This window comes from Nocardia sp. bgisy118 (assembly GCF_057708605.1).
This window is the reverse complement of the sequence record NZ_JBYISM010000017.1, coordinates 1-115,343: the sequence shown is the minus strand read 5'-3', so window position 1 is coordinate 115,343 and position 115,343 is coordinate 1. Positions and strand designations below refer to the sequence as shown.

Sequence of the window (115,343 nt, the reverse complement as noted above, 5' to 3'; positions counted from 1 at the left end):
GGACACCGCGCCGGGCGGGTTCGCCGAGGCGACGACGGCGCCGACGGTGGCGACGATCTCGGGCGGGCTCGGCATCGTGAGCGCGGCGACGGTGTAGGCGGTGGCGTTCGCCGCGGCCTTCGATCCCATGGCGGCGGCCATCACGCCCTGCTGCTCGGCCCAGCCGGTGAATCCGACCAGCCGCGACAGGGCCGCGATGCCGTTCACGCCCTGCATGCCGACGCCGAGCTCGGCCATCACCCGGGTGACGGTCGCGGTCGCGTCGACCCACGCCGCGGTGAGCCCGCCCCACGCGGTCGCGGCGGCCGAGATCGGGATGGCGTGCGCGCCCGAGTGGAGCAGCGCGGAATTCGTTTCGGCCATGCGGGGCAGCCAGAACACCCCGGTGATTCCTGCGGTCATGCTTGTTTCTCCCCTTGTGTCTCGATGTCCGCGATCAGGCGCCGATGGTGCCCGCGACGCCCTGCATCACTCCTGCCTTCACCACGTCCTCGGCGACGTGGGTGGCGAGCTGCATGCGCAGAACGGCTGCGGCATGGTGTAGTTCGAGAATGCCCTGGGCGACGGAGCCGTCGTGCGTCGCGGCGGCCTTGTTGAAGTGATGGGCGGCGAGCAGCGACACCTCGTCCGCGCCGGACGGAAGGACGTGCGTACCCGGGCCGGTGACCGCCGCGGCGGCGGCCAATCGTTCGGCCAGCAAGTCCAGTTCGGCAGCGGCGGCAAGGATGATCTCGGGCGAGATCGAAACGTGGCCAACCATTACTCGACTCCTTCTAGTGGCGGCTATGGGGCGGAACCACGAGAATTCCCCCTACGAGTGATAGGACGCGACAGCCACGCGATCGGTTCCATCGAATCCCCTACTTCTTTTGCGATCTTGCCAGCCGCCTGCGCTCCCCTGCGTACCGTGTCCTTCTGGATGACGCGGCTCGCACCGACGACTTGGTCAAGACTAGCCCCATCCCAGCTGATGCAACCGGTCTTCGTCAATGCCGAAATAGTGTGCGATCTCGTGGATCACGGTGATCGCGACCTCTTCGACCACCTCTTCCTCGTCGGCGCAGATCTCCAGAATCGCATCGCGATAGATGGTCACCGTGTCGGGCAGCGCGCCGCCGTATTGACTGTCGCGCTCGGTCAACGCGATTCCGTGATAGAGCCCGAGCAAATGCGGGTCTTCCATATTGCGTGCTTCGATCAGCACGACCACATTATCGATGGCGCGCGCGAGCTCGGCAGGAATCAGATCGAGCGCGTCGGAGACCAGTTCCTCGAACCGGTCCTCGGACATGGAGACCGTCATGGGCGAGCGCGACCTACCTGGGCCGCGGCTGGGGCTGCGGCGGCAGCGGAGCAGCGCCGGGCAGCGGTGTGGGCGTGGAGCGACCCGAATTCGGCGGCGGCACAGGGGCTTGGCCGTTGATCAAGATCTCGCCCCTGGCCGTACCGGTGATGGGCGCGAAACCCTCACGGTCGGTGCCCTTCCCGATCATGCAGTCCAGTTTGCGGCTGCCCGCCAGCCAGCTGCGGGCGTCGACGTAGTCGAAGAACAGCGTGAGCGTCTTGTCGCGGATCGCCTCGGGGGAGCCGAGATAGTCGGTGGCCGCCCTGGCGCACTCCTCCTCGACGTACTTGTCCTGCTCGTCCTTGCCGGGCGGGACGCCGTTGAAATGGGCGCCGAGATCGACGGTCGCGATGATCTCCACCGCGTGCGCCTGCGCGCAGTCCACCGGATCGGTCGGCAGGTTCTGGTTGATGCCGAGGCAGGTGCCCGCCTGGAAAACCCTGGACTGGTCGTGTTCCGCCGCGCTGCCCTGCGAAGGCAGCGGCGTTCCGGTGCTGCCCGAGAACTGGAGGCCGCAGCGCAGGGTGCGGTCGCCGTTCTTCCAGCCCTCCGGGCTCGGGTACATCAGGCCGACGACGTAGCGCCCGCGCGGATCGAACTTCCCGTTCATGTACTGCTGCACCGAGGGCACGCAGTGCTCTTCCTTGAGCTCGGTGAGCCGCAGCGAATCAGGGAAGCGCGAGCCTGGTCCGAATTCCACGCCGGGGTATCTGCTCATGTCGATGTCGGCGGCGACCTCGAACATGTGCCGGTTACCGCAGGACACCTTCACCAGGTCGCTGCGGTCGGGCTTGGTCCAGCTCAGGCAGTCGCCCTCGGCCGCGGTGCCGAACTCCTTGTCCAGCACCGTTTGCGCGGGCGCGCCGGGGTTGTGCGCCTCGAGGCCCGCCTCGTTGTCGAAGCCGGTCACGAACAAGGTGACCAGGGCCGCGACGACGGCGCCCGCGGCGACGGCGAGCAGACCCCAGCGCAGCGTCGGCGCCGACAGGTGCAGCCCGCCGCCCTCGGCGAGCGCGCCGCGCGCGGACGTGAGGGATCGAGGGAACGAACCCGAGCGCGCCGATGCACCCGTCGGCGACTGCTCGGAGTGCGGAGTCTGAGACACATCATCGGAGGACATCGCGATCCATCATGGCAGCTGTCCGCCCTCCGGTGCCACGACCTGCCCGAATCCGCGCGTTCACCCGCGGAACGCGGACAGGAACAGGCCGGGCAGCCGTGCCGGATTGCGATCGGCGTAGAACTCGGTGAGCTTGCGGCCCGTCACGGCGGCGGTGTCGTTGCCGACGAACCACGGCGGCTTGGGGGAGAGGGCGAGCTCGCCGCCGAGCAGCGAACGCGGCGCGGGACGGAACGGCCCGCGCACCACCGTGCGCTCCACCTCGTCGAGCAGGAAGGCGTTGTGCACCACGCCGATTCCGCTCTGCACGTCGTCGAGGGTGTGGCCGGGGAACGCGCCCCATGTCGCGCGCGGCGACAGGAAGGCCAGGCCGGTCCACGTGTTCACGGCGACGGTGCCGTAGCGCAGGCGCTCCACCGCGCGTTCGAAGGAGATACCGAGCCTGCCGATGGTCGTGGGATCGGCGAGCACGTTCGCGCCGAGCGTTCCGGTCAGTTCGGCGTTGGCGAAATCCACTGCGCGCTGGAGGAATTCGCCGCCGCGCCCGGGCAGCTCGACCACGCCGAGCACCGGAGAGAAGTACTCGGTGCGCAACAGCGGCGTTTCGGCGGACGGCAGACCGTCGATCAGCACCCGGCCCTGGCCGAGCCGCTCCGCCTCCGGGTACGAGGCGAGCGCGTCGGCGACGCGGGCGTCGCTGCCCGGGTAGTAGGCCGCGCGCTGCGGCGCCAGCTCGAGCGCGGTGCGCAGCTCGTCGAGGAAGCGGTCCTTCTGCGGCCAGTCCGCGCCGAGCACCACGGCCTGCGCGGCCACGCAGTTGTAGCCGCCGTTGTGCAGCCGCTGGGTCGCGAGGTGCTCGGCCTGGAAGCTCAGGTCCGCGTCGGACCAGTTGCCGGGGACCACGATGGTGGGGGAGACACCGCCGAGCTCGCTGGTGATCGGCTTGTCCAGCAGCGGCATGCCCGCGCGCCGGTTCGCCGTGCCCTCGGCGCCCCGCCCCCAGACGATCGCGTCGTGGGTGTTGGCGCTGCCGGTCATGTGCACGTGCGCGACGTCGGGATGGCGTACCAGGTAGCCGCCCGCCTCCGCGCCGCCGAGCAGGATCCGCAGCACGCCGAGCTCGATGAACGGCGCGAAGACCATCTCGAACACTGTGAACAGCGGATCGGTGATCGGGTTGAGCTTGAGCGCGACGACGCGGTTGTGCGCGTACAGCTCGTAGAGCGCGTCCAGCGGCGGGATCGAGGTGATGTTGCCCGCGCCGAGCACCACGCCGATGCCGCCGGTCGCGGCGGGGTCCAGCTGGCCCAGTCCGGCGCGGCGGCGGGCGGTGTCGGCGTCGACTCCGGGCCGCAGCCAGACCTCGCCGCGGAAACCGCTCAGCAGCAGCCGGTCGTAGGCGTCCGAAGGCAGGATCGGCACAGTGACCCGGTCGCCGAGCGCGGTGCCCAGCCGGACCCCGTCCAGCGGGCTGCGCCCGGCCTCCAGCTTCGCCAGGGTGGCCGAGAGGGCGGCGGTGGCCTGCAGGAGCGCCATCGGGCCCGACATCCACTCCTCGCCGACCAGCGGGGAGTCCGCGTCGAGGTCCTTGACGGTGCGCGCGGCCCGCACCCAGTCACCGGCGAAGCGGCCGGTGCGTTTGTGGATCTCGTCGAGCAGTTCCCTGCGCTTGCGCAGCGGAGTCGCGGCCCAGGTCTTCTCGCCCGCGGACAGGTCGGCAAGGGCGTTGTCGATGGTCGTCTCGTCGAAAGTCGTGCCCACAAGCCAACTATGCGCGCACCATGCCCCGCGCGGCCAGGAACTGGACAGATCGGCGCAAACGGGTCAGCAGGGGCGGGCACGCGCGCCCGATCCGGCCGCCGGGACCGGCAGACCGATATCGGGGTGAAACGCCGACGGCCCGCCGACTAGGCTGATAGCCCATGATCGACCTCCGACTCCTGCGGGAAGACCCCGACGCGGTACGCGCCTCGCAGCGCGCCCGCGGCGAAGACCCCGCCCTCGTCGACGCCCTCTTGGAGGCGGACGCCGCGCGCCGCGCCGCGGTCGCCACCGCCGACAACCTGCGCGCCGAGCACAAGGCGATGGGCAAGCTGGTCGGCAAGGCGTCCAAGGAGGAGCGCCCGACGCTGCTCGCGCAGGCGCAGGAGATGTCGGTGAAGGTCAAGGAGGCCGAGGCGGCCCAGCACGCCGCCGACGCCGATCTGGACGCCGCGCACCGCGCGATCTCGAACGTCGTGCAGGACGGCGCGCCCGCGGGCGGCGAGGACGATTACGTCGTCCTCGAAACGGTCGGAACGCCACCCGAATTCGACTTCGAGCCGAAGGACCACCTGGAGCTCGGCGAGGCGCTCGGCGTGATCGACATGGAGCGCGGCGCCAAGGTGTCGGGCGCGCGGTTCTACTTCCTCACCGGCTACGGAGCGCTGTTGCAGCTCGGCCTGCTCCAGCTGGCCGCGCAGAAGGCCGTCGCCAACGGCTTCACCATGATGATTCCGCCGGTGCTGGTGCGCCCGGAGATCATGGCGGGCACCGGCTTCCTCGGCCAGCACTCGGCGGAGGTCTACCACCTGGCCGACGACGACCTGTACCTGGTCGGCACCTCGGAGGTGCCGCTGGCCGGCTACCACTCGGGGGAGATCCTCGATCTCGGTGACGGCGCCAAGCGGTATGTGGGCTGGTCGTCGTGCTTCCGTCGCGAGGCGGGCAGCTACGGCAAGGACACCCGCGGCATCATCCGGGTGCACCAGTTCGACAAGGTCGAGATGTTCGTCTACACCACGCCGCAGGAGGCCGACGCCGAGCACCGGCGCCTGCTCGCCTGGGAGCGGGAGATGCTCGCGGCCATCGAGGTGCCCTACCGCATCATCGATGTCGCGGCGGGTGATCTGGGCAGCTCGGCGGCGCGCAAGTTCGACTGCGAGGGCTGGGTGCCGAGCCAGCGGACCTACCGTGAACTCACCTCGACCTCCAACTGCACCACTTTCCAGGCCCGCCGTCTCGCCGTGCGCTACCGCGACGAGAACGGAAAACCGCAGATCGCAGCCACTCTGAACGGCACACTCGCGACCACCAGGTGGATCGTCGCGCTGCTGGAGAACCACCAGCAGGCCGACGGTTCGGTGCGGGTGCCCGAGGCGCTCGTCCCGTTCGTCGGTACCGAGGTACTGCGACCCGCGCGCTGACCAGGGCGATAGCCACTGGTTCGCCATGCCCGGATTCCGGGGATGTGGCAACCAGTGAGATGCGTTGTGTCTAGGCTGTTCCCCGTGCGAGGAATCGGGGCGCGCGGCGATACCCGAACCCGGGTGCGGGCGGCATCGGCGCTGGCGACGGCAATGGTCATGGCTCGGACCACCGGGGCGTTCTACGTCATGGGTGGTGTGCTTGGTCTGGTGATCACGGCCATCGCACCGGGTGACGAGGGTAATCGACCACTGGTCGGCACAGCGGCGGCGATCGCGCTGGCGCTGGGTCTGACGCTGCTCGCGTGGGGTCCGCGACTGCCGCATTCCATCCACCACGGCTACGTCGCGATCGCGACCGTGCTGGTGACGATCGCGGTGCACTCGTTCCCGAACACCGTCGGCGGCATCAGCCTGGCCTCGTTCTATGTCTTCATCGCCTGCGATGCGGCCCTGTTCTTCCGCTGGCCGCAAGCGATGGCACACATCGCCTTCGCCATGGCGCTGTGTCTGTGGGCGCTGCCCGCGCGCGACCTGCCCTGGTGGTCGGGTCTGATCCCGGCGGGCGTGACGTTCGGCGTCGGCGTCGTCGTCGGCATCCTGACCAGGATGGCCTCGGAAGCCGATATCGACGTGCTCACGGGCTTGTTGAACCGCCGCGGTTTCGACCGCGCGCTGAACACCGCGATCGAGCAGGCCACCCGCGCCGGGCAGGGTCTGTCGCTGGTGCTTGTCGATCTCGACCGCTTCCAGAAGATCAACGATCACCTCGGCCACCGTGCGGGCGACGCGGTCCTGCAGCGGGTGGCCGACACCTGGTCCAAGCTGCTCGCCCCCGAGCAGCGGCTGGCCCGCTACGGCGGCGACGCCTTCGCCCTGCTGCTGCCGAACACCACCGAACAGGCCGCGATCCTGCTCACAGAGCAGCTGCGGGCGGCCGTCACCACCGGTTGTTCGGCGGGCGTCACCTCATGGCAGCCGGGCGAGTCCGGTTCGCTGCTGGTGAGCCGCGCCGACGTCGGTCTGTACCGAGCGAAGCAGGCCGGTCGCAACCGGACGGTGCTCGAGTCCTCCCGGCAGCTGCCGCTGGCCGTCGAACTGCGCGAGGCCATCGATCGCGGCGCGCTGGACGTGCACTACCAGCCGATCGTCAGCCTGAGCGAGGGCGGCGGCAAGGCGGTCGGCGTAGAAGCGCTGCTGCGCTGGTCGTCGAGCGCGCAGCCGGACGTCACCACCGAGGGGCTCATCCGGGTCGCGGAGGAATACGACCTCATCTCCGATCTGGACGAACTGGTGCTGCGCCGCGCCTGCGCCGACGCGGCCCGGTTGCAGGAGACCTTCGCGCAGCTGGACCTGACGCTCAACGTCAATGTCAGCGGGCTGGAACTGGCCGAGTCCGGTTACGCCGATCGGGTGTCCGACATTCTGGCGAGCACCGGGTGGCCCGCCGACCAGCTGGTCCTCGAGGTCACCGAGAGCGAGCTGGCCGCCGAATCGCAGACCGCGATCGCGAATCTGCACACGCTGCGCGACCGGGGCGTGCGCATCGCCATCGACGACTTCGGCACCGGCTACTCCTCACTCAGCCGCTTGGCCACCCTGCCGAGCGACATCCTGAAGGTCGACCAGTCCTTCGTGGCCGCCATCCGCTCGGATTCGCCCGCGCCGCCGCTACTCGGCGTGATCGCCGCCCTCAGCAGCGCGCTCGACCTGCAGGTCATCGCCGAGGGCGTGGAGACCGAGTACCAGGCGGCGGTGCTGACCGAACTCGGTTTCGCGCTCGCCCAGGGCTACCACTACAGCGATTCGCATCCGGTATCGGATCTGATCAACGACCTGAACGACGGGCAGGGCCGTATCGGAGCCGGGCTGTCCGACCGGGAGATCGGCGACGACTCCATGCCCGCGGCCAACGGTTGGCTGCCGCTCGGCTGACTCGCCCGCGGGCGCGGAAAATCGCTTGACGAGGCCGCGCCCGTGCGTCGAAGCTGAAGGGCATGCGCTTGATCATCAATGGCTATTGAGCTTCCCGCGCACCCTCCACGCGACGGGGTCGTGATCACGGCGTCCGTGGTCTCACCGTACGTGCGGTGCTGTTCAGGGGCTCGCGCGATCTCATCCCGCTCTACGCGCTGTACGCGCTGCTGTTCGCCGAACACGGCCTGAACACCGCGCAGATCTCCTCGCTGCTCGCCCTGTGGTCGGTGACCGCGTTCGTGCTCGAGGTGCCGTCGGGCGCCTGGGCCGACACGGTGTCCCGGCGCAACCTGCTCATCGTCAGCGGTGCGCTGGTGCTCGCGGCCTTCACGTGGTGGACCGTCGCGCCGTCCTATCTCGGATTCGCGATCGGCTTCGTGCTGTGGGGCGTGTCGAGCGCCCTGGAGTCGGGCACCTTCGAGGCGCTGATCTATGACGACTTGGTCGCCAAGGGTGAACCCGTCGCCTATCCGCGCATCATGGGCTACGCCCGCGCGGCCGCGGAGGGCGCCGTTGTCGTGGCGATCCTCGCCGCGACGCCGCTGTACGCCTGGGGTGGGTATGCCCTGGTCGGCTGGTCGAGCGTGGCGATCGCGGCGTTGCACGTGCTCGTCGCGGTGTCGCTGCCGAGCGCGCCGAAGGCGGCATCGGTCGACGACCTGACCGACGACGCGCCCGCCGCCGTCGCGGCGGTACCGGGTCACCCCGTCGTGCCCGGCGACGCACGGGCTCGGGCCGCGGCCGCCGATCGGTCCGGCGTGCTCACCCGATACGTGACGATGCTGCGCACCGGCGTCGGCGAGGCGATCCGGGTGCGCCGGGTGCGTAACGGTGTGCTGCTCGGCGCACTGCTGTTCGGTATCACGGCCTACGACGAGTACTTCGCGCTGCTCGCGCAATCGGCGGGCGCGCCGACCGTGGTGGTGCCGCTGCTCGTCGGTCTCACCGTCGTCGGCTCGCTCACCGGTTCGCTGCTCGCGGGCCGCACGGCGCGGTTGTCCGCACGCGTCATCGCGGCGGCCGTCGCCGTGGGCGGTGTGCTGTTCATCGGCGGCGCGTTGATCGCGGGTCTGGCCACCGATCGTCCGGACGCGGTGTATCTGCTGACCGGCGTCGGTTTCACGGCGATCGGCCTCGGCTACGGTGTCGTGCTCAATGCCGAGGTGGTCGCCGAATCCCGGTTGCAGGACGCCATCGAGGGCCCGGCCCGCGCGACGGTCACCTCGGTGTCCGGCCTGCTCTCGGAGGTGGTGTCGCTGGTGATCTTCGGATTCGTCGCGCTGGCGACGCTCTGGCTCTCGATGGCCGCGACCTTGGCGCTGCTCGGCCTGGTCATGCTCGCCATCGCCGCCCTGACCCCGGCCTGGTTGCCGCGGCACGTGGTGCGAGCCGAGGTCGCCGGACAGGCGTGAGCGGCGGCGCTGATCGCCCCGCGGGTACGGTGCGGAAATGACCGGGCGGGCGAGGGTGGGGTTGTTGTGCGGGTTCTGCATCGGCGCGGGTGTGGCGGTGCAGGCCCGGATCAACGGTGCGCTCGGTGTCCGGTTGCAGGATGGCATCGCCGCCGCCACCGTGAGTTTCGGGACCGGGCTGCTCCTGCTCGCGATCGCCTTTGCGCTCAGCGGGCGGCTGCGCGATGGACTCGGCGCGGTGCGCAGGGCGCTCGGTGAGCGGACGCTGCACCGGTGGCAGCTGCTGGGCGGGTTGTTCGGCGCGTTCTTCGTCGCCTGCCAGGGTCTGACCGTCGCGGCGATCGGCGTCACCGCGTTCACCGTCGCCGTCGTCGCGGGGCAGCTGTCCAGCAGCCTGGTCGTCGACCGGCTCGGTCTGGCACCGAGCGGCTCGACCCCGATCACCGCGTTGCGGATGGGCGGCGCGGCGCTCGCCGTCGGCGCGGTCTTCCTCGCCGTCGCCGACCGCTCCGGCGCCGCACCGGGCGCGCTCGCGCTCCCCGAATCGCTGCGCTCGGTCCCGTCCGCGCTGCTCATCGCGCTGCCCGCGCTGGCGGGCATCGGCCTGGCCTGGCAGCAGGCCGTGAACGGACATGTCGGTGCGGTCGGCGGATCGTTCTCGGCCGCCCTGGTGAACTTCGCCGTCGGGCTCGTCGCCCTGCTGCTGATCGAAGCCGCTCTGCTGACCGGCACGGGCGGCCTCGGCGGATTCCCCGCCGAACCCTGGCTCTACCTGGGCGGCGCGATCGGCGTCGCGTTCATCGCCCTCGCCGCGCTCACCGTCCGCTGGATCGGAGTCCTGCTGCTCGGCCTCACCTCCGTCGCGGGCCAGCTCGCCACCGCCATCGCCCTCGACCTGCTCATCCCGACCGGCCCCGCCCTGTCACCGTGGTCCGTGCTGGGCTGCCTGCTGACCTTCGTCGCGGTCGGGCTGGCCGCCAAGCAGCGTCCCGGCATCGCATCCACGTCGGCCGATTCCCGGATTGGGGACCAATGACCCTCGGCTTCCCGCCGACGGTGCGCACGCCCACAGATCCGCCCGTTCGGGTAATGACCTCGTCGGGCTGCGCAGCCGCCGCGCAACGGGCTGTTCGTGCCCGGGCGTGAGCGTCGTCGTTCGCCCCGAACCGAACAGTTCTTCGCAACACCTCGAATACTCTTCCGGCGATTCCGATTTCGAATAACCGCAGATGTGGGAGGGTGCGGCCCATGCTGATCGAATACGGGGTGTGGGTGACGCGGCTGGCGCTCGCCGTGGTGTTCGGATTGTCGGCCTGGGGAAAGCTGGCCGATCGTGCGGGGACGCGGCAGGCGGTGGGGGATTTCGAGGTGCCGGTGCGGTGGGTGCCTGCCATGGCGTGGGGGCTTCCGGTCGTCGAGGCGGTGCTCGCGGTGGGTGTGGTCCTGCCGTGGACGGTGGCGGCCGCGGCGATCGGCGTGCTGCTCCTGCTGACGGTCTTCACGGCGGTGATGGTCCGGTTGATGCGGCGCGGAAAGCATCCGGCGTGCTCGTGCTTCGGTGCGGCGAGCGCGACGCCGATCGGTGCGCGCAGCATCGCGCGCAACGGTGTGCTGATGCTGCTCGCGGCCCTGGTCCTGTGGGGCGCGTTCGCCCGTCCTTCGGTTCCCGCCGGATTGCCCGCCGACACCGCCACCGGACTCGCGCTCGTCGCGGTGCTGTGCGGGGTGCTGGCGTGGCTGATCGGCCAGGTCGGCGCGCTGCGTCGCAGGCTCGACGAGCAGGCGCTCTCGACGCTGGGCGCCGAGGGCTTGCCGGTGGGTTCGGTCGCGCCGGAGTTCGATCTGCTCGACGTCGCGAACACGCGCACCAGCCTGGCCGACCTGCTCGCGGCGGGCCGAGCCGTGCTGCTGGTGTTCGTGCATCCGGGTTGCGAGCTGTGTGCCGCGCTGGCGCGGGAGTTGCCGCGATGGCGGTCGCGCGTCGATCTGACCATGGTGGCCGTCGGGAACGGGGACGCCGCGGAGCAGGCCGCCTGGGGCGTCGAACAGGAGCTCGGCGACATCCCTTCGCTGGTTCAGCAGGGCAACGAGGCAGCGCTGCGCTACCGCGTCCGCGGTACACCGTCGGCCGTGCTGATCGACGCCGACGGACGGGTCGCCGCGCCCGTCGCGCGGGGCGCTATCGCGATCCGCGAGCTGATTCTCGCCAGAAAATCCGTCCGAACTCAGCTTTCCTCTCGAAGCAACGGTCATCAGGCTGCCATGCGCGGCCCGCGCTGACCGGTCGGCCTGGTTTCCTCGGGGAGAAACCAACCTGTGGTTCAAATCGATTGGTGCGCAGAGCATTTCGTGACATAGTTGCCCATTGGTAGCTAGGATCGTGAAGCATCGATGTAGCAACCGCGCGCGACCCATCCACTACTTTCAGCAGGGGAGATGTCATGGCGGACTTTGCATTCACCGATTACTCCGGCAAGGAATTCATCATCCGGCTGACCAACGAGCAGCGCATCGAAGAGGCGCGCCGGATCCTGTCCGGCGAGGAAAAGATGTCGGTCCACGTCATGGGCCGAATCAGGAAGCAGCCAGTCGACTACAACCCGGGCTGGAGCTTCCACCTCGATCCCGACACGATCACCTTCTTCACCATGGCGATCGAGGTCTGTGACTCGGCCATCTACTACGTCGAGGATCACCTCGACGAGGCGTGCGGCGCCTTCCTGCCCGGTTGTTTCTGGTGCCCGTGGTCGTCCAGGCTCACCAGGGAAATCCGCTGATCGACGGCACCACCGCGGCAGACCCCGGCCGCGCGCGCCGGCCGGGGTTCGTCGAACTCAGAGCTTGCGCGAGCGCAGCTCGTGCCCCTTCGAGGTCTTGCACCGGCCCGACTCCAGATCCCACTGCCAGCCGTGCAGGTTGCAGGTGAGGTTGTTGCCCTCCACCACGCCGAACTTGGACAGATCGGCCTTCAGGTGCGGGCACCTGCGCTGCACCTCCCAGCCCGCGATCTCGGTCGAGGCCGAATCGTCGTGCGCCTCGGAGAACCAGCCGTCGGCGTAGGCGATGCGCTCGTCGGTGAGGCACTTGAAGAACGTGTAGAGAAACTCGTTGTAGCCGCCGATGCGCCACGCCTGGAATCGGGTGGACAGGAAGATGGTGTTCACCCAGTCGGGCTCGTTGTCGCGCAGCACCGTCTGCACCAGCTCCGGCGCGATGCGGAACCCGTAGCGGTACTTGCCCTCGCCCTCGATGGGCGCGCGCACCGTCCGCTTCGGGAAGTCGAGCACCACGGTCTCCTCGCCGAGCACCAGGCCGACGGGGTAGCCGATGCCGTCGCAGATCAGATCGCTCTGCGCCATGATCGGCTCGAACAGCTTCCGCAGCGGCTCGAGCAGCGGGCCGTCGCCCTTCGCCCACGAGGCTTTCTCGGCCTCCAGCGCCGGGGCGAACCGCTCGGCCATCCGCTCGATGTACCCCGCCTTGTCGGCGTAGATCTCGGCCGGATCGAACGGGTGCTTCAGCGACAGTTCCTTGCCGCGCACGTCGGCGACCGAGCCGGGGATCATCAGGATCCCGCCCTCGTTGCCGTGGATCTCCATCTGCTCCAGGAACACCATCTGGTCCGGGAAGATGTTGCCCTCGTCGCCGCGGTCGTCGTTGAGGTAACGCAGCTCCGAGTCGAGGAACACCGGCGGACCCGCCGAGGGCACCACCCAGGTCGCGCCGACCTGCTCGATGTAGCTGCGCGCCCGGTCCATGCCGCGCTGGCGCTTCTGCTTGCCGAAATTGGACTTGGTGCGCGCCGGGATGTCGTAGACCATCGGGTACCAGATGGCGCCCGAGTACTGGAGCAGGTGGATGTCCACGTGGCCGAACGCGTCGTGCAGCACGTCCATGTCCACCGGGCGGGCGTCGTTCATGTTGAAACAGACGGTCTCACCGTCGGAGACCACCAGACCCGAGTCGCCGATCGGTCCGTCGGCGGGCGCGCGCAGGGCGATGATCATGACATCCAGCTCGCCGCCGGGACCGGTCACGGTGTGCTTGACCGAGTCCTCGGTCTCGACGAACTTGTGGAAGCCGAGCTTCTCCAGCTCGCGGCGCAGATCCGGCACCGGGTAGTCCGGCAGCAGCACGGTCGCGTCCTTGCTGACGTGCTTCGCCAGGTGCTCCGCATCGAAGTGGTCGCGATGCAGGTGCGAGACGTAGAGGAAATCGCAGTTGCCCAGCTCGTCCCAGTCCAGCTGGGTGTTGTCGGGGAACGGGACCCACGAGGCGAAGTACGCGGGGTTGACCCAGGGATCGCAAAGGATCGTTCCGGCTGCGGTTCGAATGTGGAATCCGGCGTGTCCGACGCTGGTGATCTGCACGAGCTGTTCCTCCTACGCGTACCTCCGCCTGCGCTCCGGCGGTGCGCTGAGCGATGGACGGACTTCGTCCGGCGGCACCATCGGGCGTACCTCCGGCTGCGCTCCGACCGTGCGCCGCGCCAGATGGGCGTTATCAGGCAACCAGGTTAGTAGCTGCGTTCACATGACGATGCTCACGGTGCCCGCTACGGCGAGACATCGCCGATGCAGTACCCCTCGTCGCTCTCGGTCAGCGTGAACGTGCGAACCTGCGTGACGCCGGAGGAGTTGGTGACCGGCACCTCCACGGTGAGGTAGCCGTCGCCGATGCGGTCGGAGCTGATCTGCTGACCTGCGAAGTCGGTCGCGCCGGTCAGCTTGCCGGGGTTGTTCGCCAGCGGCGGCGGGGTCGGGCTTCCGGTGCCCTTCGGGTCCCACTCGGCCGGGCTGGCCTTGCAGATCAGCGGGTAGTCGCCTTCCTTGTCGGCCGGGTCGAGCGGTTCGCCGACGAAGCGGGCGAGGTAGCGGCGCACGGTGTGGCGGGCGTCGGCGTCGTTGTAGCCGATCTCCGTGCCCGCCGGGAAGACCCGCGGACAGGTGTAACCGGTCGCGATCGCGTCGCGCTCCACGGTGACGGTCGCGCTGCGGCTCTTCCAGGTGACGGTGCTCGCGGTCGCCGTGCCGGGCTGGGCGATGGCGGCGAGGATGGTCTGCTTGTCCTCGTACATCTCGGCGACGTTGCCGGGAGCCATGGCCCAGCACTTGTCCTGTAGTTCCGCGATGGTGTCCGACTTCAGGTCGGCGGCCCAGCGCCGCAGCGCTACCGCGGCCTCCGGCACGCCGGGCACCGCGCCGACCTCGGGCGCGTCGGCGGGCGGCGCCGCGAGCGTGCTGGTGGCCGCGGTAGCGGGCGGCGCCGAGGGAATCGCAGCGGGCGGCGTCGTCGCCGCCTTGGCGGGCGCGGGGTCGTCGCCCGGGATGCCCGAGACCGAGTCGCAACCGGTCAGCAGGAGTGCGCCGCCGAGCGCCATGCCGATCAGTGCCCCGCGATACCCGCGCCGGAGAGCCGGGCCGGGCGGCGCCGCGGAACTCTCGCTCGATGCGGTGGGGTCGCCTGCGTTCCTGATAGTCCGGTCGCTATACGCCAGCAGTCGGGCGCGTTCCACTTCGACGATCCTCTTTCTGAGCCGATCGGGGCGGATCCCGGATCCGGTGGGCGTTTCGCCACTGCCGGATGGGAAAGTCTGCGACTACGCTAGCGGAATTGTGGAACCCGTCTACCGGACGATCATCGGGCTGGCCCGAACCGTCTTCTTCGTGCAAGGTCTGAAGTTCACCGTCAAGGGCGATGAACACATCCCCGCGACCGGTGGCGCCGTCGTCGCGGTCAATCACACCGGCTACATGGACTTCACCTACGCCGGTCTGCCGGTGCGCACGCCCAAGCGCTACGTGCGGTTCATGGCGAAGAAGGAAGTCTTCGACAACAACATCTCCGGCCCGATCATGCGGTCGCTCAAGCACATTCCGGTGGACCGTGGGGCGGGCGCCGACTCCTACAAGGCCGCGGTGGACTACCTGCGGCGCGGCGAACTGGTCGGCGTGTACCCGGAGGCCACCATCAGCCGCAGCTTCGAGATCAAGGACTTCAAGTCCGGCGCCGCGCGGATGGCCATCGAGGCAGGCGTGCCGATCATCCCGATCGTCATCTGGGGCGCGCAGCGAGTGTGGACCAAGGGCTTCCCGAAGCGGTTGGGTCGCACCAACACTCCGATCTCCATTCTGGTCGGCAAGCCCATCCAGCCGTACGAGCCCGCCGCCGACCTGACCGCCGAGCTACGCGCTACCATGCAGCGGATGCTGCTCGAGGTGCAGGACGGATACACGCACGAGCCAGGCGCCTACTGGGTGCCCGCCCGCCTCGGCGGCAGCGCCCCGACGCTCGAACAGGCCGACGCCATGGACGCCGCCGAAGCGGCCGAGAAGGCGGCCCGCCGGGCGAGTCGCGCCGACTGATCCTCGACAGGTCATCGGGGTCGCTGTGCCCAATGGCTTTGCGTGCGGCCGTCAGGCCGTCACCACCTGGCACGGTGTGGCGGCCGGGAGGTGGCCGCGGAAGAACTTGCCCGGCGGCACGCCCATCAGGGTACGGAAATCGGCGGTCAGGTGGGACTGGTCGTAGTAACCGTTGTCGGCCGCGATCCGCGACCACGGGCTGATTCCCGCGTGGGCGAGGACCTGACGGACCCGGTCTATGCGGGCGAAATGCTTGGGCGACAACCCGATCCCGCTGCTGAACAGGTTGCGCAACTGGCGCTCGCTGACCGCGAGGTCGGCGGCCAGCGCCGGGATCGGTCGTCCGGCCGGTTCGGCGAGGGCGACGGCGGCCTTGGCCAGCAGGTCGCGGTGTGCGCGTTGCGTGGCGTCTTCGGAAAGGCGCTGCGGTAGTTCGTCTTCCAGGAAGGCGAGGACGTCGTCGTGGGGTAGGTCGGCGAGCGCGTCCGCGAGTTCGGCCGCGGGGCCAGGCAGGTCGGCGAGCCGCACGGCCCGGTCGGTGAGTTCGCTCGCGGCGACGCCGAGCATCGGGTGGGCCGCGCCGGGAGCCAGGCGCAGCCGGACACAGCTCGCGGGCGCCTTCGCGGCCGAATACGTTGCCCTGGTGCGCGGGCCGAGTACCAGCGCCTCGCGTCGTCCGGCTTGCTCCGTGCGCAGCACGATGGTGGTCGCGGTGTGCGGGATGTGTGCGAACGGTTCGGACAGGTCCCGCACCAAGGGAATCCGGCCCAGCTCAGTGAGCCACGGGCGCAGCGATTCCGGTGCGCGCTCGGTGGACTCGAGGCGCTCGGCGGTTCGGACGGGCGTGGTCTGCACCGCATCGACTCTAGGCACTTTCGCGCCCGGCGGTTGTGCCGAAACTTCCTATAAGCGACGGCCTGAGCACGGCACCGTCGTAGCCATGATTCTGATCACCGGTGCCACGGGCACCATCGGCAGTGAGATCGTCCGACAACTGGCCGCGCGCGAGATACCGGTTCGCGCGGTGACGCGTGACCCGGCACGGGCGCAGGCGCCCGAGGGCGTCGAGGTGGTGCGCGGCGACTACGGCGACGCCGCGTCGATGGCGGCGGCGATGACGGGCGCCGAAGCGGTGTTCCTGGTCGGCGTACTCGGACCCGATGACGTCGAGACCGACCGCGCCCTCATCGCCACGGCCCGCGCGGCGGGCGTGCGGCGCATCGTGAAGCTCTCCGCCATCGGCACCGGGGAACCGGACCTCGGCCGCGTCGGCACCTGGCATCTGCCCGGCGAGCAGGCCGCCAGGGCGAGCGGACTCGAGTGGACCGTCCTGCGCCCGAGCAGCTTCGCCTCCAACACCCTCAGCTGGGCCGACCCCATCCGCGCCGGTCAGCCCGTGCCCAACCTCACCGGGGATGGCGCACAGGGCGTCATCGACCCGCGCGATGTCGCCGCCGTCGCGGTCGAAGCCCTGCTGTCCGCCGCCCATGCAGGCCACACCTACACCCTCACAGGCCCGGAACTGCTCACCGCCGCCGACCAGGCCGCCGCCCTCGCCGCGGTGCTCGGCCACCCGATCGAGGTCGCCGACATCCCCGAGGAACTGGCACGGCAGCACATGCTGGCGGCGGGTATGTCGGGCGAGTACATCGACGGCGCGCTCGCCGGTCAGGCTTACGTGCGCGCAGGCGGCAACGCCGTGCGCACCGATGACGTGCAAGTGGTCCTCGGCCGCACGCCCCGTACTTACGCGGACTGGGCCGCGACCAATGCGGATGCGTTCCGCGTGGTGCCGGAACCAGTGGCCCCCGGCCTCGCCCGCGTCGAAAAGCAGGCCTGATCAGTCGAACGTTCGCCGATAACTGACCGACTCGCGGACCTCGAACCCAGCGCGCCGGTACAGCCGGTTGGCCGCCGCACGCTCGGGCCGGGAGGTCAGGTCCACGGTGCGGGCGCCGGCTCGGCGGGCCAGCTCCACGGCGGCCTCGGTCAGCTCGAACGCCACGCCGCGACCCCGGGCCGCCTCGTCGACCACCACGTCCTCGATCCTGGCGCGTACCCCGGTCGGAATGGCATAGGTCACCAGCGTGAGCATGCCGACCGGTGCGCCGTCCAGGTAGGCGACCAACAATCGGGTGGCCTCCGACTCGACCAGCTCGGTCAGCTCGTCGACGCTCAGCACCCTCGGCCTGCTGGAGAGCTGCCGATTCAAGGCCGAAACCGCTTCCGCCAATTGCTCCGTCGCCTTCTCGGCGACCTCGATCACCACCTCACCCATGCCGCTCAACCTATGTGAGCAGCGGCCGATTTTGAATCACCCGCACCGGCCGACTAAAGTTGCCCATCGCACGGCAACGCGCCCCCGGGACGCCACGCGGTGCATGCGGATGTAGCGCAGCTGGTAGCGCATCACCTTGCCAAGGTGAGGGTCGCGGGTTCGAATCCCGTCATCCGCTCTTCGATTCCCTTCACGTCGCTCGTGCGCGACACCTTTCACCAATCCCTCACGCGACCCGTCGATCGGCCATGATCCGTGCCCCCGATCGGAAACGCCCACTGCCGCTCTCGGCCCAGCAAACGCCGCGCCAGGCACTACGCGAAGCCGCGGGCCTGGTGCAGGGTGAGCGGCGGGAGGTAGTCGTCGACGAGTTCGCGGCGCCAGCAGGTGCGGTCGCGGCGGAGTTCGTGCGGGGAGGTGTAGTGGTACTCGTAGAGGCGGGCGCGGATGTAGCGGGGCGGGGCGTCGGGGAACGGGCAGTGGCGCAGCAGGCGCAGGGTGGCGGGGTCGTTCTGGAGCAGCCGGACGACGAAGGGGAGCAGCCAGGACGCCGCGTAGCGGGGTGAGATGGCGGCGAACCACATCAACCAGTCCAGTCGCAGGTGGTAGGGCGCGAACTGGCGCGGCCAGCGGTGCGGGTCACCCGGTTTGCCCTTGAATTCGTATTCCCGCCACACGGTTTCGTCGGAGATCCGGGCGTCGGCGGTGCCTTCGATGACCACCTCGTTGCGCACCCGGTCGATGCTTCCGAAGGCGCCGTAGGTGTTGACGAGGTGGTACGGGTTGAACGAGGTGTTCATTCGCTGGTTTCTGGAGCACATGTTGCGCACCGGCCAATAACTGAGGCCGACGGTGGCCACGGTCAGGATGAGCACCGCGCCGGCGAACCACAGGGGCGGCTCGGGCAGCGTCCCCGCCTCGGGGATGGGCAGCGGGCCGAAGACCCAAGCCTCCAGCGCGGTGAACGCGAGCAGGATCGTCAGCCAGTTCAGCCAGGCGAAGTTGCCGGAGAGCACCAGCCACAGCTGGGTGACGATGATCAGAATCGCGGCGATGCTCGCCACCGGTTGCGGCGCGAACAACCCGAACGGCACCACGAGCTGGGCGACATGATTGGCCGCCACCTCCATCCGGTGCAGCGGCCGAGGCAGATGGTGGAAGAACCAGCTGAGCGGGCCCGGCATCGGCTGGGTCTCGTGGTGGTAGTACAGGCAGGTCAGATCGCGCCAGCACGGGTCGCCGCGCATCTTGATCAGCCCGGCGCCGAACTCCACCCGGAACACCAGCCACCGGGCGAGCAGCAGCACGAGCAGCGGCGGCGCCACGGTGTCGTTGCCGAGGAAGATCGCGAGAAAACCGGTCTCCAGCAGCAGCGATTCCCAGCCGAACGAGTACCACACCTGGCCGATGTTGACGATCGAGAGGTACAGCCCCCACAGCACCGCCCACAGCGCCATGGCCGCCCACAGCGGCACCAGATCCCCGATTCCCGCGACCAGCGCCGCCGCCAGCGCCACCCCCGCCCACGCGACGCCCGCGAAGAACCGGTCCGAATAGTGCAGGTGGAACAAGCTAGGTGACCGCCGCGGCGAAACCCGCCGCAGGAACCGCGGCGCGGGCAGCATGCCGTGCTCACCGATCAGCGCGCGGAATTGCAGCGCCGCCCCGAGAAAGGCGAGCAGGTACACAACGGCCAGGCCACGCTGGAACACCAGCCTGGCCTGCCAGTATTCGGGCGCCGTGAACCACTCCATGCCCGCAGCTCCTCGGACCGTGGAAGCCCATGGTGCTTGCTGGTTACCCGACCGACCAGTGCGAAAACGCCCCGCAGCCCGCCGCCACTCCCTCCCGACCTCTACACCCTCCGCGACGCGTCACAAGGCAATGCGAACCCCGCCCCGATCTCACAGCCCGCGCGCACGCCTCACATAGGCACCGCCTGTGTGAGGCGACCACTGCTGTGTGGCACCGGTCGGTCGGCCGGGTGCTCGCCGCTCGAGCACGCCCGCCGCACAGAGCGTGTATACGCCTCACACAACCGCCGACTGTGTGAGGCGTGCACGCGGTATGTGGGACCGTCCCGCCGAGGCGCGCGGTTGGGTCCCGTCTCGGTCGGGGGTGGGCGATCGAGACGGGACCGGTTTCAGGCGACGGTGAGGACCGTGCCCGCGCCTACCGTCCGCCCGCCTTCGCGGATGGCGAAGCCGAGGTTCGGCTCCAGCGGGACCGGGCGGCCCAGGTCGACGGTCAGCTCGACCGTCTCGCCGGGGAGGGCGAGCGCCGTGCCCGCGGGCAGGGTGACGTCGCCGACCACGTCGCCGGTGCGCACGTAGAACTGCGGCCGGTAGCCGCTGGTGATCGGGGTGCGCCTGCCGCCCTCGGCGGCCCCCAGCAGGTACACGCGGGCGGTGAAGCGGGTGCGCACCGCGATGCTGCCCGGCGCGGCGACCACTTGGCCGCGGCGAACCTGACCGCGCTGCACGCCGCGCAGCAGCAGCGCGACATTGTCGCCCGCCTCGGCGAATTCCATGGTCTTGCCGAAGGTTTCGACGCCGGTGACCACGGTCGTGAGTTCGTCCGCGCCGAGACCGAGCAACTCGACCCGGTCGCCGAGCCGGACCCGGCCGCGTTCGATCGCCCCGGTGACGACCGTTCCGCGCCCGGTGATGGTGAGGACGTTCTCCACCGGAAGCAGGAACGGCGCATCGGTGTAGCGCACCGGTATCGGCACGTGCACGTCCACCGCGTCGAGCAGTTCGAGCAGCGCCGCCGTCCAGCGCTCGTCGCCCGCCAGCGCGCGCAGCCCGGAGACCCGCACGATCGGCGTGGTGTCGCCCGAATAGCCCTGGGCGGTGAGCAGTTCGCGGATCTCCAGTTCGATCAGTTCGAGCAGCTCCGGGTCGCCCGCGTCGGCCTTGTTGAGCGCCACCACGATGTGCTCGACGCCGACCTGCCTGGCGAGCAGCACGTGCTCGGCCGTCTGCGGCATCACGCCGTCCTGCGCGGAGACCACCAGGATCGCGCCGTCCAGCTGGGACGCGCCGGTGATCATGTTCTTCACGAAGTCGGCGTGGCCCGGCATGTCGACGTGCGCGTAATGCCGTGTGGCCGTCTCGTATTCGACGTGCGCGATGTTGATCGTGATGCCGCGCATGGCCTCTTCGGGAGCGCGGTCGATCCGGTCGAACGGCACGAACGCGCCGCCGCCCCGCTCGGCGAGCACCTTGGTGATCGCGGCGGTCAGCGTGGTCTTGCCGTGGTCGACGTGCCCCATCGTGCCGATGTTCAGGTGCGGCTTGGTGCGGGCGTAGGTGTGCTTCGACATGTGTGTTCCTCGGTTACCGGGCGAGCGCCCGAATGTCATGGGGGACCTCTCCGACGGGGGCACCTTCCCCGTCGGAGGTCCCGGGACATCCCGGGGAAGGTCAGCGTCGGGCGCCGTCGAGCAGCGCGGCCACTGCCGCCGCTGCCAGGGCAGCCGCCATCGCGCCCGCGACAGCGGACTCCAGGGCGATGGCGAGCCGGAACATGAGAAGCACGGTACGGCCGCGACGGGTGATACCGCGAGCGATTTTCGCGGCGATGAGTTTCCCGAGCCTGTCCCGTCTGCATGTGTGAGATGCTCCGGAAGCTCCGGGCACACCCACACAAGCGAGGTCACAATGGGCAAGGTCGTCGTCTCCGAATTCGTTTCCGCCGACGGGATCATCGAGAATCCCTCCTGGACGTTCCCGTTCTGGAACGACAGCATCGCGAACTTCAAGAGCCGCGAGGTGTTCGACGCCGACGCGCTGCTGCTCGGCCGCACGACCTACGAGGGCTTCGCCGCGTCCTGGCCCGAGCACCCGGAGGAGGGCGACTACAAGGTCCGGATGAACAGCATGCCCAAGCACGTCGCCACCACCTCGCTCACCGAGCTGGAATGGAATGCCGACCGCATCGAGGGCGATGTCGCCGAGGGCGTGGCCAAGCTGCGCGCCGAGCAGAATCTGCTGGTCTTCGGCAGCGGCAGCCTGATCAACACGCTGCGTGCCAACCAGCTCGTCGACGAATACCGGCTGGTGATCTACCCGGTGCTGCTCGGCAAGGGCCAGCGGCTGTTCGACGCCGTCGACGCCGAGGACACCATGGAGCTGGCCGCCTCGGAAGTCCTGGACAACGGCGTGATCCTGGCGACCTACAAGGTCACCGCCCACAGCGTGGTTCGCCCTTCCTTCGACTGATCCGGCACACACGAAATGGGCGGGACGGCCGTGTGGGGTGCCGTCCCGCCCGATCGATTTCGCCTGGCTGCCGTTCGGGTTTCGCGCAACCGCCGATCGAGTTTCGCGCTACCGCGCGGTGGAGCGGAAGCCGCGCAGTCGCAGGCTGTTGCTGACGACGAACACCGAGGAGAACGCCATCGCCGCACCGGCGAGCATCGGGTTCAGCAGGCCCGCCATGGCCAGCGGGATCGCGGCCACGTTGTAGGCGAAGGCCCAGAACAGATTGCCCTTGATGGTGCCGAGTGTCTTGCGGGACAACCGGATCGCGTCCGCGGCGGCGCGCAGGTCGCCGCGCACCAGGGTCAGATCGCTGGCCTCGATGGCGACGTCGGTGCCGGTGCCCATGGCCAGACCGAGATCGGCCTTGGCCAGCGCCGCGGCGTCGTTGACGCCGTCGCCGACCATCGCGACCACCTTGCCCTCGGCCTGCAACCGCTCGACGGTCGCGACCTTGTCCTGCGGCAGCACCTCGGCGATCACCTCGTCGATGCCGACCTGATCGGCGATGGCCCTGGCCGCCGCCTTGTTGTCGCCGGTCAGCATGATCGGGGTCAAGCCGAGCGCCTTCAGCTGCGAGATCGCCTCGGCCGAGGTCGATTTCACCGCGTCGGCCACCACCAGCACGCCGCGCGCCTTGCCGTCCCAGCCGACCGCGACCGCGGTCTTGCCCTCGGACTCGGCCGCGTGCATGGCCCGCTCCAGCTCGGCGTCCAGGCGCTGCGACCAGTCGGCCAGCAGCCGGGCCCGGCCGACGATCACCGCGTGCCCGTCGACCACACCCTGCACGCCGAGGCCCTCGATATTGGCGAACTCCTCGACCGGCGCGAGCTCGCCGACCTTCTCGCGGGCGCCCTTGGCGATCGCCTGCGCGATCGGGTGCTCCGACGAATCCTCCAGCGCCCCGGCCAGAGCCAGGACCTCGCCCACGTCCTCGCCGTCGGCGGCGATCACGTCGAGCAGGGTCATCTTGCCGGTGGTGACGGTGCCGGTCTTGTCCAGCACCACGGTGTCCACCCGGCGGGTCGACTCCAGCACTTCGGGGCCCTTGATCAGGATGCCGAGCTGCGCGCCGCGTCCGGTGCCGACCATCAGCGCGGTCGGGGTGGCCAGGCCGAGGGCGCACGGGCAGGCGATGATCAGCACCGCGACCGCCGCGGTGAACGCCGCCGCCACGGAACCGCCGGTACCGAGCCAGAATCCGAGCGTCGCGACCGCGAGCGCGATCACCACCGGCACGAAGATCCCGGAGATCTTGTCGGCCAGCCGCTGCGCCTGCGCCTTGCCGGTCTGCGCGTCCTCGACGAGAGCGGCCATCTGCGCGAGCTGCGTATCGGCCCCGATCCTGGTGGCGCGCACCACGAGCCGGCCGCCGACGTTGACCGTCGCGCCGACCACGGCGTCGTCCTTGCCCACCTCGACCGGCACCGATTCGCCGGTCAGCATCGAGGCGTCGACCGCGGAGGAACCTTCCGTGATCACGCCGTCGGTGGCGATCTTCTCGCCGGGACGGACCACGAATTCGTCTCCGACACCGAGCTGTTCGATCGGAATCCGCTGCTCGACACCGTCACGAAGTACCGATACTTCCTTCGCGCCGAGCTCCAGCAGGGCGCGCAGCGCCGCACCCGCCCGCCGCTTGGACCTGGCCTCGAAGAAGCGCCCGGCCAGGATGAACGTGGTGACGCCCGCCGCGGCCTCCAGGTAGATGTTGCCGGTGCCGTCCATCCGGGAAATCGTGAACTCGAACGGGTGGGTCATGCCCGGCGTGCCCGCGGTGCCCCAGAACAGCGCGTACAGCGACCAGCCGAGCGCGGCGAGGGTGCCCATCGACACCAGGGTGTCCATGGTGGCGGTGCCGTGCCGCAGGTTGGTCCACGCCGCGCGGTGGAACGGCAGCGCGCCCCAGACCACGACCGGGGCGGCCAGCGTCAGCGAGAGCCACTGCCAGTTGGTGAACTGCAAGGCGGGGATCATCGCCATGGCGATCACCGGAACGGTCAGCACCAGCGAGACGAGCAGCCGGGTCCGCAGGGCCGCGGTCGGATCCGCCTCGGCGGCAGCGTCTTCGGTGGTGTCCGCGGCCGGAGTCTGCGGCGCGGGCAGCGCGGCGGTGTAGCCGGCCTGCTCGACGGTGGCGATCAGATCCTCCGGGGAGACGTCACCGGTGAAGTCCACTCGCGCCTTTTCGGTCGCGTAGTTGACGGTGGCGGTGACGCCGTCCAGCTTGTTGAGCTTCTTCTCGATGCGGTTGGCGCACGACGCGCAGGTCATGCCGCCGATCACCAATTCGACCTGGCCGGTGGCCGGTGATTGTGTCGCGGTCGTCATCGGAATTCCTTTCTCTGCGGCACGGGGGTGATCAGTGGCCGTGGCCCGGCTCGGTGTTTCCGCCGTGCCCGGTCGGCTCGGCGGGCCGCGCGTTGCCCGACGGTACCGAGACCGTGAACTCGGCGGTGCGCACCACCCCTTCGTGCTGGAAATCGAGGAACAGGCGGTAGTCGCCCGCGCTCGGAGCAGTCACGGAGAAGGTGATGCCGGGACCCGCGGGCGTGATGCCGTCACCGGGGTGGCCCTCCGGGTGAACGTGCAGGTAGGCGAGGTCGGCGGCGCGCAGCGCGACCAGGTGGCCGTAGGCGCCGAGGTAGGGCTGGAGATTTGTGACGGGCTTGCCGTCTTTGCTCACCGACAGCGTCACCTGCGAGGACCGGCCCTGCGTGATCGCGCCGTCCAGGGTGACGGTGTAGCCGTTCACCGCGGCGGTGCTCGCGGCGACCGGCAGCGGCCGCGGGTCGTAGGCGCCCGCGACGCGCAGGTCGGCGCCGAGCGTCAGGTTCTCGCCGCCGTCGGGGGTGAAGTCGGCGAACACGCGGTAGTCGCCCGCGCGGGTGAGGTCGAGCGGGACGCTCCAGGTTCCGTTGCCGTCCAGCACCGGGTGTACGTGCTGGAAGGCGGTCATGTCACGGCGCACCACGATCAGATGCAGGTCCTTGTCGTGGCTGCGGACGTAGCGGGTGACCGGTGCGCCTTGCCGATCCAGGATGCGGAACCGCAGCGGTGTGTTGGGGGCCGCGGTGGTCTGCGGGGTGTCCAGGCTCAGGGTGTAGCCGCCGGAGGTGACCAGCAGTCCGCCGGGCAGTTCCGCCGCGCCGGACCCGCCGTCGGTGGCGGGCCCGGTCGCGTGGGTGTCGTGCGCGGGGGTGTCGGTGGGCTCCGGGCCGAGTGCCGCTCCGGTCGCGAGCGCGATCCCGAAGACCGCCGCGAGTCCGAGGGCGAAGCCGGCGAACTTGGTTGTCGCGTTCATCGTGGCTCCGTTTCCGGGTTGTCGTTGTGCTCGGGCTCTACCATACCCCCCTAGGGTATTTTGTCAAACCCGTTCCGGTACGGATTCCGTCGCCTGCGCCCGCATGGTCACCGCGGCGATGCCCGCTCCGGCGAGCGCGATCACCGCCGCGCCCAGGAAGGCCGCCGAGAAACCACTGGTCAGCTCAGGGATATCGGTGACCTGGTCGGCGCCGAACGCCGCGGCGACGGCCGTCATCGCGGCCAGGCCGACGGCCGAGCCGACCTGGTAGCTGACGTTGACGATGCCCGAGGCGAGGCCGCCCTCCTCCGGGCGAGCCGCCGCGATGGCAGTACCCAACGAGGGTATGAAGGCCAGCGACATGCCGCCCGCGGCCACCAGCGAGGCGGGCAGCACGTCGACCCAGAAATTCCCGGTGGGCCGCACCAGCGACATGATGGCCAAGCCGAGCGCGAGCACGAGCAGGCCGGTGACGATCATCGGCTTGGCGCCGAAACGCTGCATGGCGCGCGGGGCGAGCACGATCATGCCGAGCATGATCAGCGTGGTCATCGGGAGCAGCGCCGCGCCGGACGGGAACGCGCTGTAGCCGAGCACCTGCTGTAGGTACAGGTTCAAGAAGAACCACATAGGCACCCACGCCGCGCCGAGCAGCAGCTGAGCGATATTGGCGGCGGCCAGATTCGGCGCGCGGAAGATGGCGAGACGCATCAGCGGCTCGCGGCGACGGGACTGGATGACGACGAAACCGGCGAGGAGCACGGCCGCGATCGCGAGCACGCCCCAGGTCTCGCCGGACGCCCACCCCGCGTCGGGCGCCCGGACGATGCCGTAGACGGCGGCGGCGAGACCGGCGGTCACCGTGGCGGCGCCGAGCAGATCGACCGAACCCGACCGGGCTGGGGCGCTCGGCATCAGCGCGGGCACGGCGACGAGCACGAGCAGCGCGATAGGGATGTTGATGTAGAAAACCCAAGGCCAGCTGACATATTCGGTGATGACGCCGCCGAGGAAGACGCCCGCCGTGCCGCCCGCGGGCGCCGCGGCGCCGTAGACGGCCAGCGCCTTGGTCAGCTCCTGCGGCGAGGAACCGAAGAGCATCATCAGCAGCGTCAGCGCCGAGGGGGCGATGAGGGCTGCGCCGCCGCCCTGGATGGCCCGCCCGATCAGCTCGGTGGCGGCATTGCCCGCCGCGCCGGCGATCACCGAGCCGACGAGCAGCGTCAGCCAGCCCGCCGCGAACACCCGGCGCGCGCCGAGCAGATCCGAGAGCCGCCCGCCGAGCAGCAGCAGGCCGCCGAACGCGACCACGTACGCGTTGAACACCCAGGTCAGATTCTCTTGGGAGAAACCGAGTTCGGCCTGCATCTTCGGCAGCGCGATGCCGATGATCGAGGTGTCCATGATGACCATGAATTGCGCGGCGGCGATCACCGCCAGCGCCCACCACCTGCGGGTGGTGGGCGCGGTCTGGGTAGTCATGGCATTTCCATCCTTTCCGGAGCGAAACTGTCGCTGCGGCGGTACCATACCCCCCTAAGGTATGAAGTGTCGAGACGGAAGTGTCGCGAAATCCCGGATGGCGGAGGAGGTCCAGCGGCGGGATCGGTTCAGGATTCGAGGCGGTAGGCGACCCGGGCCACGGCCGGGGCGGACACCACCTGGATCTCGGCGTCGGGTGACGTGCGAATGTGCAGGAAGCCGCCCTCGATGCGGATCTGCACGTCCTCGATCTGTCGCACCGGTTGGCCGGTTCGGTCCAGAAGTGCGTAGCCCTCGACGAGTTCGACGCTGGTCGCGGTGCGCCAAGTGGTGGTCATGGTGGTTCCTTCCGGTGCGGTGGGGGTGGCGGCGGGGAAGTCCAGCTCCGGCTTCGCCACGTGGTTGAAGTAGTTGGACAGCACATTCAGCGCGATGTGGCCGACGGCCTCGGCCAGCTCGGCGTCGGTCACGCCGTGCGTGCGGACCTCGGCGAGCAGTGCGTCGTCGACACGTCCGCGCGAACGCAGCACGGCGCGCGCGAAACGCAGCACCGCGTCGGCGTGCGGGTCGGTCGCCGTTGCCGCGCGGGTTGCTTCGATCTCGTTCTCGCTGAAGCCCATTCGCCCGGCCCGCATGGTGTGCGCGGCGACGCAGTAGTCGCAGCCGTTCTCGGCCGCGATCAGCAGCGCCAGCTGTTCGCGGGTGCGGGCGTCCAGCTTGCCGCCGGTCAGCGCGTCGCGCAGGGACAGGTAGCCGCGCAGCGTAGCGGGGCTGTTTGCCAGGGCGGCATAGAGATTCGGCACCCGGCCGAGCTGGCGTCGCACCTCGCCGAGCAGTTCGGCCTGCTCGGCATCCGCGCTGTCGGGGGTGAGGGTCGGGAGTCGGGACATCGGATCTCCAGTGCTCGAACCGTAACGGAACCAATCGGTACCGAATGCTGACGGTACTGACTGGTGCCGTTTTCGTCAAGTAGATCGGTACCGATCAGTTCCGTTCTGCTACGGTGGACGTATGGCAACCCAGGCCAGGCAGCGTCTGCTCACCACCGCCGAAGAACTCTTCTATGCCGAGGGCGTCCGCGCCGTCGGCGTCGACCGCCTGCTCCAGGAATCCGGCGTCGGCCGTGCCTCCTTCTACCGCCACTTCGCGAGCAAGGACGACCTGGTCGTCGCCGTGCTCGAAGACCGCGACCGCCGCTGGCTGGACTGGCTGCGCGAGTCCGTCGAAGCACGCGCCGCCACGCCCGAAGACGCCCCACTCGCCGTCTTCGACGCCCTCGCGGAACGCTTCGCCCGCAAAGACTTCCGCGGCTGCGCGTTCATCAACACGATGATCGAGGTGGCCGACCGCGACTCCGCCGCGCACCGAGTGGCGGATCGGCACAAGCGCCGGGTCATCGAGTACCTCGGCGAATTGCTCACGGCGGCAGGGCGGGCCGATGCCGAGGAACTGGCCGGCGAGTTCGCGCTGCTGGTGGATGGTGCGATCGTCACCGCGGTCCGGGAGGGGACGCCGGATGCGGCTCGCCGTGCGGGGGTGATCGCGGGTCGGTTGTTGAACTGAGCTGTGGCCCTTTTCGCGAGGGCGCGCAACCAGTTCGGCACCGCAAACCAGTCGGCGCGGCTGCTGCCACATTTCGCCGGTGCCGCCGTCATCGAGGACGCGATACGGAAGGCGGGCGAGCGCGGGCACCTGCACCGCTACGCCTTCGGCGGCGCGATCTGCTACCGCGTCGGCGACGTCATCGACCGGCGCACTCAGACCCCGGGTACCTCCCGAACCGCAGAAGTGAAGGGTTGCATCGCGAGACCCCGATACGTGCGATTCTGCTGTCTCCCAGCACTTTTCAGCGACATATCCCACACCCCACGAAGCGCGGTCGTCGGACGAGGCGGCTATTGTCAACAACCGGTAATACCAAGGGGCACGAGGGGGGTGCGCACGTGGCGTGGCTACATCGGCGCGGACGGGCAACTGGTAAGCAACCGATCCGGCGGCGGACGATCGCCGCGGTCGCTGTCTTGCTCCTGGCGGGCGCGACCTGGATCACCGGCCCGGGCCCGGCTGCCGCGGTGCCTGCGCCGAGCGGGCCGCACCCGGTGGCCCGCACCGAAGCCGCCCTCACCGCGGGCGCGCGCACGATCCTGCTGTCGATCTGGTATCCGACCACCACCAAGCCCGGAGCCGCTCCCTACATCCCGGCGAGCTCCCTGGCCGCCGCCGCGCAGATGGCCTCCAAGGCGGCGCTGTGGCTGCACACACCCGCCGCCGCGCCCGCGATGTCCGCGACGGTCCTTCCGATCTCCGTCGACGCGCCGGTCGCCGAGGGCGGGCTGCTGCCGGTGGTGATCTGGTCGCCTGCCCTCGGCACGCCGCGCTGGATCGCCTCCGGCCTGTTGATGGAGCTGGCCTCGCGCGGGTATGTCGTGGTCGCGATCGACCACACCGGGGAGTCCCCGGCCGTGGAGGTCGGCGGACGCGTGCAGGTCGGAAACCCGCCGGACGCAGCCGATCACGCGTTCATGCAAGCCGCGCTCGACATGCGCGTCCGCGACACCCGCCTCGTCCTCTCCCAGCTGCACACGCTGCCGGTCGTCGGCGCACGCGGCGACCTCGACCGGATGGCGATGGCGGGCCACAGCTACGGCGGACAGACCGCGATGGCGACCATGGCGGTCGAACCGCGGATCCGCACCAGCCTCGTCCTCGACGGCCCCGCTGTGTGGGATGGGGTCGAAGCAGCCCCGGACACCGACCGGCCGGTGCTGCTGCTGGCCATGGGCGCGATGGTCCACGCCTCATGGACGGCCACCGACGCGTCGATCGTCACCCTCGAAGGCGCCGGGCACTACACCGGCACCGACATGCCGACCTTCGGCTGCGCCACCGACCTCTGCGGCACCATCGACCCGAATCGCGGCGCGGCGATCACCAGCGCGGTCATGGCCGCCTGGCTCTCGGGGCACCTGCTCGGCGTCGACGCCGCGATGCCCGAGGACCCTGCCTTGCGGTGGCGCGCAGGCTAGCCCGGCCGTCCGCGCGTGAACGGCAGGTACACCCAAGTGCCAACGTCCGCAACGCCCCTCACCGCACATGCCCGACCGAAAGGAATCCGGGGCAAGCCGACCACGGCCGCCCCGGAGACCCGGTCACCCCACCTGCGCCCCATGCAAATTCCGCGCCGTAGGCGAAGTAGCCACCTCAGCCGGGTCCGGATACGTACCGAAGATCCGGTCCGCGGTCCCCGAACTGGTCACGGTGAACCAGAAATGCTCGTTCTTGTAATGGTGATGCCGGTGATTGCGCCAAACCGCCTTGTACAACGCCCTTTTCGGCTTGTAGTCGGTATGGATCAGGTAGTGCGTCCACTCGTAGCCCAGCCCCAGCACCGTGATGGTGAGCAGGAACGTCAGCCCCAGGCCGAGGCGCGGGAAAGCCAGGGCGGTGATCGCGAGCAGGGCGACGATGACCACCACCAGCGAACGGGTCGGAATGAAGATCAGCGGGATGTTGCGCGGATCCACGTGGTGCTGGCGGTGTTTGCGGGCCAGCTCGCTGTCCAGGGAGATCGGGCCCACGCGCTTCGGCCGCCAGTGCAGCACCATGACGTGCACGACCCACTCGAACGTGGGGAACACCGCGAGCATCGCCAGCGGCAGCACCGCGTCGCTGATCTGCCAGTCGCCCACCAGGATTCGCGCGATCAGGGCCAGCGCCAATGCCGTGCCGATCATCCACGGCGAGGGGTGGCGAACGAATTCGCGGAAGGCATCGCCGAGCGTCAGGCCGCGGCGCAGTTGGGTTTTGGACATCGTTGTCACCTCGGGTGTTGCGTGATCAATGCCCGCCGAGGGCCTCGATCAGGGCGGTGGTCGCCGGTTCGAGCAGGGCCCGAGCCTTGTCGGCGGCCTTCTTCGGCCGACCCGCCACGATGGCGGCGGCCAGTTCGCGGTAGCCATCGGCATTGCCCACCTCGGCGGACATGACGGGGGCCAGCGCCGCGAGCGCGGGTTCGTAGGCGGCACGCAGCATGTTGAACATCAGGCGGAACACGATCGAGTCGGCCGCGTCGACCACGTGATCCCAGAACTCCAGCGCGTGCCGTTGCAGCGCGATCGGATCGGTTTCGGCGGTCAGCGCCGTCACGCTGCGCTCGAGATGGGCGCGCACCAGGTCCCGATCGGCGGCGCCGTCCGCCGCTGCCTTCGGTGCGCCTGTCGCGGCCATCCGCACGGCCGCTAGCTCGGCCACCTTCGGCCCGTTGTGCATGCGGACTTCGAGGATGCTGCGCGCGACGGCGGGTTCGAGCATGCCCTCCCGCACCAGCAGCCGGGGCAGCACCTCCAGACCGGCGCCGCGCCGATAGTCGAGCACCGTGGTGGCGTCGCCCTGGCGCACCGCCACGAGTCCCGCCGCCGCCAGGCGTTGCAGCGCCTCGCGCACCGCGGGCCGCGAGACCCCGAGCGCTTCGGCCAGCTGACGTTCGCTCGGCAGCGTCGAGCCGGGCGCGAGTTCACCGCTGAGCACGTCCGCGGCGATCTGTTCGAACACCTCCGCCGACACCGACCTTTTGACAACAGGTTGCAACGCCATGCGTCTACTCTGCGCCCTGATGGTCAGCTGGTCAAGTGGTCAGACCAATTCGTGCCAAACCGATGCCGACGGCGACCGATCGCCGAGCGCACCGACGCACCCTTCGACGAACCCGTGGCAGACTGGAACCCGGGAGGGAGAAAGCATGGCAGAACAGCGAAGGCGGGCTTACGCACTACTGATCCGGGCGGGCAGAGTGCTACTGCTGCACCGAGTTTCGAACACCGCCGAGCCCGACATCTGGGAAATCCCCGGCGGCGCCGTCGCCCCGGACGAGACCTGGGCGCAGACCGTCCGCCGCGAGGTCTCCGCGGAAACCGGTCTCGACGTCCTCGTCGCCGACGAGCTGACGCACTTCGTCGACGACGACGTCCACACCATCACGTTCGGCTGCTTCGAGAACGAGATCCGCCCGGAACTCGAACTCCGAGCGCACGACGATTTCGAATGGATGACCTACGCCGAAGCCACCCGCGTCCCACTACCCTGGCACGTCCGCGAGACCCTCGCGCACGCCGACGCCCTCGGCCTGCTCACCTGAGCAGGCCACACATCCACCACACGCGTCACACAGGCGGTGACGCTGTGCGGCGTCCACACCGTGTGTGGGAGCGGAGCTGACTAGCTCGGGTCGGAGCCGCGGATGGCGGCGAGCCAGGTGGTGGTGGCGGCGGCGACGCAGAGCGCGCCGGTGAAGGTGAGGAGGGCGCCGCCGTCGATGTAGATCCAGAGCAGAGCGGCGAAGGGGGCCGCGATGGCGGATTGGGCGTCGAACAACAGGCGGCGGGTCAGGCGGGTGGCGGTCGCGGCGAGCAGGGGTGCGTCGGGGTCGGGTCGGGTCGGGTTGTCGACGAGGCGGCCGGGCGGCTCGGTGTCGCGCGCCCGGCCCGACGGGTAGAGGCGCAGGTCCGCGGTGCGGATGACGCGTCCGCCCCGCGCCTCGGTCTCCGTCATGGTCAGCAGCGCCGGATCGAAGTACACCGGCAGCCAGCGGCGCGAACCACCCGAGTCGGTGACCTCCAACCAGGACCTGCTCACCAACCGGTGCTGCTGCCGAATCCGAGCGACCCGAAAGGCTCCCGAATCCGGCAGTCCACAAGGCAGCATGCCGAAGGCCATCGAAAGCCGAATCCCGGTGTAGCCCAGGATCGCCAGTGCCACCGTCGTCAGCGCCGCCAACTGGTCCACGGTGGCGAACGGCGCCCACGCGGCACAGACCGCGAGGGCGCCGAGCGTCACGCCGATCGGATAGGCCAGCGGATGGCCTCCGAAACTCACTTCAGGAAGCCGACTTTGGTGTAGTCCGGCGTGGCGAGGCCGAACGCGCCGTAGTTGGCGAGGTTGTCGCGCACCGCGTAGGTGCCCGAAGCCTGGTTCAGCGGAATCGAATAGCCCTCGGCGAAGATCATCTGATCGCTCTGGTTGGCCAGCTCGATCGCCTTGTCGGGGTCCAGCTCCGCGATGGTCTTGTCGATCAGGGCGTTGAGCTCCGGCGACCCGATGCGGGCCTTGTTGCCCATCAGGTTGTTCGGGTCGTAGTAGTAGATCTGCTGCAGCGCACCGAGCGGCAGCGCGCTGCCTTGCCAGCTGAACTGGGCGATGTCGAAGTTGCCCGGATCGATGACGTCCTTGAACAGGCCGGTGCCCGGCACGGTCTGGATGGTCAGCTTCACGCCGACGGCGGCCAGGTTCTGCTGCACGATCTGCGCGGTCTGCACCCAGGCGTCCTGCTGGTACATCACGTCGCGGATCTCCAGCCTCCGGCCGTCCTTCTCGCGCACGTCGCCGTTGAGCTTCCAACCGAGCTGATCCAGCATCCGCGCCGCCTCGGCGGGGTCGTAGGAGATCGGCGCGGCGTTGTCCTGGTAGCCCTTCTGGCCGGCCATGAAAATGTGGTTGTTCAGCGGCTTCGGGTTGTCCACCACGCCGTTCTGCGACGCGGTGACGATGCCCTGCCGGTCGATGGCCTTGGAGATGGCGATCCGCAGCTGCGGGTCCTCCAGCAGCGAGCCGGGCGCGCCGTTGAAGGTCAGGTGCGACCAGGCCGGTTCCGGCGCGCGCCGGATGACGACGTTCGCCGCGTTGCGCGCCGCCGTCACGTTCTCGATGCCCGACATGTAGGCGATGTCGAGCTCGTTGTTCTGGATCGCGGGCAGCCATGCGCTGTGGTCGAGCACGCTGAAAGTGATGGTGTCCAGCTTGGGGGTGTCGCCCCACCACTTCGGATTGCGGCTCAGGGTGATGCGCTGCTGCGCACGGTCGATGTTCGTGATCACGAACGGGCCCGCGCTCAGCGTCAGACCGTCCCGGTTCGCGGTGTTGAACGCTTCGGGAGACCCGGTGACCGACTTCGGGTAGAGCGGGCTGAACTGGCCGCGCCATTCGCCGTAGGACTGGTCGAACGTGACGATCGCCTGCCGGTCGTCCGCGCCGCGCTCGACCTTCGCCACCCGGTCGAAGCCGCTGAGCCCCGCGATCAGGTACGCGTTGTCCTTACCGCTGAGCGCGTTGGCCTGGGAGCGCAGGTCCTCCCAGGTGATGGGGCTGCCGTCGGACCACACGGCTTTCGGGTTGATGGTGTAGGTGACCTGCTGCGGGCTGGTGTTGGTGAGCTGCACATCGGTGAAGAAGTTGTGGTCCACCGAGAGCTCGCCCGCCGCGTTGCTGACGAACGGCGCGGGCATGGTCGGGCCCGCCACCAGCCCGCCGCTCTCGGTATTGCCGTCCACCTGGAGCACGTTGAAGTTCTCCGGGAACGAACTCAGCACCAGGCGTAGATTCCCGCCTTCGCGCAACTGGCTCGGGTCCACCGGATTGATGTCGTTGGTGCTGCCGATCGTGCTGGTGCCGGGCGTGATGCTCCCGCTGTCCGAACAACCGGTCAGGATCAGGCCGAGCGCGGCGAGTGGCGCCGCCAATCGGGTGGTCAAGGAGCGTGTCCGCATAGAGCTGGTCCTTCCACATCTGTCGACGCCTGATCGGTGTCGCCGCGTCATGTCGCCGCGGCATCACATCACTTCACGAAGCCGACTTTAGTTGCGTCGAAGGAGGCCAGCCCGAACGCGCCGTAATTGGCCAGGTTCTCGCGCACCGCGACGGTGCCCGCCGACTGCACGATCGGCACCGAGTGGCCGATGTCGAAGATCATCTTGTCGGCGCGGTTGGCCAGCTCGATGGCCTTGTTCGGGTCGAGCTCGGAGATCGTCTCCTCGATCAGCGCGTTCAGTTCGGGGCTGCCGATGCGACCCTTGTTGCTCAGCCGGTTGTTCGGGTCGTAGGCGTAGATCTGCGGCAGCGCGCCGAGCGGGAGGATGCCGCCGGACCAGGTGAACTGGCAGATCTCGAAGTTGCCCGGATCGATCACGTCGGTGAAAAGGCCGTTGCCCGGGTAGGTTTGGATGATCATCTTCACGCCCACCTTGGCCAGGTTCTGCTGGGCGATCTGCGCCATCTGAATCCACGTGTCCTGCTGGTACATCACATTGCGCAGTTCCAGCTTGCGGCCGTTCTTCTCGCGGACGTCGCCGTTGAGCTTCCAGCCCAGTTCGTCGAGCATCCGCGCGGCGCCCTCGGGGTCGTAGGCGACGGCGGCGGCGTTGTCCTGGTAGCCCTTCTGGCCGTTGAGGTAGACGTGGTTGTTCAGCGGCTTCGGGTCGTCGACGATGCCGTTCTGCGTCGCGGTGGCGATGCCCTGCCGGTCGATGGCCTTGGAAATGGCGATCCGCAGCTGCGGGTCCTCCAGCAGCGAGCCCGGCGCACCGTTGAAGGTGAAGTGCGAGAACCGCGGCGCGGCGGCGCGGCGCACCTTGATGCCCGGCGAGTTGGTCGCGGTCTTCACCTCGTCGATGCCGGATACGGAGGCGTAGTCGAGCTCGTTGTTCTGCAGCGCGGAGATGCGCGCGGAGTAGTCGAGCACGCTGAAGGTGATGGTGTCGAGCTTCGGGGTATCACCCCACCACTTCGGGTTGCGCTTCAGCACGATGCGCTGCTGAGCGCGGTCGATCGAGTCGATCAGGAACGGACCGGACGAGATCGGCAGGCTGTTGCGCGCCCAGTTCTCGAACGACTCCGGCGATCCGGTCGACGCCGTCGGGTACAGCGGGTTGAACAGGCCCTGCCATTCGGCGTAGTGCTGCCCGAAGGTGACGATCGCCTGCCGGTCGTCGACGCCACGCTCGACCTTGTCGACCCGGCTGTAGCCCTGGGTCGCGCGCACCTGGTACGCCGTGTTCCGCCCGCTCAGCGCGTTCGCCTGGGAGCGCAGATCCTCCCAGGTGATCGGGCTGCCGTCGGACCAGACGGCTTTGGGGTTGATGGTGTAGGTGATCTGCTGCGGATTGGTGTTGGTGAGCTCGATGCGGGTGAAGTAGTTGGCATCGGTCGTGAGCTCACCCGCCGCGTCGGAACTCACCGTGCCGGGCAGCGTCCACTCGACGACGTCCCCGACGTCGCCCGAGGCGTCCACGTGCGAGGAGTTGAAGGTCTCCGGGAAGCTGGTCAGCGCCAGGCGCAGATTGCCGCCGTCGCGCAACTCGCCGGGATCGCGGGGATTGATGTCGTTGCTGGTGCCGATCGAGCTCGAGCCGGACTGCACGGAGGCGTCCGCGCCACAGCCCGCCAGCAGCAGCGCGACGGCCAGCGCGGGCGCGGCGACCCCGAGGCCGAGCCGACGACGAGAAGAGAGGGCTGCGGTCATTTCACGAATCCGATCTTGGTGTAGTCGTAGGACGCCAGGCCGGGAGAGCCGAAGTTGGCCACTTCGGCGCGTACGCCCCAGCTGCCGTCCGACTGGGTGAGCGGCAGCGAGTGCCCCTCTTCGAACACTTTGCGGTCCACCTCGTTGGCCAGCTCGATGGCCTTCGCGGGATCCAGCTCGCGCAGGGTGCGCTCGATGAGCGCGTTCAGTTCCGGCGAGCCGATGCGGCCGAAGTTGCCCTGCAAGTCGTTGGGGTCGTAGTAGTAGATCTGCCGAATGCTGCTGAGCGGGAAGGCGTCGCCCTGGAACACGAACTGGGCGGCGTCGAAATCACCCGGCTGGATGACGTCGGTGAAGTAGCCCGCGCCCGGTTTGGTGTCGATCACGAGCCCGACGCCGATCTGCGCCAGATTCTGCTGGATGATCTGCGCGATCTGCACCCACAGCGCGTCGTTGTACATCACATCGCGGATGATCAGCTTGCGGCCGTCCTTCTCGCGGACGTCGCCGTTGAGCTTCCAGCCGAGCGCGTCGAGTTCGCGCGCCGCCGCGGCGGGATCGAACGGCAGGCTGTTGTCCTGATAGCCACGCTGTCCTTGCAGGTAGACGTGGTTGTTGAGCGGCTTCGGGTTCTCCACCAGGCCGTTCTGGATGGCGGTGGCGATGCCCTGGCGATCGATCGCCTTCGAAATGGCTACGCGCACCGCGGGATCGGCGAGGATCGAGCCGGGCGCGCCGTTGAAGGTGATGTGCCGCCAGCGGTTGCCCGGCGCCCTGCGGACCTCGAGGCCGCCGGTGCCCCGCACGTTCTTCACGTCGTCGATGGAATTGAGCACCACCGCGTCGATCTCGTTGTTCTGCAGCGCGGCGACCCAGGCGCTGCGATCGAGCACCGAGTAGGTGATGGTGTCCAGCTTGGGACGCTCGCCCCACCAGTTGGGGTTGCGGCCCAAGATGATCCGGCCCTGCCCACGGTCGGTGGACTGCACCTGGAAGGGCCCCGCCGACGGTCCCATCGCATCGGCCAGGCTGTGGTTGAACGCATCGGGATCCTGCGTCACCGATTTCGGGAACAGCGCGGCGTTGCCCGCGAACTGGCCGCGCCATTCGGCGTAGGGGTGGTTGAACGTGAGGACGGCCTGGCGGTCGTCGACGCCGCGCTCGACCTTCTCCACGAACTCGAAACCGTTGGTGATGGCGATCAGGAACCGCTTGTCCTTGCCGCTCAGCGCGTTCGCCTGGGAACGGATGTCCTCCCAGGTGATCGGGGCGCCGTCGGACCAGACGGCCTTCGGGTTGATGGTGTAGGTGACCTGTTGCGGATCGGTGCCGGTCAGCGCGACGTCGGTGAAATAGTCGTGGTTGATCGACAGTTCGCCCGCGGCATCGGTGTCGAACGCGCGCGGCATCATCGGGCGCTCGATATCGGCGATGTCGGCCTCGTTCCCGTCGTTGGACAGGGTGTTCCAGTTCGCCGGATACGCGGTGGTCGCCAGCCGGAGGTTGCCTCCCTCGCGGACCTCCTCGCGGGGTGTGGGATTGATGTCGCTGGTGGTGCCCAGCGCGTCGGACAGGCCTGCGGCCGAGTCGTCGTCGCCCGCGCCGCACCCGGCGGCGATCAGCCCGACCGCCACCGCGCCCGCGACCCAGCGCATTCCCCTCGAACGGATCCGCATGCTGCCCTCCTGACTATCCGCCGACCACCGGCATGGGTACCGCGTCGATCAGCCTGCGGGTGTACTCGTGCGAAGGGCTGGCGAAAATCTGCTCGGCCGGGCCGGATTCGACGATCTTGCCTCGGTACATCACCGCGATGTGATGGGCCAGGTTGCGCACCACCGACAGATCGTGCGAGACGAACAGATACGACAGCCCGCGCTCGGTCTGTAGATCGCGCAGCAGGTTCAGCACACCGGCCTGGATGGAGACGTCCAGCGAGGACACCGGCTCGTCGAGCACGAGCAGTTCGGGGTCCAGTGCGAGGGCGCGCGCGATGCTGATGCGCTGCTTCTGGCCGCCCGAGAAATCCGCCGGGTAGCGGTCGGCGTGTTCGGGACGCAGGCCGACCTGCTCGAGCAGTTCCGGCACGCGGCGGGCGATCTCGGCGCGCGAGCGGCCGTCGATGCGCAGCGGTTGGGCCAGCGCGTCGAAGATCGGCAGGCGCGGGTCCAGCGATGCGGTCGGATCCTGGAAGACGATCTGCATCGTGCGCCGGATCTCGCGCCGCTCGGCCTTGGTCAGGGTGGACACGTCGCGGCCCATGATCTCGATGGTGCCCGACTGCGGCTGCACCAGGTCGAGAATCTGGGTGAGCGTGGTGGATTTTCCGGAACCCGACTCGCCGACCAGCGCCAGCGTTCGTCCGGCGAGCACCTCGAAGCTGATGCCGTCGACCGCGCGCACCTCGCCCTTGCGGCGCTGGAACACCACGCCCGAGGTGATCGGGAAGGTCTTGACCAGGTCGGTGACCCGAAGCACCACGCCCTTGCCGGTCTCGGACTCGGCCTTCGGCTCCTCGATCTCGGAACGGTAGGCCTCGAACAGCCCGTCCGTGCCGACCTCTCCGGTACGGATGCAGGCGGCGGCGTGGCCGGGTTCGGTCCTCTCCAGCGGCGGCTCGGCGGCGCGGCACTGCTCGATCGAGATCGGGCAGCGCGGCGCGAACGAGCAGCCCGGCGGCAGCGCGTGCATGGCGGGCGGCGCGCCGACGATCGGGATGAGCGGCCTGCGCGCGGGACCGTCCATGCGCGGGATCGAGCCGAGCAGCCCGACCGTATACGGCATCCGCGGCGCGTTGAACAGTTCGCTCGCCGTCGCGGTTTCGACGATGCGACCCGCGTACATCACCGCGACCCGGTCGGCCAGCGTCGCGGCGATACCCATGTCGTGGGTGATCATGATGACGCCCGCGCCGGTGATGTCGCGCGCCTTGCGCAGCAGATTCAGGATCTGCTTCTGCACGGTGACGTCCAGCGCGGTGGTCGGCTCGTCGCAGATGATCAGCGCCGGATCGTTGGCGATGGCCATCGCGATCACCACGCGCTGGCGCATACCGCCGGAGAACTCGTGCGGGAAAGCCTTGGCGCGCGTCTTCGCGTCATCGATGCCGACCAGTTCCAGCAGCTCGACCGCCTTCTCGGCGGCTTCCTTCCTGCTGTGCGCGCCGTGCGCGAGCAGCGCCTCGGCGATCTGATCGCCCACCCGGTACACCGGGGTCAGCGCGGAGAGCGGGTCCTGGAACACCATGCTGATCGAGCTGCCGCGCAATCGCGACATCTCCCGATCGCCCAAGCCGAGCAGCTCCCGCCCGCGCAGCCGGATGGACCCGTTGACCCGGGCCTGCTCGGGCAGCAAACCCATCACCGCCAGCGACGACACCGACTTGCCCGAACCCGATTCGCCGACGATGGCGAGCACCTCGCCGTCGGCGACGCTGTAGGTCACCCCGCGCACGGCGTCGATGCGGCCCTCCTCGCTGGGGAAGGAGACCCGCAGATCGGCGACTTCCAAGAGGGGCGCGGTGGAATTGGCGGTCATGCGTCAGCCTTCTTTGCCTTCTTGCGCGCCCGAGCCCGCTTGGCGCTCGGGTCGAACGCGTCGCGCAAGCCGTCACCGACCAGGTTCGCGCACAGCACGGTGGTGATCAGCAGGCCGCCGGAGAACAGGAACAGCCACGGGTAGGTCAGCGCGGACTTGGTGCCCGCCGCGATCAGCGAGCCGAGCGAGACATCGGGCGGCTGCACGCCGAAACCGAGGAAGCTCAGGCCGGTCTCGGCCATGATCGCCGCGCCGACGGTGAGCGTGGTGTCGATGATCAGGATCGACGCGATGTTGGGCACGATGTGGCTGACGATGACGGTCCGCGTCGGCGCGCCCATATACCGTGCGGCCTTGACGAATTCGCGATCACGCAGGCTCAGCGTCAGACCGCGCACGATGCGCGCGCTGATCATCCAGCCGAACACCGCGAGCAGCACGATCAGCAGCGCGATCGAACCGCTGCCCTTCGTGCGCGGTGCGAACAGCGCGATGATGATGAAGCTGGGCACCACGAGCAGCAGGTCGACGAACCACATGATGGCCCGGTCGGTCCAGCCGCCGAGCAGCCCGGCGAGCGCGCCCGTGGTCGCCGCGATGGTGGTCGAGATGAGCGCCACGCACAGGCCGATGATCAGCGATTTCTGCAAGCCACGCAGGGTCTGCGCGAGCACGTCCTGGCCGATCTGGGTGGTGCCGAAGGGATGGTCGGCGCTGGGCGGTTTCAGCAGCGCGGTGTAGTCCATCTGCTGGTAGTCGTACGGCAGGAAGGGCGGCAGCGCGAAACTCGCGACGAACAGCAGCACCAGCACCACGGCCCCGGCGATCGCGGGCTTGTTGCGCAGGAAACGCCGCAGCACCAGCTTGCGCCGCCCAGCCGCGGCGACTTCGGGCGCGCCTTGGACGATGATCTCGGCTTCGGTCATGCTGCTGCCCCCCTGACGGGATTCGCGGGGCCGATTCGATCAGTGGTCATCCCACACGCACCCTGGGGTCGAGAATCGCGTAGACGATGTCGGAGAGCAGGCCCGACACCAGCACGACGAGACCGGCGAACGCGGTCACCGTCACCACCACGTAGAGGTCTTGGGCGTTGATCGAATCGACCAGCCACTCGCCGACGCCATGCCAGCCGAAGATCTTCTCGGTGAACGTCGCGCCGGTGATCAGGCCGCCGAGGCTGTAGGCGAACAGCGTGGCCATCGGGATGAGCGCGGTGCGCAGTCCGTGCTTGTAGAGCGCCTTGTTCCTGGTCAGGCCCTTGGCGCGGGCGGTGCGGATGAAATCGCTCTGCAGCACGTCGAGCATCGCGTTGCGCTGGTAGCGGCTGTAGCCCGCCATGCCGCCGAGCGCGAGCGCCGCGGTCGGCAGCACCAGGTGCTGGAGCCGGTCGACCAGCTGCGGCCAGAACCCCTCGATGGCGCTGGCCGACGTCTCGCCGGTGTAGAGGAATATCTGCGAGCCGGTCGCCGAATTGATCTCCAGCGCCCCGTATTTCAGCAGCGTGGCCAGCAGGAATATCGGGGTACTGAGAATCAACAGCGAGACGACGGTCGTGAAGTAATCGCTGAATTTGTATTGCCGAATCGCGCCTGCCGCGCCGATCAGCACACCGAGCACCGTGCCGACGATCGAACCGACGATCAACAGCCGCAGGCTCACCGCGACCCGGCGCGGCAATTCCTCGCTCACCGGCTGGCCCGCAAGGGTGGTGCCGAAATCGCCGCTGGGGATGCCCTTCAACCAGGTGATATAGCGCTCCGGAATCGGATCGTCGAGGTGCAATTCCTCGGCCTTGGCATCGATCACCGCCTGCGGCGGGCGGGGGTTGCGCTGTTCGAGACTGTCCAGCGGCCGAAATGTCAGCGACGCGAGGCTGAACGTCAGGAACGAAGCCAGCAGCAACAGCACGACATAATTGAGCGCGCGTCGTAGCAGGAAGCCGGTCATCAGTCCTCTGGTTCTCCGGCCGGCCGGGCCGGTGTTCGAGTGTTAGCCCCTGATCATAAGGACGACGCCGCGAACGCGCGTGCCACACATCTGCCCGGGCATGTCCAGCGGACCCGTACCGCTCGCGACCGCCCCGCGACGGTTTTCCGGCAGGATGGAAGAGGTGACGCGCCTGCACCTGCCCAAACCGAAGATGGTGGCCACCGATGTGGACGGCACCCTGATCGATCACGACGAACGAGTGACCGGCCGCACCAAGGCCGCGGTCGCCGCCCTGATCGCCGACGGGGTGCCGTTCGTGCTGGCCACGGGCAGGCCGCCGCGCTGGATCGAACCTGTGGTCGACGGCCTCGGCTTCGCGCCGCTGTGCGTCTGCGGCAACGGGGCGGTGATCTACGACAGCGCCGCGGACAAGGTGCTCGCGAGCCGGACGGTGGACGTCGAGACGCTGAGCTGGATCGCCGACCTGGCCGAGCGCGCGCTACCCGGCTGCGGTCTGGCCGCCGAACGCGTCGGCGCCAGCGCGCACGACGCCGCGACGCCGCAGTTCGTCAGCTCGCCCGAGTACGAGCACGCCTGGCTGAACCCCGACGACACGGCGGTCGCCCGGCACGAGGTGATCGATGCGCCCGCGATCAAGATGCTCATTCGGTTGCGCGGTGCGCTCAGCGGCGACATGCGTGCGGTGCTCGCACCGCTCATCGGCGATCGCGCCGACATCACCTACTCCACCGACCACGGTTTGATCGAGCTGTCCGCGCCCGGCGTCACCAAGGCGTCCGGGCTGGCCACCGTCGCGCAGCGGCTCGGGGTGCAGCACTCGGCGATCATCGCCTTCGGCGACATGCCCAACGACGTTCCGATGCTGGAAATGGCCGGGCACGGCGTCGCCATGGCCAACGCGCACCCGGAGGCGTTGGCCGCGGCCGACGAGGTGACCGCGACCAACGCCGACGACGGTGTCGCACAGGTGCTCGAACGCTGGTGGGTCTGAACGACTTTCAGCCGACCGGCGCTGGATCCGGAGCGACGTCGTCCGCCTGCGTCTCCTCCGAAGTCACCGGCTCGGTGGGAACGGCAGGCGCTGCGGCCGGTACGGGAGCCGGTCCGGGCGGAACCGGCGCGGCGACCGCGTCGCCCTGGTTACGGCGCGACTCCTGCTGGTAGATCTGGTTGTAGGTCCGCCAGACCGTCGTGACGATCCCCGTGATCTTGTTGAGGATCAGCGAGCCGTACTGGAAGTCCGACCTGAGGCCGTCCGGCACCAGGTAGGCGTCGGCGAGCGGCAGACCGAGCATGCCCAAGTCGGCGCCGAGCTGAAGGAAGCGCTCCAGGATCACGCCCGTCACCTCGATGACGCGGTTGTCGGGCGTCGTGTAGACGTAGCCGTTGGCGAACTTGGCGTACTGCTGGCCCTGCGCGGCGGGCATCGGCTCGGACATCGCCTGGCCCAGCGGACCGTCCGGACCGCCCTTGGCCGAGTAGTGCTTGGCGATGATGTTCTCGTCCACCAAGCTCAGCAGCCGTGCCGTCAGCGCGGCGAGCGTCGCCAGATCGGACTCGGTGCGCTCCGGCAGCTGCGGCAGCCGCGGATTCTGTTGCGGCGCGGGGCCGCCCGCCGCGCCCGCGGCGATATCGCGAATCCGGTCCATCAGGTCGTAGGCGGCGTCGCCGGGGCAGGTGGTGTTGCCGACGTCGCGGTGCGCGAACACGATCGGCAGGTCGACGGCCTCGCCTTGGGCGTACGGGGTGTATTCGGTGCCCTCGGAGTACATCGTGGTGTGGCCCTTGGGATCCAGGCCCGCGAGCCTGGTCCGCCAGCCGATGAACTTGCCGACGGCGGTCACCGCCTGGTCCGACGGCGACTCGGACTCGTGATTGCCCATCAAGGCCACGCCCGCGGTGTTCTCGTTGAACCCGCCCGCGTGTGCGCCCTGCACCGGGCGGTCCAGCCCGCCGTAGCGCCCCTCGAAGATCTGGCCGTACTTGTCGACGAGGGCGTTGTACCCGATGTCGCACCAGCCGAGGGTTTGGGCGTGATAGGTGTAGATCGCGCGGACGATGCCCGCCGATTCGGCCTTGCTGTAGTCGTTGCGGCCCGCCGTGTGGTGCACGGTGACGCCGCCGAGGCTGTCGTCGTAGGTGGGTTCGTCGCAGCGAATGGATTCGTCCGCGCCCCACTGCGATCGGGTGATCACGTGCGGTCCGCCGCCGGGCAGCGCGCCTGCGACGTCGGTGAGCGCGCCGTCGATCGCGCCGCGGCCGGGATCGATCAGGACCGCGGTGAGCGACGGCGGGGTGAACTGGGCCGGATCGCCGGTGTGCGGCGCGGCGGCGGGCACGGGTTGCAGCGGACCGGATGCCGGTGCGGTACTAGGAGTTTGCGGTTCCGTAGCAGTGGATTTGCGGGTGACCAGAATCTGGACCGCGTTGGTGTTCCCGACGTAGATCGGCTCGGTGCCTGCGGTGCCACCGGCCGGTGTGCGGTCGTCGCGCCGGGTGTCGATCGGTTCGGACTCGTACCAAGGGCCCCAGGTGCCGTCCGGTTGGCGGGCACGCACCATGGCGCGCGTGTCGGCGAGATCGCGCGCGGTGAGGGCGACGACGCTGAACGGCGTCTCCCGCGCCAGCTCCTTGACCTGCGCGCCTACCTGGTCGAGGAGCTCGTGCGGGAGTGCGCCGGGGGCCAGTGCGGGGGTGTCGGGGGTGGTTCCCTCCGGCAGGGCCGCCGGGTCGGAGATGAAGCGAGCGGCTGGCTTGGGCACCGGGCTCGGCGTCGCGGGGGCGGGAATGGACTGGCCTGGGATGGGTTTGGGGACGGTTTGTACTGGCAGAGGATGCGCGGGGCCCGCGGCGGCGGGACCGGAGGCGGGTTGTCCGGGGATGGCCTGCATGGATTGGCCCGGTACCGCGGGGCTGGTGGTCGGCGCCGTGAAGCCGGGCGCGGCCTGGCCCGGGGCCAGCCGGGGGAGCGGGATCTCCTTCGGCAGCTGGACGCCCGGCGGCAGCGGCAGGCCATCCGGTATCGGGATGGAGCGCGGGATCGGCAGCGTCCGCAAGTCGGATAGTCGCAGGTCGGGGAGGTCGAGGCCGGTGAGTTCGCGCAGCGGGAGGGTGATCTCGGGAGTCTGCGCGAGCAGCACTTCGGCCAGACGCGCGGGCACCGCGGCCAGCTCGGTCTCGTTGGCCGAGCGGTAGTCGGTCGAATCGCCCTGCATGAGTGTCGCGAGCGGAGCCGCTACCGCAAGCGTGGTCACCATGGGGAGCACGTACGAACGTTTCGGTTTGCGGTACGGCACGAGCATCTCCAATCAGGTCGAACCGGTGATCAGGTGCGGAAATCAGGTTTGCTTCCTGATGCATCAACAATCACACTAGTTCACATCTGTCACATCTCTAAACCTTTTGTTGAGAGTTAGAATCACGTAATTGCTCGAATGTAGCTCTCGGAATGCGACCGGACGGAACGACATGCCGACAGGTATCCGACTGATCCGGTCCTGGAACCGTGGGAGATTCGAATGCGACGCAGCCAGCAGCACCGTCCGAGCGCGTGGGGGATCGAAAGAGCGCAGCACACCAGGCGCTTCAGAGTGCGGAACAGAATGCGGCCCGCCCCGATATCGGCGCGGCCCGTGCTCGTCACCGGATGCGCCGCCGTCCTGGCGGGCACTGCCGTCGCGCTCTGGGGCTGGCCGGGGGACACGCCCATCCGGCCGCTTGCCGGCCACGGCCGGGGCATGAGCCAGGTCGGCGCCTTCGACAGCGCCCAGCAGGGTTGGCTCGCCGAACGCATACTCGAGCACTACTACCCGGGCGCGACACTCGGGACCAGCCCGCCGACCAACCTGGCCGTGCGGCTCATGGAACAGGACGGTTCCACCCTCGACGCCTACGCCGAAGCCGGATTCCGGGTGGCGGGCCGGGAAGTGGCGGCGGGCCAGGTCGCTCACCTCACTCCGCTGCCGGACGGCGGCGCGAACGTGGTCGTCACCGTCGGATGCGACGGCGAAGTCCTCTGGCAGACAGTCACTTCCGATCCGTGGATCTATCCCCTCGACCCCAAGCCGAACCGGCCCGCGTCCGAACATCTCACCTTGTGCGGCGGAACCGCCTACCGCGGCTCGCTCGGCCTCGCCACCGAGAACGGGGAGCCGCGCACGATCAACCGCGTCGACGTGGAGGACTACCTGCTCGGCGTCGTTCCGGCCGAAGTCCAGGCGAACTGGGTCGACAAGGGCGCGGGTGAGGCGCTGCGCGCGCAGGCCATCGCGGCCCGGTCGTATGTGCTCGCCGAGCGCAGGTATCCGTACGCGCAGACTTGCGACACCACCGACTGCCAGGTGTATCCCGGGACGGTGAAGGAAGATCCGCGCACCGCCGCGACCATCGCGTCCACCGCGGGCACCGTGCTGCTGCGCGACGGTCGCATCCTGCGTTCGGAGTATTCCTCCGCGCCGGACGGCGGCGAACCCGCCGACATCTACGCCTTCGACGTGGGCCCCACGCCCGCCGAACTCGCGGTGGGTCGTCCGCCGACGGACCCGCGGCCGGATCCGCGCACACGTGCCGCGACCACGCAGTCGCCGATCGACCTCGAATATCAGCGCCGCGGCGGCGAGGCGGGTTCGCTGGGCGCGCCGCTCGGGCCGGAGATGCTGCTGCCGCAGCGGGCGGGCACCTACCGGATGTTCACCAACGGCGTCATCATCGTCACGCCGACGCTCGGTGCGCAGGTGGTGGACTTCACGACGCTGTTGCAGCTCGTACCCGATCCGGGCGGCGTGGGGGCCGCGCCGACGGGTTCGCCGGAGCGGCCTGGTGGGACGCCGGGGTCGAACTCCGCGCCGGCTTCGGGGGCTGCGGTGCCCTCGGGTCGGGAGGTTCTGCCCGGCGGACACGCGCTGCCCGGTGTAGGGGCGTCTATGGGTGGCGGTGTGCAGCCCGGTGAGCGGGTTGCGCCCGGTGCGGGTGCGTCTGTGGGTAGCGGTGTGCCGCCCGGTGAGCGGGTTGCGCCCGGTGCGGGGGCGTCGGGCGGTGGCGGAGCGCTGCCCGGTGCCGCGGCGTCGGCGGGAACCGCGGTGGGAAGCGGCCCGGCGACCGGTGCGCCTGCGCCGTCGGGTGTGCCGCATGAGCAGGCGCCGAACCCGGGGTTCGCCATACCGTCGCTCGAGGAGGTGTTCGGGCGCCGCTGATCGGCGGAGCGCCGCAAGGGTTTCCGGCTCGTGTGCTGTCAGTCCAGTTTGGTGTCGCCCAACGATTCGGACAGTCGGCGCAGCAGGGCGCTCAGTTCTTCGCGGTCCTCGGCGCCGAGGGCCTCGAGCAGGCGCTGTTCGTTGGCGACGTGCAGCGGCAGTAGCTCGTCGACGAGGTTCCTGCCCTCGGCGGTGAGGCGGACGCGGATGGAGCGTCGGTCCTCGGCGCTCGGCACCCTTTCGACCAGGCCTTTGGCCGCCAATCGGTCGATGCGGTTGGTGATGGCGCCGGAGGTGACCATCGCGGCCCGGTTCAGCGCGCCCGCGGTGAGCCCTTTCGCGCCGCCGGAGCGGCGCAGGGTCGCGAGCACGTCGAACTCCCAGAACTCCAGGCCGTGTCCGGCGAAGAAGCGCTTCAGGTCCTGCTCGAGCACCCGGGACAAGCGGGTGATCCGGCCGATGACGTGCATCGGCGAGACGTCCACGTCCGGACGCTCGCGGCGCCAGTGCTCCGTGATCAGGTCGACGGCGTCGCCCATCGCGGACTCCTCTCTGTTCTAAGAATCTCAACATTCATCTACTTGACGATGAGACACCGCTTGGAGTAGATATTTCAACGTTGAGATTATCAATGAGGAGCGACCGATATGTCCATCACCACCGCGGCACGGAACCCCTACGCGGGCACCCTCGCGCTCACCGCCCTCACGCCGATCGTGTGGGGGTCCACCTACGCCGTCACCACCGAGTTCCTGCCGCCGGACCGGCCGCTGTTCACCGCGCTGATGCGCGCGCTGCCCGCCGGGCTCGTGCTGCTCGCGCTCACTCGCACGCTGCCGAAAGGTCTGTGGATCGGCCGCGCCGCGGCGCTCGGTGTGCTCAATATCGGCGCGTTCTTCCCGCTGCTGTTCCTCGCCGCCTACCGGCTGCCCGGCGGCGTCGCGGGCGTCCTCGGCGCGGTCGCGCCGATGTTCGCGCTGCTCTTCGCCGCCGGAGTACTGAACGAAAGGCCTACCGGCCGTAAGGTTCTCGCCGGAGTGATCGGCGTGTTCGGCGTCTCGCTCGTGGTGCTACGGGCCACCGCTCAGCTCGACACCGTCGGCATGTTCGCCGGACTGGCGGGCGCGGGATCGATGGCGCTCGGCACGGTGCTGACGAAGAAGTGGGGGCGACCCGACGGCGTCGGCCCGCTGGCCATGACGGGCTGGCAGCTCACCGCGGGCGGCCTGTTCATCCTCCCGCTCGCCGCGCTGATCGAGGGCGCACCGCCCGCGCTGGATGCCCAAGCCGTCGGCGGCTACCTCTACCTGGGCGTGATCGGCACCGCGCTGGCCTACTGGTTGTGGTTCCGCGGTATCGCGAAGGTGCCCGCCACGTCGGTCGCGTTCCTCGGACTGCTCAGCCCGGTGTCGGCGGCGGTCATCGGCTGGGTCGCCTTGGGGCAGGCGCTGACTCCGTTGCAGGTGCTCGGCATGGTGATCGCGCTGGGCGGCACGTTGCTCGGGCAGACCACCGCGCGGCCGAAGGTCGGCGAAGTCGAGAAGGTCGATGAGGCCGAAGCGGTCGGCGGGGGCGCCGAGCTCGAAAATAGGGAGCGGCCCACGGATGCGGCGCGCATGCTGGTGGGGGCGGGGGCGAAGAACCAGCGCAAAAGCGGGTTGACCTTGACGTAGCGTCAACTTGCAGACTGGGTTCACCGACGAGAAAAGGAAGGAGCGCCCGGTCGTGACCGCGGGCACCCGGACCGGTGAATGGTCCATCCAGGATCTGGCGAAGGCGGCCGGTACCACCAGCCGCACGCTGCGCCACTACGGGCAGCTCGGGCTGTTGCCGCCCAGCCGGATCGGCGCCAACGGGTACCGCTACTACGACCAGGACTCCCTGGTGCGGCTGCAACGCATCCTGCTGCTGCGGGAACTCGGCCTCGGCCTCCCGGTCATCGCCGACGTACTCGCGGGCGAACAGGACACCACCGCCGCACTGCGTACGCACCTGGACCTGCTTCGGCAGGAACAGGATCGGATCCGACGCCAGATCGACTCGGTGCACACCACGCTGCAAAAGACGGAAAGAGGTGAAAAACTCGTGGCAGCAGAGGTTTTCGACGGGTTCGACCACACGCAATACAAGGACGAGGTCATCGAACGCTGGGGCAAGGAAGCCTACGACAGCAGTGACCGCTGGTGGCGTTCGCTCAGCGATCAGCAGAAGCAGGACTTCCAGCAGACCCAGCTGGACATCGCCGCCGACTTCGGTCGCGCGCACGCCGCCGGGCTTCCGGTGGACAGCGACGAGGTCCAAGCCATCACCGCCCGGCACCGCGCCTGGATCGGCGACGGCTGGGGTGGCAAGCCGGTGACGGCCGACGCCTTCATCGGAATCGGCCAGTTGTACGTCGACGACCCGCGATTCGCAGTCAACTACGACGTGCACGCCGCGGGCACCGCCGCGTTCGTGCGCGACGCGATGAAGGTCTACGCGGAGGCCAACCTGCGGTAGGCGTACCTTCGCCTCCGCTCCCGCCGGGCACGAGCTCGCCGACGAACGCTGCCCGGCGGCGTGCACCGACCAGGTGTAAAGCCAGCGCCCGCACGCGGATTCGCGTGCGGGCGCTTTCGCGTGCATGATCATGGGTTCGCTCGAAGCGGGAGGAATGGCGCGTGCACGAGCAGGAAGCCGGTCGGAAGAGTCGACGGCCGGGCGGATCATCGTGATCGGGGTGGCTGCGCTGCTCGCGCTGGCCGGTTTCGTGGCCGCGGGTTTCGGTCCGGGGAGCGGTCAACGGGACGCGCTGATTCGCGGGTTCTTCCAGGTCGCGATCCTGACTCTGGCTTCTCTCGACGCGACGCGGGAGTGGATCGCGGCGGGCCGGGCGCCGCGCTGACCGATCGGCGCGCGCGGGGCAATCCGTGCGCATAATTTATGGGTTCGACCGATCGACTCGGAGGGACGTACACGCATGCTCTACAGCCAGGAGAGTTCGGGCACTCGGCAGGCCGAGCCCGGGACGCTCGCGACCGCGGTCGCGCTGTTCGCCGCGATCGGCGCGGCGGCGAACCTGGTCGGGCTGCTCGTACTCGCCTTCGGCTTCTTCGGCGACCCGGGGCACTACGACAACTCGCTCGCGGTCTCGACCGCACTCGGCGCGCTGCTGCTGGCCTTCGCGCTCGGCTACGGCGCGGTTCTGATCATCCGCGGCGACGAGGACGGGCGCTTCACGGTGCTCGTCGCCGCGGGCGTGTGGACGGTCGTCGGCATCGCGGGACTGATCGCCGCGCTGTTCGGCTACGAATCCGAGTACGGCATCCACTGGGCCGAGCAAGGCGGTGTCGCGGTGGACATCGCCACGTCGACTGCGGGCCTGGTCGGCACCGTGACGGCGATGGTGCACGGCGAGTGGCTGGCGAATCTCACGGGTCTCGCGCTGCCAGTGACCATTTCGGTCCTCGCCGCGCTGTCGGCGCGTCGCTCTGATTGAGCTTGCCCCACGGTCTTTCTGCGGCAGTGGATATACCACCCGCAGCGTCGATTTCGGTGATCGTGACTGCGGGGTCGCGGCGCGTGGTCGTGACGTGAGGCGACAACCGCCCAACGTCGCGGCGGTGTTCGGTGGGCTGAATTGCGGTCGAGCATCCCAGCGTTGGAGCGGTAGAGTTCACGGCTGAGAGGGCGTCGCAAGCCTTCGGGGAGGGGAAGCCCAATGAACTATCCGTACGGCCCACCGGGGTACGGCTTTCCGCCGCCCGCGCCCAGCGGCGGCACCGCGATCACGGCCGGGGTGCTGTCGACGCTCGTCGGCCTGCTCGGCATGGTCGGCGTGGCCATCGGCCTCGTCGAGGCGCTCGATGCGAGCAACGACGTGGAGCCCGCCGCGTTCATCGGCATCGGTGTCGGCGCGCTGGTGGCGCTGCTCTGGCTGCTCGGTGCGCTGCTGCTGTTCATGCGGCAGACGGCGGGGCGCGTCATCGTCATCGGGATGTCCTCGATCGCCCTGCTCGGCGCGCTCGTGCTGGTCGCCCTCGGCGGCATCGCGGGCGGACTGCCACTCGTCCTGTCCGCCACCATCTTCGGCCTCGCCGTCGCCAGCCCCACGGGCCGATGGATCGCCGCCCGCCGCCAACCGGCCTACCCGCCCGCGTATCCGCCCTACGGCCACCCGCCGTACCCGTACTACTGAGCGCGAACCGGATTCGGTCATCGAGCGATTCCCGAGTGGATCGCCGGACGATCGAACGACGCGGGTTCCGGATTACCCAATGACGGCCCGCGGGATACGTAGGCTTTGCGGTGCCGATTCCGTCGGCCGGGAGTCGGTCACCGTCGATCCTCGAGAGGAGCCGCGTCATGCCGCAGTTGAGCTCGTACGAACCAGGGGTACCTTGCTGGGTCGATCTCGCCACGACCGACCTGGAAGCCGCCAAAGCCTTCTACGGAGACTTGTTCGGCTGGCACGCACAAACCTCGCCGGATCCGCAGTACGGCGGCTACACCATGTTCACGCTGGAGGGCGCCGAAGGCCACGAGGTCTCCGCCGCGATGCCGACATCGGCGGAGGCGCAGCCGCCCGCGTGGAACAGCTACGTCAGCGTCACCGACGCCGACGCTACCGCCAAAGCTGTGCAATCCGCGGGTGGGCAGGTCGTCATGGAGCCCACGGACATCCCAGATCAGGGCCGGATGGCTGTCTTCGCCGACCCGCTCGGCGCGATGATCAGTGTCTGGCAGCCGCGCGCGTTCCAAGGCGCGGGGTACGTGAACGAACCGAACACCTACTGCTGGAGTGAACTCAACTGCCGCGATATCTCTGCCGCCAAGTCCTTTTACGGCGAGGTGTTCGGTTGGGAGGGCGAGACAAGCGAGTTCGGCGATACCACCTACACCGAATGGAAGGTCGGTGGCCGGTCCATCGCGGGCATGGTCGAGATGAACGAGCAGTGGCCCGCCGAAGTACCGCCGCATTGGATGGTCTATTTCGCGGTGTCCGATTGCGACGCGTCCGCGAACCGAACATCCCAGCTGGGCGGGACGGTCTCGGTTCCCCCGACCGACATCCCGGTCGGACGCTTCGCAGTGCTGGGAGACCCACAGGGCGCGTACTTTTCGATCATCCGCTTGAACGGCTGAGCCACTGAAACAAAACGGCGCGCCACCGTGCACGGTCGACTTCAACCCGACCGCCGATGCGAGGATGGCCGCGTGGTTTCGCAATCACTCGCTACCGGATTGCGGTAGCGAGTGATTCTGCCGACGGAGGAGGAGCCCGCTACTTCCGAAGTGCCCGCATCAGTTGGGCTTCGGTGAGGGGGGACCGGGAGGGGGTGTGCGGCGGGGGCGTCGGCACCGCGCGGCGGCCGACCCCGCCGCTCGCACACCGTCGACCCTCGAGGTGAACGTGGCCGCCCTGTCCGTCCCGATCACGCTGAAGCTGCACTCGCCGATCCTGCTGACCCGCGCGCTGCTCCCCGCGATGCTCGAGCGCGGCGAAGGCACGCTGCTGTTCTCCTCGGGCTCCTCCGAACACCACCTGCTGCCCTACCTGGCCAACTTCGGCGTCGCCCTCGCCGCGCAGCGCACCTACATCCGTCAGCTGCACGCCGAGCTGCGCGGCACTGGCGTCTACGTCGGCCTGCTCAACATCGGCGCGCTGATCGGCGACAGCAAGGCCGAACGTCTCCTCGCGGAAAACCCCGAGCTCGCGCCGCCCGGCGTCGAAATCCCGCGCATGACCAACGCCGAACTGGGCGAACACTACTGGCGCATGTACACCGAGCGCACCCACGACGAACTCGATGTCGGCTTCCCGTCCTGATCTTGCAGTCCTTCGCTACTCCTCGCAGCGGCCGCAACTTCTGCGAGGAGTCCGCGAAGAGACCGCTCAGGCGGCGCACATGGACTGCATGACTCCCTTTGAGGATCGGCGCGCCGTACGTGGCAGGGGAGAAGGCCAGCGTTTGGATGATCGAGAGCGGTGTGGTCACGCTGGAGGCCACGCCGGTGAAGCCGAGGGTCATGTTGCCCGCGGTGAGCAGCAGGCTTGTGACGTCGAAGGTGAGGGTGGCCAGGTCGAACGCGTGATCGACGCGCACCTCGGCGAGCGGCACGGTGTTCAGCGCGCGGCCCTCGTAGACGCTGAAGCCGAGGTTGGTGAGGAAGGTCGGCGGCCCGTAGTCGATGGCGTGCACCAGCGGGCCGAGCTCCTCGGTGCGACGCGGCAGCGCCAGTTCGGCGACCCGGTTCTCGTTCAGGAACGACCGCACGGCGTCGGCGGCGTGCATGACGGGCCGGTCGAGCGGCAGGTCGGCGGTGTCGAGGTAGGTCCTGGTGCGTTCGACGAGCGCGGCGGTGGTGAGCTCGGCCAGCGGGGTGCAGGTGCCGTCGGCGCGCACCAGGGCGGTCCCCGGCCGCCTTCCCCCCTGACCGCGGACCGACTTCCGATACGCTGGGCTCCCGTGACCGTCGCATCGTCCCCCGGTAACTCCGCCAACCCCTCCGCACAGTTCGATCTGATCGTCGTCGGCTCCGGCTTCTTCGGGCTGACCATTGCCGAACGCGCCGCCAATATCCTGGGCAAACGCGTCCTGGTGCTAGATCGCCGCTATCACATCGGCGGCAATGCCTACTCGGAGCCGGAACCGGAAACCGGGATCGAGATCCACAAATACGGTGCGCACCTGTTCCACACCTCGAACAAGAAGGTCTGGGACTACGTCACCCAGTTCACCGAGTTCACCGGCTACCAGCACCGCGTGTTCGCGATGCACAAGGGGCAGGCCTACCAGTTCCCGATGGGCCTCGGCCTGATCTCGCAGTTCTTCGGTCGCTACTTCACCCCCGACGAGGCGCGCGCGCTGATCGCCGAGCAGGCCGCCGAGGTCGAGACCAAGGACGCGCAGAACCTCGAGGAGAAGGCCATCTCGCTGATCGGCCGCCCGCTCTACGAGGCGTTCGTCCGCGACTACACCGCCAAGCAGTGGCAGACCGATCCCAAGGAACTGCCCGCGGGCAACATCACCCGCCTTCCGGTGCGCTACAACTTCGACAACCGCTACTTCAACGACACCTTCGAGGGCCTGCCCACCCAGGGGTACACGAAGTGGCTGGAGAACATGGCCGCCTCCGAGCTCATCGAGGTCCGGCTGGACACCGACTGGTTCGAGGTGCGCGACGAGGTGCGCGCCCAGAGCCCCGACGCCCCCGTGGTCTACACCGGCCCGCTGGACCGCTACTTCGACTACAGCGAGGGCGAACTCGGCTGGCGCACCATCGACTTCGAGACCGAAGTGCTCGAATCCGGTGACTTCCAGGGCACCTCGGTGATGAACTACAACGACGCGGACGTGCCGTACACCCGCATCATCGAGCCGCGCCACTTCCACCCCGAGCGCGAGTACCCCACCGACAAGACGGTGATCATGCGCGAGTACTCCCGCTTCGCGCAGACCGGCGACGAGCCGTACTACCCGATCAACACGCCGGAGGACCGCGCCAAGCTGCTCGCCTACCGCGAGCGCGCCAAGCAGGAGACCGCCTCGGCGAAGGTGCTTTTCGGCGGCCGCCTCGGCACCTACCAGTACCTGGACATGCACATGGCCATCGGCGCCGCGCTGAGCATGTTCGACAATGTGCTGCGACCGCACCTGGAGTCGGGCGCGCCTCTCGTGGATCAGGAGGCGTAGGTGAGCCACACTCGCGAAGCCCTGCTCATCGAAGCCGACCGGGTGCGGGTGTCCCGCACGGACGCGGAAAGTGCAGAATGACCTCTTCACCGATGTTGGAAGACATGACGACCGAGACCCGCGCGAAATCGCTGCTGCAGCGCATCATCCTGCCCCGGCCGGGTGAGCCTCTCGACGTGCGCACCCTCTACCTGGAGGAATCGGCGACCAACGCCAAGCGCGCGCACGCGACCACCCGCACCTCGCTGTCCATCGGCGCGGAGTCCGAGGTCTCCTTCTGTACCTACTTCAACGCGCTGCCCGCCAGCTACTGGCGCCGCTGGAGCGTGCTGACCTCGGTGGTGCTGCGGCTGGAGCTGGCCGGACACGGCCGGGTGGACATGTACCGCTCCAAGGCCGACGGCTCGAGAATCCACGTGCAGGGCAGCGAGTTCGCGGTCGCGTCGGGCGCCGACTCGACGACGGTGGAGTTCGAGACCGACCTGGCGCCGTTCGAGGACGGCGGCTGGATCTGGTTCGACATCACCACCGACACGGCGGTCACGCTGCTCTCCGGCGGCTGGTACGCCCCGGTCGAGGCGCCGGGCGACGGCAGTATCGCGGTCGGCATGCCCACCTTCAACCGGCCCACCGACGCGGTGAAGACCCTCGGCGCCCTCGGCTCCGACCCGCTGGTGCTGGAGAAGATCAAGGCCGTCATCATCCCGGACCAGGGCACCGAGAAGGTCGTCGACGAGCCCGGTTTCGCCGAGGCCGCCGCCGTGCTCGGCGATCGCCTCGCCATCCACGACCAGCCCAACCTCGGCGGCTCCGGCGGCTACAGCCGGGTCATGTACGAGGCGCTGAAGACCACCGACGCCCAGTACATCGTCTACATGGACGACGACATCGAGATCGAGCCCGACTCGATCCTGCGCGCGCTGGCCTTCTCCCGGTTCGCCAAGTCTCCTGTGCTGGTCGGCGGGCAGATGCTCAACCTCCAGGAGCGCTCGCACCTGCACGTCATGGGCGAGGTGGTCGACCGGAGCATCTTCATGTGGACGGCGGCCCCGAACGTCGAGTACGACCACGATTTCTCCAAGTACCCGCTGCGCGACCGCGACAACTCCAAGCTGTTGCACCGGCGCATCGACGTCGACTTCAACGGCTGGTGGACCTGCGTGATCCCGCGCCAGGTCGCCGAGGAGATCGGCCAGCCGCTGCCGCTGTTCCTCAAGTGGGACGATGCCGAGTACGGCCTGCGCGCCCGCGCCGCCGGCTACCCGACCGTCACCCTGCCCGGCGCCGCGGTCTGGCACATGGCGTGGAGCGACAAGGACGACGCCATCGACTGGCAGGCGTACTTCCACCTGCGCAACCGCCTGGTGGTCGCCTCACTGCACATGCCTGGCGACGGGCGCGGCATGATCGTCAACACCGTCAAGGCCACGCTCAAGCACCTGCTCTGCCTGGAGTACTCGACGGTGGCGATCCAGAACCTCGCCATCCGCGACTTCCTCGCGGGCCCGGAGCGGCTGTTCCAGCTGCTGCCGAGCGCGCTCGGCGCGGTGCACGCGCTGCGCAAGCAGTACCCGGACGCGGTGATCCTGCCCTCCTCCACCGACCTCCCGCTGGCCAGCCACATCGGCGTCGGCGCGGTGGGCGAGCCGCCGAACCCGATCGCGAAGGTCGTCCGGCTGGTCAAGGGCGTGGTGCACAGCCTGCGCCCGGCACACACCGAACACCACGAGACCCCGCAGCTGAACGTGCCGACGCTGGACGCGCGCTGGTTCCTGCTCTCGCAGGTCGACGGCGTCACCGTCACCACGGCCGACGGCCGCGGCGTCGTCTACCGCAAGCGCGACCCGCGCCAGGCCTTGGCCCTGTTCAAGGAGGCCATGCGGCTGCGCAAGGAGCTCGCGGCCCGCTTCCCCGAGATGCAGCAGCGCTACCGCGCCGCGCACCCGCGGCTCACCAGCACCGCGGCGTGGGAGAGCGCATTCGGCATCGAGCAGGACGGAACCAAGTAGTGAGTGCGGTCAACCCCAGCCTCCAGGATTCGGCCGGCAGGCCACCGGAGGTCGCGATCATCAATGCCGTGCAGGCGAGCATCGGCACCAACCCAACGGTCGTCTCGGCCGCGCGCGGCATGTCGCACTTCGGCGAGCACGCGCTCGGCTGGGTCGGCATCGCGGCCGCCGGCTGGTTGCTCGACAAGCCGCGGCGGCGGCAGTGGGCCGGGGTCGCGGTGGGCGCGGTCGGCGCGCACGCGGCCTCCATCGTGATCAAGCGCGTGGTCAGGCGCCCGCGCCCGAACGATCCGTCGGTGCAGGTCAACGTCGGGACGCCGAGCAAGCTGAGCTTCCCCTCCTCGCACGCCACCTCCACGACGGCGGCTGCGGTGTTGCTCGGCAGACTCACCGGGCTACCCTTGCCTGCGGTGCTCGTACCACCGATGTTGCTCTCCCGAGTCGTACTCGGGGTGCACTATCCCTCCGACGTGCTCGCCGGATCCGCGCTCGGTGCCGCGTCCGCCGCTGCCTTGCTAGCCGCCGAAAAGAGACTTGATAGTGACCGCACACGAAAAGGCCTTGGTTGACATGAGTGAAGAGCCGACCGGCGCCGATCTGGCCGAGGCCGTTGTCAAGGGTCCGCCGAAGACGCTGGCGGGCGGTCTTATCAAGGCTTGCCGGCCGCGTCAGTGGGTCAAGAACGTCCTCGTGCTCGCCGCCCCGCTCGCCGCGGGCTCGGTGACCGAGATCGACGTGCTCGCCCATGTCGGAGTCGCCTTCGTGGTGTTCTGCATGGCGGCCTCGGGCATCTACCTGGTCAACGACGCGCTGGACGTGGAGGCCGACCGGGCCCACCCGACCAAACGGTTCCGCCCCATCGCGGCGGGCGTCGTCCCGGTGAACCTGGCCTACGGCCTGTCCGCGGTCCTGCTGATCGGCTCGATCGTCGGCTCGTTCCTCGCGGCCTGGCAGCTGGCGGTGGTGATGGCGGTCTACATCGCCATCCAGCTGGCCTACTGCTTCGGGCTCAAGCACCAAGCGGTGCTGGACATCTGCATCGTGTCGAGCGGCTTCCTACTGCGCGCCGTCGCGGGTGGCGTGGCAGCGGACATCCCGCTCTCGCAGTGGTTCCTGCTGGTCATGGCGTTCGGTTCGCTGGTCATGGCAGCGGGCAAGCGCTACGCCGAACTGCAGATCGCGCTCGCCACCGGCGCCAAGATCCGCAAGTCGCTCGAGTACTACACGCCCACCTACCTGCGCTTCATCTGGACGTTGGCGGCCACCGCCGTCGTGGTGTTCTACGGGCTGTGGGCCTTCGAGCAGGATCGAGCAAACGACACCACCTGGTTCGCCATCTCGATGATCCCGTTTACCATCGCAATCCTGCGTTACGCGGTCGACGTCGACGGTGGCGAGGCCGGAGAACCCGAAGAGATCGCGCTGGGGGATCGCGTCCTCCAGTTCCTCGCAATCGCCTGGATCGGAGCGGTAGGTGTCGCTGTCTATCTCACCTGACGAGATGTTGGTAGAGGGAGCGGAGCGAACTGAAGACGAGGCGGAACGCCCTGCCAACGCGCAGGCGAGCTCCGCCTCGTCGTTCGACCGCCTATCCCGAGCCACGTTCGTCGGTGGGATCGCGCTCACCGCGGCGCTCTTCGCGGTCGGCGGCTGGCAGCGGCGCTGGATCGCCGACGACGGCCTGATCGTGCTGCGTACCGTGCGCAACCTGATGGCGGGCTACGGCCCGGTGTTCAACATGGACGAGCGGGTGGAGACCAACACCAGCACGGCGTGGACCTACATCGTCTGGTTCTTCAGCTGGCTGACCCAGGCGCGCCTCGAGTACGTGGTGCTCGGCATCGCGCTGACGCTCTCGGTGGCCGCGATGGTGTTCGCCATGCTCGGCACGGCCCGCCTGTGGGGCGGCACGAAGTCGGCGCTGCTGCTGCCCGCGGGCGTGCTGGTCTACATCGCGGTGCCGCCCGCCCGCGACTACGCCACCTCCGGTCTGGAGAGCGGCCTCGTTATCTGCTGGCTCGGCGCGCTGTGGTGGTTGATGCTGCGCTGGGCGCAGGCCGAGCGGGTGCGGCTCGCCGGGCTGTTCGGCCTGGTGTTCTTCGCCGGACTGGCTCCGCTGATCCGGCCGGAGATGACGCTGGTCGGCGCGCTGGCGCTGCTGATGATCTTCTTCGCGCCGCTGCCCGAGACCCGGTTCCGCCCGATCGTGCTGCGCGCGGGCATCGTCGCCGTGGCGGGCCTGGTGCCGCTGGGCTACCAGATCTGGCGAATGGGCTACTACGGCCTGCCCTACCCGAACACCGCTGTCGCGAAGGACGCGGGCGGGGCGAAGTGGAGCCAGGGCTTCACCTATCTCTGGGACCTGGTAGGCCCGTACTTCCTGTGGATTCCGCTGCTCGTGCTGTTGATCGTCGGCGTCGTCGCGGCGCGCGCGACGGATGCGCCGCCGGCGAGCGGTGCGTCGGCCGCGCCGCAGGGGCGGCTGAGCCGGTTCAGCGCGTGGCTGCGCTCGCCCGCCGCGGTGGTCACCCTGGTGCTGGTCAGCGGGTTCCTGCTGACCGTCTACGCGCTGCGGGTCGGCGGCGACTTCATGCACGGGCGGATGCTGCTTCCGCAGCTGTTCCTGCTGCTGCTTCCGGTCGCGGTGATCCCGTTGCGGCTGCCCGAGGGCGGGCTCAGCGCGGTGAACTGGTCGTTCGCGGTGATCCTGATCGCCTGGCTCGGCACGCTCGGCTGGGCGCTGTTCGCCTCAGGCACCACGGCCATCAAGACAGGCACCAAGATCAGCGCGTCCGGCATCGTCGACGAGCGCGTCTACTACGTGCTCAACACCGGCCACGACCACCCGATCCGGGCCTCGGACTATCTCGACTATCCGCGCATCCGGGCCATGGTGAACAACATCCAGGAGACGCCGAACGGCGGCCTGCTGCTGAACTCGCCGTCCTTCATGTTCTGGTACATCGCGCCGCCGCCGCAGCCCATCCCCGACGGCGGGACCGGGCACACGGTGTACTTCCTGAATCTCGGCATGACCAGCATGAACGTCCCGCTCGACGTGCGCGTCATCGACCAGATGGGCCTGGCCTATCCGCTGGCCGCGCACACCGAGCGCCTGGTGGACGGCCGCATCGGCCACGACAAGAGCCTGTACCCGGACTGGGTCGTCGTGGACGCGGGCATGGTCGACAGGAAGCCGTGGATGCCCTGGTACCTGGACGAGAAGTGGGTCACCCAGGCTCGCACGGCGATGTCCTGCCCGGAGACCCAGGCGCTGCTGGTGTCCTCGCGCGATCCGCTGACGTTCGAGCGCTTCCGGCACAACCTGCGCAACGCGCTGTCGTTCGCCAAGTACCGGATCGATCGGGTGCCGAAATACGAGATCGAGCGCTGTGGGCTGGTCGATCCTTTCCCGCAGCCACCGAACTGAGCTCGCGAGTCACACCGCGCTGGGGAGTCACACCGATCTCTAGAGCCACACTGGGCCCACGGATGACCGTGGGCCCAGTGCTTTCTGGTCAAGTTCTCATCAACGTGGCGTACAACGCTCTATCTCTTTTTGATAACGCCCTGGCATCGATGGCGGGTTAGGCTCATCCGGTACGCCCGCCGGGGTGTCCACTCGTCGTGGACGAAGACCGGCGGTCTCCGTCGAGTCGCGGCCCTCTTCGGTCGCATATACAGGGAAAGGCCGAATACAAGATGCGAGGCGTGATCGGGCGCAACACGCGGGCTGGTCGCCCGCGTGCTCGAAGAGCCGGTGGATGGCTCAAGAAGTCGGTATTGGTCTCGATGGCCATCGTGCTACCGCTCGGGGCGTCGGTGGCAGGTGGGGGCGCCACCGCATCCGCGGCGTTCAACCCGGAAGGATTCGACTTCTGGGTCGACTCCAGCATGGGCCCCATCAAGTCGCGCATCTTCCGCGCGGCCGACGGCAACACCAATCGCGTGGTGTACGCGCTGGACGGTATGCGCGCCCGCGGTGACCTGAACGGCTGGGAGATCGACACCGAGGTCGCCCGCGAGCTCAGCAAGTGGAACATCAACGTGGTCATGCCGGTCGGCGGCCCGTCGAGTTTCTACGCGGACTGGAACGCGCCGAGCACCTTCCTCGGCATCCCGACCGGCTCGGGCCCCACCGGCTCGTCCGCGGGCTCCTCGATGACCGGTTCGTCCGGCTGGAACGAGACCCTCGGCAAGGTCAACACCTACAAGTGGGAGACCTTCCTGACCGAGAACCTGCGCTGGGCCCTGCGCGACCGGCTCGGTTTCAGCCCGAACCGCAACGGTGTGTTCGGTCTGTCGATGGGCGGCAGCGCCGCGTTGACGTTGTCGGCCTACCACCCGGATCAGTTCAGCTTCGCCGGTTCCTACTCCGGCTACCTGAACGTCTCCGCACCCGGCATGCGCGAGGCGCTGCGCGCGGCGATGCTGAGCGCCGGTGGTTACAACATCGACGCGATGGCGCCGCCGTGGGGCCCGCAGTGGCTGCGGATGGACCCGTTCGTGTTCGCGCCGCAGCTCAAGGCCAACAACACCCGCCTGTGGATCGCCGCGGGTAGCGGCCTGCCCGCCGCGGGTGACGTGAACACGCCGCTGGACGTCGTCCAAGGCGTGCCGCTCGAAGCGCTGGCGCTGGTGAACACCAGGGCGTTCCAGGTACGGATGGCGACACTGGGCGCAAGCAATGTGACCTACAGCTTCCCGCCCGTCGGCATCCACAACTGGCGCAACTGGGAGTCCGAGGTCTACCGGATGATTCCGGACCTCTCGGCCAACATCGGCTGATTCGACGTTCGACCCGAAGCCGCCCGGCGCCACCGCGCCGGGCGGTTTTTTTCGTGCGCCGAGCGGGCCGCAAGCGGGGTCGACAACGAATCGGCAGCGGGGAAATCACGAATCCTTGTGGCTTGTATCACTTTCCAGCAACATAGAAGCATCCGTTGTTCGATTGATACACAGAGAGCATGCACAGAGGTCGAAACGTCCGTTTTCAGCGCGGACGGGTGATCTTGGTGCCTGATGAGGGGGCCGGTCGAGTTGCTTGCTGTTTGCCCTCGTCCGGTCGTCGAGGGAAAGGTCTAGTCGAATGCGTAATGTCCGCTGGAAACGCCCCCGTAGAACGTCGTCCGGATCGTGGACGCGGAAGTGGGCACTCGGAATCGCGGTCGCGATGTTGGCGCCCCTGGGGGTTTCCGTAGCGGGCACCGGGGCGACGGCCTCGGCGGCCTTCGATCCGGCGGCCTTCGACTTCTGGGTCGCTTCGGGCATGGGCCCGATCAAGTCCCGCGTCGTGCGCGCCGCGGACGGCAACACCAACCGGGTGGTCTACGTCCTCGACGGTATGCGGGCTCCCGAGAGCCTCAACGGCTGGGAGATCGAGACCGGCGTCCCCGCGCTCCTGGCCAGCTGGAACATCAATGTCGTGATGCCGGTCGGCGGCATGTCCAGCTTCTACGCGGACTGGAACGCGCCGAGCGAATTCCTCGGCATCCCCGCGGGTTCCGGCTCCAGCTCCGGCTCCGGCGCGATGAACGCGCTCGCGGGCGGTCCCGGTAAGAGCTACCGCTACCAGTGGGAAACCTTCCTGACCCAGAACCTGCGCTCGGCGCTGCGCGACCGGCTCGGCTTCAATCCGAACCGCAACGGTGTGTTCGGTCTGTCGATGGGCGGCAGCGCCGCGCTGACCCTGGCGGCTTACCACCCGGATCAGTTCAGCTTCGCCGGTTCTTTCTCCGGGTACCTGAACAACTCCGCCCCCGGCATGCGCGAGGCGATCCGCGTGGCCATGCTCGACGCTGGCGGCTACAACGTGGACTCGATGGCGCCGCCGTGGGGCCCGCAGTGGCTGCGGATGGACCCGTTCGTGTTCGCGCCCAACCTGATTCGCAACGGCACCCGCCTGTGGGTGGCGGCGGCCAGCGGCCTGCCCTCGGCCACCGATTCGCCGAGCTTCAACACCCTCAACGGCATGGGGCTCGAGGCGCTCGCGCTGGTCAACACCCGGGCCTTCCAGGCGCGCATGGCGACGCTCGGCGGCGGCAACGCCGTCTACTCCTTCCCGGCGTACGGCATTCACGCCTGGAACAACTGGGCCGAAGAGGCGAACCGCATGCTTCCCGACCTGTCCGCGAACATCGGCTGAGCGCGACGCAGAGGACCGCTCGGAGCCACCTGGCTCCGGGCGGTCCTTTTGTTTTCCGCGTTGGCTGAGCGGTCGCCAGCGGATGAACGTCTACCGACTCCCGCACCCGTAAGCGTCCCCTGCGGGGGCCGAACGGGCCGATGTCCGGTTTTGGTCACGATCCGATATCGCAGCGCGTCTCGGGGGCCTCTGCTTCGAATACCCGCATATAGAAGAGCAGTACCGCCGAAACCTGCGCTCCTCCGGTTCTCGGCGCCGAGTGGCGATCCTCATGCACGACGGTTGCGGTCAACGGTGACCGCGCGGGCGAAAGGTCTGGTCGATGCGAGTTGACGCGATGAGTGAACGCAGTGAGCGAATCATGTACCGGCGGGCCGCGCGCATGCTGGAGCCGAGCGTCAGCGAGGCGCAGGCATGAGCGGTGCGGTTGCCGGGATACGGACTTCACAACGGTGGTTACGGCGCTCGGTCGCCGGTCTGGCACTCGCCCTCGCGGTGCCGTTCGGCGCGGCCAGCGCGGGGCTGAGCGCCCCGGCCGCGGCGAGTTTCGATCCGGCGGGCTTCGATTTCTGGGTCGACTCCAGCATGGGCCCGATCAAGAACCGGATCTTCCGCGCCGCCGACGGCAACACCCAGCGCGTCGTCTACGCGCTGGACGGGTTGCGCGCCCGCAACGACCTGAGCGGCTGGGAGATCGACACCGACATCTCCCGCGTCCTCACGCAGTGGAACATCAACGTGGTGATGCCGATCGGCGGCCAGTCCAGTTTCTATTCGGACTGGATCGCGCCGAGCAACACCAACGGCCAGGCGATCACTTACGCCTGGGAAACGTTCCTCACCGAGAATCTGCGCTGGGCGCTGCGCGACCGGCTCGGTTTCAACCCGAACGGCAACGGCGTCTTCGGTCTGTCCATGGGCGGCAGCGCCGCGCTCGCCTTGGCCGCCTATCACCCCGACCAATTCCGTTACGCGGGTTCGTATTCCGGATATCTGAACATTTCGGCGCCCGGCATGCGCGAGGCATTGCGGCTGGCGCTCCTCGACGCGGGCGGTTTCAACATCGACGCCATGTGGGGGCCGCCGTGGGATCCGCGCTGGCTGCGCCACGACCCGTTCATGTTCGCACAACTGTTGCGGCAGCACGGAACTCGGCTCTGGATCTCGGCGGGAAGCGGCATGAGCGGCCCGCGTGACGTGATCAATGCTCCGATCGACCTGTATCACCTCAACAACGCCAGGGCGCTGGAGACGCTCGCGCTGGCCAACACCCGCGCTTTCCAGTCCAAGATGGACAGCCTGGGCGGTGCGAACGTGATCTACAACTACCCGGAGATCGGCGTGCACAGCTGGCCTTACTGGAACGATCAGGTGCTCGCGATGTTGCCCGATATGAGCGCGCATATTGGATGACGTAACAAATGCGACGTCGGGGGGCGACCCCCGACGGTCGCCACCGCCGCTCCGGTGCATGCCCCGGTATCGCGTGCGCCGGGCGGGCGGCGGGCTCTCGACGAGCGGCAGCGCCGCGCTGTCGCTCGCCGCGCCGCATCGCGGTCGGTTCGAGTTCGCCGGATCGTTCTCGGGTGTGCTCGATCTCTCGAGGCCTGGCGTGCGCGAAGCGATGCGCCCGGCAATGCTGCCGGATCGCACGCCGTACGGCGGCGTTCTGTCGGCCCATTTCCGCCCGCGCGGGTAATCCTTCGGTGACGGACGATATCGATCACTTCTGGATTACGTAACAAAATCGACGGTCGGGGACGACATCACTGCTGGAACGCGGTAGGGTCACCGCACGATCACAGATTGTGCGCGGGCGGATTTCGGCCACCCGGCCGACCGCAGCCTTGCTAAGGATTCGGACGTCGAATATCCTCCTGCGAGCGCAAGTGTGACCAGATCGTTGTAGCGCCGTCGATTGATGCCGGAATGTCGGGAACCGGCATGGGTGTGACGCGCGTCGTTGGCAGCACGGGTGTCGTCTCGCCGGATCGGCATGGCGACACCGCAACAGCAGAAAGTGAGCAGGATTCATGCGTTTCGGCAGGGCCGCCGCGCCGAGTGTCAAGTCGGGTCGGCAAGGCGCACCTCGTGGTTGGCGTCATCGAATTCTGGGTGTCGGTGCGGCTGCACTGGCGCTTCCGATCGCCGCCGGATTGGCTTCCCCGACCGTCGCCACCGCGGCTCCCGTGCACGCGCCGGTGCTGCGCGCGCCCGCGGGTGGCTACGAAGAGCTGATGGTCCCGTCCCAGATGGGTCCGATCAAGGTCCAGGTGCAGTGGGCATCGCGCGGCGGCAACGCGGCGCTGTACATGCTCGACGGCCTGCGCGCTCGTGACGACCGCAATGCCTGGTCGTTCGAGACGAACGCGATGGACCAGTTCAAGAACGACAACATCACCCTGGTGATGCCGGTCGGCGGCCAGTCGAGCTTCTACACCGACTGGTACGCGCCCAGCAACACCAACGGTCAGAAGACCACCTACAAGTGGGAAAGCTTCCTGACCAACGAGCTGCCGAACTTCCTCGCGGGCTACGGCGTCTCCAAGAACAACAACGCGGTCATCGGCCTGTCCATGGGCGGTAGCGCCGCGCTGGCCCTGGCCGCCTACCACCGCGACCAGTTCAAGTTCGCCGGCTCCTACTCCGGCTACCTGAACATCTCGGCGCCGGGCATGCGCGAGGCGATCCGCATCGCGATGCTGGACGCGGGCCGCTACAACGTCGACTCGATGGCCGCGCCGTGGAGCCCGCAGTGGCTGCGGATGGACCCGTTCGTGTTCGCGCCGCAGCTGAAGGGCCTGCCGATGTACATCTCGGCGGCGTCGGGTCTGCCCGGTCAGTTCGACCGGCCGAACTCGCCGGTCGGCCTGTTCAACACCGGTAACGCGATGGCGCTCGAGGCCCTGTCGCTGGTCAACACCCGCGCGTTCCAGGTTCGCCTCGGCTCGCTCGGCATCCCGGCCTTCTTCGACTTCCCGGCCGCGGGTACCCACTCGTGGAAGTACTGGGAGGGCCAGCTGTGGAACTCCCGCAAGGGCATCCTGGACGCCACCGGCGCCTGGTGATCTCCGCGCACTGAACAACGGCACGGCGCCGCCGCTTCCTCGTGGAAGCGGCGGCGCCGTCGTTTTCGCCGGGCCGCCCGACACGCCGTAAGGCAACCGGAGAAATCAGACACCCCGGTTTGCTACGGGCGCGTCTACCGGGAACTGGGGGTTTGCCGGAGTAGAAACACCTCTCGTGGCTGAAGTTGCGTGTGGTAAATGGGGGAAGGCACGTCGTCGCGGCGGACGCACGACGCGCGGCCGATTCGCCCTGCTCGCCACCGCCCTGGTGCTACCGCTCGCCGCCGGAACCACCCCGCTGACCGCGCCCGCCGCGGCCCAGCCCGCGACCGTGCCCGCCGCGGCCTCGGTGCAGAACGTGATCTGGCTCGGTGACCGCCGGGTGGCGCTGTGGGTGAACTCGCCGTCCATGGGCGCGCCGGTGCAGGTGCAGCTGCTGCTGGCCAGGGAATGGAACGCTCGGCCGGACGCCAGGTTCCCCGTGCTGTTCATGCTCGACGGCCTGCGCGCCACCGAGGACGAGAGCGGCTGGACCAAGGACGCGGGCGCCGTCGACTTCTTCACCGACAAGAACGTCACGGTGGTGCTGCCGATCGGCGGCCAGTCCAGCTTCTACTCCGACTGGCTGCAGCCGGACAACGGCAGGAACTACAAGTGGGAGACGTTCCTGACCAAGGAGCTGCCGCCGCTGCTGGAGAGCCAGTGGCGAGCCACGGATGTGCGTGGCATGCAAGGTCTTTCGATGGGCGGCACGGCGGCGATGTTCCTCGCCGGGCGCAATCCGGGTTTCGCCAAATACGCCGCCTCGTACTCGGGCTTCCTCACCACGACCACGCTCGGCATGCCACAGGCCATCGAGTTCGCCATGCGCGACGCGGGCGGTTTCGACTCGGCCGCGATGTGGGGCCCGCCGACCAGCCAGGAGTGGCAGAACCACGACCCGTACACGCTGGCCGACCGGTTGAAGGGCATCAGCCTCTACGTCTCCAGCGGCAGCGGCACGACCGGGCCGTTCGATCAGGCCGCGGGCATCATCCCCGGCGTGAGCACCAACTACGCGGGTATGGGCCTGGAGGTCCTGTCCCGGCTCACCTCGGAGAACTTCGTCGCCAAGCTGGCCCAGCTGTCCATTCCGGCGCAGGTCAACTACCGCGCCTCGGGTACCCACACGTGGCCGTACTGGGATTTCGAGATGCGCCAGTCCTGGACGCAGGCGGCGTCCGCGCTCGGGGTGGAAGCGAGCAAGCCCGCGTGCGCGCCCGCGGAACCGATCGGCGCCGCGCTGGCCGCGAACGGCTGGCTGGGCGAGTGCCTCACCGCGGAGTACCAGGTGCCGGGTGGCGTCGCGCAGGAGTTCCGCGGTGGCCGCATGTTCTTCTCGCCGGAGACCGGGGCACACGCGGTCGCGGGCATGATCGGCGGCGGTTACCAGGCCGCGCACGGACCCGCGGGCCCGCTCGGGCTGCCGACCGGCGCCGAACGCGCGCTGCCCGACGGCCGCGGACGGTTCCAGCCGTTCCAGCACGGCTCGCTGTATTGGACGCCACAGACCGGCGCCCAAGTGGTGCGCGGCGCGATCCTCGACGAATGGGGCAGACAGGGCTTCGAGCGCGGACCGGCGGGCTATCCGACCGCGCCCGAGGTCAAGACGCCGAACAAGGACGGCGCGGTGCAGGCGTTCGAAGCCGGCCCGTTCTACTACAGCGCCAAGACCGGCGTGCACCGAGTGCAGGGCCTGATCCTCGCCAAGTACGCCGAGCTGGGTTACGAGAACAGCTGGCTGGGTTTCCCTGCGGAAGAGGAACTTCCGCTGAAGGATCTCGGTCGCTACAGCCGATTCGAGGGCGGCAACGTCTACTGGAGTCCGCTCTCCGGCGCGTGGGCGGTGCGCAACGGACCCGTGCTGGACGCCTGGCAAGGCGTCGGCTTCGAGCACGGCAAACTCGGCTATCCGATCAGCGACGAATTCGCGATTCCCGGCGGGGTGCGGCAGAACTTCCAAGTCGGGTTCATCACGGTGCGTGATGGCAAATCGGAGGTTCACGGCCTTTGATTCCGACCGGTCTGTCGGGTGACTGACGGCGGCTGGCCGGTCGTTGCCATTACCCTGGGGGCGACCGATCCCCCTTGCCGACAGATCGAGGACAGAAATTCATGCATCGGACCCGTGGAAAGGTACTGGGCGTTGCCGTGGCGATCGCCGCTACCGGCCTGCTCGCCGCTTGCGGTGACAACGACTCGACCGCGACGAGCACGCCGAGGCTGACGCCGACCACGACTGCGTCGCAGCCTGCCGCCGCGACGACCAGTCCCGCCGAGGGCAGCCACGAGGGCCACCAGAGCACGCCGGCCCCCGCCCCCGAGCAGGCACCGCCGCCCGCCGACACCGCCGCGCCGGAGCGCCCGCAGCCGGTGCCGACCAACGAGGTGCCGCCCGCGGACACCTCCAACCTCACCGAAAAGGACCGCAAGTTCCTCGACGCGCTGAAGGCGCAGGGCGTGACACCGTCCAGCCCGGACATCGCGCTGAGCATCGGCAGCTATGTCTGCCAGGGTGTCGCCGCGGGCGCTTCCGAGGCTGATCTGACCACGTTCGTCAATGCCATGGCCGGTTCCGATCCGTCCTTCGACCCGGCCAAGATGTCGGTGGAGCAAGCCGGGCAGATCTACATCCAGACGGCCAAGCAGAACTACTGCCAGTGAGTGCGCGTCGCGGTTCGAGACCCCGCCGGATAGGGCCGGCGGGGTGCCTGGTGTTACTCGCGGTCATCGCGTTGATCGTCGTCGTGGTGATCCTGCTGTGGTTCCTGCTGGCCGGACGGCTGCGGGTGCCGAAACCGGGACCCGAGCCGCCGACGCCGCCCACGTCACAGCCCGCCACCTGTCCGGACGTGCAGATGATCTCGGTGCCGGGCACGTGGGAGTCGAACAGCACGGACGACCCGCACAACCCGGCGGCCAATCCGCTGTCGCTGATGCTCAACATCTCCGGTCCGGTGCAGCAGCAGTTCCCCGCCGAGCGGGTCGACGTCTACACCGTGCCGTACGTGGCGCAGTTCTCGAACCCGGTGGCGATCCCGCCGGACGGCCAGCAGTCCTACAACAACAGCCGCTCCGAGGGCGCCCAGCGGATGGTCGACGCGATGACCGAGCGGGCCCGTGAATGCCCCTTGACCACCTACGTGATCGCCGGGTTCTCGCAGGGTGCGGTGATCGCGGGCGATATCGCCGCGCAGATCGGCGCGGGCAAGGGTCCGGTTCCGGCCGATCGGGTGCTCGGCGTCACGCTGATCGCCGACGGTCGCCGCGTCGCCGGCGCCGAACCCGGTGGGGCCATCCCGGTCGGTACGCCGCCGCCCGGCGTCGGCGCCGAGGTCGCGCTGGCGGGCCTGAAGGTACCGGGCATCACGATGACCGGTCCGCGGGGCGGTTTCGGCGCGCTCGCCGACCGCACCTACACCATCTGCGCCCCAGGCGATTTGATCTGTGATTCACCGCAGCAAGCGCTGAATCCGGTGAACTGGATTCCCAGTGTGGTCACGCTGGTGCGCGCGGTCGGGAATCCGGTGCACGCTCTCTACAACGGATTCGTGGTGGACGGAAACGGCACCACGGCGACGCAGTGGACGGCGGGCTGGGCGAGCGGTCTGATCGAGGGAGCCCCTCGACCGCCGCATTCGTGAGATGGCACAAACCACGCGGACGCAGGCGTGTGTTCGGCCAGTCCGTGCCGCCGCAAACGCACGGGAGTTCGTCGGTACGTTGTAAAGTGCGCTGATGATCGCGACTACCCCCCAGTATCGGGGGCGGGATTCGCGCCGCATTTCCTTACAGCCAGGAGCATGAGTTCATGACACAAGCCGCCGCCACGGCCGGTGAGCTGACCGCATTGGGCACCCCGTTGCGTCCTTTTCGCTTCGCGGCTGCGGGCGAGGGGAACAAGCAAGAGGGCGGAGCCCGCAAGTTCGTTCAGACGGCGCAGCAGGCCGAGGAGTACGGCTACGACACCTTCGTCGTGCCGGATCACCTCGGTGACCAGATCGGTCCGATCGCCGCGCTCGGCGCACTGACCCAGGCCACCGAGAAGATCCGCCTCGGAACCTCGGTGCTCGCCAACGGTTTCCGGCACCCCGTGGTGCTCGCCAAGGATCTGGCCACCATCGACGTGCTGTCGAAGGGCCGTCTCGAGGTGGGCCTCGGCGCGGGCTGGAAGCAGGACGAGTACCAGGCCGCGGGCTTGGTCTACGACTCCCCGGGCGTGCGTCTCGCCAAGCTCGACGAGGCGCTGACCATTCTGGACGTGCTGCTGCGCGGTCAGGAATGCACCTTCGAGGGCAAGTACTACCAGGTCAACGGCATCAAGGGCACCCCGCGTCCGCGGCAGGGCCCGCGCCCGCCGATCTGCACCGGCGGCGGCGGACCGAAGATGCTGCGCCTGGCCGCCAAGCACGCCGACATCATCTCCGTCGTTCCGGTCACCACCAAGAACGGCAAGGGTCTGCTCTCCGGCATCACCATGGAGAAGACCATCGAGAAGGTGAATCTGATCAAGGAGGCCGCGGGCGAGCGGTTCGATCAGATCGAGCTGAACTGGGCCATCACCGCGATCGTCATCACCGACGATCGGGAGAAGACCGCCGAGATGGCGCTCTCGGCCATCGAGCGCGGTCTGCACCCCGATCTCGAGGTGGACACCAAGCTCTCGGTCGAGGACATTCTGAATTCGCCTTACGTGGCGATCGGAACGTTCGAGGAGATCGCCGAACAGATCCGTCGTGTGCGACAACTCACTTCGATGTCGTATGTCGGGGTGTTCCCCACCCAGATGGACGCGTTCGCACCGGTTATCCCCCTGCTGCGGGACGAGTGACCCGGTCTTCTCTGTAACATGACTCTGGTTTGAGAACATTTAGCCGATAGCGGTCACCGCGCAGACCGCGTGAAAATCTGCAGGTTCGGCTCTAAGACGAAGAGCACCCGCGGGCGAAAGCGAGTCGGGGCCTCACAGGTAGGTGACGGGCGGCGGTGCCGCCGTCTTGCTGCGTGTGCCTCGGAGGAGAAGAAGGAATGGACGAGACTTTCGACGACTACCTGGACGAGACCGGGAACATCCGTATTCCCGAGGATCACACCCTGGTCGATCACGTCGAGAAGCACACCCGCAACGACGCGAACACGCTCGCGTACCGCTACATCGACTACTCGCGGGAACGCGATGGTGAGGTACACGAGCTGACGTGGCAGCAATTCGGTGTCCGGCTGCGCGCGGTGGCCGCCCGACTGCAGCAGGTGACCAAGCGGGGCGACCGTGTCGCGATCCTGGCTCCGCAGGGCCTCGACTACGTGGTCTCCTTCTTCGCCGCCATCTACGCGGGCACCATCTCGGTGCCGCTGTTCGACCCGGACGAGCCCGGCCACACCGACCGCCTGCACGCCGTGCTCGGCGACTGTGAGCCCTCCGCCATCCTGACCGCGAGCTCCTCCGCGGCCGGGGTGCGTCAGTTCTTCCGCGCGCTACCCGCCGCGCAGCGCCCGCGCATCATCGCCGTCGACGCGATCCCCGACAGCGTCGGCGAGACCTGGGTGCGCCCGGACATCAAGATCGACGACATCGCCTACCTGCAGTACACCTCGGGCTCGACCCGGGTACCGGCCGGCGTGGAGATCACCCACCGCGCCGTCGGCACCAACCTGCTGCAGATGGTCCACTCCATCAATCTGGACTGGAACTCGCGCGGCGTCACCTGGCTGCCGCTGTTCCACGACATGGGCCTGCTGACGGTGATCCTGCCCGCGGTGGGCGGCAAGTACATCACCATCATGTCGCCGAGCGCGTTCGTGCGCCGCCCGTACCGCTGGATCAAGGAACTGGCCGCGGTCTCCGACGGCGCCGGAACCTTCGCCGCCGCACCGAACTTCGCCTTCGAGCACGCCGCGGCGCGCGGTCTGCCGAAGCCGGGCGAGTCGCTGGATCTGTCGAACGTCATCGGCCTGATCAACGGCAGCGAGCCGGTCACCACCTCCTCGATGCGGAAGTTCAACGAGGCCTTCGCGCCGTTCGGCCTGCCCAAGACCGCCATCAAGCCCTGCTACGGCATGGCCGAGGCGACCCTGTTCGTCTCGGCGACCAAGGCCGAGGACGAGGCCAAGGTCGTCTATGTGGACCGCAACGAGCTCAATGCCGGCCGGATGGTGAAGGTCGAGCAGGACGCCGAGGCCGCCATCGCGCAGGTGTCCTGCGGTTACGTGGCCCGGTCGCAGTGGGCCGTGATCGTGGACCCGGAGACCGTCGAGAACGACGGTGGCGGCCACGAGCTGCCCGACGGCCGGGTCGGCGAGATCTGGCTGCACGGCAACAACATGGGCATCGGCTACTGGGGCAGGCCCGAGGAAACCGCGAAGACCTTCCAGAACAAGATCACCGAGCCGCTCGTCGAGGGCAGCCACACCGAGGGCGCCGAGTCCGACGCGCACTGGATGCGCACCGGCGACTACGGCGTGTACTTCGAGGGCGAGCTGTACATCACCGGCCGCGTGAAGGACCTGGTGATCGTGGACGGCCGCAACCACTACCCGCAGGACCTCGAGTACTCGGCGCAGGAAGCCAGCAAGGCGCTGCGCCCCGGCTTCGTCGCCGCGTTCGCGGTGCCCGCCAACCAGCTGCCCGCCGAGGTCTTCGAGCAGGGCAGCCACTCGGGCCTGAAGTCCTTCGACGCCGACGACGCCTCCGAGCAGCTCGTCATCGTCGGCGAGCGCGGGCCTGGCGCGGGCAAGGCCGATCCGCTGCCGATCGCCGACGCGGTGCGCGCGGCGGTCTCGCAGCGCCACGGCGTCACCGTGCGCGACGTGCTGCTGGTGCCCGCGGGCTCGATCCCGCGCACCTCCAGCGGCAAGATCGCCCGGCGCGCCTGCAAGACTGCTTATCTGGAGGGAACCTTGCGGGGCGGTTACACCCAGCAGGCTTTCCCCGATGCACCGGAAGAGTAATTGCCCAGGGTGAGTTAGAGGCCGATCATCGACGCTCGGCGCGGATCTCATCCACGCCGAGCGTCAATCCACGGCGCGCCCGGTACGCAGACAGGTAGCTTGAGGAATTGATGGCTGACAACGAGGGCACGCCCACCCAGACGACCGAAACCGCGTCCGCCGCCCCGGAAGGCACGGCCGCGCCCGCCACCGCCGACATGTCGGTGAACGAACTGCGAGAGTGGTTGCGCCGCTGGGTCGCCGACGCGACCGGCCAGCCGATCGAGCAGATCACGGTGGATCGGCCGATGGAGGAATTCGGGCTCGCCTCGCGCGACGCCCTCGCCCTCGGCGGCGACATCGAGGAACTCACCGGTGTGGTGCTGAACGCGACCGTCGTCTACAAGCACCCGACCATCGCATCGTTGGCCGAGGTCATCGTGCACGGTGAACCCGAGGCGCCCGAGGAGTCGGTCGACGACGCTTTCTACACCGGCGGTTACACCCCCGGCGACGCACACGACATCGCGATCGTCGGCCTGTCCACCCGGCTGCCCGGCGCTGGCGACACCCCGGAGTCGACCTGGGAGTTCCTGATCAACCAGGGCGATGGCATCCGGGAAGTGCCCGAAGGCCGGTGGTCGGAGTTCCTGAGCGAGCCCGAAGTCGCCAAGGCTGTCGCCGAGGGCAATACGCTCGGCGGCTACCTGGACCAAGAGGTCGTCAAGGGCTTCGATGCCGAGTTCTTCGCGATGTCGCCGATCGAAGTCGAGCGCGTCGATCCGCAGCAGCGACTCATGATGGAGCTGACCTGGGAGGCGCTCGAGCACGCCAGGATTCCGGCGAGCGAGCTGCGCGGTGAGTCGGTGGGCGTCTTCATCGGTTCGTCCGCCAACGACTTCCAGTTGATCGCGGCGCTCGGCCTCAGCGGTGAGCGCGACCCCAACTTGCCCGCGACGGCCCAGGGTTACGCCATCATGGGCAGCGTCTCCAGCATCATCCCCAACCGGGTGTCCTACTTCTTCGACTTCCGCGGTCCGTCGGTCTCCGTCGATACGGCCTGCTCGTCGACGATCGTCGCCGTGCACCAGGCGGTGCGTGCGCTGCGCGACGGCGAATCCGATCTGGCGCTGGCGGGCGGCATCAACATGATCCTGACGCCGATGGCCACACTCGGTTTCGACATGGGCGGCGGCGTCGCGAAGGACGGCCACATCAAGGCCTTCTCCTCCGACGCCGACGGTATGGTCCGCTCCGAGGGCGGCGGCCTGGTCGTGCTGAAGCGACTGACCGACGCGGAGCGGGACGGCGACCGGATTCTCGCGGTCATCAAGGGCTCCGCGGTCAACAACGACGGCCGTTCCAACGGTCTGCTGGCACCCAACCCGGACGCGCAGGCGGATGTGCTGCGTGCGGCCTATCGCGACGCGGGCATCAAGCCCTCCACTGTCGACTACATCGAGGCGCACGGCACCGGCACCCCGATCGGCGACCCGATCGAGGCCGACGCGCTCGGCCGGGTGGTCGGTCGCGGTCGCGACGCCGATAAGCCCGCGCTGCTCGGCTCGGCCAAGACCAACTTCGGCCACCTGGAATCCGGCGCGGGCGCGGCCAGCCTGGCCAAGGTGATCATGGCGTTCCAGCACAACGTGATTCCGCCGAACATCAACTACGCGGGCCCGAGCCCGTTCATCCCGTTCGAGCAGGCGCGGCTGAAGGTCGTCGACGCGCCGACCGAGTTCCCGCGCTACAGCGGCGTCGCCACCGTCGGCATCTCCGGCTTCGGCTTCGGCGGCACCAACGCGCACGTCGTGCTTCAGGAGTATGCGTCCGCTGCCGCGCCCGCTGAGGGCGCGCCTGTCGAGGTGTCTGCTGAGCAGAACCTTGATGACGAGACCACCGACGTGGTCGCGGAGGCCACCGAGATCGTCGCCGAGGCCGGGGCGGAAGCTGTCGAGGCGGAGGCCGCTGAGGCGGAAGCCGCGGAGGCGCCCGCCGAGTGGTCGACGGACCGCGAAGAGCCGCTGCCGGTGATCCTCGCGGTGTCCGGCTACCTGCCCTCCCGGCGCAAGCGCGCCGCCGCCGTGCTGGCCGACTGGCTGGAGTCCGGCGCGGGTCGCGACGTCCCGCTCGCCGACGTGGCCCGTTCGCTGGCCAAGCGCAGCCACTGGCGTTCGCGCGGCGTCGTGCTCGCCAAGACGCACGAGGAGGCGATCGCCGGTCTGCGCGCCATCGCCGCGGGCAAGCCGGGTACCGGCGTGTTCACCGCCGACGCTCCCGCCGCGCAGGGCCCGGTCTGGGTGCTCGCCGGTTTCGGCGCGCAGCACCGCAAGATGGGCAAGCAGCTCTACCTGGAGAACGCGATCTTCCGCGCCACCGTCGACGAGGTCGACGAGCTGGTGCAGGACGAGGCCGGTTACTCGGTGCGCGAGCTGATCCTGGACGACGCCCAGGACTACAACGTCGGCACCTCGCAGGTCGGCATCTTCACCATCCAGATCGGTCTCGCCGCGCTGCTGCGCGCGCACGGCGCCGAGCCCACCGCCGTCGTCGGCCACTCGATGGGTGAGGTCGCGGGCGCGTACATCGCGGGCGGCCTCGCGCTCGAGGACGCGGTGCGGGTGATCTGCGCCCGTTCGCGCCTGATGGGCGAGGGCGAGGCGATGATCACCGACGCCGACGTGCGCAACATGGCGCTCGTCGAACTGAGCGCCGCGGACATCGAGGCCATGCTGCCGGAGTACCCGGACGTGGAGGTCGCGGTGTACGCCGCGCCGACCAACACGGTGATCGGCGGCCCGACCGACCAGGTGCAGGCGATCGTCGCCAAGGTCGAGGAGGCGGGCAAGTTCGCCCGCGTGCTCCAGACCCGCGGCGCGGGCCACACCTCGCAGATGGATCCGCTGCTCGGCGAGCTGGCCGCGGAACTGGCGGGCATCGAGCCGACCCGCATGAAGGCGGGCCTGTACTCGACGGTGAACAAGGAGCAGTTCTACCGTCCCGGCCACGACCCGATCCACGACGAGGACTACTGGGTCAAGAACATGCGCCACAGCGTGTACTTCACCAACGCGGTGAAGCTCGCGGTGGACTCCGGGCACACCACGTTCCTGGAGCTCGCGCCCAATTCCGTTGCGCTGATGCAGGTTCTCGGCACCACCTTCGCGGCCGGGCTGCACGACGCGCAGCTCATCCCGACGCTCAAGCGCAAGGAAGACGAGCCTGCGGGCGTGATCTCCGCGCTGGCCCAGCTCTACGTGCACGGCCACGCCGTCGACCTGTCCTCGCTGCTGCCCGCGGGCGAGTACGCCGATGTGCCGCGAACGGTGTTCGTGCGCAAGGAGTTCTGGCCGCAGAGCCGGATGTCCAGCGGCAGCGGCAACACCAGGGTTCCCGGTGCGCACGTCGCGCTGCCGGACGGCCGCCACGTCTGGGAGGTGCAGGCGGGCGTCGTCACCGATCTGGCCGCGCTGGTGAATTCCGCCGCGGCGCAGGTGCTCAGCGATGTCGCGGTGGGTGCTTCGATCACCCACGCCGCGCTGCCCGCCGCCGGAACGCTGACCACCACGCTGACCCCGCACCTCGGCGGCGCGTCGGCGCAGGTACACGCCAAGGAGGGCAACGCCTTCCGCCTGCTGTTCGAGGCCGTTGTCACCTCCGGCGCCGCGCTGCCGGAAACCGCTGTGGCGCAACCGGTCACCGAGACCGCTGTGGCGACCGTGGCGGAGACCGAGGTCGTGGAGACCTTCGGCGACCGCTGGGATCCCCACGGCAGCCAGACCATCGAGGATCGGCTGGCGATCATCGTCGCCGAGTCCATGGGCTACGCCGTCGAGGACCTGCCGATGGAGATCCCGCTCATGGAGCTGGGTCTGGACTCGCTGATGGCCATGCGCATCAAGAACCGCGTCGAGTACGAATTCGACATCCCGCAGTTGCAGATCCAGGCCGTGCGCGACGCCAACCTCAACGAGGTCGGCAAGGTGCTGCGCTACGCCATCGAGCACCGCGACGAGGTGCAGGCCATCGCCGACAAGCAGGCCGCGGGTGAGGAGATCGCCGTCGACGGCAATGTTCTCGCGGCGGCGCGTTCGGCGCTGGAGTCGGGCGTTGACCCGGCCGCGGCGGTGAAGGCCGCGGGCGCGCCGGTGCCCGGGCTGGACGCCGAGAACACCACGGTCCAGGCCGAGGCGGAGAAGATCGTCGCCGAAGCCGAATCGGCCGCCGCGACGCCGCAGGCCGCTCCTGCCGCCGCGGCGCAGCAGGCGACCCCGGCCGTCGCTCCTGCCGAGGCGGCCGCGGTGTTCGGCGGCCAGACGGAGAGCTCCGCCGCCGACGACGATGTGCCGCCGCGCGACGCCGCCGAGCGGTTGACCTTCGCCAGCTGGGCGGTCGTCACCGGCAAGTCGGCGGGCGGCATCTTCAACACCCTGCCGATCCTGGAGGAAGAGGTCGCCGAGAAGCTGGCGGCTCGCCTCACCGAGCGGGTCGGTGCCGAGGTCACCCTCGACGACGTGCTCGACTGCGAGACGATCGAACAGCTGGCCGACGTGGTGCGCCAGCTCCAGGACAGCGGCGCCGACGTGGACGGTTTCGTCCGGCCGCTGCGTGCGCGCGCCGAGGGGTCGAACGCGGTGCCGGTCTTCGTGTTCCACCCCGCCGGTGGCAACACCCTGGTGTACGAGCCGCTGCTCAAGCGGCTGCCCGCCGACACGCCGATGTACGGCTTCGAGCGAGTCGACGGCTCCATCGAGGAGCGGGCCCGCCAGTACCTGCCCGAGCTGCGCAAGTTGCAGGGCAACGGACCGTACGTGCTGTACGGCTGGTCGCTTGGCGCGGTCCTGGCGCTGCAGGTCGCGCAGCTGCTGCGGGCCGAGGGCGCGGACGTGCGGCTGGTCGGCCTGATCGACCTGGCGATCCCGGTCCAGAACGAGGACAACAGCCCCGCCGAGCGGGTGCGCCGGATCGAGCGTTTCCAGGTCTTCGCCAGGAAGACCTACAACGTCCCCGGCGAGCTGGATCGCGGGCAGATCGAAGAACTGGCCGCCGCCAGTGACGAAGAGCAGTACAAGATGATCACCGACCTCATCAAGATGAGCGGTGCGAAGATTCCGGGCGGCGTACTCGAACACCAGCGCACCTCCTGGATCGAACAGCGGGCGCTGCAACAGATCCAGCCGAGTCGCTACGACGGCGACGTCGTGCTCTACCTCGCCGATCGCTACCACGACGGCGCCATCGAGCTGGAGCCCCGCTACGCGGACCGGCGCCCGAACGGCGGCTGGGACGAGTACATCGAGAGCCTCGAGATCGTGCACATTCCCGGTGATCATTTGCAGATCGTCGACGAGCCGCGGATCGGCAGGATCGGTACCGACCTGACCGCGAAGCTCGGGGAAATCGAGGCGAAAGGCGCATAGTGAGCACTACTGCCGAAAAACTCGCCGACCTGCGTAAACGTCTCGAACTGGCGCAGGAACCGGCGGGGGAAGCGGGAGTCGCGAAGCGGGCCAAGAAAGGTATTCCCAGCGCCCGCGACCGGATCAACATGCTGATCGATCCGGGAACCTTCGTGGAACTCGGCGCGCTGGTGCGCAAGCCGGGTGATCCCGCCGCGCTGTACGGCGACGGCGTCGTCACCGGACACGGCCTGGTGGACGGTAGACCGGTGGCGGTGTTCTCCCACGACCAGACCGTGTACGGCGGGTCGGTCGGCGAGATGTTCGGCCGCAAGGTCGCCTACATCCTGGAGTACGCCGCCAAGGTCGGCTGCCCGGTCGTCGGCATCAACGACTCCGGCGGCGCGCGCGTCCAGGAGGCCGTCACCTCGCTGGCCTGGTACGCGGAACTCGGTCGGCGCCAGGAGCCGCTGTCCGGCCTGGTGCCGCAGATCTCGATGATCCTCGGCAAGTGCGCGGGCGGCGCGGTGTACGCCCCGATCAACACCGATGTGGTGGTGGCGACCGAAGAGGCGTACATGTTCGTCACCGGACCGAAGGTGATCCGCGAGGTCACCGGCGAGGACGTGAGCCTCGAGGAGCTGGGCGGCGCGCAGAGCCAGGCCGAGTACGGCAACATCCATCACGTCGCCAAGGACGAGACAGCCGCGTTCCAGTGGGTGCGCGAGTATCTCGGCTTCCTGCCGACGAGCTGCCAGGAGCTGGCCCCGATCGTGAATCCCGGCCTGGAGCCGGAGCCCACCGACACCGATCGCGAGCTGGACTCGCTCGTGCCGGACTCCGACAACGCGGGCTACGACATGCACGAGATCCTGCTGCGCATCTTCGACGACGGCGATTTTCACGAGGTCGGCGCGAGCGCGGGGCGCAATATCATCACCGGCTTCGCCCGGGTGGACGGCCGCAGCGTCGGCGTCGTCGCCAATCAGCCGATGGTGTACGCCGGTGCGCTCGACGCCCGCGCCTCGGACAAGGCGGCGCACTTCGTCCGGCTCTGCGACGCCTTCGAGCTCCCGCTCGTCTTCGTGGTCGACACGCCCGGGTTCCTGCCCGGCGTGGAGCAGGAGAAGATCGGCGTCATCAAGCGCGGCGGACGCTTCCTGTTCTCCTTCGTGGAGGCGACCGTGCCCAAGGTCACGGTGGTGATCCGCAAGTCCTACGGCGGCGGCTACGCGGTGATGGGCTCCAAGCAGCTCGGCGCCGACGTGAACCTGGCCTGGCCGACGGCCCGCATCGCGGTGATGGGCGCGGAGAGCGCCGTGAGCCTGATCGGGGCGAAACAGATCGAGGCCGCGCCGGAGGCGCAGCGCGCCGCGGTGCGCAAGCAGATGATCGACTTCTACAACGCGACCGTGGCGACGCCGTGGGTGGCCGCCGAGCGCGGATACATCGATGCCGTCATCGAGCCGTCCAGCACCCGGCTGGAGCTACGCAGGGCGTTGCATCTGCTGCGGGACAAGCAGCTCGCGCGCAACCCGCGCAAGCACCATCTGCTGCCGCTGTAATTCGTGGTGAACTGGAATCGGGCCGTACTCCCTGGGGAGACGGCCCGATTCGCGTTTCCTACGGTCGTCAGCCGATCTTCGCGGACGTGATGACAACCGAGTCGAGCGGCACGTCCTGGTGCATACCCGCCGAGCCGGTGGCCACGCCGGCGATCTTGTCGACCACCTCGGTGCCCTCGACGACGGAGCCGAACACCGTGTAGCCCCAGCCGGACGGGGTGGGGGCCGAGTGGTTCAGGAAGTCGTTGTTCGCGACGTTGATGAAGAACTGAGCGGTGGCCGAGTGCGGGTCGTTGGTGCGGGCCATCGCGACCGTGTACTTGTTGTTCTTGAGGCCGTTGTTCGCCTCGTTCTGGATGGGGGCGTTGGTGCCCTTCTGGCGCATGTCGGGCTGGAAACCGCCGCCCTGGATCATGAAGTTCGGGATCACGCGGTGGAAAATCGTGCCGTCGTAGTGGCCGGCGTTCACGTAGTCCACGAAGTTCTGCACCGTCTTGGGCGCCTTCTCCGCGTCCAACTCCAGGACGATCGCTCCGAAATTCGTCTCGAGATTCACCTTGGTCATACCCACACCTTTCCATTCACCGGGTATTGGGTCACCAAGTCGGGTCCACTTTCGGGGCGAAAAGTACCCTCGGCCCGAAATTCGATGAACTCGTCGCGCGCTTCCGGGACCCGTCGTCGTCCCGTTACCCGCTAGCATTGCGAACCGTGCCCGACGTCGCTACTGCTGTCTTGACGAAGCCTCCCGCCGCACCCGAAGTCCGACCGAAGGATTTTCGGGCGGCGCGAATAGTCGCGCTGGTGGCCGGTGTGCTCGGGGCGCTGCTGGCGCTGGCCACGCCGTTCCTGCCCGTCGAGCAGACCACGGCGGTGCTGAAATGGCCGCAGGGCGGCACGCTCGGCAACGTGCAGGCGCCGCTGATGTCGCAGGTGCCGACCGACCTGCGGGCGAGCATCCCGTGTTCGTCGGTGGCGGCACTGCCCGAGCAGGGCGGCATGCTGCTGGCGACCGCGCCGCCGCAGGGCGACCGCGCGGCGCTGGAGGCGATCTTCGTCCGGGTCTCCGATACGTCCGTCGACGTGGTGAACCGCAACGCGGTGGTGGCCTCGGCCGAGCGGGCACGGATGGGCGAGTGCTCCTCGATCGTCATCACGTCGGATCACCACCGCACCTTCGCCGCGTTCCAGGGCATGATGCTGAAGGTCGACCGTCCCGTCGAGGGCGGCGCGCCCGGGCAGACCGAGACGGTGCAGGTGCCCGCAGAGGGCCAGATGCCCGGTGATTTCCGGCCGCAGGTGGTCGGCGTCTTCTCGGATCTGAAGGGCGCGGTGCCCGCCGGTCTGTCCTTCGACATGACCGTCGACACCCGGTTCAGCACCAGCCCGACGCTCGTCAAGCTGATCGCGATGATCGCCGCGGTGCTCTGTACGCTCGTCGCCCTCGCCGCGCTGGCCCGCCTCGACGGCAGCGATGGCCGCGGCCACCGCCGTTTCCTGCCCGCGCACTGGCTGAAGCCGACCTGGGCCGACGGCGCCGTGATCGGCACCCTGCTGCTGTGGCACTTCGTCGGGGCCAACACCTCCGACGACGGCTACATCCTGAGCATGGTGCGGGTGGCCCCGGACGCGGGCTACATGGCCAACTACTTCCGCTGGTATGGCGTCCCCGAGGCGCCGTTCGGCTGGTACTACTACGTGATCCAGGTGTTCGCGGAGATCTCCACGGCCAGCCCGTGGGTGCGCCTGCCCGCGCTGTGCTGCGCCATCCTCTGCTGGATGGTGATCAGCCGCGAGGTGGTGCCCCGCCTCGGGCGCGGCGTGCGCACCAACAAGGTGGCGCTGTGGACCGGCGGCCTGGTGTTCCTCGCCTTCTGGCTGCCGTTCGACAACGGCTTGCGCTCGGAGCCGATCGTCGCGCTCGGCGCCCTGCTGACCTGGGTTTCGATCGAGCGCGCCATCGCGACCAGCCGCCTGCTGCCCGCCGCGGCGGCGGTGCTGATCGCCGCCTTCACGCTGGCGGCGGCGCCGACCGGTCTGATGTGTATCGCCGCGCTGCTCGCCGGTATCCGGCCGCTGGTGCGGGTCGTGGTGCGCCGTCACCGCGAACACGGCGCGCTGCCGTTGCTCGCGCCGATCGCGGCGGCGGGCCTGCTGGTGTTGACGGCGGTCTACAGCGATCAGACCTTCGCGGGCATCCAGGAAGCGAACCGGGTGCGTCAGGCCACCGGCCCGAACCTGGCCTGGTACGAGGACTACCTGCGCTACTACTACCTGTTCGTGGAGACGGTGGACGGCTCGCTCTCCCGCCGCTTCGCCTTCCTCGTCATGCTGCTGTGCCTGTTCACCACCATGCTGGTACTGCTGCGGCGCAGGCGGGTGCCCGGCATCGCGAGCGGCCCGACGTGGCGGCTGATGGGCATCGTCCTCGGCACGATCTTCTTCATGATGTTCAACCCGACGAAGTGGACCCACCACTTCGGCGCGTACGCGGGCATCGCCGGTTCGCTGGCCGCGGTCACCGCGGTCGCGGTCTCGGCCAGCGCGTTGCGGGCCCGTAAGAACCGGGCCATCTTCCTCGCGGGTCTGCTGTTCGTGCTGGCGATCGCGTTCTCCGGCATCAACGGCTACTGGTACGTCTCCAGCTTCGGCGTGCCGTGGTTCGACAAGCAGATCTCGCTGAGCGGCTACTCGTCGAACACGCTGATGCTTGTTCTTTTCGGTCTCGCGCTCGCACTGGTCGCCTGGTTCGCGCTGCGTGAGGACTACACCAAGCCGCAGCCGTCGGCGAGAACCGTGCGCGGCAGGCGAATCCGCAAGTTCGCCGCGGTCCCGCTGACCGTCGTCGCCGCGCTGATGGTGTTGCTGGAGGTGGCGTCGCTGGCCAAGGGCGCCTACTCGCAGTACCCGGCGTACTCGCTGGCCCGCTCCAACTTCGACGCCCTGGGCGGCAATATGTGCGGCCTGGCCAACGACGTGCTGGTGGAGACCGACCCGAACGGGGGCAGGCTGACGCCGATCATCGATCCGGCCAACCCGCCCGCCAACGACGACGCGCTTGGCGGCGGCAAGCCGGTGGGCTTCGATCCCAACGGCGTGCCGGACGACCTGTCCGCCGACAGCGTCGAGGTGAAGCCGGGCACCGGCAACACCTCCACCCAGTCGGTCGGCGCGGCCTTCGCCGAGGGCGAGAGCGCGGGCACCGGCGGCGGCCAGGGTGTGCGTGGCGTGAACGGCAGCACCGTCGCGCTGCCGTTCGGCCTCGACCCCTCGACGACCCCGATCATGGGCAGCTACCAGGAAGGCATGCAGCAACCGGCCGCACTGACCTCGAGCTGGTACGAACTGCCCGCGCGATCGGCCGACCGCCCGCTGGTGGTGATCTCGGCCGCCGGACGCATCATGTCCTTCGACGACACCGGCGCGATGAAGTACGGCCAGTCGCTGACCGTGGACTACGGTCGCCGCCTGCCCGACGGCTCGGTGGAGAAGCTCGGCACGTACCTGCCGCGCGATATCGGCCCGTTCCCGTCCTGGCGCAACCTGCGGGTGCCGCTGGACGAGATCGCGCCGGAGGCCGATACCGTGCGCATCGTCGCCGAGGACCGGATTCTGATCGGTGACCAGTGGCTGGCGTTCACCCCGCCGCGGATGCCGAAGCTGAAGTCGCTCAACGACTTCCTCGGTTCGCAGCAGCCGATCCTGCTGGACTGGGCCGTCGGCCTGCAGTTCCCGTGCCAGCGGCCGTTCTACCACGAGAACGGCGTGGCCGAGGTGCCGAAGTTCCGCATCCTGCCGGACCGTCCGCTGGCCATCAGCTCCACCAACACCTGGCAGGCCGAGGAATTCGGCGGTCCGCTCGGCTTCGCGCAAATGCTGGCCAAGTCGACCACCATGCCGACCTACATGAAGGACGACTGGGCGCGCGACTGGGGTTCGCTGGAGCGCTACGACCAGTACGACCCGAACGCGAAGCCCGCCCGCCTCGAGACGGGCACCGCGAACCGTTCCGGCATGTGGTCGCCGGGAGACATGCGAGTGTTCTGACCGGACCCGAACAGTAAGCAGGGCCGTGGCGTCGGTGAACAACCGACATCACGGCCCTGTGATGTATGGGGGGAGTGTTCCAGGAGTCTCGGTAGCGAAGGTTTTCCGGGCAGTCTGCTGAACACGGCTTTTCGGCGTCAGCCGCGTTGCCGTGGGGGTAGGTGGGTTCGGCTCAGACCTCGAGCATGCGGCGCCCGAGTTCGCGGCGCAGGACCTCCTGGGAAGGGAGGCGGCCGAGCACCCGCTGCACCGCAGGGCGTATTTCGCGCTTTTCCTCGTCGGTGAGCAGATCGACGAGATCGCGCAGATCCATGTCATCGAAGGCTGCTGTCATGCTCACAAGATTACGGTCCGAACGCGCCCGCGTCTCGTATTCGAATCATCGGTTACGGAGGTGTCACCTCGCCGAAACCGGCAGTGCGTCAGCGGGTTTCGCGGGCGCCCCGAGACGAGGGGTCGCGGCAGGACGGCGGTTCGAAACCGACCGTCCAGCCTCCCCCTTCGGTAGGCGACCCGCGACCCGTTCGGCGTCCGGCTCGCCGTTATCGCGGCGGATTCCCGGCCGGGTTCAGCGCACCCGGATCGGGTCGTCCTGCGCGAGCCCGCCGCGCGTCACCTCGGTGACGCCGATCTGGGCGGGCACGGCGTCCGGGGCGTAGGGCGTGAACTGTTCCAGCGAACCCCAATCACGGGCCCAGTCGTGGTCCAGATAGCTGGGCACTGTCTCGGCCTTCGTCAGCAGTCCGGTCCAGCCGAGTGGGCCGCCGCCGATGTCGTCCTGCCAGGCGTTGGAGGCGTCGGAGCCGACCCGGTCGGGCAGGATGCGCCACTTGGGCGTCTCGGCGACGCCGTCGTGGTGGTCGAACGGCCGCTGGCACGGGAACGCCAGCCCGACGTGCCAGTCCAGCAGTACCGGATCTGTCTGTCCGACAACCGAGTTGAGGGTCGACAACCGGGGCAGGCGGGGCGGGGTGACAGCGAGCCACTGCTTCGAGGTGATGTCGTTGTCGACGGCGACCAAGCGCACCGCGTTCGCTTCGACGGGCAGCTGATCCAGCGGCACACGGAGGTTGCGCCAGGAGGGGGCCGGGCCGATGTCGAGCGGTTGCACCGAGCCGAGCGTGGTCACCGCCCCCTCGGGGCCGCGGGTGCCGTACTCCAGCTTCAGGTCCTGGCCGTAGGTCACCACGCCGTCGGCGTCCACCGTCCTGATCCGGCCCGCCGCGGTGATGGCCAGCACCCGGTAGGCGGGGTCGTTTCGCATGCTGTCGGTGAGGTCGAGGCGGTACCACTGCGAGGTCAGCGAGGACTGCTGCTGCTCGCCCTCCCGGTAGGAGCCCATGACGGGGGTGCGCGCGGGGTCGAGCCCGAACGGCAGCGCCACGGAGCTGCCGTTGATGCCCGCCTGCTGTGTGGAGCCGCCGCCGGTGCCCGCGCCGGTGGTGTTGGTCGTCTTGTTCTTCGAGTCCTTGTCCACCGTGTTCGCGCCGCCCGTCGTGGTCTCCTCCGCGTCGGCGGTGAGATCGCTCGCGACGCCGTTGGGGGAGAAGCCCTTCGACTCGGCGTTCAAGCCGTCGGCGGGCGCGCCCTCGTAGGGCAGCAGCAGCGAATCGGCGGTGTCGGTCTCGACGAGCACCTCGTCGGCCAGCGCGCACGGATTGCCGCGCAGCGACTCGACATTCGACTTGGCGATCGAGTACGCCGGGTACTGGGTGGCCGCGGCCTTGCCGAGCGAGGCGAACTCGAACAGCACGAGCAGCGCGGCGGCGACGGTCAGCGGCGCGGAGGCCAGCCGGTCGAAACCATTGACGGGCGTCGTCCTTTCGCGCCGATAGGGCTCGCGGTAGTGGAACCAGAGCGCGAGCAGCAGCGCGACGCCGGTCAGGCCGAGGAACAGCGTCGAGATGCCCTTGCCCGCCACCAGCGGCGCCTTGTCCCACCACGGCACGCCGTAGCTGGACACGTACCACCACCCGTTGGAGCCGGTGAAGGTGATCGCGAGCAGGAACAGCACGGCGGCGGCGAACAGCGCGCGGTTGCGCGCGGAGCGAATCGCCGCGGTGCCCACCGCGACAGCGGCCAGCGCCGCCAGCGATCCGGCCAGACCCGCGTACACGCCGAAGTGGTGGGTCCACTTGGTCGGCGTGAACATCATCAGGAACAGCGACGCGAACACGATGCCGAGGATGCGCACCGAAGGACCGCGCGAGGTGCCGGGGATGCGGCCCTTGCGCAGCACTTGGAGCACACAGACCAGCAGGCACAACAGCATGATCAGCACGCCGAAGCGCCGGGACAGCGAACCGTCCGGCGCGAGCATCAGCAGCGAATCCCAGCGGGTGCGCTCGTCGAACCAGGCCACGTTCGGGCCGACGATGGTGCGCACCCGGGTCGCTTCCATCACGGTCGCCAGGGTCTGATCGGCGAAAACCGCGATCAGCACCAGGGTTCCGGCCGCGAGACCGGGAAACAGCAACGCCGACCAGCGGAACACCTTGGCGCGCACGGTGTCCGTGTCCGTGCCGCGCGCCCGCTTGACGATGATCTCCAGCACCGGCCGCGATCCGGCGATCAGCGCGGCGACGCAGATCAGGCCGGTCGGACCGGCGGCCAGCGAGAAGGCCGCGATGAGCACCGCGACGGCGGCGGGCAGCAGCCTGCCGGTGGCGATCGCGCGCTCGATGGAGCACCAGGTGAGCAGCGCGCCCGCGGCGATCAGCGGTTCCGGGCGCAGTCCGTTGTCGTAGGGGAGCCAGAAGGCGAGGAAGACCAGTCCCGCGGTCCACAGCGCGACCTGGTCGCGGCGTACCCGAGCGCCGAGGCGCGGCAGCACCTCTCGGCTGATCACCAGCCAGCAGACGATTCCGGCGAGCAGCGTGGGCAGGCGCATCCACGGGCTGGCGTCGGAGATCTTGGTCATCCAGGCCAGCACCTCGTAGGACCAGCCGAACGGCGCCTCCGGCACCGCGAACCAGCGGTAGTAGTTGGCCATGTAGCCCGAATGCTCCGAGGCCCTGGCCATATTGAGGATGTATCCGTCGTCGGAGGTGTTCGCGCCGATGACGTGCCAGACCACCAGGGTGCCGAGGACGACGCCGTCGGCGGGGGTGAACCGCCACCAGTGCGCGGGCAGGAAGCGGCGGGCCCGCCTGCCGTCACCGGTGTCGAGCAGGTGCAGTGCGACGAGCGCGATGATCGTGCAGACCGCGGCCGCGATCATCGCGGCCAGCTTCAGCGCGCTCGGCGTGGAGGAGAACCGCGAGTCGATGTCGGCGCGCAGCCGGGCGCCGCCCAGCTGCTCGGCGGACAGGTCGGTGAACACGCCGACCAACTGCGGGCGGATGTCGCGGTCGATCGTGTTGCGGAAGGCGGTGCCGTCTTCGCGTCGGACTCCGGTGAATTCGACGGTGGTCGCGGCCGCGGTCGAGGAGATCTCGATGCCTCCGCAGGATCCGATCTCGACCACCGGCGCGGACAGCAGCGGAATGTCGCGTTGCAGCACCGAGAGCGTGCCGCCGGCGACCGAGACCACCAGGCCCTTGGGGCTGGCCTGGCCGGAGGCGACCGGGATGGTGGACAGCAGCGTGCTCGCGCCGGATTGCAGGGTCGAGCACGGCAGCGTGGCGTCCAGCCGCAGCGGGACGTACGACACCAGCGGCGCCTCGACCTCGGCGGCGCTCGGCTGGGGCCAGTCCAGCGTCGCCTGGTCCTGCCGCACCGGCAGCAGCGGTGTGAGCAGCGCCAGCACGAATCCGAGAAGTCCGGAGACGAGGGCGATCAGGCGGTATCTGGTGAACGCTCGAGAAGATCGGTCCGGTCGCACGGTCGTTCATGCTATCCACCCCGCGATCGTGACTCTCGGCACCGAGGGTGCGGTGGCCCGCGCGCCGTGGCGGCGGAGCCCGGCGGGTTCAGCGCACAGCGCGCACGTCCCAGACCCACACGTCGTCGACGCGCGTCGGGGCGAAGCCGAGCAATTGGGTAACGGTGCTGGTCAGCACGTCGGAGTGCTTCGTGAACGGGAGTACCAGGACGTCCGCCCGCCAGAACCGCAGATCCGCCAGCGCCGCGGCGCGCTCCTCGTCACCGATCGCCGGCACCGTTCCGGTGTCCTGCGCCTTCACCAGCAGCGCCGCGGTCTGCCGCGCCTCCGGACCGTAGCTGCCCTTCTTCTCGACGCCCGTCGGCCCGACGAAATATCCGCCCGCCAGCGGGAAGGAGAAGTCCGCGTCGGCCTGCCAGCGCAGCGCTCGGGCATCCGGAGGCCGGGGCGGCGGAATCATGACCACCGAACCGTCGCGCACGTACTCTCGCACCGTCCCGTCGGCGAAGAATCGCGGCGTGGGCGCGCGCTCGGTCACGGGCAGGACCGTCGGCGCCAACGGCAGCAGCGCGAAGGTCAGCGCCGCGAACCAGGCCAGCGGCTTCCAGTCCGTCGCCGACTGCTTCCACGAGGCCGCGGCGCGATTGGAGGCCAGCGCGAGCACCGCGGCGATGGCCGGGACGGCGGCCATCGTCAGCCGGGTCTCCAGCACCGAATTCAGCAAGGGAATCTTCTCGGCCAGCGCCCACGGCAGTTCGATGCCGGTGGGTCGCTTGCCGACCGTGGCCACCGCACCGAGCGAGAGCACGCCGAACACCGCGATCACCGCCGCCGCGGCGCGCACCACCCGGTCGCGCCAGAGCAGCGCCACGGTGGCGGTGAGCACCAGCAACAGCGGCCAGCCGAAGTAGGCGTTCTGTTCGGTGTCGTTGATGGCCACGTATTGGCCGGGGGCCCACGCGCCGCCCAGGGATTCGGACGGGAACTGCACGAGGGTCTTCAGGTCGTTGCCCATCGGACCGTGGTCGATGGAGTGATAGCTCTGCGGCCCGAAGAACTGCCACCACAGCGGGACCGCGGTGAGCAGCAACGTGAGGCCCGCGGCCGCGGCGATCGTGGGGGCCAGCGCGCGCAGCGCACGCACGCCCTGCCGCGGCTGGTGCAGGTGGTAGACCACCGCGAACAACCCGAAGGCGAGCGCGAAGATCAGCAGCGGCTCCTCGCCGAGCGCGATCTGCGACGCGACGAGCACGGCGAGCACGATCGCGTCCCGCAACCGGTTGCGCGGCGCGGCCTGCGCGTCGAGGGCCGCGCGCGCCATCCGGATCAGCAGTCCGGCGATGATCGGGAGCAGCGCCAGCGCGACGAAGTTCGGGTGCGCGTTGGCGTGCGAGATCATCGCGGGGGCGAAGCCGCAGAACAGTCCGCCGATCGCCGCGGCCGCCCGCGACGTCACCAGCTCGCGCGCGAACAGCCGGTACCAGGCGTAGGCGGTCGCGGCCAGGCCGAGGGTGAGAGCGAGCACGAAGGTGACCGTCGGCCCGAAGAGCAGGGTGATCGGGGTGAACGGGACGCCGACGCCGAACATGGCCGTATTGGCCATCATGTTCACCCCGGCGGGGAAGTTCTGCAGGTTCGTCCCGAGCGGGTTCTCCAGGTGCGCGACCGAATGCGCGGTCACCGCGAAGAACCACTCCCACATGGTCTGGTCCTGACCACTCTTGATCAGGTAGCCGCTGCCGGTGTCGCGCCATTGCCTGGAGAGCACGGCGGTGGCCAGCGCCAGGTAGGCACAGCCGACGAGCAGGTCCGCCCGGTGGACGCGCAACCGTGCGATCGCGGGGCGCTGGAGCAGTCCCGGCCGGGTGGCCGTGATACCTCCCGCCGATCGCTGTGTCGTCTCCCGATCGGCGCTGTCCAACTGCACGCGCGAACTCTCCCTCTGCCCTGCCGGAAATCAGCCGCCCACGATATAGCGATGGCGGCTGAGAGCGGGCGCCCACCGAGCCTGTGCGCCGGACGGCGTTGCCGAACGGAGTCCGTCCACAGTGCGCGCGCGGCCGGAGGTACGCCCAGTGCGTCGGTTATCCAGAAACGGCCCCGCCGACACATCTGTTTCGCGGCCGGGTCGGTGACCTGGGGTTTTGCCGGTGTCAGCGACGGACGGTGACGAGGGTGAAGGGTCCGATGTCGGTTTTTGTGAAGGCGGGGTCGTCGAACAGCTGCTTCGGGAAGCTCACCGTATAGCGCCGCACGTTCGGGTCGTTCGGGTAGACGTCCTCGGCCAGGCGCAGGCTGTACGCGTCGTCGCCGCGGCGGAACAGGAAGGCGTCGGGCGCGCGCCACGGGCTGTGCGCCATCGCGTCCAGCAGCTGCGCGGGCGAATCCAGCGCGCTCCAGTCCTTGATGGTGGCCGCCCGGCCGGGGAAATCGGCGAGCTGGTTCGCGTAGTGCGAGGTGAGCGCCTGGAAACCCCAGTACGGGTAGAAGGAGAGGAAGCTGGTGTCGGCGGTGAGGACGACCGTCTCGTCGCGCGGGCGGCCGGTCTGGGCGAGTAGCGCGGCGTCGATCTCGCGGTAGTACGAGACCGCCGAGGCCGGGCGCTTGTCGGCGCGGTTGCCGTCGCCGTCGGTGTCGGTGTAGGCGGTGGTGATCTCCGGGGTCAGCACGTGCGGGATGTCCTGGACGAAGGCCAGTGCGCCGACGATCGCGATCGCGACCACGGCGGGCCGGAATCGTGGGGGCTCGCCGAACGCCTGGTACACGGCGCGGGTGCCCTCGACGAGACCGAACGCGCCCGCGGCGGAGAGCAGCACGAGCAGCGGCGCCTCCAGCCGGAACGACAGCAGGGTGGTACCCGCCGCCGTCGCCAGCATGGACAGCAGCGTCCACAGGTAGATCGCCACCACACCGATGCCGAGCGCCTGCGCGCGCCGCGACGAACCCGCGCGCACCACCAGCCACACGGTTCCGATCAGGCACAGTCCGCCGAGCAGCGTGAACTCGGCCATCGGCAGCGGAAGCTCCGCGCCCGACTTCGGCAGGTAGTGCAGTGCCGTGCCGGAGCCCGGTGTCTTGGTGGTGAGCGACTTCACCAGGTACGGACCCCAGCACACCAATGCGATCAGCCCGGAGATCGCGGCGATCGCCAGCAGGCGCACCAGCGGCGGCACCGCGGCCCGCCACGTCCGCCGCTGCCGGATCTCGAGCCCGGCGGCCAGCAGACCCATCAGCGCGATCGCGAAGGCGGCGACGAGGAAGTGCAAGGTGTAGAAGGTCGCGGCGATGCCGAGGAACAGGCCGGTGCCGATCACCGCGCCCCGGCCCCCGGCCGTCCTGATCCCTCCCGCCTGCGGGCCGGGCGATGCCCCGTCCTCCAGCGGTCGATACAACGCGCCCCAAGCCAGCACCAGCGCGGGCGGAAGCAGGAGCACGATCACGCAGCTGTACGGCTCGGGCGAGGCGTAGGTCAGCGCCACCGCGGTCGTCGCCGCCGTGACCGCCACGGCCCAGTCGGCCCGGATCAGCTGGGTCCACAGCACGAGCGCGAGCACCGCCGCCACCGCGAGCGAACCGATCGCGTACGGCTTGAACGCCTCCCAGCCGTCTATCCCCAGCACATTCGCCACGCGTCCGCCGACCCAGAACCACCCGGCCGGATAGAACGGCGGCAGATCCATGTACGTCATATCGCGCAGCGACGCGCTGTCGGTGAGCCGCGTCAAGTACTCGGTGCGGAACTCCTGATCGACCGACACGCCGAACAGGTACAGCTTCGTCGCCGCAAGCGGCATCCCGAGCGTCACCGTCACGAACGCCGAAATCCCGGCCCAGGACAGCACTTTCGCCACCCGAGGCCACTTGTGCGCCCGCAGCAGCCAGACCGCGGCGATCAGCATCGCGGCCGCCGCGACCTGCCCCGCCGTCGTCAACGCCCGAGTCACATTGGAGGAGTTGAACGCAGGCCAGGACACCAGCGAAAAGGCCACCAGCCCAACCGCGGCGACGACCGCGGCCACCAGCGCGGCGAGCAGACCCTCACCGAGTCCGGCTCCCACCTGCCGCAGGAACAGCGACATCCGCCCCGGTGGGGTCGCGGTGCTCTGTTCCGTGACAGTGGTGCTCATAGCGCCTCCGGTTCCAGTCGTCGGCTCTGCGCTCGGCACCCACCGACCGCCGCCCCTGATTCGCACCGCACGCTAACAAACTCCCCGCACACAGGCAGGAGACTGGGTCTCACCGCCGCCGCGCGAGCGGGCCTCGCCGGGATCGCGTGCAGCCCGGTATCGCACGCGATCACTCGTGACCGCCGAGCTCGCGCCGGAGAACATCTTGCGAGGTGGACGCGAAATCCGGCGGAGCGTCGATTTTCCGGCAAATGACAGACGGCGGCCGCAGTGCTCACCCGACTCCGGCGCGAAGAGATCTACGTTGTTGGCAACGGCCCCTGGCGCTGCGGGCAGATCGTCCGCGCGAAGTCGCAGTTTCCACGGCCGAGAATCCGCATCGTCGCCGTAGGTCACCGTCAGACCGACTCTGGATTCGGTCCTTCGTGCACGTTCACCTGCCGAAGTTCGGTCGCCAGTCGCGCGGCGGTGACGAAGTCGGCGTCGTCATGAACGACCACCAGACCGTGGTATGCGGCGGTAGCGCAGATCTGCAGGTCGACACTGGACAGACAGCCGTGGTTCCCGCGTTCGGCCGCGCGATCCTGCAAACCGGCGATCCACGTTCCGGCCGATTTCGGCACCGCGGCATCGCTGTACAAAGCGTCATACATGCCGCGGAAGGCGGAGTACTCCTTCAGATTGCGCGCCGACCGGAGGAATTCGGCCCGCTGCGGGTAGCAGGACCGCAACTCCCCGTCCGTCGTCGGTGTCCGCCAGAGTTCGTGGACAGCCTCGTCTCGCAGGATGCGCCACAGCGCCGAGGAATCGAGCAGGTATCCGATCACCTGGCAGGTGGCTCCTTCTCCGCTCGGTGGGCGGCCTCGGCCCCTTCGATATCCCAGCCGCGAGCCAGCTCGAAGTAGTGGTCGTACGCCGCGGCGCGGGACATCCGCTTGTTGTATTCGGTTAGCGCGGCGGCGACGGCCGCCGTCTTTGTCCGGTGCCCGCCGAGTCTCTTGGCTTGTTCCAGAGCTTCGTCATCGATCTCGATATGGGTGAGGGACATGTGCGCCTCCTGTACATAAAGTCCGCGCCTGCTCGCTGAAATTGTACATTCACCCCTGGTGATCGGGATATAACGAGAACTGCCGCGGCATCGGGGATGGCGCGGCAGTTCTGGGTTCGAGGCAATGCTCAGAGGGGGAGCTTGCGGAAGATCGGGCGGGGGATGTGGCGCAGGATGGACATGAGGAAGCGCACGGGGCCGGGGGCCCAGATGAGGTCCTTGCCCTTTTCGGAGGCCGAGACCGCCAGCGCCGCCACGTCTTCCTTGTCGACGGTGAACGGGGCTTCCTTGGCGCCGGTGGCCTTCCAGTGGTCCAGGGTGGTCGTGGTGCGCACCTGGCCGGGGCGGATGACGAGGACGCGCGGGCCGAACGGGCGCAGCGCCTCGCCGAGGCCGAGGTAGAAGCCGTCCAGGCCGGCCTTGGTGGAGCCGTAGACGAAGTTGGAGCGGCGCACCCGCTCGCCCGCCACCGAGGACATGGCGATGATGCGCCCGTAGCCCTGCGCCTTCATCTTCTCGCCGACCAGCACGCCGACGGAAACCGCCGCGGTGTAGTTGATCCCGGCGACCTGCACGGCCTTGCGCTGGTCCTGCCACAGCTGCTCGGCGTCGCCGAGCACACCGAAGGCCACGATGGCGACGTCGACGTCACCGCCGGACCACGCCGCGTCGATCACCTTCGGGTGCGAGTCGGTGTCGAGCGCGTCGAAGTCGACGACCTCCACCTTGTTCGCGCCCGCGGCCTCCATCTGGGCCACCGCGCCCTCGCGCAGCGGATCGTTGGGCAGGGTGGCCAGGACGATGCGCGCCGGCCCCTTCTTCAGGTACTCGGCGCAGATCGCCAGTCCGATCTCCGAGGTACCGCCCAGCAGCAGGATGGTCTGCGGGTTGCCTACGGCATTGATCACTGAAGCTCCAGCCTTCTCGCCATGTCGGACATGAAAACGCCTGTGGGATCCACACTCCGGCGGACCTTGATCCACTCGTCGATCCGCGGGTACATCTTGTGGAAGGTCTCGGCCGTGGTGCGCGAGTCCTTTCCGGTGTAGAGCCGCCCGCCGAATTCGAGCACCCGGCGGTCCAGATCGGTGACGAACTCGTTGAGGCCCGCCGAGATCGGGAAGTCGACGCAGATGTTCCACCCGGGCATCGGGAAGCTCAGCGGCGCTTGGTTACCCGGTCCGAAGAGCTTGAAAACATTGAGGAACGAGTAGAACCCGGACCGCTGGATGTCGATGATGATCCGCTTGAACTCCTCCACCGACTCCGGCGGCACCACGAACTGGTACTGCAGGAAGCCGTTGGAGCCGTAGCCGCGGTTCCACTCGCCCAGCATGTCGAGCGGGTGATAGAACTGCGTCAGGTTCTGCACCTTACAGCGGTAGGTGCCCGACTTGCGGTACCAGAGCTCGCCGATCGGGGTGAAGGTGTACTTGTTGGCCAACCCGTTCGGGAACACGTCGGGCAACGTGAAGAACGTCTTGCCGTTGAACCGCAGCGGATCCTTCTGCAGCTTCTTGGGCAGCTGATCCAGCTTGGCCAGGTTGCCGCGGGAGATGGCGGCGCGGCCCAGCTTGGGTTCCGGGCTGATCGCGTCGAACCACGCCGAGCTGTACTCGTAGCGGTCCTCCGAGCCGTCGCTGTGGAAGGCGATGGTGTCGTCCAGGGTCGGCGTCACGTCACCGTCGGCGATGAAGTACGCGGTCTCCGTCGGCGTCATCTCGATGGTGGCGCGCAGGATGATGCCGGTCAGGCCGCAGCCGCCGATGGTGGCCCAGAACAGCTTGGCGTTCTTCTTCGGCGTGATGTGCTGCACGGTGCCGTCGGCGGTGAGCAGTTCCATCGAACGCACGTGGTTGCCGAAGCTGCCCGCGCTGTGGTGGTTCTTGCCGTGGATATCGGAGCCGATCGCACCGCCGATGGTGACCTGTCGCGTGCCGGGCAGCACCGGGACCCACAGGCCGAACGGCAGCGCGGCCTTCATCAGCTGGTCCAGGTTCACGCCCGCGTCCACGTCGACCAGGCGAGTGTCGCGGTCGATGCGGTGGATCTTGTTCAGCGCGGTCATGTCGACGACGAGGCCACCCGCGTTCTGGGCGTTGTCCCCGTAGGAACGGCCGAGGCCGCGGGCGATCACGCCGCGACGTAGGTGGGCCGGCTTGCCGTCGTTGTCCTCGGCGACCATGGCCACGGCCTTGGCGATCACTTCCGGATCGCTGGTCGAGAGCACTTCGGCGGAGGTCGGTGCGGTGCGACCCCACCCGGTCAGTGCCCGGGTCTCGGTCGGCAACGCGAAGCCGTTGGCGCTCGCAGCGCCGTTGTCGGTGCTACCTGCGGTCCCGCTGTCACCGTTCGCGACGGTGGCGGTCGAAGCTTTCGTTGACATCGGCATAGAGGCTACAGGCATGACGGCCGGAGGGGTTGTTGTCTCCGTACTCACCAGTATGGAGACGGTCACTACCGCCGCGCGGACCCGCGCCCCTCACCCGGCCGCGCCGGTCTCCGCCTTCACTCCGGGCCGTGCGCGATGCGTCCGGGTGCGCGAGTTGAGGGCACCTCGCCTGCGCGCCGACCCTGCGCGGGCCGAGGAGGGGCGGGGTCGGGTCGCGCCCGTTACGCTCGTGCGCGTGCAAGCCGAACCCCACCTGCCGCTCCCGGCCGAATTGCCGCTGGTCGACGAGCCCGCCGGCGCGAACGACGGGCCCGAAGGAGGCAGCCTGCGTAACCACGAAGGGCCCCGAGAGCGCCGAGTCGACGACAGCACCGAAGTCGACCTCAAGACGCAGATCATCCGGTTCACACTGACCGGCGGCCTGTCGGCGATCGTGGACTTCGGGCTGTACGTCCTGCTGCTGAACGTGCTCGGCCTGCCCGTGTCGGTCGCCAAGTCCATCGGCTTCATCGCGGGCACCACCACGGCCTACCTGATCAACCGCAGGTGGACCTTCAAGGCGCCGCCGAGCCGCGCCCGCTTCGCCGCCGTCGTCGCGCTGTACGCCACGACCTTCGCGGTGCAGGTCGGCATCAACCAGGTGCTGTACTACGCGATCGGCGAGCAGTGGTGGCGGGTGCCGCTGGCGTTCGTCGTCGCGCAGGGCACCGCGACCGTCATCAACTTCGTCGTGCAGCGCCTGGTGATCTTCAAGATCCACTGAGGCGCCGCACGCCGCTCATCTGGCCAGCGCGGGGGCCGAGCCGGGCACGTCCGCGAGTTCGGCGCGGGCCTCCGCCTTCACGCCGAAGTAGTCGCCGCCCTTCGCCCGCGTATTGTCCGTGCCCCAGTCCCGCTGCTCACGTTCCGCGGGGACGAGGTGCGGAATGTGTTTGCGGCAGTGGATGTAGGCCTCCTCGACGTCGACCACGACCCAGAGTTCCGCGGCCCTTCCCTTGACGTTCTCGGGTAGCTCGGGAACGCTGCGCCGCAGCGTCGCGTCCTCCACGATGCGGGCGGACCCGTTGATGTGCAGGCCGATGAGGTCGCGCACGAAATCGATTAGCAGGATGCCTACGTGGGGATTCTCCAGAATGTTGCCGAGACTCGCCATCACGCCGTTGCCGCGGTATTCGGGATAGGCGACCGTTCGCTCGTCGATCACGTGCAGAAATCCGGGGGGACCGGCACGGAAGCTGTTGTCGCATTCGCCGTGTTTGTCGGCGGTGGCGACGAACGCCATGTCCATCCTGCCGATGAACTCGATCATGGTCGAGTTCAGCCGATCTCGCATCTGATCTGCGTAAAAACGATCGGCCCTGCCCTCTGTGCCGTACCTTTCCTGTAGTTCGCGCTCGCCATCACTGCCACAACGTGTACCGGGCATCGCGCCCCCTCTGGTCGCCGGAATCCGGGGTACCGCGCGACTCCACGTTGAACCGCGACTTGACCGAAATCCTGTCCATTTTAATGGGTTCGGGCATGGCAGATCTACGAAACCGCCATTGAGGATGCACCGAATGTGGCGTTAGCGCAAGGGTTTCCGTGAGTTTGCTGAATTCCGACCGGCCGGAATGATTTCCGGCCGGTCGGCAGGGTGTCGTCTCACGCGGGCGTCAGCGTCACCGGCACGCCGTTGAACACCGCGTTCCCCGAGGGCACGTCGACCACCGAATCATCGGTCAGCGCATTGGCATTCACCCCGGCATTGGCCTTGGCCACCGTCTGCGAGCTGCCGTCGTGGCCCCATCCGTGCGGCAGGCTCACCACGCCCGGCATGATCGCCTCGGTCGGCTCGAGCGGCACGGTCAACATGCCGGCGGCCGATTTCACCACGGCCTGGTCGCCGAGGCCGAGCCGGTTCACGTCGTCGGGGTGGATCTGCAACGTGCACCGGTTGGTACCGCTCACCAGGGTCGCGACATTGTGCATCCAGCTGTTGTTGGAGCGCAGGTGCCGCCGCCCGATCAATACGAAATCGGGCGCGTCCTCGGCCAGTTTGGCGCGCAGCCGCGCCACGTCGGCGAGCAGCGGTGCGGGCGCGAGCTCCACCTTTTTCGACGCGGTGCGCAGCGCCTCCGGCAGCCGGGGTCGCAACGGGCCGAGATCGATGCCGTGCGGGTTGTCCAGCAGCTCTTGCAGATTCAGGGTGCCACCGTTCCACTCGCCGTAGGGCCCGAGCCGCAGCATCAGGTCGATGCGCTGCTCGGTGCTGGTCTCACCGTGCAGTTCCGGCCTGCGCTCGGGAATGCCCGCCTTGTGCAGCATGCCCGCGATGACCAGCTCGTCCACCATGGTCAGCGGGTCCTGGTCGCCGGTGCCGTCGTGCGGCCTGCCGGTGAGCGCCGCGCCGAGCCGGGCCAGCACACCCGCCTCCGACGGGCGGTCGCCGAGCGGCACCAGCGGGCGCGAATAGCGGGTGTAGTTGCGCACCGCGAACTGGAGCAGCGCGAAATCGTAGTGCGGGGACTGCAACGGGCGCGGCGGCGGCAGGATGACGTCGGCGTGCCGCGTCGTCTCGTTGACGTAGCGGTCCACGCTCACCATGAACTCCAGCCCGGCCAGCGCCGCGTCCAGCCGCGCGCCGCTCGGTGCGGAAAGCACCGGGTTGCCCGCGACCGTCACCATCGCGCGTACCTGCCCCTGGCCCGGCGTGCGGATCTCGTCGGCGAGCGTGGCGACGGGCAGCTCGCCCATCGACTCGGGCAGCCCGCGCACCCGGCTGGTCCAGCGGCCGGTGCGGAACGGTTTGGTGCGCGAGATGCCGCCCGCGGCGGCGGTGGCGAACATGGCGCCGCCCGGCGAGTCCAGATTGCCGGTGAGCACGTTGAGCACGTCGACGAGCCACTGGGTCAGGGTGCCGAATTCGGCGGTGCAGGTGCCGATCCTGGCGTACACGGCCGCCGTCGGGGCCGCGGCCAGCTCGCGAGCGATGCGGACGACGGTCTCGGCGGCCACTCCGGTGCGGGCCGCGACGACCTCCGGTGTGAAATCGGCGGCGGCCGCGCGCAACTCGTCCAGCCCCGCCACCTCGACCCGCACCTCGGTCAGTCCTTCGGCGAAGAGCGTGTGCACGATGCCGAACAGCAGGTAGGCGTCGGTGCCCGGCCGGACGAACAGGTGCTCGTCGGCCAGTTTGGCGGTGCGCGTCAGGCGCGGATCCACCACGACGAACCGGCCGCCGCGGCGGCGCAGCGCCTTCAACCGACCGGGGAAATCCGGCGCGGTGCACAGCGATCCGTTGGACTCCAGCGGATTGGCTCCGAGCATCAGCAGGTAGTCGGTGCGATCCAGATCCGGCACCGGCACGGTGAGCGGATCGCCGAACATCAGCCCGCTGGCCACCTGCTTGGGCATCTGGTCGGCGGTGCTCGCGGAGAACAGATTCTTGGTGCCGAGCGCGCGCATCAGCACGGGCAGGTACAGCGCGCCCGCCACGGTGTGCGCGTTCGGATTGCCCAGATAGAGTGCGGCCGCCTGGTTCCCGTGCTCGGCGAGGATCGGCGGGAAACGTTCGGCGATGTAATCGAAGGCCTCGTCCCAGCCCGCCGTGCGCCACGTGTCGGTCGCTCGATCGCGGATCAGCGGTTCGGTGACCCGGTCCGGGTCCTCGTCGAGGTGGCCGAGGCTGGCGCCTTTGGGGCAGAGGAAGCCCTTGCTGAAGGGGTCTTGCTTGTCGCCGCGGATCGAGGTGACGTGGTCGTCGCGGTCGAGGGTGATCTCCAACCCGCACACCGCTTCGCACAGCGGACAGGTGCGCAACAGGTTGCGAGAGAGGTCTGTGATCGGAGCCATATCCCATCTTGACCCGGCGGTCGGCCGGAGGGAAGGCAAATTTGCGACATTTTTGGAAGATGTCCCATAGTCGCGAGCGGTGCCGGAGAGACGAGGACGACCGGCATCCGTCCAACGGATGCCGGTCGTTCAGGGCCGGTAGTGCGGGCCGTCCCCTCCTCCGGGGAGTCGTTTCAGCAGGCGACGCTGGTCAGCTGCGTGCGGCGCCGGGTGGTGGCCGTGGCGGCCGAGCGCACGGCGGCGCTGATCGCGACCACCGGCGGCACCCAGCGGGCCTCGTGCGGGGCGACGCCCCAGCAGGCCGACCCGGCCGACAGCTTGCTCGGCGGCAGCGGGATGCCCGCGCCGTCGGTGTAGACGGTGGCGCCCGCCTCGCGCAGCGCCTCCAGCGCCATGGCGGCCTTGCGCAGACCGGTGACGAGGTGGATCTCGCGACGGTCGGCACCGGGGAACTCGATCACCGGGCCGGACAGGTTGTTGGCGCGCAGGAAGCGGCGGACCGCACCGGCCAGCTCGCCGCTGACCTCGATGCCGGAAATCTCGTCATCGGTGATCAAGCAGATCCCGTTGGCCGTTTCGGCAACCGTCCATCCACGCTGGATGTAGTCCTGCGCCGCGGCATCGATGTCGGCCGCGGAGACGGAAGTCGGAAACGAGGTGCGCACTGTTTTTCTCCATTCCCCGGTAGATCTGGGTCCTGCGTTCATGGGTCGTATCGAGGGGCGGTGGCCCCGGCGTTACGCGATTCGCGAAAGTTTCTTGAACTGTGGACTACGTCTCATCCGGCAGGGGTCCGGTCGGGGTCGTTCGGGTCGCTGACAGGGCCAACTTTCGAGCACGTGGCTGTCGGGGCGCTGTGTCGCCGCTGTGAGGTTCCTGGGGGCTGGTTCGGGACGCGAAATGCGGGGAGGATTCGGCGCATGACCGATGAGTCGAGCGGGATCGCGCTGCCCGATCCGGAGGAGTACGAGACCGAATCTCGTTGGATCGCTTGGAAAGCGTCGGCCACCAGGCGCTTCGCCAAAGCGGCCGAGCGCGACGAGGAGCCCGCCGAGCCGTTCCGCAGCCCGCGCGCCTTCCGGCAGTGGAGCGCGGAGACCGCCCGCGCCCTGATCGACGTGCAGTTCCACCGGACCGCGACCACCACGCTGCTGCCGCTGGCCTACATGCTCGGCCTGATCTTCGCCTTCGCGGTCCCGATCAGCGTGACGGTGTGGATGTGGCAGGTTTCGGCGGTGCTCGGCGTGCTGGCGGGCCTGGTCGCGGTGCCGCTGGGTCTCTCGATCGCCGCCGCCGTGCGCCTGGTGCTGGAATTCCTGGTCAATGCCTCGCGGCTGGCCACGCGGGTGGAGCACATCAGCGAGCTGGCCGACGATCTGTTCCAAGCGCTTTCGGATGTCGCCGAGCCGGTGAACCAGCTCTCCGAGGACGTGCGCGCGGTGCAGTTCTGGCGCTTCGGCAGGCGGGGTTCGCGCAAGTAGGCAATCCGACAGGGTTGCCATGGGATGACCACGTCGAACCTGATTGTCTCTCTCGAGCCATTGGCCTGCCTGAGCCAGCAATCCTGCGCTATGTCAGTTTTGCTGTGAAACAATGCTGTTCGAGCGTTGGGGAAGGTTCCGGATGCTCGGTAGGGAGCGTCGGTATCGGCGGCACGAGGGGTCTTCGTCGTGTCACCTCGACGCATGGCGCGAGGGGGAAAGCATGGCTTTACCGCAGGGAACAACCGGATCGACCATGCCGCGTCGGCAACTCGGCCGACACCTCCGCGACCTCCGCAACCGCGCCAGGATGACCACCAGAATGGCTGCCCAGCAGCTGGAGTGGTCGGAGGCGAAGATCTGGCGGATCGAAACCGGGCAGACCTCCCTGCGCAGCCTGGACGTCGAGGCGATGTGCAAGATCTACGGCGCCCCCGGCGATCTCGTCGGCCCGCTCACCGCGCTGGCCAAGGAGACCAAGGCCAGGGGCTGGTGGACCGCCTACAGCGATGTGCTCGGCGAGGGTTTCGAGATCTACATCGGTCTGGAGGAGGCGGCGCGTCAGCTGTCGACCTACGAGAACGAGCTGGTGCCAGGGCTTTTGCAGACCGAGGCCTACGCGAGGGCGCTGCTGAGCGCGGCGCGACTGGACGCCTCGCCCACCGAGATCGAGCGAAGGGTCCAGTTGCGGCTGGCCAGGCAGGCATTGGTCACGCGTGGCGAATCGCCGGTGCAGCTGGACGTGGTGATCAGCGAGGCGGTGCTGTGGCGGCGCGTCGGTGGCGCGGATGTGACGGCGGACCAGCTCGAGCACCTGCGGCGCATGAGCGAATTGCCGAACGTGCGGATCAAGACGGTGCCGCCGGAATCCGGGTACCACGCCGGGATGGAGTCGGGCCGGTTCGTGATGCTCGAATTCCCCGAGGGGCGCATGGGTGAGGAGCCCGAGCCCCCGGTGATCTACGTCGAGGCCTTCACCGGACCGGTCTACCTGGACAAGGACAGCGAAATCGACCGGTACCGGAAGGCTTTCGCCGACATCAAGTCGGTCGCGGTGGACGCGCGCCAAGTCCTCGACGAGGCGCGGGCCGCGCTCGCCTGATCGGACGAGTTCCGCGCGGCCGGAGTGTTTCGCGGGCCGCGGGCTGCCTACTGCGAGGTGCGGCCCGGCTACTGCCAGGTGCGGCCCAGCACTTCGCGGTGCGTCGGTAGCGCTTGGTTGTAGACCCGCCTGCCCTTCTCTGTCAGGCAGACGAAGACCGCGCGCCGGTCGTCGGAGCACATGCTGCGCTCGACGAGTCCGTCGCGCTCCAGCCGCGCCACGGCGCGGGACAGCGCACTCTGGCTCAGGTAGATGTCGTTGGCCAGATCGCTCATTCGGTAATTGCCGCAATCGGCATCGACCAGCCGGTCCAGCGTCTCGAACTCGCTGAGCCCCATCTTGTGCCTGCCCTGCAGCTCTTTCTCCAGCGCGCAGCTGACGGTGGCGTGCCGGTCGAGGAGCTCGCGCCATTCGCCAACCAGCTCGGTGGGCGCGATGGTGCGCCGAGCGGTCTCAGTGGTCGGCTTCGACATGGCCCCATCTTAGTGGTGCGGGTCGATGCATGCAACAACATTTAATGTGTTGGCATTTAATGCGTGCGCATGTAATGTCCTCCACATGACTTCACCAGCAACGCTTTCGGCCGCCGCCACGGCGATCGATCCGACCAGATGGTCCGCCCGGCTCTGGGGCATGCTGATCACTCTCTGCATCGTGTTGTTCCTCGACGGTCTCGACGTCTCGATGATCGGTGTCGCGCTGCCGTCCATCGGCGCCGAACTTGATCTGTCCACCTCGACCCTCCAGTGGCTGGTGAGCGGTTACGTGCTCGGTTACGGCGGCCTGCTGCTGCTGGGCGGCCGCACCGCCGACCTGCTCGGGCGGCGCAAGGTCTTCCTGATCGCGCTGGCGGTCTTCGCCCTCGCCTCCCTCGCGGGCGCGCTGGTCAGCTCCGGCCCGCTGCTGATCCTGACCCGTTTCGTCAAGGGCCTGGCCGCCGCGTTCACCGCGCCGACCGGTCTGTCGATCATCACCACCAACTTCGCCGAGGGCCCCGCCCGTAACAAGGCGCTGTCCATCTACACCGTGTTCGGCGCGGGCGGTTACTCGTCCGGCCTGCTGTTCGGCGGCCTGATGACCGGCGTCGGCTGGCGCTGGACCTTCCTGCTCCCGGTGCCGATCGCGATCGCCGCGCTCGCCGCCGCGTGGGTGCTGGTGCCCAAGGACAAGCCGGCCGAAGAGGGCGGCCACGACATCCTCGGCGCCGTGTTCTCCACCGCCGCCATGCTGCTGCTGGTCTACACGGTGGTCACCGCACCCGAGGCGGGTTGGGTCTCGGCGCGCACCATCGGTTCGTTCGTCGCGGTGATCGCGCTGTTCGCCGCCTTCCTCGCCGTCGAGCGGCGGGTCGCGCACCCGCTGGTCCGCCTCGGCATCCTGCGCAAGTCGTCGCTGATCCGCGCCAGCCTCGCCATCGTCGCGGTCGCGGGTTCGTACTTCAGCTGGCAGTTCATCGTGACCCTGTACATGCAGGACACGCTCGACTGGTCGCCGCTGAAGCTGGCGCTCGCGCTGCTGCCGGTGGGCCTGCTCGTCTCGCTCTCCGCGGTGTTCTCCGACAAGCTGGTCGATCGCTTCGGCACCGGCCCGATCATCGCCGTCACCATGGTCGTGATGGCCGTCGGCTACCTGCTGTTCCTGCGGCTGAACACCGACCCGTCCTACCTGACGGTGATCCTGCCCGCGGTCCTGCTGATCGGCATCGGCTGGATCGGCTTCCCCGCTATCAACATCCAGGCCACCAACGGCATCGATGACGAGGAGCAGGGGTTGGCCGCAGGCGTGCTGCAGACGTCCATGCAGGTCGGCGCGGCCATCGTGCTCGCGGTGACCACCGCGATCATCTCCTCGGGCGGCCACAGCGCTTCGCCCGCGGACATGCTCGACACCTACCGTCCCGGTTTGGAATTCGCCGCAGGCGTCGCCATCGTCGGCGCGCTGGTCGCCCTGCTCGCCTTCGTGCCGAAGCGCGGCAAGCGGGAGCAGGTCGCCGAACCGGAGCTCGAACTCGTCGGCTGATCCGCAGCGGTCGACGACAATCGGAAGCCACGTCCGGCGGCACGCGCCGCCGGACGTGGCTTCCGGCATGTCGGAGAACTCAGGGGAACGGCGGCGCTGCGGCGTCTTTGGGGGAGCGCAGATAGGTCAGCGGTGCGCCGTCGCGGCCGACCTTCGGCCATTCGATGCCCAGCCGGGGATCGAAAGCGTCCAGGTCCCTGTCGAATTCGGGGGTGTACTCGATGGAGCACAGGTAGGTGACCGTCGACTCGTCCTCCAGCGAGAGGATGGCGTGGCCGAGCCCCTCGGACAGGAACACCGAACGCCGGTCCACGTCGTCGAGCAGCACGCTGTCCCAGCGGCCGTAGGTCGGCGAACCGGGGCGCAGATCGACGACCACGTCCATGAAGGCGCCGCGCACGCAGGTCACGTATTTCGCCTGGCCGGGCGGGTCCTCGGTGTAGTGGATCCCGCGCAGCACGCCCGCGGCCGAGACCGAGCAGTTCACCTGGTGCAGCTCGAACGGCCGTCCGGTCGCCTTCTCGAACTCGGAGGCCTTGAACGACTCGACGAACGTGCCGCGCTCGTCCTGGAACCGGCGCGGGGTGACGACCCAGGCGCCTGGCACCGCGAGCTCCCGAATCTCCATCTCACCAATCCCGTCCGCGTTCCAGCAGATCGAGCAGGTAGCCGCCGTAGCCGGACCGGACGAGCGGCTCGGCGCGGGTGCGCAACTGCTCGTCGTCGATGTACCCCATCCGCCAGGCGACCTCCTCGGGCACGCCGATCTTCAGACCCTGCCGCTCCTCGATGGTGCGCACGTAGTTGGCGGCGTCCAGCAGCGAGTCGAAGGTGCCGGTGTCCAGCCAGGCGGTGCCGCGGGCGAGCACGTCGACGCGCAGCCGGTCCTGTTCCAGGTAGGCGCGGTTGATGTCGGTGATCTCGTACTCGCCGCGCGCCGAAGGCCGCAGCCCGCGGGCGATCTCCACCACGTCGTTGTCGTAGAAATACAGCCCGGGGATGGCGTAGTTCGAGCGCGGGACCTTGGGCTTCTCCTCGATCGACACCGCGCGTCCGCCGGTGAACTCGACGACGCCGTAGGCGCTCGGGTCCGACACCCAGTAGGCGAAGACCGCGCCGCCGTCGATCCCGGCGAACCGGTTCAGGCTGGTGCCGAGGCCGGGCCCGTGGAAGATGTTGTCGCCGAGCACGAGCGCCGCGCACTCGGTGCCGATGTGATCCGCGCCGAGCACGAAGGCGCGCGCGAGACCGTCCGGCTCGGGTTGCACCACGTAGCTGATCGAGATGCCGAACTGGGAGCCGTCGCCGAGCAGCCGGGCGAACGCCTCGGCGTCCTCCGGTGTGGTGATCACCAGGATGTCCTTGATGCCGGCGAGCATCAGCGTGGACAGCGGGTAATAGACCATCGGTTTGTCGTAGACCGGCACCAGCTGCTTGCTCACTCCGCGCGTGATCGGGTGAAGCCGGGAACCGGTGCCGCCCGCCAAGATGATTCCGCGCATGCCCTGGAGTCTGCCAGTTCGGCCGCTCCGGGATTCGGGGAGGTTCCGACTAGCGCACGAATTGATCACGAACGTTTCGCCGCCCGGCGCGCCGGGCGATTGATGTTGCAGGGATCACACTTTTCGTGGTCTTCTGAAACACGCTGCGACATGAGCGACGGGCTCGGAGGCGGTAGCCTGCGTGACCACGCAGAGTCCCGGGAGCGTCGCGAATGCGCGCAGCGTGAGATGTCAGCGCTGACTCTCGCCCGCGGCCCCCGCTGATCAGGCTCGGTTCCGCCAGGTCGGGTTCGGCGCGCCAGGGTGAGGTAGGTGCGCGATGACGGCGACCACGGTCGACGGCTCCGCCGTCGTGATGAATCCGGACGGCCCCAGCGCCGCGGCGCGGCTGCTGCTGGCGACCTGCCGCGGCGTGGTGCGGCCGATGCTGCGGGTCGCCCCGATCACCCGGGCCACCATCCCGGTCGGCGCGTTCGCCATCGACGGGCTGGCCCGGTTGCGTCCCGCCCCGCACGGCATCGACCGCGAGCAGGTCCGTCTCGGCGGTTTCCGGATGGAGATCGTGCGCCCGTCCGGCGCGGCGCGGGCCCTGCGGCACGGCGCGGTGCTGTACATGCACGGCGGCGGCTTCGCGGTGTGCGGGCTGGAGACGCACCGGCCGGTCGCGGCCAGCTTGGCCAGGCGCATCGGTCTGCCGGTGGTCAATGTCGACTATCGCCAGCTGCCCGCGGGCAGCATCGGCCAATCGATCGAGGACTGCCTCACCGCCTACCGATGGCTGCTTCGGCACGGCGCCGATCCAGCGCGGATCGTCTTCGCCGGGGATTCCGCGGGCGGCTACCTGAGCTTCGCGACCGCGCTGCGCGCGATATCGGCCGGACTGCCCGCGCCCGCCGGACTGATCGGACTGAGCCCGCTGCTCGACCTGGACTACGCGGCCAAACGCGACTACGTCAACGTCGCGCGCGACCCGTACATCCCGCTGTCGGCGCTGGAGGCGGTCGTGAAACTCGGCGCGGAGATCGACGGCGCGCTCGATCCGCTGCTCTCGCCGGTCAACGGCGCGCTCACCGGACTGCCCCCGGTGCTGATGATCGCCGCCGAGGACGAGGTGCTGCGCTACGACTGCGAGCTGATGGCGCGGCGGCTCACCGCGGCGGGCGTGCCGCACGCGGTGGAGCTGTGGCGCGGCCAGGTGCACGCGTTCATGAGCATCGCCCCGAACCTGCCCGAATCCCGGGCGGCGCTCGGCCGGGTCGCGCGCTTCGTGCGCACCAGGTTCGAGCAGTTGGAGCAGGCTCGGACGGCCTGATCACGGTCGGCCGGACGAGTCGCATCCCGCCCCGGGTCGCGCCCGGGGCGGGATACTCGGCGCATTACCTCTCGGATAATCGACTCCGGCGCGGTGTTTCGGCAGGCTGAGGCCATGGTGGCTTTCGAGACGACCCCGCGCCGCACGACACTCGACCGAGCGCTTTCGGCGCTCGCCTACGGCCGCATCGCGCTGGGCGCTACCGCGCTCGCCGCTCCGGACACGGCGGCGCGCCTCGCGCTGACCCGGCCGACTCCCGAACTCCGTTACATGACCCGGATCTTCGGCGCCCGAGCCATCGCGCTCGGCCTCGGATACCTGACCGCCGCGCCCGGCGACCGGCCGCGCTGGCAGCGCCTCGCCCTGATGGTCGACGTGCTCGATACGACGAGCGGGTCGGCGCACCTGGTCCGCGGCGACATCCCTCGCGGCGTCGTCGCCGCGTTCGTCGGTCTCACCGGCGGCTACGCGACGATCGGCGCGCGCCGGTTCCTGCGTGACCGGCGCGCGCTCACCTCGCGGGGAACGGCGCGTTGATCGTGGTGAAGTACTGGGCGACCGCCGCGATCGCGACGGGCGCGGTCACGAACAGCTGACCGGCGACCGCGCCGAGCGGGCCGACCGTGGCGACGCCGCCGAGGCAGCCGACCACGGCCGCGGGCAGGAACGGCCCGAACAGTCCCGCGAGGGTGGCCGCGGCCACGGTCGCGCCGACGATGCCGCCGAGCACGCAGCCGACCGCCGCGCCGCCCAGGCCACCGAGCAGCGCGCCCATGCTCACCCCCAGGCCGATCGTGCTCGTCATCCGCGACCAGGCGGCCTGCTCGCGCTCGTACTCGGACTTCCACGGGGCCTTGTCCTCGAAGGGCAGGGCGACCGGCTCGTAGACGGCCTTGTCCATGGACAGCTGCGGGGTCAGAGTCGCGGTGCGGCCGGCGATCTCGGCGGCGATGGGGAACTCGAAATCGTCGACGCGGAACTTCAGCGGCGTGCCCGCGAGGACCGCGCCGTCGTCGGCCCTGATCTGGAGGACGTCGCCGGCGATCGCGAATGCCCCTGCGTCGAGGTCGATTACGGCGGCGTCGGGAGTGGCGCTCGCCGTGAAACCCACCTGCCCTGCCCCGGGGTGATCGGTCGCGGCGGCGGTGCCCGCGGTGCTCGCCACGACGGCGACCAGCAGCCAGGCGGTTGCGGCGAATTTCCTCATCAGCATTTGTCCGTATCCCTTATTCGCAGTGTGCCGGGAATTTCGCGGGGAAGTCGAAAACAATTGGTAACCTTGCGAATCGGTAATGTTAAGATTGTGTTCACTCGGTCACTGGTCCGCTCGAGCAATTCCCTGTTCGAGGCCGTTTGGTCTCCGGCTCCACGTCGACGTTAGAACCTGAACTTTTGTTCAGGTCAAGCGCGCGGTGGCTCGGAGCGTGTCTGGCGTCGAGCGGGTTGCGGGAAGTGTGCGTCGTGGCATGTCTGCGTGCGGGTAACGCCGCCAGGCACGCGAAAGCCCCGCCCGGTCGAACCGGGCGGGGCTTTCTGTTTCGCGACTCAGTCGCGCGTGTTCAGTTGTGCGGCAAGCCGTTCGGAATTACTTGGCCGGCGCCGGAGCCACGAACGGCTGGTTGATGGTGGTGAAGTACTGGATCGCAGCACCGATGGCCACCGGGGCGGTGACGAAGATCTGACCCGCGAGAGCACCCAGGGCGCCCACGGCCAGGATGCCGCCGATGCAGCCGAGGGCAGCGGCCGGGATGAACGGACCGAACAGGCCGACGATGGTGGCCGACGCGACGGTCGCGCCAGCGATGCCGCCGAGGACACAGCCGACGGCGCCGCCGCCGAGGCCGCCGACCAGGGTGCCGATGGTGGCGCCCATGCCGATGGTGTCCTTCATGCGGTTGAACGCGGCGAGCTCACGGTCGTACTCGTTCTTCCACGGCGCCTTGTCCTCGTAGGGCAGGGCGACCGGCTTGTACACGGCCTTGTCGACATCGAGCTGCGGGGTCAAGGTCGCGGTGCGGTCGGAGATCTCCGCGGCGATCGGGAACTCGAACTCGTCGACGCGGAACGTCAGCGGGGTTCCGGCGACAACTGTGCCATCGGCGGCCTTGACCTTCAGCGCGGCGTCTTCGACGACGAGCGAGCCCGAGTCGAGGGTGATGATCGACTGGGTGTCGGTGGACTTGGCGGTGAAGTTGATGGCGCCGGGCGCGGCCGGGGCCTCGGGGGCCGCGTTGACGGTGCCCGCGGTGACGCCGAGCGCGGCGATCAGCAGCGCCGACGTGGCGGCGAATTTCCTCATCAGCATTTTGTTTGGAACCTCGATGTGAAGCGTTCGGAGGGGACTAGACGATCGAAATCTAGACCAGCTAACGCGTGGTGAACCGGTTGTGACCGTTAATTCAAATTTTGTTCACCATCGCGACTCACAGCACTGTGCGTTTCCGGAAACGTACACGCGGAACAGGGTTTTCGGCGGCGAACCAAACCGGTCGTCACTTTCTACCGAAAAGTAGTGAGACGAAGGTCACAGGCGTGCTGTCAAGATCGCTCATACCTTTCATAGCCCACCGTCATAGAGCTCGCGACCCGATCCACGTAAAGTCGTGGGGTGCGATTGCTCGTAACCGGCGGTGCCGGCTTCATCGGTGCGAATTTCGTCCACCAGACCGTGGCCGAGCGACCCGACGCGACCGTAACCGTGTTGGACGCCCTGACCTACGCGGGTAACAAGGCGTCGCTCGAACCGGTCGCCGACCGAATCGATTTCGTGCACGGCGATATCGCCGATCTCGACTTGGTCGACGAACTGGTCAGCGGGGTCGACGCGGTGGTCCATTTCGCCGCCGAATCGCACAACGACAACTCGCTGACCGAGCCGTGGCCGTTCGTGCAGACCAATATCGTCGGCACCTACGCCCTGCTGCAGGCCGTGCGCCGCCACGACGTGCGCTACCACCACGTCTCCACCGACGAGGTGTACGGCGACCTCACCCCCGACGAGGCCGCCTTCACCGAGCGCACCCCGTACAACCCGTCCAGCCCGTACTCCGCGACGAAGGCGTCCAGCGATCTGCTGGTCCGGGCCTGGGCCCGCTCCTTCGGCGTGCGCGCGACGCTGTCCAACTGCAGCAACAACTACGGGCCGTACCAGCACGTGGAGAAGTTCATCCCGCGCCAGATCACCAATCTGATCGACGGCGTGCGTCCCCGGCTCTACGGCGCGGGTCATCAGATCCGCGACTGGATCCACGTCGACGATCACAACCGGGCGGTCTGGGACATCCTCGACCGCGGCCGCGTCGGCCAGACCTACCTGATCGGCGCGAACGGCGAACTCGACAACAAGACCGTGGTGCGGATGCTGCTCGAGGCGTTCGATCGCGATCCCGACGATTTCGACCACGTCACCGACCGTCCCGGCCACGACCAGCGCTACGCGATCGACGCCACGTTGCTGCGCACCGAACTCGGCTGGGAGCCGCGCTACGCCGACTTCCGCGCGGGTCTGGCGGCCACCATCCAGTGGTACCGCGACAACGAATCCTGGTGGCGCCCGGACAAAGCCGCGACCGAACACGCCTACGCGGCGGCGGGCGAGCGGACCCTGGGCTCGGTGTGAACCGACCGGCCGCGCAGTACGCCGCCGCGTAGGCGGGAATTCAGCGCCGTGGTGCGGAAACAGTCGAGCGCTGCCGCGCAGAAATTCAGCGCAACGGTGCGGGGCGCGAGCGGGCGGGGATCAGCCCCAGACGATCGTGCTGTACTTCGCGACCGAGGCGATCAGCGCGACCGAGCTCGCGGCGACGATCGTGACGGCCGCGCCCCACGCCGGAGTCTTTCCCCGGGCGTCGGTGAGCCGCAACGGCATCCAGCGCAGCAGCGCCGCGAAGGCGATCAGCGCCAGCGGCACGAAGTAGCGGCCCTGCACGCCGTCGATGATGTAGTAGCCGACCGGCGTGAACGACATGTACAGCGTCACGTAGATCATCGCGACGCTGGCCGCCACGGTGAGCGCGACGATCAGCGTGCGCACGAACGTGGCGGTGCGCGGGTTCATCCGGTCCGCGATGCCGATGCTCAACGCGAAGGCGAGCAGGCAGGCCAGCACCGCGATGGCGGGTACGTCGATGTAGGCGAAGCCGAGTTCGCCGAAGAACTGGGTGAACCAGCGCTGATCGCGGTAGAAGATGCTGTCGCCGAAGACGTTCAGGAAGTGCAGCGGATCGCCGAGGATCTCGCCGAGTTGTTCACCGGGCTTGACGGTGTACCACTGGTGACGCGGGCGCATCAGGCTCATGCCGTCGCCGGTCGGCGCGGCGATCTTCATCCAGACGGCGAAGGCGAGCCCGCCCGCGCCGGCGAACGCCCACGGCACCAGTCGTCGCCAAGTGAAGCCGGAACCCGCCGCGGCGCCGAAGAACGCGAAGCGGTCCACCGGAACCAGCACCACCAGCATGGCGAGCAGCACGTAGGTCGGCTTGCTGACCGGAAGCAGCACCGTCGCGCCGAGCAGGGCGACCGTCTCGGTGCGGGTCAGCCCGTTGCCGAGGAACAGCGCCTTGATCAGCAGCGCGGACACCATGATCGCCAAGGCGTTGGTGAGGGTGTCGGCGGTGACCGTGCCCGCCTGGAATACCGCGATCGGCAGCACGGCGACGGTGAACGCGAGCCACTGCACCCGGTGGGCGCGCAGCGCGTACAGGCCGAAACCGACCACGACCAGATAGCCGAGCAGACCCGCGAGCCTGGTCAGGGTCACCATCGCGCCCACGTCGAGGTCGAACAGCGCGGCGGCCCGGATGCCGACGGCGGCGGGCACATACGGCACGGGGGAGTAGGCGGCGGTGTTGGTGAACCAGACCGGCTCCATCGGCGAATCGACCTGGGCGCTCTTCAGCCGGTCGTACGCGCCAGGATCGGACACCATCGCGCCCGGCTCTTCCGGGTTGTCCTGGTAGTCGCGGAACGAGTAGCCCATCAGTTCGTCGATGCTCGCGGGCACGTCGCCGCCGTAGGCCAGGCCGCGATCGTCCTGGATCCGCTGCGGCAGGAACCCGCCGTAGGCGACCTGATAGGCGCGGCCGAACTGGGTGATCTCGTCGTGGCCCCAGAACGGCGGGGTGAGCACAGCGAACAACGTGCCGAAGAGCGTGATGAGCACGGCGAAAGCGACAGTCGCCGCGCCGAAGCGAGTCACGATGGCGCGCCCGGCCTTTCGGACCGCGCCGGCCGACTTCGGAGCGGCGGCCGAATCCTGTTCGCGCGCAACGGCTTCGCCCTCGGGTGCGGGCGTCGCTTCAGTCCGGTCGGCCGGGCTCGCCGCGCCGTCCTCGGGGCCCGCCCCGTTGGTCGCCGCCGTGCCTGCTTCGGTCTCCTCGGTGGTGCCGCGATCGGCGGACGTGGTCACCGCGCGTTCCCACGGGTCTGCGCGTCACCGCCGTTTCGGAACGGGTCGTCGTCCGCGGCGACAGCCGAGTACCGCAGGTAGACCAGGCGCGCGGCCTCGTGCCGGGAACGGCGAATGCCGTCGAGGATCAGTCCCGCGGTCCAGGCCAGGCTGCCGAGCAGCAGCAGGGTGAAGCCGAGGAACAGGGTGGGGAAGCGCGGGACCTCGTGCGTCCTGGTGAATTCGATGACGATCGGGATCGTGAGCACGATGGAGATCAGCCAGCTCAGCGTGCCGAACAGCCCGTAGAACGCGACGGGTCGCTCGTGCCTGGCCAGGCCGATGATCAGCGCGAGGATCTTGAAACCGTCGTGGTAGGTGCGCAGCTTGGATTCACTGCCCGCCGGGCGATCGCGGAAGCCGACCGGCACGGCGGTCTGCGGCACCCGTAGGTGCAGCGAGTGCACGGTCAGTTCGGTCTCGATCTCGAACTCGCGGGAGACCGCGGGGAAGCTCTTGACGAAGCGGCGCGAGAACACCCGGAAACCGCTGAGCATGTCTTCGACGTTCTCGCCGAACACCTTGCCGACCACGCCGTTGAGCACCCGGTTGCCGGTCTCGTGGCCCGCGCGGTACGCGGTGCCGGTGGCGTCCTGCTTGCGCACGCCGAGCACGTGATCGTAGGGGCCGTCGAGCAGCGTCTTGATCATCCGCGGGGCGTCGCCCGCCTCGTAGGTGTCATCGCCGTCGATCATCAGGTAGACGTCGGCCTCGATGTCGGCGAAGGCCCGCCGCACCACGTTGCCCTTGCCCTTGGTGTGTTCCTGGCGGACGATCGCGCCTGCCTCGCGGGCGAGTTCGGAGGTCCGGTCGGTGCTCAGGTTGTCGTAAACGTAGACGACGATTCCCGGCACGGCGGCCTGGAGGTCGGCGACAACCTTGGCCACCGAGGCCTCTTCGTTGTGGCACGGGACCACGGCGGCAATACGAAGCTCGGTGGAGTCCACCCGGGGTCATTCCTCGATGTCGGCGTAATGGGGAACACCGGGAGGGTACATGGCTTGCGGCCTCCGGCGCGCACCCGAGGCATTCGGGTGCTGGGGTACCGTCGCCCGGTGTCTACCCCCGAGCAGCCCGTGTCCGCTCCCGAGCGCTCCACTCGATCCGCGCAGGACGAACCCGCGCAGTCCGCGCCCGAGTCCGCCGTCACCGCCGCCGCGGGCGAGCCGCTGACCGCGAAGGTGGTCGGGGCGCTGCGCAAGGGCGCGGCCTTCCTGGTGGTCGGCGCGATCGGGTTCCTCGTCGACGCGGGCACCTACAACGCGCTGGTGTTCTGGGGCGGCGAAGGCGTGCTGTACCACGCGCCGCTGCCGGCCAAGATCATCGCGATCGCGGTCGCGACGGTGGTGACCTACTTCGGAAACAAGTGGTGGACCTTCGGTCATCAGCAGACCGGAAATCCGGCGCGGGAGTATCTGCTCTACGCGGTGTTCAACGTGGTCGCCATCGGCCTGCAACTGGGCTGCCTCGGCTTCTCCCGCTACGTGCTCGACCTGTCGAGCCCGCTGTCGGACAACATCTCGGGAACGCTCGTCGGCCAGATCGTCGCGGTGGTCTTCCGGTATTGGGCCTATGACAAGTTCGTCTTTACCGGCGAATCAGCAAACGATCAGCAACAATAGCGGGTGAGGTACCCCTGGTTGCTGGACGGGCGGCGTCCGACGTCGGTTGATATCCTCGCTCCCGCCGCGCACGGTATCCAGGGACGTGTCTGTCCCGTCGGCAATAAATGAGGATTTCGAGGACTTCATGGAGCAGTCGGCTACCCAGGCCGTTACCGAATCGAACGATCACGCCACGCCCGCTGCCGCGCCCGCTTCGCTGCGTGCCGATCACCGGGCCCCGGACAGGTTGGTCCTGCAGCGTGGCATCTTCACCGGTCCCTCGGCCAAGGTGAGCGACGAACTCTACGCGGTGGTCAAGGGGCGCTCGACGCGCGAACGACTCGCGTTGCACCTGGAGAAGGGCGCCACCGCCCACACCAACACCTACTTCGGCCGGTTCGCGGCCAGCTACTGGCAGCGCTGGACCATCGTCACCGAGGTCCGCGCCACGATGGTGCTCGACGTCACGAAGAAGGCCAGGGTCAGGCTGGTCGCCTCGGACATCGCGGGCCACCGCAGGATCATCGACACCGCGACGGTCGACGCGAGCGGTCCGCTCACCATGACCGCGCCGCTGGACCAGTACGTCGACGGCGGCGCGATGTGGCTGGAGTTCGACGCCGACGGCGGTGAGCTCGGCATCTCCGAACTCACCTGGTCCTCCGTCGCTCCCGAGCGCATTCGCCCGGTGGCCATCGCGATCTGCACCTTCAACCGCGCCGCGGACTGCGCCGAGACGGTGGCCGCGCTGGCCTCCGACGCCACCGTGCTCGCCGCCATCGACGCCATCTACGTGGTGGATCAGGGCACCGACCTGGTGCAGGACCGGCCGAGGTACCAGGAGGTGCAGCCCGTCTTCGGTGACAAGCTGCGCTACATCCGTCAGCCGAACCTGGGTGGCGCGGGCGGCTTCACGCGCGGGCTCTACGAGGTCTCCGCGGTCAACGAGCACGCCGACGTCATCCTGATGGACGACGACATCCTCTGCGAACCGGAAACGGTGCTGCGGCTCAACGCCTTCGCCAACATGACGGTGGAACCGACGTTGGTCGGCGCGCAGATGCTGTTCCTGCTCAACCCCGACTACCTCAACGTCGGCGCCGAGGAAGTGCACCTGCACGACCTGCGGCACGGCCAGAAGGTGCCCAAGGCGCTGCGCAACACCAGCATGCTGAAGAAGAACCAGGAGCGCCGCGTCGACGCGGGCTACAACGCCTGGTGGACCTGCCTGATCCCGGCCGAGGTCGTCGCGCGGATCGGCCTGCCGATTCCGATCTTCTTCCAGTGGGACGACGTGGAGTACGGCGTGCGCGCGCGGGAGCACGGGTTCGTCACCGTCACGCTGCCCAACGCGGCGGTCTGGCACGCGGACTTCTACTGGAAGGACTACGACGACTGGGCGCGCTACTTCAGCACGCGCAACTCGCTCATCGTCGGAGCCATGCACGCCGAGCTGGACGGCAAGAAGATCACCAAGCAGCTGTTCCGCAATATCGCCGAGCACCTGGTCGCCATGCAGTACGGGCTGGTGCACACGACCTTGCAGGGCATCGAGGACTTCCTCGAGGGCCCGAAGGTGCTGCGCGACGGCGGTATCGCCGCGCTGGCCGCGGCCCGTACCAGCCGCGCCGACTACGGCGAGACGATCAAGCACCCGGCCGCGACGCCGCCGGTGCGCGCGGCCGACATCCAGTTGCGCCGGGCGCACGGCGAGCCGAGCCGGGAGGTGCTGGTGCTGGTCAAGCGCGCGATCAACCAGTGGTTCGGCCGCACCCAGCACGGCCTGATCGGGGTCACCCGCGAGGACGCGTACTGGTGGCACGTCTCGCTGTTCGATCACGTCGTGGTCACCGACGCCTCGCAGTCCGGCGTCCGGGTCAGGCAGCGCGACAAGGCCCGCGCCCGCGCGCTGCTGCGGCGCACGTTCCACGTCTTGCGCCGCCTGCGCAAGGAACTGCCCACCCTGCAAGAGCAGTACCGCGCCGCCATGCCCGAACTCACCAGCCGCGCGAACTGGGAGCGCCTCTACGGCATCAGCGACTGAGCTGGGCCGGGGGGGGGGGGTTTTTCCAGACAA

Annotated in this window: 92 protein-coding genes, 1 tRNA gene and 1 pseudogene (1 of these 94 running past the window's edge); 49 read left to right on the top strand and 45 right to left on the bottom strand. The window is 68.8% G+C overall.

Features of this window, described 5'->3' with window-relative positions:
* The 5 genes from AC3EO7_RS21340 to AC3EO7_RS21320 all read right to left on the bottom strand — a co-directional run.
* A protein-coding gene (locus AC3EO7_RS21340) for a PPE domain-containing protein (protein ID WP_435592208.1) crosses the window boundary here: on the bottom strand, positions 1 to 402 show its 5' end (the start). The gene continues 759 nt to the left of window position 1, outside the view; only the first 402 of its 1,161 coding nucleotides appear in the window; it begins with the start codon at positions 400 to 402; its stop codon lies off the left edge, out of view.
* Positions 403 to 436: 34 nt separating this feature from the next.
* Complete coding sequence (locus tag AC3EO7_RS21335; RefSeq protein ID WP_431966300.1) at positions 437 to 760, bottom strand: PE family protein; 324 nt, start codon at positions 758 to 760, stop codon at positions 437 to 439.
* A gap of 192 nt (positions 761 to 952) precedes the next feature.
* The gene (locus AC3EO7_RS21330) at positions 953 to 1,303 is read right to left on the bottom strand and encodes a metallopeptidase family protein (RefSeq protein ID WP_431966302.1); all 351 of its coding nucleotides are present in this window, start codon (positions 1,301 to 1,303) and stop codon (positions 953 to 955) included.
* A gap of 13 nt (positions 1,304 to 1,316) precedes the next feature.
* On the bottom strand, positions 1,317 to 2,465 hold the full coding sequence (locus AC3EO7_RS21325; protein ID WP_431966304.1) for a septum formation family protein: 1,149 nt from the start codon (positions 2,463 to 2,465) through the stop codon (positions 1,317 to 1,319).
* 60 nt (positions 2,466 to 2,525) lie between these two features.
* Positions 2,526 to 4,226 carry an aldehyde dehydrogenase family protein gene (locus tag AC3EO7_RS21320; protein WP_435592207.1) on the bottom strand — a complete coding sequence of 567 codons (1,701 nt, stop codon included), beginning with the start codon at positions 4,224 to 4,226 and terminating at the stop codon, positions 2,526 to 2,528.
* Between the two features lie 161 nt (positions 4,227 to 4,387).
* Here AC3EO7_RS21320 and serS point away from each other — a divergent pair, with 161 nt between their 5' ends.
* The 6 genes from serS to AC3EO7_RS21290 all read left to right on the top strand — a co-directional run bounded on the left by serS (position 4,388) and on the right by AC3EO7_RS21290 (position 11,816).
* Complete coding sequence (serS, locus tag AC3EO7_RS21315; RefSeq protein ID WP_435592206.1) at positions 4,388 to 5,650, top strand: serine--tRNA ligase; 1,263 nt, start codon at positions 4,388 to 4,390, stop codon at positions 5,648 to 5,650.
* An 84-nt stretch (positions 5,651 to 5,734) separates the two neighbouring features.
* Positions 5,735 to 7,585, top strand: coding sequence for a putative bifunctional diguanylate cyclase/phosphodiesterase (locus AC3EO7_RS21310; protein WP_431966310.1), 1,851 nt, complete (start codon positions 5,735 to 5,737; stop codon positions 7,583 to 7,585).
* Between the two features lie 155 nt (positions 7,586 to 7,740).
* Complete coding sequence (locus AC3EO7_RS21305; protein ID WP_431966312.1) at positions 7,741 to 9,039, top strand: MFS transporter; 1,299 nt, start codon at positions 7,741 to 7,743, stop codon at positions 9,037 to 9,039.
* Positions 9,040 to 9,076: 37 nt separating this feature from the next.
* Positions 9,077 to 10,075, top strand: coding sequence for a DMT family transporter (locus AC3EO7_RS21300; RefSeq protein ID WP_435592205.1), 999 nt, complete (start codon positions 9,077 to 9,079; stop codon positions 10,073 to 10,075).
* A 212-nt stretch (positions 10,076 to 10,287) separates the two neighbouring features.
* Positions 10,288 to 11,319: a MauE/DoxX family redox-associated membrane protein gene (locus tag AC3EO7_RS21295; protein WP_435592204.1), complete on the top strand. Its 1,032-nt coding sequence runs from the start codon at positions 10,288 to 10,290 to the stop codon at positions 11,317 to 11,319.
* 161 nt (positions 11,320 to 11,480) lie between these two features.
* Positions 11,481 to 11,816, top strand: coding sequence for a BP74-related protein (locus AC3EO7_RS21290; protein ID WP_431966321.1), 336 nt, complete (start codon positions 11,481 to 11,483; stop codon positions 11,814 to 11,816).
* 57 nt (positions 11,817 to 11,873) lie between these two features.
* Here AC3EO7_RS21290 and AC3EO7_RS21285 read toward each other — a convergent pair whose 3' ends face one another.
* Positions 11,874 to 13,409: a Rieske 2Fe-2S domain-containing protein gene (locus AC3EO7_RS21285; RefSeq protein ID WP_435592203.1), complete on the bottom strand. Its 1,536-nt coding sequence runs from the start codon at positions 13,407 to 13,409 to the stop codon at positions 11,874 to 11,876.
* A 185-nt stretch (positions 13,410 to 13,594) separates the two neighbouring features.
* The gene (locus AC3EO7_RS21280; RefSeq protein WP_435592202.1) at positions 13,595 to 14,554 is read right to left on the bottom strand and encodes a hypothetical protein; all 960 of its coding nucleotides are present in this window, start codon (positions 14,552 to 14,554) and stop codon (positions 13,595 to 13,597) included.
* Between the two features lie 100 nt (positions 14,555 to 14,654).
* Between AC3EO7_RS21280 and AC3EO7_RS21275 the strand changes: the two genes are divergently transcribed.
* Entirely contained in the window at positions 14,655 to 15,404 is a 750-nt protein-coding gene (locus tag AC3EO7_RS21275) for a lysophospholipid acyltransferase family protein (protein ID WP_435592201.1), read from the top strand.
* Between the two features lie 51 nt (positions 15,405 to 15,455).
* Here AC3EO7_RS21275 and AC3EO7_RS21270 read toward each other — a convergent pair whose 3' ends face one another.
* The gene (locus AC3EO7_RS21270) at positions 15,456 to 16,259 is read right to left on the bottom strand and encodes an AraC family transcriptional regulator (protein ID WP_435592200.1); all 804 of its coding nucleotides are present in this window, start codon (positions 16,257 to 16,259) and stop codon (positions 15,456 to 15,458) included.
* An 85-nt stretch (positions 16,260 to 16,344) separates the two neighbouring features.
* On the opposite strand from AC3EO7_RS21270, the gene AC3EO7_RS21265 reads away from it, so the two are divergent.
* The gene (locus tag AC3EO7_RS21265) at positions 16,345 to 17,244 is read left to right on the top strand and encodes an NAD(P)H-binding protein (protein WP_435592199.1); all 900 of its coding nucleotides are present in this window, start codon (positions 16,345 to 16,347) and stop codon (positions 17,242 to 17,244) included.
* Here the strand turns inward: AC3EO7_RS21265 and AC3EO7_RS21260 are convergent, their stop codons facing one another.
* The gene (locus AC3EO7_RS21260; protein WP_431966775.1) at positions 17,245 to 17,712 is read right to left on the bottom strand and encodes a GNAT family N-acetyltransferase; all 468 of its coding nucleotides are present in this window, start codon (positions 17,710 to 17,712) and stop codon (positions 17,245 to 17,247) included.
* Positions 17,713 to 17,787: 75 nt separating this feature from the next.
* Between AC3EO7_RS21260 and AC3EO7_RS21255 the strand changes: the two genes are divergently transcribed.
* Positions 17,788 to 17,860 (top strand) — tRNA-Gly (locus tag AC3EO7_RS21255).
* A gap of 136 nt (positions 17,861 to 17,996) precedes the next feature.
* Here AC3EO7_RS21255 and AC3EO7_RS21250 read toward each other — a convergent pair.
* Positions 17,997 to 19,436: a lipase maturation factor family protein gene (locus AC3EO7_RS21250; RefSeq protein ID WP_431966333.1), complete on the bottom strand. Its 1,440-nt coding sequence runs from the start codon at positions 19,434 to 19,436 to the stop codon at positions 17,997 to 17,999.
* Between the two features lie 389 nt (positions 19,437 to 19,825).
* Positions 19,826 to 21,007, bottom strand: coding sequence for an elongation factor Tu (tuf, locus tag AC3EO7_RS21245; RefSeq protein ID WP_431966335.1), 1,182 nt, complete (start codon positions 21,005 to 21,007; stop codon positions 19,826 to 19,828).
* A gap of 337 nt (positions 21,008 to 21,344) precedes the next feature.
* Here tuf and AC3EO7_RS21240 point away from each other — a divergent pair, with 337 nt between their 5' ends.
* On the top strand, positions 21,345 to 21,905 hold the full coding sequence (locus tag AC3EO7_RS21240) for a dihydrofolate reductase family protein (RefSeq protein ID WP_431966337.1): 561 nt from the start codon (positions 21,345 to 21,347) through the stop codon (positions 21,903 to 21,905).
* 108 nt (positions 21,906 to 22,013) lie between these two features.
* Here the strand turns inward: AC3EO7_RS21240 and AC3EO7_RS21235 are convergent, their stop codons facing one another.
* From AC3EO7_RS21235 to AC3EO7_RS21220, 4 genes are all read right to left on the bottom strand, one after another.
* Positions 22,014 to 24,275 (bottom strand): heavy metal translocating P-type ATPase, encoded by a 2,262-nt coding sequence (locus AC3EO7_RS21235; protein ID WP_435592198.1) that lies wholly within the window; start codon positions 24,273 to 24,275, stop codon positions 22,014 to 22,016.
* 31 nt (positions 24,276 to 24,306) lie between these two features.
* The gene (locus tag AC3EO7_RS21230) at positions 24,307 to 25,248 is read right to left on the bottom strand and encodes a hypothetical protein (protein ID WP_431966341.1); all 942 of its coding nucleotides are present in this window, start codon (positions 25,246 to 25,248) and stop codon (positions 24,307 to 24,309) included.
* Positions 25,249 to 25,311: 63 nt separating this feature from the next.
* Positions 25,312 to 26,730 carry an MFS transporter gene (locus tag AC3EO7_RS21225; RefSeq protein ID WP_435592197.1) on the bottom strand — a complete coding sequence of 473 codons (1,419 nt, stop codon included), beginning with the start codon at positions 26,728 to 26,730 and terminating at the stop codon, positions 25,312 to 25,314.
* Between the two features lie 128 nt (positions 26,731 to 26,858).
* Positions 26,859 to 27,620 (bottom strand): carboxymuconolactone decarboxylase family protein, encoded by a 762-nt coding sequence (locus AC3EO7_RS21220; protein WP_431966345.1) that lies wholly within the window; start codon positions 27,618 to 27,620, stop codon positions 26,859 to 26,861.
* Between the two features lie 121 nt (positions 27,621 to 27,741).
* On the opposite strand from AC3EO7_RS21220, the gene AC3EO7_RS21215 reads away from it, so the two are divergent.
* Positions 27,742 to 28,293 carry a TetR/AcrR family transcriptional regulator gene (locus AC3EO7_RS21215; RefSeq protein ID WP_435592196.1) on the top strand — a complete coding sequence of 184 codons (552 nt, stop codon included), beginning with the start codon at positions 27,742 to 27,744 and terminating at the stop codon, positions 28,291 to 28,293.
* A gap of 380 nt (positions 28,294 to 28,673) precedes the next feature.
* Positions 28,674 to 29,756, top strand: a complete 1,083-nt coding sequence (locus tag AC3EO7_RS21210; RefSeq protein WP_435592195.1) for an alpha/beta hydrolase family protein — start codon at positions 28,674 to 28,676, stop codon at positions 29,754 to 29,756.
* A gap of 123 nt (positions 29,757 to 29,879) precedes the next feature.
* Here the strand turns inward: AC3EO7_RS21210 and AC3EO7_RS21205 are convergent, their stop codons facing one another.
* The gene (locus tag AC3EO7_RS21205) at positions 29,880 to 30,542 is read right to left on the bottom strand and encodes a sterol desaturase family protein (RefSeq protein WP_435592194.1); all 663 of its coding nucleotides are present in this window, start codon (positions 30,540 to 30,542) and stop codon (positions 29,880 to 29,882) included.
* A gap of 25 nt (positions 30,543 to 30,567) precedes the next feature.
* A complete protein-coding gene (locus AC3EO7_RS21200) occupies positions 30,568 to 31,323 on the bottom strand; it encodes a FadR/GntR family transcriptional regulator (RefSeq protein ID WP_435592193.1) in 756 nt (251 codons plus the stop codon).
* A gap of 145 nt (positions 31,324 to 31,468) precedes the next feature.
* Here AC3EO7_RS21200 and AC3EO7_RS21195 point away from each other — a divergent pair, with 145 nt between their 5' ends.
* Positions 31,469 to 31,864, top strand: a complete 396-nt coding sequence (locus AC3EO7_RS21195; RefSeq protein ID WP_435592192.1) for an NUDIX domain-containing protein — start codon at positions 31,469 to 31,471, stop codon at positions 31,862 to 31,864.
* An 80-nt stretch (positions 31,865 to 31,944) separates the two neighbouring features.
* Here AC3EO7_RS21195 and AC3EO7_RS21190 read toward each other — a convergent pair whose 3' ends face one another.
* The 7 genes from AC3EO7_RS21190 to AC3EO7_RS21160 all read right to left on the bottom strand — a co-directional run bounded on the left by AC3EO7_RS21190 (position 31,945) and on the right by AC3EO7_RS21160 (position 41,506).
* The gene (locus AC3EO7_RS21190; protein ID WP_435592191.1) at positions 31,945 to 32,601 is read right to left on the bottom strand and encodes a hypothetical protein; all 657 of its coding nucleotides are present in this window, start codon (positions 32,599 to 32,601) and stop codon (positions 31,945 to 31,947) included.
* A complete protein-coding gene (locus tag AC3EO7_RS21185; RefSeq protein WP_435592190.1) occupies positions 32,598 to 34,268 on the bottom strand; it encodes an ABC transporter family substrate-binding protein in 1,671 nt (556 codons plus the stop codon). The genes AC3EO7_RS21190 and AC3EO7_RS21185 overlap by 4 nt, the downstream gene beginning before the upstream one ends.
* A gap of 68 nt (positions 34,269 to 34,336) precedes the next feature.
* Positions 34,337 to 36,019: an ABC transporter family substrate-binding protein gene (locus tag AC3EO7_RS21180; RefSeq protein ID WP_435592189.1), complete on the bottom strand. Its 1,683-nt coding sequence runs from the start codon at positions 36,017 to 36,019 to the stop codon at positions 34,337 to 34,339.
* The gene (locus AC3EO7_RS21175; RefSeq protein ID WP_435592188.1) at positions 36,016 to 37,695 is read right to left on the bottom strand and encodes an ABC transporter family substrate-binding protein; all 1,680 of its coding nucleotides are present in this window, start codon (positions 37,693 to 37,695) and stop codon (positions 36,016 to 36,018) included. Before AC3EO7_RS21175 ends, AC3EO7_RS21180 begins: the two co-directional genes overlap by 4 nt.
* A 13-nt stretch (positions 37,696 to 37,708) precedes the next feature.
* The gene (locus AC3EO7_RS21170) at positions 37,709 to 39,556 is read right to left on the bottom strand and encodes an ABC transporter ATP-binding protein (RefSeq protein WP_431966365.1); all 1,848 of its coding nucleotides are present in this window, start codon (positions 39,554 to 39,556) and stop codon (positions 37,709 to 37,711) included.
* Entirely contained in the window at positions 39,553 to 40,482 is a 930-nt protein-coding gene (locus AC3EO7_RS21165) for an ABC transporter permease (RefSeq protein ID WP_431966367.1), read from the bottom strand. Before AC3EO7_RS21165 ends, AC3EO7_RS21170 begins: the two co-directional genes overlap by 4 nt.
* Positions 40,483 to 40,528: 46 nt before the next feature.
* Positions 40,529 to 41,506 carry an ABC transporter permease gene (locus AC3EO7_RS21160; RefSeq protein WP_431966369.1) on the bottom strand — a complete coding sequence of 326 codons (978 nt, stop codon included), beginning with the start codon at positions 41,504 to 41,506 and terminating at the stop codon, positions 40,529 to 40,531.
* Between the two features lie 154 nt (positions 41,507 to 41,660).
* On the opposite strand from AC3EO7_RS21160, the gene AC3EO7_RS21155 reads away from it, so the two are divergent.
* Complete coding sequence (locus AC3EO7_RS21155) at positions 41,661 to 42,500, top strand: HAD family hydrolase (protein WP_431966371.1); 840 nt, start codon at positions 41,661 to 41,663, stop codon at positions 42,498 to 42,500.
* 7 nt (positions 42,501 to 42,507) lie between these two features.
* Here AC3EO7_RS21155 and AC3EO7_RS21150 read toward each other — a convergent pair whose 3' ends face one another.
* A complete protein-coding gene (locus tag AC3EO7_RS21150; protein WP_435592187.1) occupies positions 42,508 to 44,766 on the bottom strand; it encodes an N-acetylmuramoyl-L-alanine amidase in 2,259 nt (752 codons plus the stop codon).
* Positions 44,767 to 45,099: 333 nt separating this feature from the next.
* Here AC3EO7_RS21150 and AC3EO7_RS21145 point away from each other — a divergent pair, with 333 nt between their 5' ends.
* Complete coding sequence (locus AC3EO7_RS21145; RefSeq protein ID WP_435592186.1) at positions 45,100 to 46,701, top strand: SpoIID/LytB domain-containing protein; 1,602 nt, start codon at positions 45,100 to 45,102, stop codon at positions 46,699 to 46,701.
* A 38-nt stretch (positions 46,702 to 46,739) separates the two neighbouring features.
* On the opposite strand, the gene AC3EO7_RS21140 is transcribed toward AC3EO7_RS21145, so the two are convergent.
* Positions 46,740 to 47,240 carry a MarR family winged helix-turn-helix transcriptional regulator gene (locus tag AC3EO7_RS21140; protein WP_435592185.1) on the bottom strand — a complete coding sequence of 167 codons (501 nt, stop codon included), beginning with the start codon at positions 47,238 to 47,240 and terminating at the stop codon, positions 46,740 to 46,742.
* 108 nt (positions 47,241 to 47,348) lie between these two features.
* Here AC3EO7_RS21140 and AC3EO7_RS21135 point away from each other — a divergent pair, with 108 nt between their 5' ends.
* From AC3EO7_RS21135 to AC3EO7_RS21020, 24 genes and pseudogenes are all read left to right on the top strand, one after another.
* Positions 47,349 to 48,374, top strand: a complete 1,026-nt coding sequence (locus tag AC3EO7_RS21135; RefSeq protein WP_435592184.1) for an EamA family transporter — start codon at positions 47,349 to 47,351, stop codon at positions 48,372 to 48,374.
* 52 nt (positions 48,375 to 48,426) lie between these two features.
* Positions 48,427 to 49,200: a MerR family transcriptional regulator gene (locus AC3EO7_RS21130; protein WP_435592183.1), complete on the top strand. Its 774-nt coding sequence runs from the start codon at positions 48,427 to 48,429 to the stop codon at positions 49,198 to 49,200.
* A 211-nt stretch (positions 49,201 to 49,411) separates the two neighbouring features.
* Positions 49,412 to 49,585 carry a hypothetical protein gene (locus tag AC3EO7_RS21125; protein WP_488186282.1) on the top strand — a complete coding sequence of 58 codons (174 nt, stop codon included), beginning with the start codon at positions 49,412 to 49,414 and terminating at the stop codon, positions 49,583 to 49,585.
* 75 nt (positions 49,586 to 49,660) lie between these two features.
* Complete coding sequence (locus AC3EO7_RS21120; RefSeq protein WP_431966385.1) at positions 49,661 to 50,179, top strand: hypothetical protein; 519 nt, start codon at positions 49,661 to 49,663, stop codon at positions 50,177 to 50,179.
* A 222-nt stretch (positions 50,180 to 50,401) separates the two neighbouring features.
* Complete coding sequence (locus AC3EO7_RS21115) at positions 50,402 to 50,878, top strand: hypothetical protein (protein WP_431966387.1); 477 nt, start codon at positions 50,402 to 50,404, stop codon at positions 50,876 to 50,878.
* A gap of 167 nt (positions 50,879 to 51,045) precedes the next feature.
* Positions 51,046 to 51,825: a VOC family protein gene (locus AC3EO7_RS21110; RefSeq protein ID WP_431966389.1), complete on the top strand. Its 780-nt coding sequence runs from the start codon at positions 51,046 to 51,048 to the stop codon at positions 51,823 to 51,825.
* Positions 51,826 to 52,021: 196 nt separating this feature from the next.
* A complete protein-coding gene (locus AC3EO7_RS21105) occupies positions 52,022 to 52,510 on the top strand; it encodes an SDR family oxidoreductase (RefSeq protein ID WP_435592181.1) in 489 nt (162 codons plus the stop codon).
* A 640-nt stretch (positions 52,511 to 53,150) separates the two neighbouring features.
* On the top strand, positions 53,151 to 54,377 hold the full coding sequence (glf, locus tag AC3EO7_RS21100; RefSeq protein WP_435592180.1) for a UDP-galactopyranose mutase: 1,227 nt from the start codon (positions 53,151 to 53,153) through the stop codon (positions 54,375 to 54,377).
* 77 nt (positions 54,378 to 54,454) lie between these two features.
* Entirely contained in the window at positions 54,455 to 56,386 is a 1,932-nt protein-coding gene (locus tag AC3EO7_RS21095; protein WP_431966395.1) for a glycosyltransferase, read from the top strand.
* Positions 56,387 to 56,442: 56 nt separating this feature from the next.
* Positions 56,443 to 56,955 carry a phosphatase PAP2 family protein gene (locus AC3EO7_RS21090; RefSeq protein WP_431966777.1) on the top strand — a complete coding sequence of 171 codons (513 nt, stop codon included), beginning with the start codon at positions 56,443 to 56,445 and terminating at the stop codon, positions 56,953 to 56,955.
* 1 nt (position 56,956) lies between these two features.
* Positions 56,957 to 57,883, top strand: coding sequence for a decaprenyl-phosphate phosphoribosyltransferase (locus tag AC3EO7_RS21085; protein ID WP_431966397.1), 927 nt, complete (start codon positions 56,957 to 56,959; stop codon positions 57,881 to 57,883).
* A 4-nt stretch (positions 57,884 to 57,887) separates the two neighbouring features.
* Complete coding sequence (locus AC3EO7_RS21080) at positions 57,888 to 59,816, top strand: arabinofuranosyltransferase AftB family protein (RefSeq protein ID WP_435592179.1); 1,929 nt, start codon at positions 57,888 to 57,890, stop codon at positions 59,814 to 59,816.
* Positions 59,817 to 60,088: 272 nt separating this feature from the next.
* On the top strand, positions 60,089 to 61,174 hold the full coding sequence (locus AC3EO7_RS21075; protein ID WP_431966401.1) for an alpha/beta hydrolase: 1,086 nt from the start codon (positions 60,089 to 60,091) through the stop codon (positions 61,172 to 61,174).
* A gap of 301 nt (positions 61,175 to 61,475) precedes the next feature.
* Complete coding sequence (locus AC3EO7_RS21070; protein ID WP_435592178.1) at positions 61,476 to 62,531, top strand: alpha/beta hydrolase; 1,056 nt, start codon at positions 61,476 to 61,478, stop codon at positions 62,529 to 62,531.
* Between the two features lie 414 nt (positions 62,532 to 62,945).
* Entirely contained in the window at positions 62,946 to 63,944 is a 999-nt protein-coding gene (locus AC3EO7_RS21065; protein WP_435592177.1) for an alpha/beta hydrolase, read from the top strand.
* An 82-nt stretch (positions 63,945 to 64,026) separates the two neighbouring features.
* Positions 64,027 to 64,173: pseudogene (locus AC3EO7_RS21060) on the top strand (alpha/beta hydrolase-fold protein); the annotation flags it as partial.
* Positions 64,174 to 64,564: 391 nt separating this feature from the next.
* Positions 64,565 to 65,599, top strand: coding sequence for an alpha/beta hydrolase (locus AC3EO7_RS21055; protein WP_431966409.1), 1,035 nt, complete (start codon positions 64,565 to 64,567; stop codon positions 65,597 to 65,599).
* Between the two features lie 175 nt (positions 65,600 to 65,774).
* Positions 65,775 to 67,652 carry an alpha/beta hydrolase-fold protein gene (locus AC3EO7_RS21050; protein WP_435592176.1) on the top strand — a complete coding sequence of 626 codons (1,878 nt, stop codon included), beginning with the start codon at positions 65,775 to 65,777 and terminating at the stop codon, positions 67,650 to 67,652.
* Positions 67,653 to 67,753: 101 nt separating this feature from the next.
* Complete coding sequence (locus AC3EO7_RS21045) at positions 67,754 to 68,302, top strand: DUF732 domain-containing protein (RefSeq protein ID WP_431966413.1); 549 nt, start codon at positions 67,754 to 67,756, stop codon at positions 68,300 to 68,302.
* Complete coding sequence (locus tag AC3EO7_RS21040) at positions 68,299 to 69,282, top strand: cutinase family protein (protein ID WP_431966415.1); 984 nt, start codon at positions 68,299 to 68,301, stop codon at positions 69,280 to 69,282. Before AC3EO7_RS21045 ends, AC3EO7_RS21040 begins: the two co-directional genes overlap by 4 nt.
* Positions 69,283 to 69,449: 167 nt before the next feature.
* Positions 69,450 to 70,469 carry an LLM class F420-dependent oxidoreductase gene (locus AC3EO7_RS21035; RefSeq protein WP_431966417.1) on the top strand — a complete coding sequence of 340 codons (1,020 nt, stop codon included), beginning with the start codon at positions 69,450 to 69,452 and terminating at the stop codon, positions 70,467 to 70,469.
* Positions 70,470 to 70,666: 197 nt separating this feature from the next.
* The gene (fadD32, locus tag AC3EO7_RS21030) at positions 70,667 to 72,586 is read left to right on the top strand and encodes a long-chain-fatty-acid--AMP ligase FadD32 (protein ID WP_431966419.1); all 1,920 of its coding nucleotides are present in this window, start codon (positions 70,667 to 70,669) and stop codon (positions 72,584 to 72,586) included.
* Between the two features lie 110 nt (positions 72,587 to 72,696).
* The gene (pks13, locus tag AC3EO7_RS21025; RefSeq protein WP_435592175.1) at positions 72,697 to 77,985 is read left to right on the top strand and encodes a polyketide synthase Pks13; all 5,289 of its coding nucleotides are present in this window, start codon (positions 72,697 to 72,699) and stop codon (positions 77,983 to 77,985) included.
* Positions 77,982 to 79,529 carry an acyl-CoA carboxylase subunit beta gene (locus tag AC3EO7_RS21020; protein WP_431966779.1) on the top strand — a complete coding sequence of 516 codons (1,548 nt, stop codon included), beginning with the start codon at positions 77,982 to 77,984 and terminating at the stop codon, positions 79,527 to 79,529. The genes pks13 and AC3EO7_RS21020 overlap by 4 nt, the downstream gene beginning before the upstream one ends.
* 67 nt (positions 79,530 to 79,596) lie before the next feature.
* On the opposite strand, the gene AC3EO7_RS21015 is transcribed toward AC3EO7_RS21020, so the two are convergent.
* Positions 79,597 to 80,094, bottom strand: coding sequence for a peptidylprolyl isomerase (locus AC3EO7_RS21015; RefSeq protein ID WP_431966423.1), 498 nt, complete (start codon positions 80,092 to 80,094; stop codon positions 79,597 to 79,599).
* Between the two features lie 146 nt (positions 80,095 to 80,240).
* On the opposite strand from AC3EO7_RS21015, the gene AC3EO7_RS21010 reads away from it, so the two are divergent.
* Positions 80,241 to 83,576 (top strand): arabinosyltransferase domain-containing protein, encoded by a 3,336-nt coding sequence (locus AC3EO7_RS21010; protein ID WP_431966425.1) that lies wholly within the window; start codon positions 80,241 to 80,243, stop codon positions 83,574 to 83,576.
* Between the two features lie 172 nt (positions 83,577 to 83,748).
* Here the strand turns inward: AC3EO7_RS21010 and AC3EO7_RS21005 are convergent, their stop codons facing one another.
* From AC3EO7_RS21005 to dprE1, 8 genes are all read right to left on the bottom strand, one after another.
* Complete coding sequence (locus AC3EO7_RS21005; protein ID WP_169810867.1) at positions 83,749 to 83,910, bottom strand: hypothetical protein; 162 nt, start codon at positions 83,908 to 83,910, stop codon at positions 83,749 to 83,751.
* 234 nt (positions 83,911 to 84,144) lie between these two features.
* Complete coding sequence (locus AC3EO7_RS21000) at positions 84,145 to 87,399, bottom strand: arabinosyltransferase domain-containing protein (protein WP_435592174.1); 3,255 nt, start codon at positions 87,397 to 87,399, stop codon at positions 84,145 to 84,147.
* Between the two features lie 88 nt (positions 87,400 to 87,487).
* A complete protein-coding gene (locus tag AC3EO7_RS20995) occupies positions 87,488 to 89,326 on the bottom strand; it encodes a glycosyl transferase (RefSeq protein WP_435592173.1) in 1,839 nt (612 codons plus the stop codon).
* A gap of 226 nt (positions 89,327 to 89,552) precedes the next feature.
* Positions 89,553 to 91,478, bottom strand: coding sequence for a galactan 5-O-arabinofuranosyltransferase (locus AC3EO7_RS20990; protein ID WP_435592232.1), 1,926 nt, complete (start codon positions 91,476 to 91,478; stop codon positions 89,553 to 89,555).
* Between the two features lie 446 nt (positions 91,479 to 91,924).
* Entirely contained in the window at positions 91,925 to 92,353 is a 429-nt protein-coding gene (locus tag AC3EO7_RS20985; protein WP_431966431.1) for a PIN domain-containing protein, read from the bottom strand.
* Positions 92,350 to 92,574, bottom strand: a complete 225-nt coding sequence (locus AC3EO7_RS20980; protein ID WP_431966433.1) for a type II toxin-antitoxin system VapB family antitoxin — start codon at positions 92,572 to 92,574, stop codon at positions 92,350 to 92,352. Before AC3EO7_RS20980 ends, AC3EO7_RS20985 begins: the two co-directional genes overlap by 4 nt.
* A gap of 128 nt (positions 92,575 to 92,702) precedes the next feature.
* Entirely contained in the window at positions 92,703 to 93,482 is a 780-nt protein-coding gene (gene dprE2, locus AC3EO7_RS20975) for a decaprenylphospho-beta-D-erythro-pentofuranosid-2-ulose 2-reductase (protein WP_431966435.1), read from the bottom strand.
* Positions 93,479 to 94,966 carry a decaprenylphosphoryl-beta-D-ribose oxidase gene (dprE1, locus tag AC3EO7_RS20970; protein WP_435592172.1) on the bottom strand — a complete coding sequence of 496 codons (1,488 nt, stop codon included), beginning with the start codon at positions 94,964 to 94,966 and terminating at the stop codon, positions 93,479 to 93,481. The genes dprE2 and dprE1 overlap by 4 nt, the downstream gene beginning before the upstream one ends.
* A gap of 235 nt (positions 94,967 to 95,201) precedes the next feature.
* Here dprE1 and AC3EO7_RS20965 point away from each other — a divergent pair, with 235 nt between their 5' ends.
* On the top strand, positions 95,202 to 95,729 hold the full coding sequence (locus tag AC3EO7_RS20965; RefSeq protein WP_435592171.1) for a GtrA family protein: 528 nt from the start codon (positions 95,202 to 95,204) through the stop codon (positions 95,727 to 95,729).
* A 15-nt stretch (positions 95,730 to 95,744) separates the two neighbouring features.
* On the opposite strand, the gene AC3EO7_RS20960 is transcribed toward AC3EO7_RS20965, so the two are convergent.
* The 3 genes from AC3EO7_RS20960 to AC3EO7_RS20950 form a co-directional block, all read right to left on the bottom strand.
* Positions 95,745 to 96,392 (bottom strand): pyridoxamine 5'-phosphate oxidase family protein, encoded by a 648-nt coding sequence (locus tag AC3EO7_RS20960; protein WP_431966441.1) that lies wholly within the window; start codon positions 96,390 to 96,392, stop codon positions 95,745 to 95,747.
* Between the two features lie 218 nt (positions 96,393 to 96,610).
* The gene (locus AC3EO7_RS20955) at positions 96,611 to 98,800 is read right to left on the bottom strand and encodes a molybdopterin oxidoreductase family protein (RefSeq protein ID WP_435592170.1); all 2,190 of its coding nucleotides are present in this window, start codon (positions 98,798 to 98,800) and stop codon (positions 96,611 to 96,613) included.
* 173 nt (positions 98,801 to 98,973) lie between these two features.
* A complete protein-coding gene (locus AC3EO7_RS20950; RefSeq protein WP_431966445.1) occupies positions 98,974 to 99,465 on the bottom strand; it encodes a hypothetical protein in 492 nt (163 codons plus the stop codon).
* Between the two features lie 255 nt (positions 99,466 to 99,720).
* Between AC3EO7_RS20950 and AC3EO7_RS20945 the strand changes: the two genes are divergently transcribed.
* Both AC3EO7_RS20945 and AC3EO7_RS20940 read left to right on the top strand, forming a co-directional pair.
* Positions 99,721 to 100,281 (top strand): DUF4282 domain-containing protein, encoded by a 561-nt coding sequence (locus tag AC3EO7_RS20945; RefSeq protein WP_431966447.1) that lies wholly within the window; start codon positions 99,721 to 99,723, stop codon positions 100,279 to 100,281.
* Positions 100,282 to 100,504: 223 nt separating this feature from the next.
* On the top strand, positions 100,505 to 101,383 hold the full coding sequence (locus AC3EO7_RS20940) for a helix-turn-helix domain-containing protein (RefSeq protein ID WP_435592169.1): 879 nt from the start codon (positions 100,505 to 100,507) through the stop codon (positions 101,381 to 101,383).
* A gap of 68 nt (positions 101,384 to 101,451) precedes the next feature.
* On the opposite strand, the gene AC3EO7_RS20935 is transcribed toward AC3EO7_RS20940, so the two are convergent.
* A complete protein-coding gene (locus AC3EO7_RS20935) occupies positions 101,452 to 101,856 on the bottom strand; it encodes a MarR family winged helix-turn-helix transcriptional regulator (RefSeq protein ID WP_431966448.1) in 405 nt (134 codons plus the stop codon).
* Between the two features lie 85 nt (positions 101,857 to 101,941).
* Here AC3EO7_RS20935 and AC3EO7_RS20930 point away from each other — a divergent pair, with 85 nt between their 5' ends.
* A complete protein-coding gene (locus tag AC3EO7_RS20930) occupies positions 101,942 to 103,402 on the top strand; it encodes an MFS transporter (RefSeq protein ID WP_431966450.1) in 1,461 nt (486 codons plus the stop codon).
* 79 nt (positions 103,403 to 103,481) lie between these two features.
* On the opposite strand, the gene AC3EO7_RS20925 is transcribed toward AC3EO7_RS20930, so the two are convergent.
* Complete coding sequence (locus tag AC3EO7_RS20925; RefSeq protein ID WP_431966452.1) at positions 103,482 to 104,030, bottom strand: dTDP-4-dehydrorhamnose 3,5-epimerase family protein; 549 nt, start codon at positions 104,028 to 104,030, stop codon at positions 103,482 to 103,484.
* Between the two features lies 1 nt (position 104,031).
* Positions 104,032 to 104,904, bottom strand: coding sequence for a glucose-1-phosphate thymidylyltransferase RfbA (rfbA, locus tag AC3EO7_RS20920; protein ID WP_431966454.1), 873 nt, complete (start codon positions 104,902 to 104,904; stop codon positions 104,032 to 104,034).
* A 319-nt stretch (positions 104,905 to 105,223) separates the two neighbouring features.
* Between rfbA and AC3EO7_RS20915 the strand changes: the two genes are divergently transcribed.
* Together AC3EO7_RS20915 and AC3EO7_RS20910 are read left to right on the top strand one after the other, a co-directional pair.
* On the top strand, positions 105,224 to 106,216 hold the full coding sequence (locus AC3EO7_RS20915; protein WP_431966456.1) for an alpha/beta hydrolase: 993 nt from the start codon (positions 105,224 to 105,226) through the stop codon (positions 106,214 to 106,216).
* Between the two features lie 114 nt (positions 106,217 to 106,330).
* Positions 106,331 to 106,753, top strand: coding sequence for a hypothetical protein (locus tag AC3EO7_RS20910; RefSeq protein ID WP_431966458.1), 423 nt, complete (start codon positions 106,331 to 106,333; stop codon positions 106,751 to 106,753).
* On the opposite strand, the gene AC3EO7_RS20905 is transcribed toward AC3EO7_RS20910, so the two are convergent.
* Entirely contained in the window at positions 106,728 to 107,429 is a 702-nt protein-coding gene (locus AC3EO7_RS20905; protein ID WP_431966460.1) for a DUF8020 domain-containing protein, read from the bottom strand. The two genes, AC3EO7_RS20910 and AC3EO7_RS20905, sit on opposite strands and share 26 nt — an antisense overlap.
* A gap of 372 nt (positions 107,430 to 107,801) precedes the next feature.
* Positions 107,802 to 108,521 carry a DUF8020 domain-containing protein gene (locus AC3EO7_RS20900; protein ID WP_431966462.1) on the bottom strand — a complete coding sequence of 240 codons (720 nt, stop codon included), beginning with the start codon at positions 108,519 to 108,521 and terminating at the stop codon, positions 107,802 to 107,804.
* A gap of 303 nt (positions 108,522 to 108,824) precedes the next feature.
* Here AC3EO7_RS20900 and rfbB point away from each other — a divergent pair, with 303 nt between their 5' ends.
* Positions 108,825 to 109,835, top strand: a complete 1,011-nt coding sequence (gene rfbB, locus AC3EO7_RS20895) for a dTDP-glucose 4,6-dehydratase (protein ID WP_435592168.1) — start codon at positions 108,825 to 108,827, stop codon at positions 109,833 to 109,835.
* 120 nt (positions 109,836 to 109,955) lie between these two features.
* Here the strand turns inward: rfbB and AC3EO7_RS20890 are convergent, their stop codons facing one another.
* Both AC3EO7_RS20890 and AC3EO7_RS20885 read right to left on the bottom strand, forming a co-directional pair.
* On the bottom strand, positions 109,956 to 111,623 hold the full coding sequence (locus AC3EO7_RS20890) for a DUF2142 domain-containing protein (RefSeq protein ID WP_435592167.1): 1,668 nt from the start codon (positions 111,621 to 111,623) through the stop codon (positions 109,956 to 109,958).
* Complete coding sequence (locus AC3EO7_RS20885; protein WP_435592166.1) at positions 111,620 to 112,609, bottom strand: glycosyltransferase; 990 nt, start codon at positions 112,607 to 112,609, stop codon at positions 111,620 to 111,622. The genes AC3EO7_RS20890 and AC3EO7_RS20885 overlap by 4 nt, the downstream gene beginning before the upstream one ends.
* A gap of 108 nt (positions 112,610 to 112,717) precedes the next feature.
* On the opposite strand from AC3EO7_RS20885, the gene AC3EO7_RS20880 reads away from it, so the two are divergent.
* Both AC3EO7_RS20880 and AC3EO7_RS20875 read left to right on the top strand, forming a co-directional pair.
* Complete coding sequence (locus tag AC3EO7_RS20880) at positions 112,718 to 113,284, top strand: GtrA family protein (RefSeq protein ID WP_435592165.1); 567 nt, start codon at positions 112,718 to 112,720, stop codon at positions 113,282 to 113,284.
* A 127-nt stretch (positions 113,285 to 113,411) separates the two neighbouring features.
* Complete coding sequence (locus AC3EO7_RS20875) at positions 113,412 to 115,310, top strand: glycosyltransferase (RefSeq protein WP_435592164.1); 1,899 nt, start codon at positions 113,412 to 113,414, stop codon at positions 115,308 to 115,310.
* Positions 115,311 to 115,343: the final 33 nt, after the last annotated feature.

Excerpts from the sequence above, each read along its gene's own strand:
- AC3EO7_RS21335 (WP_431966300.1), bottom strand. The coding sequence starts at position 760 with ATGGTTGGCCACGTTTCGATCTCGCCCGAGATCATCCTTGCCGCCGCT.
- AC3EO7_RS21330 (WP_431966302.1), bottom strand. The coding sequence starts at position 1,303 with ATGACGGTCTCCATGTCCGAGGACCGGTTCGAGGAACTGGTCTCCGAC.
- AC3EO7_RS21325 (WP_431966304.1), bottom strand. The coding sequence starts at position 2,465 with ATGTCCTCCGATGATGTGTCTCAGACTCCGCACTCCGAGCAGTCGCCG.
- serS (WP_435592206.1), top strand. The coding sequence starts at position 4,388 with ATGATCGACCTCCGACTCCTGCGGGAAGACCCCGACGCGGTACGCGCC.
- AC3EO7_RS21300 (WP_435592205.1), top strand. The coding sequence starts at position 9,077 with ATGACCGGGCGGGCGAGGGTGGGGTTGTTGTGCGGGTTCTGCATCGGC.
- AC3EO7_RS21295 (WP_435592204.1), top strand. The coding sequence starts at position 10,288 with ATGCTGATCGAATACGGGGTGTGGGTGACGCGGCTGGCGCTCGCCGTG.
- AC3EO7_RS21290 (WP_431966321.1), top strand. The coding sequence starts at position 11,481 with ATGGCGGACTTTGCATTCACCGATTACTCCGGCAAGGAATTCATCATC.
- AC3EO7_RS21265 (WP_435592199.1), top strand. The coding sequence starts at position 16,345 with ATGATTCTGATCACCGGTGCCACGGGCACCATCGGCAGTGAGATCGTC.
- AC3EO7_RS21250 (WP_431966333.1), bottom strand. The coding sequence starts at position 19,436 with ATGGAGTGGTTCACGGCGCCCGAATACTGGCAGGCCAGGCTGGTGTTC.
- tuf (WP_431966335.1), bottom strand. The coding sequence starts at position 21,007 with ATGTCGAAGCACACCTACGCCCGCACCAAGCCGCACCTGAACATCGGC.
- AC3EO7_RS21240 (WP_431966337.1), top strand. The coding sequence starts at position 21,345 with ATGGGCAAGGTCGTCGTCTCCGAATTCGTTTCCGCCGACGGGATCATC.
- AC3EO7_RS21235 (WP_435592198.1), bottom strand. The coding sequence starts at position 24,275 with ATGACGACCGCGACACAATCACCGGCCACCGGCCAGGTCGAATTGGTG.
- AC3EO7_RS21230 (WP_431966341.1), bottom strand. The coding sequence starts at position 25,248 with ATGAACGCGACAACCAAGTTCGCCGGCTTCGCCCTCGGACTCGCGGCG.
- AC3EO7_RS21225 (WP_435592197.1), bottom strand. The coding sequence starts at position 26,730 with ATGACTACCCAGACCGCGCCCACCACCCGCAGGTGGTGGGCGCTGGCG.
- AC3EO7_RS21220 (WP_431966345.1), bottom strand. The coding sequence starts at position 27,620 with ATGTCCCGACTCCCGACCCTCACCCCCGACAGCGCGGATGCCGAGCAG.
- AC3EO7_RS21215 (WP_435592196.1), top strand. The coding sequence starts at position 27,742 with ATGGCAACCCAGGCCAGGCAGCGTCTGCTCACCACCGCCGAAGAACTC.
- AC3EO7_RS21205 (WP_435592194.1), bottom strand. The coding sequence starts at position 30,542 with ATGTCCAAAACCCAACTGCGCCGCGGCCTGACGCTCGGCGATGCCTTC.
- AC3EO7_RS21200 (WP_435592193.1), bottom strand. The coding sequence starts at position 31,323 with ATGGCGTTGCAACCTGTTGTCAAAAGGTCGGTGTCGGCGGAGGTGTTC.
- AC3EO7_RS21195 (WP_435592192.1), top strand. The coding sequence starts at position 31,469 with ATGGCAGAACAGCGAAGGCGGGCTTACGCACTACTGATCCGGGCGGGC.
- AC3EO7_RS21185 (WP_435592190.1), bottom strand. The coding sequence starts at position 34,268 with ATGCGGACACGCTCCTTGACCACCCGATTGGCGGCGCCACTCGCCGCG.
- AC3EO7_RS21180 (WP_435592189.1), bottom strand. The coding sequence starts at position 36,019 with ATGACCGCAGCCCTCTCTTCTCGTCGTCGGCTCGGCCTCGGGGTCGCC.
- AC3EO7_RS21175 (WP_435592188.1), bottom strand. The coding sequence starts at position 37,695 with ATGCGGATCCGTTCGAGGGGAATGCGCTGGGTCGCGGGCGCGGTGGCG.
- AC3EO7_RS21170 (WP_431966365.1), bottom strand. The coding sequence starts at position 39,556 with ATGACCGCCAATTCCACCGCGCCCCTCTTGGAAGTCGCCGATCTGCGG.
- AC3EO7_RS21165 (WP_431966367.1), bottom strand. The coding sequence starts at position 40,482 with ATGACCGAAGCCGAGATCATCGTCCAAGGCGCGCCCGAAGTCGCCGCG.
- AC3EO7_RS21160 (WP_431966369.1), bottom strand. The coding sequence starts at position 41,506 with ATGACCGGCTTCCTGCTACGACGCGCGCTCAATTATGTCGTGCTGTTG.
- AC3EO7_RS21155 (WP_431966371.1), top strand. The coding sequence starts at position 41,661 with ATGGAAGAGGTGACGCGCCTGCACCTGCCCAAACCGAAGATGGTGGCC.
- AC3EO7_RS21150 (WP_435592187.1), bottom strand. The coding sequence starts at position 44,766 with ATGGTGACCACGCTTGCGGTAGCGGCTCCGCTCGCGACACTCATGCAG.
- AC3EO7_RS21140 (WP_435592185.1), bottom strand. The coding sequence starts at position 47,240 with ATGGGCGACGCCGTCGACCTGATCACGGAGCACTGGCGCCGCGAGCGT.
- AC3EO7_RS21135 (WP_435592184.1), top strand. The coding sequence starts at position 47,349 with ATGTCCATCACCACCGCGGCACGGAACCCCTACGCGGGCACCCTCGCG.
- AC3EO7_RS21120 (WP_431966385.1), top strand. The coding sequence starts at position 49,661 with ATGCTCTACAGCCAGGAGAGTTCGGGCACTCGGCAGGCCGAGCCCGGG.
- AC3EO7_RS21115 (WP_431966387.1), top strand. The coding sequence starts at position 50,402 with ATGAACTATCCGTACGGCCCACCGGGGTACGGCTTTCCGCCGCCCGCG.
- AC3EO7_RS21110 (WP_431966389.1), top strand. The coding sequence starts at position 51,046 with ATGCCGCAGTTGAGCTCGTACGAACCAGGGGTACCTTGCTGGGTCGAT.
- AC3EO7_RS21095 (WP_431966395.1), top strand. The coding sequence starts at position 54,455 with ATGACCTCTTCACCGATGTTGGAAGACATGACGACCGAGACCCGCGCG.
- AC3EO7_RS21085 (WP_431966397.1), top strand. The coding sequence starts at position 56,957 with ATGAGTGAAGAGCCGACCGGCGCCGATCTGGCCGAGGCCGTTGTCAAG.
- AC3EO7_RS21080 (WP_435592179.1), top strand. The coding sequence starts at position 57,888 with ATGTTGGTAGAGGGAGCGGAGCGAACTGAAGACGAGGCGGAACGCCCT.
- AC3EO7_RS21075 (WP_431966401.1), top strand. The coding sequence starts at position 60,089 with ATGCGAGGCGTGATCGGGCGCAACACGCGGGCTGGTCGCCCGCGTGCT.
- AC3EO7_RS21070 (WP_435592178.1), top strand. The coding sequence starts at position 61,476 with ATGCGTAATGTCCGCTGGAAACGCCCCCGTAGAACGTCGTCCGGATCG.
- AC3EO7_RS21065 (WP_435592177.1), top strand. The coding sequence starts at position 62,946 with ATGAGCGGTGCGGTTGCCGGGATACGGACTTCACAACGGTGGTTACGG.
- AC3EO7_RS21055 (WP_431966409.1), top strand. The coding sequence starts at position 64,565 with ATGCGTTTCGGCAGGGCCGCCGCGCCGAGTGTCAAGTCGGGTCGGCAA.
- AC3EO7_RS21045 (WP_431966413.1), top strand. The coding sequence starts at position 67,754 with ATGCATCGGACCCGTGGAAAGGTACTGGGCGTTGCCGTGGCGATCGCC.
- AC3EO7_RS21035 (WP_431966417.1), top strand. The coding sequence starts at position 69,450 with ATGACACAAGCCGCCGCCACGGCCGGTGAGCTGACCGCATTGGGCACC.
- fadD32 (WP_431966419.1), top strand. The coding sequence starts at position 70,667 with ATGGACGAGACTTTCGACGACTACCTGGACGAGACCGGGAACATCCGT.
- pks13 (WP_435592175.1), top strand. The coding sequence starts at position 72,697 with ATGGCTGACAACGAGGGCACGCCCACCCAGACGACCGAAACCGCGTCC.
- AC3EO7_RS21015 (WP_431966423.1), bottom strand. The coding sequence starts at position 80,094 with ATGACCAAGGTGAATCTCGAGACGAATTTCGGAGCGATCGTCCTGGAG.
- AC3EO7_RS21005 (WP_169810867.1), bottom strand. The coding sequence starts at position 83,910 with ATGACAGCAGCCTTCGATGACATGGATCTGCGCGATCTCGTCGATCTG.
- AC3EO7_RS20990 (WP_435592232.1), bottom strand. The coding sequence starts at position 91,478 with ATGTCGCTGTTCCTGCGGCAGGTGGGAGCCGGACTCGGTGAGGGTCTG.
- AC3EO7_RS20980 (WP_431966433.1), bottom strand. The coding sequence starts at position 92,574 with ATGTCCCTCACCCATATCGAGATCGATGACGAAGCTCTGGAACAAGCC.
- dprE1 (WP_435592172.1), bottom strand. The coding sequence starts at position 94,966 with ATGCCGATGTCAACGAAAGCTTCGACCGCCACCGTCGCGAACGGTGAC.
- AC3EO7_RS20960 (WP_431966441.1), bottom strand. The coding sequence starts at position 96,392 with ATGCCCGGTACACGTTGTGGCAGTGATGGCGAGCGCGAACTACAGGAA.
- AC3EO7_RS20955 (WP_435592170.1), bottom strand. The coding sequence starts at position 98,800 with ATGGCTCCGATCACAGACCTCTCTCGCAACCTGTTGCGCACCTGTCCG.
- AC3EO7_RS20945 (WP_431966447.1), top strand. The coding sequence starts at position 99,721 with ATGACCGATGAGTCGAGCGGGATCGCGCTGCCCGATCCGGAGGAGTAC.
- AC3EO7_RS20940 (WP_435592169.1), top strand. The coding sequence starts at position 100,505 with ATGGCTTTACCGCAGGGAACAACCGGATCGACCATGCCGCGTCGGCAA.
- AC3EO7_RS20935 (WP_431966448.1), bottom strand. The coding sequence starts at position 101,856 with ATGTCGAAGCCGACCACTGAGACCGCTCGGCGCACCATCGCGCCCACC.
- AC3EO7_RS20930 (WP_431966450.1), top strand. The coding sequence starts at position 101,942 with ATGACTTCACCAGCAACGCTTTCGGCCGCCGCCACGGCGATCGATCCG.
- AC3EO7_RS20925 (WP_431966452.1), bottom strand. The coding sequence starts at position 104,030 with ATGGAGATTCGGGAGCTCGCGGTGCCAGGCGCCTGGGTCGTCACCCCG.
- rfbA (WP_431966454.1), bottom strand. The coding sequence starts at position 104,904 with ATGCGCGGAATCATCTTGGCGGGCGGCACCGGTTCCCGGCTTCACCCG.
- AC3EO7_RS20915 (WP_431966456.1), top strand. The coding sequence starts at position 105,224 with ATGACGGCGACCACGGTCGACGGCTCCGCCGTCGTGATGAATCCGGAC.
- AC3EO7_RS20910 (WP_431966458.1), top strand. The coding sequence starts at position 106,331 with ATGGTGGCTTTCGAGACGACCCCGCGCCGCACGACACTCGACCGAGCG.
- AC3EO7_RS20905 (WP_431966460.1), bottom strand. The coding sequence starts at position 107,429 with ATGCTGATGAGGAAATTCGCCGCAACCGCCTGGCTGCTGGTCGCCGTC.
- AC3EO7_RS20900 (WP_431966462.1), bottom strand. The coding sequence starts at position 108,521 with ATGCTGATGAGGAAATTCGCCGCCACGTCGGCGCTGCTGATCGCCGCG.
- AC3EO7_RS20875 (WP_435592164.1), top strand. The coding sequence starts at position 113,412 with ATGGAGCAGTCGGCTACCCAGGCCGTTACCGAATCGAACGATCACGCC.